The following is a 115343-nucleotide window of genomic DNA, read 5'->3' on the forward strand; positions in this document are numbered from 1 at the left end:
AGGCATAAATCATTGGGACGTCATGCACGCCAATCGCCTTTAAGGTCGCTTCTGTGGTAGCCATCATTTCCTTGTAATGTGGATCCGAATAGTCGATTACTTGAATCAGTAAGTCGGCATTGGCGGCTTCTGACAAGGTTGACCGGAACGCATTAATTAAGTTATGTGGCAAGTTGCTAACAAAACCAACAGTATCACTTAAAAGCAACTGTTTGTTATCTGGAAAAGTTAACTGGCGAATACTGGTATCCAAGGTGGCAAATAGCATGTCTTTTTCAAAGACTTGCTTGTCATCACCTTTACCAAATAACCGGACCAAACCGTTCATGGTCGTTGACTTACCAGCATTGGTATAGCCAACTAAAGCGACGTTCGGCAGATTGGCCTTATCCCGTTGAGACCGGCGAACTTCTTCGTCCTTGTTCAATTCCTTTAGTTCATGCTTAGCATGGCTAATACGGTCTTGAATCGTCCGGCGATTTAATTCCAGTTGGGTTTCACCAGAACCACGGTTGGTATAGCCACCGCCACCACCAGCAGCGGCCCCGGCCTGTTGGTCAAGTCGGTTGGCAATACTGGTTCGTAAGCGCGGCAATTGATATTGGAGTTGGGCGATTTTTACTTGGAGCTGAGCTTCTTTACTACGAGCTCGATTCCCGAAAATCTCTAAAATAAGACCAGTCCGGTCGATGATTTGGAGCCCGGTTTCAGTTTCTAAGTTACGAACCTGACTAGGGGTTAAATCAGCGTTGACGACCATGACGTTTAATTCCTTGGCTTCAGCGATTTCTTTGATTTCAACCACTTTACCTTTACCGAAATAGGTTGCGCGGTTCGGTTTTTCTAAATTCTGATCGATGCGTAAAGCAGTCTGCATATTGTTTGCTTCAACTAAGGCTTCCAACTCAGACATCGCATAGTCATAATTGGTCATGGTTTTACCCATGCCGGCAATAATGACGGGTTGTACGATTGGTTCGGACATTCAATCACACTCCTGACGTGTTATAGTTACATCAAGTATAACATGCCTAATCAAAATATTAGCGATTAGCGAATTAGGGAAGTGATAAGTTTGGGGTATGTGTTAGATTTACGGCAAAAGGTGGGGCATCGGCCATTAGTCGTGGTCGGTGCCGCCATCATGGCGCAAAATGTAGCGGGACAATTGTTACTGGTACATCGTACAGATAATCAGTGTTGGGGATTGCCGGCTGGCTCGACCGAACCGGGGGAAGCAGTCACGACGACTGCTCGCCGTGAATTACAAGAAGAAACTGGGCTCACCGTTGAGACATTAACGTTAATGACGGTTTTTAGCGGGCCAAAAATGCACTACGTCTATCCGAATGGCGATGTGATTGATAGTGTCACGGTCTTATATCGTGGGCTGGTGACGGATGGAAAATTAATAACGCAACCCAATGAAACGGATGCGGCCACTTTTTTTGCTCCGACGGCATTACCGGCACCACTAACCCCGTTAACCGCTTGGATGTTACAGAATCTACCGGATTGACTGTGTTAATTAAATTTGCTATATTAAAAGGACTAATTAAACAGAACTGTCACCGGACAGCGTCGAACTAACTTCCTTAGGTCATTGCGGAGGTTAGGCGGCGCTGTCTTTTTAGTTGAGGAGGAAATTTAGAATGACTTGGATTTATTTAATCATTGCTGGTATTTTTGAAGTTGTGTGGGCGACGATGATGAAGTTAAGTGACGGGTTTAGTCAAATTGGCTATGCCGTTGCGACGATTATTGGGATGATTTTAAGTTTCGGCTTTTTAGCGCTAGCCACGAAACACTTACCGTTGAGTATTGCGTATCCAATCTGGACGGGGATTGGCGCAGTTGGCGCAATTCTGGTTGGCGTCGTCATATTTAAAGATCAGATTGCACCGCTAACATGGGTGTTTATTGCCATGTTGGTGATTGGAATTGTCGGGATTAAGGTTACTAGTTAAGAGTGTCAGCAAAGCCGGTTAGCCACCGAGCATAGCCTAGCTGGTGATTTGATGCGGGTTTAGCATCAGATGACTAGCGTAGCTAAGCGGAGGTTGCTGGCTTTGCTGGCACGTTTCGAATAGACAAGGGGATCCGGTTAGCCACCGAGCATAGCCTAGCTAGTGATTTGATGCAGGTTTAGCATCAGATGACTAGCGTAGCTAAGCGGAGGTTGCTGGCTTTGCTGGCACGTTTCGACGATATTGATACAAAAAACAGCCACTACCAGAAGTGTCAAAACTTCTGGTAGTGGCTGTTTGGCAGCAATCATTGAGCGGGGGACGAAATGTCGTCCCAACTTTTTGGCAACTTGCTTAAATTAAGTCTTCAGCGTAGTTGACCACGTGAATCTGGTCACCCTCCACGTCTAGGCGAGTGACGCTCCCATTTTTAGGACCAGTTGTGATATCCATATCAGGGGCAAAATGAGCCACAATGCTACGAATTGTCGTGCCATGTGAGACTAACAAGATTTTTTCATGATGATCATGATGGGCTTTTAGATAATCAAAGCCTTGGTTGACCCGCGCCCAATAGCGAGCTTCGTCTTCGGCTTCGTGAAAGGGATCGATTGTCCGCATTAAGTCGCGGGTTTTGTCGATTGGCAGGTAAGCCAATAGTTCATGTAAACTAGTGACGCCATAGTCTTTGCCGACGAGTGACCACGTCCGACTAGAATCATCGCCTTCAAAATAGCCATAAAAGACTTCGCGAAAATTGGCGAGGGTGGTGACGGTCGGCTGCTTTGTTGGTGCGGCGGCCATGATTAAGTTAGCAGTATCAATTGCGCGTTTAGAGTCACTGGCGTAATAATGGGCAAAATTAACAGGTGCTAAAGCCTGGCCAACTTGGGTCGCCATCGCTTGGCCGCGTTCGGTTAAAGGCGAATCCGACCAACCTTGCATCCGATTGAATACATTAAAATAAGTCTGGCCGTGGCGCACCAAATAAATCGAAAATTGTGACATTACACTACTCCTTCGTTAGTTGAGCTGGTCCTTTTTTCCAAAGTAATCAACGTGAATCGTATCATCGCTAATGGTGAATTTCGTGACACTACCGTTTTGAGGGCGATCTGGTGAGGTTAGGTGTCCATATTTAGCGGCCATGCTAAAGATGGTATTACCGTGGCTAACTAATAACACCTGATCGCCGTCATGGTGGGTGGCCCGTAGTCGGGCAATGCCACCGTTAACGCGGGTCCAAAACTCGGCGTTATCTTCAGCTTGGTGGAAAGGATCAGCCGCCTTAGCGAAGTCCTTGGCTTTTTCAATGCCATACTTCTCAATAATTGCAGATAGGGTCGGTGCTTGATGGGGCGCACCAATCATGTACCAGGTCTGCGAAGTATCATCACCTTCAAAGTAACCGTAGAAGGCTTCGCGAAAAGCTGGCATCGGGGTAACGGCAAGTGAAGCATTACCGCTACTAGGCAAAATTAAGTTGGCGGTTGTCATGGCACGTGACATGTCACTGGCGTAAGCCGCATCAAAATGAATACCCGCTAATAATTGACCGGCTTTTTTAGCATCAGCCTCACCAACGGCTGTTAGTGGCGAATCACACCAGCCTTGCATACGGCGATATTTATTAAAGTAAGTTTGACCGTGACGAATCATATAAACAGAAAAAGTAGACATGTCTAAACTCCTCAATCCTCATTTTTCGGGCTAAAAGCCCCGTTAGTTCATTCTAGCATATTAGTTGACAGTCGCTAAGGCTTGTCGGATAAGTGGCGCCGCTTGCTTGCTCCCCGTAAAGATTAACCGATCCCCATACTGAATTGTGGTACTACCATTGGGCACGATGACGCGGCGATTGCGGATCACCTGACTAATGGTAATATCTTTAGCAAATTGGAGATTCTTAATCTGAACATTGGTGTATAAGCGGTTGGCGACACGGACTTCGTAAATACTATTCTCAGTATCGCGTAACATCAACAAGGTCGATGGTGATTCGATGAGTGACCGGAGTAATGTAATGTTAGCTTCCGGGGTGTTGTAAACTTCAACGCCCAAGTCGCGTAGTTCGTCTTCATGTTCATTCAATACGTTACGGTCTTCAAAGCGAACGATAATCCGGCGAACACCATACGTATTAGCTGCTTTGGCCAACTCATAGTTCCGTTCGGCATCAATATGACCGAGCACTAAAATGTCGGTATCAAAGACGCCTTGCGCTTCAAGTTCTTCGGCGGTAAAGTTCTCCAGCAGTTGAACGGGGGCTTGGGCATGATAGGTCTTGTAATTTTGCGGATGATTGGTAAACATTTGTACATCGTACCAGCCTTTACGTAATTGTTGGGCGACCGGCACGGTACTGAGATTGGCACCGATAAAATGGACCGATGTCTTGACCAAATCTTCTTTTTCAGCGGAATAAAATTTATTAAAAATTAATGGTGAGACGACACAAGTTAATAGGGCGGCCAACAGGAATGCCCCGGATTGGTCGGTCGTAATCGTCTTCATTGACTTGGCAACCCGTAAAATAGCTAAGACCATTGTCATGGTGGTGGCAGTTAGTGCGGTTCCGGCCAAGGCATTGGCTTGTTTGAAGCGTAGTTTTAGGACCCAGTAACCACCGAGCTTCGCAATCATATAGGCGAAGAAAAACAATGGAATCAGCAGTAGCGTCTTCCCACTCGTTAGTAAAGTACGCAAATTTAGGTCGACACCCGTGGAAATAAAGAAGATCGGAATAAAAAAGCCATAACCAATCGAGTCAAGTCGTTCGCGAGTACTTTCATTTGGTTGCAGTAATTTAAGGACAATCCCGGCGACGAAAGCGCCTAAAATATTTTCAGCGCCCACAGATTCCGCAACGGTGACCATGGTGACGATTAAGAAAAAGGCCAGCCGGATATCCAATTGAGTGGTTGATTTATTGATATTTTGATAAAAATGGAAAAAAGGTTTAAACCGCAAAAGTAAAACTGCGGCGACGGCTAAAATTAATAATAAGAGCCATAAACTTTGAGAATTACTCCCAAAAATAGAGGCGTACAAAGTCAGGCCCATCATCGGGATCAATTCCCCAAAGACAGAAATTAGGAGGATTGTTTGCCCGAAGGCTTTACTGAGCAGTTCCTTTTCTTTGAGCGCTGCAATGACGATGCCTAAAGAAATCGTGGCAAATAAAATTGTCGCTAGCCCAAAATCGCTGAACAAGCCGGTGACTTTGAAAGTGGCTGCTAGTAATAATGATAAAATCAAGACTGTACTATAGGCATAGACCGATAGCCGAACTGGGGAATACTTTGGTAAACTCCCGGCTTGTTTTTGTTCCAATGGTGTTAGTGCGGCGCGCCGTTTTTTAAATAAGCTGAAATCAATTTCGAGCCCACTTAAGAATAATAAGACAATGACGCCAATCGTGGATAATTGAGAAATTGACGTATTCATTGAGACCAGATTGAATAGGCTGGGACCGAGAATAATCCCAACAATAATTTCCATAACGGCGGTTGGCAAGCTATTGATTTTGAATTTTGCCATCACCAATGGGATGAGTAATGCGGCAAATAAAATAATGACTAATGATACTTGATCCATATTAATTCCTCAATTCATTAATAAACTTTAAGTTGATTATCTTCGAAACCCCAGAAAGCTTCATTTAAGTTGGGGTCGGTAAAGACTTTTAATAATTGGGCGATTCCAGGCGCTAACTTGGCGGTTGCCAGAGTAGTCAATGGGTGCCAACTGATGGCGCCCTCATAGGACCCAGCGAGGAGGTTGCCAGTGTAATCGGTGGTCGTGTACAGTGTCCCTAAAGACACATCACCAGCGGCATTTTCAACCCAGGTAACGGTCCCTACGAGTTTTAGGTGTGATACTGTGAGACCCGTCTCTTCACGAACCTCACGCTGCATGGCGGTGACTTGGCTTTCGCCGGGGTCAACATGTCCACCTGGTAAAGTTAACCCGGGCCATTGTGAATCGATTTTATTTTCAACAACGACTTCATGGGTGACGGGATTCATGATTAAGCACATGTTAACGAGTTCCGCCCGCACGGTGCGATCGTGATGTTCATGTGTCGCTTTTGTTAATAACCACTCGCTAGCTTTGCCGTTGATACTAGTGATAAAGAGGGATTTTGCGGCATAGTAGTCCGGTACCGCTGCAGCTTTAGTCCGCACCGCAGTATATTTACGACTATCCGTACGATGGGCGTTCAAATAATCCCGAAAATTAATCAAGCGCTGATATTGCGTGGCGTCAGTGAAAAAAATCAACTGAAAGGCCTGCCCCTGAATGGTTAGCTGATAAGTCTGGGGCTGATTAGGCACTGGTGTCGCAGCTAAAGCCTTAGTAGCGGCCGTCATGTCGGTTACCAGAAGCGCAATATCAATAATTGGTTGTGCCGGAATGGTTGGAATTGCGGTACTACCAACGTGACTGCTGGCTTTGAACCAAGGTGATAGCGATTGTTTTAATTGTTGCTGAAAATTGGTCGCCGCAGTTTGCCAACTAGGTCGGTAAGCGACGAATTGCCTCGTTTGCATGCGTGCAACACCTCCAAAATATTATAATCCTATGAAAGGATACACTTTTTGTAAATATTTTGAAAGGATTTACCTAGGGTATAGCTTGAGTCACACTGTAAAAATTTAATACTGAAGTTGGATGGAGAATAAAAAAAGTTGCTGCAAGAATTGACAACATCTTGCAACAACTGTCTGGCATCAATCATCAAATGGATTGAAATACGTTCTGAAAGTTAAGGTTTATTTTCTAATTAAGTTAGATGGATGCGCGTCGTCGCAGGGTTTTGAATAAGGTAATCCCAATCGCTGGAATTAAAGCACAAGCGAGAATTCCTAAGAAGAATAGTGATAGATGCGCCTGCACAAAGCTGATGGAACCAAAGAAATAACCTAGTGAACAGCCAACGGTTACCCACAGGCCAACACCGACTAGATTCCAAATGGCGAACGCTTTTTTAGGCATTTTAGCCGAACCAGCCATTAGTGGGACGAACGTGCGAATTAAAGGAACGAACCGGCCTAACATAACGGCGCGGGACCCATACTTCGCAAAGAATGTTTGGGCTAGTCGTTGTTTGTCAGCTGGCAAATGGCGTTGTAGCCACGGCCATTGAATGAGATGATGACCGATTTCAAAATTAACTGTATCACCGATTACCGCTGCAAAGAAGAAGACTGGTACTAAAATTTGAATGTTTAAAGTGGTGTGGGTCGCAGCCATCGTACTGGCTAAAAAGATTAACGATTCGCCGGGTAAAAATGGAAAGACCACCATCCCAGTTTCTAGGAAGATGACCGCAAATAGCGTGATATAACTCCAGTTGCCCAACGTGACTAATAGGGGACCGATGAATTGTTCTAAATGGGTTAAAATCTCGATTAGATTGGTCAAAGGCATCACCTCCAATAAAGTTATATCTATTTTAGTCGCTTCAAAGATGAAATGCTAGTGTAAGCGTTAACACTTTGGCTAATTTAACTGAATCATAACTTCGATAATGGAATGTTTATACTTTAACCACATTAATTGTGGAAATTCAGGCAACTGGTGGGTTATTGATTGAGTCATGGCCGGGATAGTGCTAAACTTATTCATCGATATTTAGGAATGGAGGACTCTGATGGCAAAGTCAATTAAAGCTTCAGAACAACAGCATCTGGACCACGTTGTGGCAAAGATTCGAATCGCCGAGGACCAACAAAGTCATACCATTGAACGGTCCGAACACGATCAGGCTGATATTAAGCAAAACTTTTATAATGATGTCAATATTAAGACTGATAGTTATGAAGGCATGATGGAAACCGGGTTGTCAGTTCGGCAGCAACAACAAATGTTGGATGAGCGCCAAAATAGTTGGCAACATGCGACTAAACAGTTGTCCACGCTGAAAAAGTTAGAAAAAAATGCGTATTTTGCGCGATTGGATTTTCATGAAGCGGGTGAACCAGCCACTGAAACCATCTACATTGGCTTGAGCTCTTTTTCCGATACGCCGGATCATTTCTTGATTTATGACTGGCGGGCTCCAATTTCCAGTATTTATTACGATGGTGGTTTAGGACAAGTTACTTACCAAACACCGGATGGGTTACAGCAAGTTGATGTGCAATTAAAACGCCAATTAATGGTGGCTGATGGTCAGATTGTCACTGTCTATGATACGGAAGAAGCCGTGGGAGATTCGATGCTCCTTGAAGTGTTGGATGAAAAATCTGATGTTAAGATGAAGAGCATCGTCACGACGATTCAAAAAGAACAAAATACGATTATTCGTGATACGAGTTCCGATTTACTCTTCGTGCAAGGGGCGGCCGGTTCTGGGAAAACTTCATCCGTGCTGCAACGAGTGGCTTACTTGCTTTATCGGTATCGTGGCAAGCTGAATGCGGGCCAAGTTATTTTGTTTTCACCAAATCAATTATTTAATGATTATATCAATCAGGTGTTGCCAGAATTAGGCGAACAAAACATGGTCCAGATGACATATTATCAGTACGCGTCATATCGATTACCACAGATGCAAGTCGAAACATTACAACAACGATTTGAAACTGAAAATACGGCGACGATGGCTAAAATCACTAAATTAGAAGGTAGCTTAGCCTTCTTTAAAGCGGTGACTACCTATGGCCGTCATTTGGAACGTGCCGATATGCGGTTCCGGAATATCACATTGAATGACGACGTGATTATTCCACGGGCTAAAATCAAAGAAATTTATTATTCATTTAATGAAAACTATCATTTAGGGAATCGGTTATCAGCGACTAAGGAAGCACTCATTAAGATTTTGAATCGAAAAGTTCAATCTGAAATGCGGACCAAATGGGTTGAAGAAACGGTTCAAGATTTGTCGCGTGAAGAACAAAATGAATTATATGGCAATCAACCACGAGAATTTAAAAACGGGGATGAAGAGTTTAACTTTTTAGCCCGTAAGATTGTCATGCAACGGTTGGGACAAGCACGTACGCAAATCGTCCGTAACCGATTTTTAAGTATTAACATGCAATATGCCCACTTTTTGCGGCAAGTTCCTGAAATCTTAGATCTGACCCAATATGACATCACCCCTGCCGAATGGGAGGCTGCGGTGGTTCGTAAGCTGGCTGAAGTTAAAGAACGGCATATCTCGTTGACGACTGTTTCGGCGTATATGTACTTGCATGATTTAATGACTGGAAAAAAAGGGCAACGGGATATTCGGTTTGTCTTTTTAGATGAAATTCAAGATTACAATGCGTTTCAGTTGGCGTTCTTGCAATTTAGTTTTCCACAGGCTCGGTTTACCATGCTCGGTGATTTGAATCAGGCTATCTTTACTAAGGAAAATAGCCATACCTTGATTGGCGAGTTGGAAACGTTGTTCGATCCAGAAAAAACGCGAGTCGTTCAATTAACGAAGTCGTATCGGTCGACGCAACAAATCACTGATTTCACGAAAGAAATCTTAGTGAACGGGGAAGCTGTCACGGCCTTTGATCGCCAAGGTGACTTGCCTAATCTAGCGGTTACTGCAAACTTTGAGCAAGCAGTTGATCAAGTTGTGCAACAACTGGCCGCTAACGAGTCCGATCGGGATACAACGGCTATTATTGGGAAAACGCTGGCGGAATGTGAACAACTCACCACGGCCTTAAAGGCGCGCGGTGAGCATGTGACGTTAATTCGCACCGAAAATCAACGACTGGCGCCGGGCGTCATTGTAGTGCCATCGTTCTTAGCTAAGGGCTTGGAATTTGATGCGGTCATTGTGTGGAATGTGAATGCTGAAAACTATCAACGTGAAGATGAACGACAGTTGCTGTATACGATTTGTTCACGGGCCATGCATGAATTGACGATTGTCGCAATTGGGGCGCTTTCACCACTGTTAGCACGCGTGGATGCGCAACTTTATACGATGGCTGCCATTAAAGTGGAAAAATAACTGTTGTTTTCTGAAAATTAGTATTATCGACTTCAAATAAATTTGTGTGTATTAATAGATCGACACGGTGACCATTGAACGGCCACTGTGCCGATTTTTTAGTTTGAGTGATTTAAGCTAAGGTTAACGTTGGAACCGACCAGTTTTCTGGGAGTTCAGTGGTCGCTTTGCTACTAAGTGGTCGTGTCACGGCACCATTGCCCGGATTGTTGCGACCTTTTATTGCACAACCATTGGCTCGTCGAGAGTTAACGTCAGTTGCGACTGATTTTTAAAAGGAATTTATGCTATAATCAACCCATTAATTTAGTAATGGTGGCCGACAGATGATGGAAGAACAATTGAATTATTACCGCTTCTCACGGGCGCAATGGCAACAATTTTATCGGGATGGTCATGTGCCCCTCACAGCGGAAAATTTACACGAAATTAAAGCGTTTAATGATCAAATTAGTTTACAAGACGTGCAAGAGATTTACTTGCCGGTGGCCCATTTATTGCAGGCCAAGTTCGAGCATTATTTATCCTGGCGTGAGACGGAGTCCGTCTTTTTGCACCGGCAAAATAAACAATCACCGTTCATTATTGGCGTTTCTGGGAGTGTGGCTGTGGGTAAGACGACCACTGCACGGCTGTTAGAAATTCTATTTAAATATTTATATCCGGATCGACGGACGCAATTGATTACGACGGATGGTTTTTTATATCCGAATGCTGAGTTGAAACAAAAACAGTTAATGGAACGCAAAGGGTTTCCGGAGAGCTATGATATGCCACGGCTGATTCAGTTTTTAAATGACGTCAAAAGTGGGCAACCATTGGCGAAATCGCCGGTATATTCGCATCAGACTTATGATATTGTGCCGAATCGCTACCATGTGATAACGCACCCTGATATTTTGATTGTCGAAGGAATCAATGTGTTACAGTTGCCGACTAATCAGCATATTTATATTAGTGATTTCACTGATTTTTCGGTGTATGTGGATGCGGATGCCGATTTAGTGGAGACCTGGTACTTAGATCGGTTTGAGGCCTTAATGAAAACTGCTTTTCAAGATCCTAAAAATTATTTCTATCCGTGGGCGATTGGTAGTCATGCAGACGCAATGGCCATGGCGAAACGTGTTTGGCGAGATGTGGATCTGAAAAACTTGAATGATTATATCCTCCCAACTCGGAATCGTGCGGATTTGATTTTACACAAGGTCGCTCAGCATCGGATTGATACGATCTACTTTAGGAAGTATTAAACTGATTAAGAAATTTCTCATAGTTATTGACCGAACGTTTAGAAATCAGTATGATAGAGCTATTGAACAACAATTAATCCAAAGGAGTGAACAACTTGGCAAAAACGGACACCGCGTCATTCGACTCAATTTTAGTGTTGGATTTTGGGAGTCAATATAATCAATTGATTACCCGGCGCATTCGTGATTTCGGCGTTTATTCGGAACTATTACCGAATACAATTACTGCCGACGAAATCAAAGCCCGCCACCCGAAGGGGATTGTCTTTTCCGGTGGCCCCAATAGTGTTTACGATGATGGCGCCTTTCGGGTTGATCCTGAAATCTTTAAGTTGGGCATTCCAATTTTAGGGATTTGTTATGGGATGCAACTGATGACTTACTCACTGGCTGGTGGGAAAGTCGAATCAGCTAACAACCGTGAATATGGGAAAGCTAATATCACCGTCACTAGTGATAACGCAACTTTATTTAAAGCTACGCCAACTGAACAATCTGTCTGGATGAGCCATGGTGACTTAGTGACGCAAGCACCAGATGGATTTGAGGTAGTTGCCACTTCGAAGAACTGTCCAATTGCGGCGATTCAAAATGTTGACCAGAAGATGTATGGCATTCAATTCCATGCGGAAGTTCGGAATACGGACTATGGGAACGACATTTTGCGTCACTTTACGTTTGACGTTTGTGAAGCAACGGCGAACTGGTCAATGGACGATTTCATCGATATGCAGATTGACAAGATTCGCGCCCAAGTTGGCGATAAGAAAGTTTTACTCGGTTTATCTGGTGGCGTGGACTCCAGTGTCGTGGGTGTCTTATTGCATAAAGCCATCGGGACCCAGTTAACGAGTATTTTCGTGGATCATGGCTTATTGCGTAAGGGTGAAGCTGACCAAGTTATGGCGAGTTTGGAAGGTAAATTTGGCTTAAACATCATCAAAGTGGATGCCAAAGACCGTTTCATGAGCAAGCTAGCAGGTGTTAGTGATCCTGAAAAGAAACGTAAGATTATTGGTAATGAATTTATCCAAGTCTTTGATGAAGAAGCTACGAAGTTAAATGGGATGGAATTCTTAGCGCAAGGGACGTTGTACACGGATGTCATTGAAAGTGGCACGTCAACGGCACAAACGATTAAGTCGCATCATAACGTCGGTGGTTTACCAGACGACATGCAATTTAAGTTGATCGAACCTTTACGGACTTTGTTTAAAGACGAAGCACGTGAATTGGGCGAAAAGCTAGGGATGCCTTCTGCATTAGTTTGGCGCCAACCATTCCCAGGTCCTGGTTTGGGGATTCGGGTGATTGGTGAAATTACTGAAGCTAAGCTTGAAATCGTACGTGATAGTGATTACATTCTCCGTGATGAAATCAAGAAAGCCGGCTTAGATCGAGAAATCTGGCAATACTTTACTGTGTTACCAGGGATTAAGAGCGTCGGTGTCATGGGTGATGGTCGGACCTACGACTATACAGTCGGTATTCGGGCGGTAACCTCGATTGATGGGATGACTGCGGACTTTGCCCGCATTCCTTGGGATATCTTACAGAAGATTTCGGTGCGTATCGTCAATGAAGTCGATCACGTGAACCGCATCGTGTATGATGTGACGAGTAAGCCACCTTCGACAATTGAGTGGGAATAGTAGAAGCTAAGATATAAATACCGTTATACCGGCGTTTCTTGACTCTTTTCTTCTGTATTTCCCGTTGCTGGCACCGAAATGGCACCAGTAATGTGTTTCTTGCCCGTAAACTGATTACGAGTGGGGACAACGACTGAATGATCCGCCGGAGTGAAATCAACTAGACCATTAAGGTGTTGTGCTGTCTCAAAGTTACTATTTGGATATAGATGTCCATAAGTTCCTAAAGTTGTTTGAATGTCTTCATGTCCCAAACGTTCCTTAATAATTAATGGGTTTTCCCCAATACTAATTAACAAGGAAGCATGAGAATGTCGAAGCGCGTGGACACGAATTCGATGAACATTCGCGGCCTTAGAATAGACGTTGATTACTTGAGACAGTGATCCGCGAGTAGTTGGCACACCATTGTATGAAAGCACAAAATCTGTTTTAACTTCAGACGCTTGAATCTCTTTCCACTCGGAGAGATATTCAAGTGTCTTTTTGTCTAACGGAACTGTCCGAGCACTGGCGCGAGTTTTGGGTGAAGTAAATTCATAGTTAAACGCATTTAAATAATAAAGTGTTTTGTTGATCCGGATCGTACCGGCTTTAAAATCAACGTCTTCCCACTGAAGAGCGGTTGCTTCACCGATGCGGGCACCGGTCATAAATAGAAGCCAAATTGTGGTGAAATTGAAACGCTGATAGTAGTCATTAAGATCCATTAAGGAAATAACTTTCTCAAACTCGGCTTTAGTCCAGAAATCGACTTTCTTCTTTTCCTTCTTTAAATTGCCAACAATTTTTGTTGGATTCTCTTCACAGAATCCTAGTACAATTGCACGATCAAAAACCAAAGATAACAAGCATTGAACTAGGCGGGTGTATGAATTACTTACTTGACTCTTCATCATGATTTGCCATTTCTGTATGTCCACCGGCGTAATTTTGTTAATGAAATACTTGTTAAATCCTTTGAATTGCTTTCGAAAGACGCTAACGCGACTGTCAAAAGTAGCCTTTTTGACATGACCTTCATACCAAGGAATAAAGAATTGCTGGCAGAAGTCACCAAAGGTAATCTGATCTGTTGAACCTTCTTTAACCCCATTCGCCATTAAATCACGATAAGCAGTCTTTGCTTCACGCATTGTTTTAAATCCGCTACGGCGTTTTTGGACACGTTTACCAGTTCGTTCATCCACACCAATGTTGGCACGGAAATAATAGGTGCCGTCTTTTGCTTTTTTTATTACTTCGGTTGTCTTTGTCATTATGATTGCTCCTCTGACGCAGATGCACCGATTTTAGCTAACTCTGAAAGAGTTCGCGCATTGAGCGTAAGACCTAATACTTCTTCAACCGCAGTTACTGGAACGCGGCCTAGCTTTGGTGACTCGTAATATGGACAGCCTTTCTGGACCATTAACAGCTTTGCACGTCTGATAATGTCTTTAGAAGCCCAAGGTCCATATCCTAAAGCCACAAGTTCATGTTTAGTCATAGTGACAACGTGAACCATAATTAGCCTCCTTTCGCTGGAAGCTAGACCGTATATCTTAGCTTCCATATTAACAGGATTGGGGAATAAGTGCAGCTCAATTGTGTCGGAAAACTTGCTACCCAGTTCCGTCACTAACGGACATAGGAATTTCACCTCTCCTGCTTACGTGGGAGCCTCGCGGAAGTATCATTATTGACTTAACTTGTACGATCATCAGTTAAAAATCGTAATCAAAGTGTGGGAGGCGCTCGCACTTCTGGTCATGGCGTCCGCAGATCAACAGTTCAAGTAAAGTCAGAAAGTCAGGGTAGCAATATTCAGTTTTCAAAGGACTCACAGGTGTTATTGCCTGCTCACTATATACATACAGATAAAAATAGAAAATGAAACCCAAAAAGCAAACTAATCGAAAAAAGATTAGCTGAAATAATGCTTGACGTTTACATAGATATAGGTCTATATTGTAGATATAGATACGTGTCTATATTTGTGAGGGGAGAACGTCAATGGATTATCAAAATTATGTGCTAATGCTAAAAGCAATGGCTGACCCTAATCGTCTCAAAATCATTGATTTACTTTCCTGCGGTTCGCTTTGTGCCTGTGATATTTTAGAACATTTTGATTTTTCACAACCAACGTTATCGCACCACATGAAAGTTTTACAAAATGCTGGGATCGTCACGGCACGTAAAGAGGGTAAGTGGCAGCATTATACATTGCAGGCTGAATTTACGGCTAAATTTAGGCAAGGGACTGAACTACTTTTAGCCAGCAATGAAGAATGCGTTTGTCATGGTGACGATTGCATAGATCAGCAGACAAGTCATTCCAGAAAGGTTGTTATCACTAATGAAAAAAGTTGAATTATTTGAACCAGCGATGTGCTGTTCTACCGGGGTTTGTGGGCCAGCGGTCAATGAAGATCTATTAATGATCACTTCAGCGTTTGACGCGTTACAAGGTGTTTCCAGCGTTGAAGCCGACCGGTATAATCTTAGCAATAATCCAGATGTCTTTAGTCAGCGGGCCGATATTCTAGCTGCAATCAAGGATGATGCCGATGCAACATTGCCGATCACTGTTGTCGACGGCAAAATTGTTAAAACCGGCGCTTACCCAACAATTGATGAGTTATCGGAATATACTGGTTTAGTTTTCGTGCCGGCTGATCAATCAAGCGGCTGTTGTGGTGGAAGTGGCTGCTGCTAATTTTTTGGTTGAAGCAAGAAATGGCACAGCCGTTTCTTTTAAATTATATATAGATGATTATCTATGTTAGGAGAATATATATGCGCGAATATCAACCACAAAATGCTAATTTAACTCATTATTTATTTTTCACTGGTAAAGGGGGCGTCGGTAAGACCACAACGGCTAGTGCCACCGCCATCAATCTAGCTGATAGCGGTCAGCAAGTGATGCTGGTCTCCACTGATCCAGCTAGTAATTTACAGGATGTATTTGATACTGATTTGACCAATAAACCCAAGGCAATCACCGGTGTGCCCGGTCTATTTGCCGCTAACTTTGATCCGGTGACTGCTGCCGGTGAATATCGGGAAAGCGTCGTTGGTCCTTACCGCGGCGTGTTACCGGATGCAGCAGTCAAAAATATGGAGGAACAGTTGTCTGGTTCATGTACGGTCGAGATCGCATCGTTTAATGAATTCGCTAAATTTTTAACTGATCCCGCTGTCGATCAGCGCTTTGATTATATTATTTTTGATACAGCGCCGACTGGTCATGCGTTGCGTATGCTGCAATTGCCCTCAGCTTGGAATAATTACTTGGCGGAAAATGATCGTGGGGCTTCATGCTTAGGCCAACTAGCCGGGATGGGCGACAAAAAAGCAATTTACGCCAAGGCTGTGGCTACTTTAAGTAATGGCGAATTGACCACCTTAATGTTAGTCACGCGTCCCCAAAAAGCATCATTACTGGAAGCGGCGCGGGCAGCCCAAGAATTAGCTGATATTGGCATGCAAAATCAACAATTAATTATTAATGGAACGTTGAAAACACCGACTGATCGTGCTTCCCATGCTATTTTTGAGCAGCAGCAGACTGATTTGCAACAGATGCCAGCAACATTACAGGCGTTGCCCCAAGCAGAAGTACCGTTACGAGCGTACAATGTTACTGGCCTAGATAAGTTAAGATTAGTTTTACAACCGGAACAACCAAGTTTAGCAACTTATCCGGCAATTACCAATCACTATCCTAATTTAGATACCATTGTTGCTGATTTAATTAAGACTAACAAAAAAATTATTTTCACCATGGGTAAAGGCGGCGTAGGTAAAACTACGGTGGCCGTGCAGATCACTAAAAAGCTGGTGGCCCAGCATAAAACCGTTCATTTAGCCACCACTGATCCGGCTGATCATCTTGATTTCTTTAACACAGATGATCCTGCAATCACCATCAGTCATATTGATGAACAGCAGGTACTTAAGGACTATCAAAATGAAGTGCTGACGACGGCGCGTCAAACCATGAAATCGGCCGATGTTGACTATGTGGCTGAGGATCTACGCTCACCATGTACGCAAGAAATTGCCGTTTTCCGCGCTTTTGCTAACATTGTCGCCCAAAATGATAGTGATGTTGTAGTCATCGATACGGCGCCAACCGGCCATACGCTACTGCTACTGGATTCGACTCAAAGCTATGCCAAAGAAGTCAAACGCACTGCCGGTGATGTGCCTCAAGCAATCGTTGATCTGTTACCGCGGCTACAAGATCCAGCGCAGACTGAAATTGTAATGGTGACTTTACCGGAAACAACGCCAGTTTATGAGTCGATGCGCTTGAATGATGATCTAGATCGGGCCCAAATTGCGCACACCTGGTGGTTGGTCAATCAAAGTATGCTGGCAACGGAAACAACGCATCCTTGTTTGCAGGCCCGGGCGCAAAATGAAGTTGAATGGATCGAAAAGGTTAAGCAGATTTCCAATGGTCATTTTGCAGTTGAACAATGGCAACCAGATTTTGAGCAGGCGTTATTAACGATTTAGCGTTATTAAAATTTGAAATAAAGGTATCAATTAATCAGGGTAGCAATACCCTGATTTTGGTAGTTGGGAGGAACCATGCAAGTCTTTTTCGCCGTTTTTATATTTTTACTGACATTATTATTTGTTATTTGGCAACCTAAGGGACTATCAATTGGCTGGACTGCGATTGGTGGTGCCGTTCTAGCACTATTATTCCGGGTGGTCACGTTTAAAGATGTTGGCACTGTCACCGGAATCGTTTGGAACGCGACTTTATCTTTCGTCGCAATTATTTTGATCTCACTAATTTTGGATGAGATTGGTTTTTTCGAGTGGGCTGCCTTACATATGGCGCGGCTAGCTAAAGGTAATGGCGTGCGCATGTTCATTCTGATCGCCGTTTTAGGTGCAATTGTCGCCGCCTTATTTGCTAACGATGGTGCAGCGTTGATTTTAACGCCGATCGTCTTGGCAATGGTCCGTGCGTTACATTTCGATGAAAAGCGGGTTTTCCCATTTATCATTGCTAGTGGCTTCATCGCTGATGCAACATCACTACCGTTAGTTGTCAGTAATCTAGTCAATATTGTATCAGCTGATTTCTTTGGTATCACATTTTCGGAGTATGCGCTACGGATGTGGCTACCGGGTCTTTTTTCATTAGTTGCTAGCATCGGTATTTTGTACTTATATTTTCGTAAGGCGTTACCTAAACACTATGATGCCAGCCAAGTTGCTGAACCAAAATCGGCGATCAAGGATCAACGATTATTTAAATTTTCTTGGGTCGTGCTGGCAGCGTTATTGATTGGTTACTTTAGCAGTAGCTTCCTAAATATTCCAGTTTCGATTATTGCTTTGACGATTGCCTTGATCTTTTTGCTAGTCGGTCAGCTAAGTCATCACGTCAATACCAAGGCCGTTATTAAAGGTGCACCGTGGAATATTGTTTTCTTCTCAATTGGAATGTACGTGGTGGTTTATGGCCTACAAAACGTTGGCTTAACGGCATTGCTTGCGGGAATCATTGCTAAAATGGCAACTGGTGGGCGTTTTGTCGCCACCATGGGCATGGGCTATATGGCTGCGTTCTTGTCGTCGGCCATGAATAACATGCCAACTGTGATGATCAATGCTTTATCGATCAAAGGGGCGAATGTCTCTGGCTTAATGCACCAAACCTTAGTTTATGCTAATATTATTGGTTCTGATCTAGGACCAAAAATTACGCCAATCGGTTCATTAGCAACTTTAGTTTGGCTACATGTTCTAGCGCAAAAGGACGTTAAGATTGCTTGGGGCACTTATTTTAAAATTGGTATCACGATCACGATTCCAGTTTTATTCATTACACTATGTGGTTTATGGTTATCGTTAAGTATCTTTGGTTAAGGAAGGATAGCTGATTATGATGCAAACTAAATATGAGCAACAGAATTCATTGGGTAATAGTCTAAACATAATCGATACTTTGGTGAAGCAAGTTGTAAGTGCAGAAATAGAAGCAATTTCTGCGGCGTATCTGATTCAAGCCAATCAATAAATTAATCTGCTTGAATTAAAATATAGCCATGAACTAGTAATTCAACAGAACTTGTCTCAGGTGGAAACGGCCTTTTTGCAAATCAATTAGTTAATTCTAGATAATTTAGCGGTTAGTTATTTTCGTGACTATACTCAAGTGGAGAAAGAGTTTGATCATTTTGACCGCCTGATAGGTGAGGTAAAAGATGATCAAAATAGAGATTTTTGAAGCAGCAATGTGTTGCGCAACTGGTGTTTGTGGGCCAAGTGTTAACAAGAAACTTATTCAAACGACTGCAATTCAGCGTCATGTTAATGCAGACAGCAAAAACAGAATCACACGTAAAAATCTAGCACAAAACCCAGATGCCTTTGTTCATAGTCAACAAGTGCATGACTTATTAGAAAAGTATGGCGTCGCAATTTTACCAATTACTATGGTCAATGGTAAAATCGTTAAACAAAAAGATTATCCAACTTTTCAAGAGTTCTCAGACTACCTACAGCAAGATTTAAGTCGGGCACGTGTTCATTAACCGGAGTGAAAGGAATTAATTAAATGGTACGTGATGCAGAAAAATTATTGATCATCGGTGGTAGTGACGCTGGTATTTCAGCGGCCTTAAAGGCCAAAGAACTTAAACCGCAACTAAGAGTTCAAGTATTATTGGCAGATGAGTACCCTAATTTATCAATTTGTGGATTGCCCTATGCAGTTAGTGGGGAGGTACCCAATTGGCATTCATTAGCTCATCGGGATTTACAAGAATTAACGTCGACTGGCGTTGAGTTTCAAATGAATATGATTGCTAAGAAAATTGATCCGCAGCAACATGAAGTTATCGCGCATTCGTTTGCGGGTGAATTACAAATTTATCATTATGATCATTTGGTTGTAGCCACTGGAGCCAAGCCAAAATTATCTGGTATTACAGGGATAGACTTAGCGCGTACACAACAGCAGAATAGTAAAGTTCGTGTTTTGCATACGATGGCAGATTATTTTGCGCTTGAAACGAATTTGACTACAAACAGTGTGCAAAATGTGGCTATCGTAGGCTCCGGCTATATTGGGATTGAAATGGCGGAGGCGTTGCAGAAACGTCATTTAAACGTGACTATTTTTCAACGTGGCGCAGAGATACTATCAACGGTCGATGCTGATTTAGGCCAAATCGTTCATCAAAAATTAGTTGCTAATGATGTTCAGGTTGCAACTAACTTAACTGTTTCAGAAATTAATGAAACTGAAACTAAGGTGAAGGTTGTTGGTGTGAATGCGGATCAAAAGATAAATACTTATGATTTTGATTTGGCTTTAGTTGTGGTTGGTGTTCAGCCGAATACTGATTTATTAGTCGCAGCTGGTTCCGAAACTGGAATTGCTGGTGCCGTCAAGGTTGATCAATATATGCAAACTACGTTACCAGATATATGGGCGGCCGGTGATTTAGTTGAAACAAAACATCATTTGTTAGGGAAGGCTTACTTACCGCTGGGCACAACGGCACACAAACAAGGGCGAACTGCCGGGTTCAATGTTGCTGGTGTTCCACGTACCTTTAAGGGTAGCATTGGGACTCAAGTGCTAAAGGTATTTGATCTAGTAGTTGCGCGGACTGGATTATTAGCAAAGGAGGCCATACAGGCAGATTTTGCGCCATTTACTGTAACAACCGACGTCGATGATCATAAAGCGTATTTTCCGGGTGCACATAAGATTAAGATCAGGATTACCGGTGATCAACATACCGGCCGACTTTTAGGCGTACAGGTAATTGGTTATTACGGTAGTGAAGTTGCCAAACGTTGTGATATTTTTGCAGTGGCAATTTTTAATAATATGACGGTGGCGGAAATTAGTGATTTAGATTTATCCTATTCACCACCAGTTGGCTCACCTTGGGATGCAGTACAGATTGCGACTCAGAATTGGGAGCAACAAAGTTTGAAATATTAATTATTTATTTAAAATATTCCAACATCCAGTTGAAGCTTATATTTTAAGCGTCAACTGGATGTTGGCGTTTTATAACCTAGTTATTTTTGTGATGGAGTTTCAATTACTAATATTAAGTGTAAAATATGGTTCACCATTAAACTATTACATGATATAATGTAATAGTTGGTCGTCACATAATTGTATTACAAGGAGGATACGCATGATAAAAGTAGACTGTTGTCCGGATAAACCAGAATTAGCTAGCCGTGATTTACTGAGTGAAGAGAACGCAAGTGAGATCGTCTTACTTTTTAAAGTTCTATCCAATGATACAAGATTAAGAATTTTACATTGTTTAACGCGCGAGCCTAAAATATCAGTTGGCAAGATTGCGGCTAGGCTTAATATGAAAACTGCAGCTATTTCTAACCAGTTGCAGCGATTAGTTGATCAAAAAATTGTGAAAACTGAACGTGATGGAAATTTCATCAACTATGAAATTATTGATGAATGTACTGCTATTCTATTAGAACGTGCTTGGTGTTTAGCAGAAGACACAGGTAAAATTACGGGTTAATAAATATGTGAAATGGGATGTTGCTATGATTAAAACCATTATAACTGGTATTGTGCTATACGCCTCCACCGCGATTGATTTATTAGTTATTCTGATGTTATTATTTTCAAAATATCGGTCAACAAAACATAAGCAACAAATTTATATTGGTCAATTTTTAGGTTCATACACATTGATAGCAATCAGTCTTTTTTTTGCGTTAGTACTTCACTATGTGCCTGCTAAGTGGATTCTTGGATTTTTAGGTTTAATACCGATTGGCTTTGGGATTAAATATATCCTGAGTGACGAAGATGAAGCCGCTGAGGTTGATGAAAAAATCGAACAGCGAAAAGACAAAAATTTGATCGCAACGGTTGCTTTAATCACCGTTGCATCTTGTGGCTCTGATAACATTGGACTTTTTGTGCCTTACTTTGTATCGTTAACAATCGAACAACTAATAACGACGTTTATTGTTTTTACATTCTGTATCTTCATACTTGTCTATTTGGGTGATAAATTTTCGCGTGTGAAGATTGTTAAGAAATTGTTAGATAAATTTGGTAATTGGATTATGGCAATTATTTATATTGGATTAGGCATGATGATTATTTTAGAGAGTGACACAATTTCACATCTTATTAAAATACTTTTTTGAAAAAATAGGATATCTTTTTTGTTTATATAGAGGTGTTATAGTGGCATCAGAGAATTGGTTACTTGCAAAAAAAATTGTTTCGAATTACGGGTGTGGATTTGAAACATATTATAATATGAAAGTGAACGACGATCTTAGCTTAGCGTGATATTCTACGTAAAACTGAGACTTTTTGTTATTTAGGGGGCGGTAGGAGAAACATTTTGTTTTGTCTGGATTGATGGCGTACACGAGACAATTTTAGTTTTGACCATACAAGAAAGCTGTTATCACGAAAGAAGAGACAATTATGGTCAGAATTAAATAAGGAACGATATTATTGGTGATTAAAAACTTAGTTTGATGACTAATACTGATCCAACTACATTATCAGATATGAATACAAGTAGTTTCATGATAGACACTATGTTTCAACGACTTTTGAAAGAAGGTTCAGAGCTTTCTAACAATTTCATGGATGTCCCAGATTTAAAAGCGGATACGAGTCGTATGTTATTCAGTGTGAAAAAATGAAAACAGCTGTTTGTCCAGATTAGTGGTTCAAAACAGTAATTCTGTTCGTTGCGCATACAAAAAAGATCCGTTGACTCCGCTACACAAGAATAATTAAAAAAGCAAATTAATCGAAAAAAAGATTAATTTACTTTCAGTGATTACTCTAGATAGCGTTCTAAATTGAATTTATGAACAGTGTGGATAAAGTGTTCGTTTAATATTTGGTAACGATCCTCGTCAAAATATGAATGGCCCCAAGTAGTGATGTTGATAATTAATGGCTGAAATTCTTTAATAAGCTTTGCCATGGCAATTGGATCACCTTGTTGAGCTGCACAAATCGTTTCGGTATAATTCATCGCTATTCTCCTCGTAAAGTTAGATTTGGGTCGTCTAATTCTTATGGAGGAGGGGGTGAACGAATCTTGATGACTAAATTAGTCGAAGAAAGTAGCAGCAATTTTGCTTAAGACCTTGCGATGCTGTTTAGAAATCGCTTGACTACTAACGTGCAAGATTTGTCCGATAGCTTTATCCGAAAGCTGCTCAACATATTTATAATAGAGTAATTTCTTTTGTGGATCGGTCAATCTGGCTATTGAAATAACCAGCCTTTCATTGATGAAATACTCTTCAAGGTGTGCTGCTTGTTCCGCTTTAATTAATTTAACGCCCGGTAGCATCTCATCAATCAGGTATTCCAGCGTTTCCTCATTTAGTGGAACTTCAGGAACTTTGTGCTGCTCCTCCACATAAAGTGAGCGAGTCTTGTTTACCAGTGATAGCTTGGCATAATGCGAAAATGCTTGTTTGACATCTTGATCAGACATAACAAATCCTCCTTTTACCAAACAAATACTAAAAATTGTTGCAAAATGAAACCGTTTTATAAACTTGTATAAATAGATTATAAAATAAAGTCAGTCAATAATCTCAATAAATATTTTAGTTTGTCGAGGAAGTAAAAAAAATAAGTTCTAGGTGCATGTTTGTGACAAATTGTAAATAATCATTTTTGTGTTGGATAGTTCTGTTGCTTTATTTCAATTGATTAAATATAGGTGTTCAGGAAAAGACTTCATTAAAAATATTTGTATGAATAGGTTTCAATACAATAAGTTCATTGATTTAAAAAAAGTTGAACTAAAATGCTAAACCAACAAATTAACTCCATAAATACAATCTACAATGAATATAGAAAGTGAGGTTTTTAATTTTGATTATTATAGCATTAATGGTTTTAGCGCTTATATCATTGGCTGTGTTTCATGTATGGCAAGAATCACGACTTTTATGGAAATCCAATTATATGGTAACTGTTGCTATAAGTAATATTTTATTTTTAGTTCTTGCTTTTATTATGTGGATTCCGGCTAGAAATAATATTTTGCTCAGTGCATTGTTGGCCATTTTAATACTTCTTGGACTTATGTCGGGGGTTAGTGGCGTCGCTAAGGATGGATTTATGATATCGGGTCTGTTGCCAACTTTAATTGACTTTAAGGACATTCAACAAATAAGTATGATGAACAAACAAATTGCACCCGATAAAACAGTTTTAGTGATCACGGGTCAGTCAAAACGGAACAAACGGTTTAGTTTTATCTTCAAAAGTAATTCAGTTGAAGTACAGAACTTTGTCAATAAACACATTGCTGATCATGCTTCTGTTCAGAGTCATGAATAATTTTTTTTGCGTTTTCGTTTACAAATGTAATCATAAATGCTATGTTACAGATGTAGTCATCAGTAGAGGTGATGGTTTTGTTAAATCGCGAAGTTTGTTGTGTGACCAATGCTGAATATGAAGTCCTGCGAATTATTTGGCACTATCCGGGAATTTCAACCAAAGATATTTGTAAGGAAATAAAAAAGCGAAAGAATTGGCAACTTAGTACTATAAAGACATTATTATTACGACTTGAAAATAAGACTTTGATTGTTAAGAATACCTACTATCATCAGGCTCATTATTATGCCCAATATAGTGAATCAATAGTCGTCTCTGCCTTTATCAAAAGGTTGCTTTCTAGGCGAGAAACCTTGTCACAAGAAGAATTCTTAGAACTTGTGGAAAATAATCTCCAAAATAACTCCAGTGACATTGGTGGGCTGAAAATAAATGAAAAAACTTAAACTTACCCTTGATAAAATGTGCTGTGAAAATGCTGTAAAAAGAATTTTTTTTGAGTTACATTCAATTAATGGAGTAGAGGAGACCCATTTTGATTTGGCGAGTCGTTCAGTGTTGATTTATCTTCAAGCAGGCACTTTACCGGCAATAGAGAGTAAATATCAGGATGAAAATTTGATTAATAAAGGATGTAAACAAGATGAAAAACAAAAAAAAGAAACAACAAAATCATGGAGATAATGATATGCAATCAATGGATCATACTCATATGAATATGGAATCCAATGGTGGCGACATGATGCAACACGGTGGACAAATGATGCATATGGGGAATATGAAACGTAAATTTTGGGTATCACTGATTTTTTCACTTCCAATCATTGCATTATCACCTATGCTAAAATTCAGCTTTATGCCTAATCTAGTTTTTCCAGGTTCAGAGTGGTTAGTATTGATCTTGGCTACTTTTCTTTATATTTATGGTGGTGCACCATTCATTAAAGGTGCAAAAGCCGAATTAAAGGAAAGAAAACCAGAAATGATGACGCTTGTAGCGTTAGGCATAACTGTCTCCTATTTCTATAGTCTCTATGCTTTCACTATAAATCAATTTTTTGTAGCAGATACCCACGTTATGGATTTCTTTTGGGAGTTAGCTACATTGATCGATATCATGTTGCTAGGTCATTGGATTGAAATGGATGCCGTTATGGCAGCAGGAAATGCACTTGAAAAAATGGCGGCTTTGCTACCTAATACTGCTACTATTGTTGCTGATAACGGTGATCATATTGAAAAACCACTAAATGAAGTTGTGATTGGTGAATCAGTAATTGTTAAGGCAGGTGAGAAAATACCTACTGATGGTATTATTCTTGATGGAAATACAACTGTGAATGAAGCTTTAGTCACCGGTGAATCTAAAGCAGTAACTAAAATGAAAAATGATAAGGTTATTGGTGGATCCACTAACGGCTCTGGTGCCATTATGGTTAAGGTAACTGGAACTGGACAGTCTGGCTATTTAGCACAAGTTATGCAAATGGTAAGTAACGCACAAAAGGAGCAGTCTAAGGCAGAGGGCGTTGCTGATAAAGTTGCAGGACTATTGGTTTACGCAGCAGTTAGTGCTGCTATTCTTACCTTTATTGTGTGGTTATTGGTTTCAGGTGACTTTAATCTGGCATTAGAACGTACCGTTACGGTTCTGGTTATTGCATGCCCACATGCTTTAGGTCTTGCCATTCCGCTAGTAGTTGCGCGTTCAACCTCAATCGGTGCACAAAATGGATTGTTAACTAGAAAACGCCAAGCGTTAGAAGATGCTACTGAGTTAGATGCTATTCTTATGGATAAGACGGGTACTCTGACTGAAGGTAACTTTGCAGTAAATGACTATAAGGCTACAGACACAGCATATTCAAATGAACAAATTCTATCGTTGATGGGTGCACTTGAATCTGGCTCAAGCCATCCATTATCGGTTGGTATCTTGTCAAAATTAAAAGAGCTAAATTTAAAAACTATTAAAGCAAAAAATATTCAAAACCTTCCTGGCGTAGGAATACAAGGCGAAATTAATAAAAAAAATATGACGATTGTTAATGAAAAGTATTTGCGTGAAAATAAAATCAAGTACGACAAAAATACAGCCAGTAAGTTAGCGTCTGCTGGTAACACAGTTAGTTTTCTCCTTGTTGCAAATATTAATGTTGGTTTTGTGGCCCAAGGTGACCAAATTAAACCAGCGTCAATAGCATTGATCAATGGACTTAAAGCACAGCATATTCGTCCAGTTATGTTGACTGGAGATAATCAACAGGTGGCACAGCAAGTGGCTGAACGTCTTGGAATTGATCGACAGGATGTTCATGCCGAATTAAAGCCTGATGATAAGGAGAAGATAGTTAAGCAATATCAAGATAAGGGGTTTAAGGTTGCTATGGTTGGTGACGGTGTTAACGACGCGCCAAGTCTGGTTCGGGCAAATGTTGGGATTGCAATTGGTGCTGGAACCGATGTAGCGGTTGATTCTGCCGATATTGTTTTGGTACGAAGTGATCCGGCTGACATACTGAACTTTCTAAAGTTGGCAAAGCATACGACTAGAAAAATGGTACAAAACTTGTGGTTTGGTGCAGGGTATAACATTTTTGCTATTCCATTAGCTGCCGGAGTATTGGCATTTGCAGGAATTGTATTAAGCCCAGCTTTAGGTGCTGTTCTTATGGGGCTTTCAACTATTATTGTTGCTATCAACGCGCAGACATTACGAATTGGCAAGTAAGTGCGAGGAGGGATTGATGTGCAACGCAAACGGCTTTATTTAATACTCATTGGCTTTATTATTATCGTGATCGGACTCAATGTGTTTTGGTTAATTAAATTTAAGCAATCGCCAGTTAAAGCAGGAATGATGCCAAATACAAGCTCACAAATCACTAATAATAAGGAAAAACAAAGAATATTGAACATTCCTCCTGTATTAAAACCAGATTCAACTGATGCTAACAATGTTTATTACACTTTGCGAGCACAAACAGGTATGACACAGTTAGTATCTGGGGAAAAAACAAAAACGTATGGTTATAATGGCCCATTTCTCGGCCCAACGATTCGAGTTGAAAGAGGGCAGAATATCCATATTCATACTCAAAACCGTTTAAAACAAGCAACTTCTTTTCATTGGCATGGTGCTATTTTAGATGATTCAAGTGATGGTGGTCCACATCAAACAGTTGCAGCAGGACAGAACAAGTTGATAAGTTTTAAAGTTAATCAACCTGCTGCTACGCTCTGGTATCATCCTCATGCTGTTGGTAGTACGGCTAGTCAAGTTTACAATGGACTAGCTGGTTTTTTGTTAGTTGATGACCAAAATAGTCGGCAACTAAAACTACCTAGAAATTATGGCAAAGATGATTTTCCAATTGTAGTACAAGATCGAAGCTTTGATAAAAATAATCAGTTAGATTATAAAAAAATTGTATCTAGTAATGGTACGTTGGGCAATACGTTACTAATAAACGGTACTCAAAATCCATATATCGAAACAACTACTAAATATGTTCGGTTACGCTTATTAAATGGTTCCAATGCTCGTGAATATACCTTTAAATTAGATGATCGTAGTTCCTTTTACCAGATTAGTACTGATGGAGGATTTTTGAAAAAACCGGTCCAAGAAAATAAAATTACGCTTGCACCGGGTGAACGAGCCGAAATCGTTGTTGATTTAGGTCACTATTCACAGGGAAGTCAGGTCAAACTCAAGTCGGCAGACAGCAACATTCTGACGATGAAGGTGAAGAATAATCATGACGGGGAAACAAAATTACCACGACAACTGACTAATCTTCAGACAGTCACTAAGTCAGGACAAAAAGTAACACAAAATATTGCTTTATCGGATATGGGACATATGGTAAGCATCAATAATAGGCAGTTTTCAATGAATCGAATTGATTTGAAAGTAAAGCAAAATACGACGCAGGTTTGGAAGATCCGCAATAAAAATAATATGATGGGTGAAATTCATCCTTTTCATATCCATGGTGTTCAGTTTCGATTATTGAGTATTAATAACAACGCATCACCAAGCAACATGCACGGTTGGAAAGATACGATCATGACAAGACCGGGTAACCAATACAAGATTTTGATTAAATTCACACAAACCGGAGTTTTCATGTATCATTGTCACAATCTTGAACATGAAGAGGCTGGAATGATGGGTCAAATTAGAGTTGTGCCGTAAATATTACTTAATTCGCTTAATGAAATTAAGCCAAGTTTGTCTAATGGTATCAAGCTGTTGCGGTGGAATTAAGCCTAGCATCATGATAAATAGTAACAATGGGCAGAGGATAATCAGAAGAATTGTTGCTAGCATCCACATATTTATTCACTTCTTTTTCTTTTTGATAATTATGCCAGATGTGTATGGAGATTATATGCAAAATATATGGAGGTAGAAAAATTTGACAAAAATTTTAGTTGTTGACGATGAAAAGAAAATTGTAGATATTGTTACCGCCTATCTAATTGCGCAAAAATTTGAAGTTGAAGTAGCCTATTCTGGAACGGAGGCCTTAACAAAGTTTTATAAGGGACAGCCTAATTTAGTAGTGCTTGATCTTATGCTGCCAGATTTGGATGGTAATGAAGTAACTAAAAGAATACGGCAGGATAGTAAAACACCAATAATTATGTTGACTGCCAAATCAAGCGATGAAAGTATTGTTAATGGACTAAAATCTGGAGCAGATGATTATGTGGTTAAACCTTTTAGTCCACGAGTAGTAGTGGAACGGATAAAAACTGTACTGCGACGTGTCACAGAGGAACAAGTAGAAAAAGTACTTTCTTTTAATAAGGGACAGTTAAAAATAAAACTAGAATCTCAGCAAGTTTTTGTTTGCGACGCAGAAATTGCACTCACACATACAGAGTACGATATTCTGTCAACAATGGCGACCTATTATAGACAAATATTCACTCGTGAACAGTTGATTGATTCAACAAGAGGTATTGACTATGACGGATTAGACCGAATGATTGACTCACATATTAAAAATTTAAGGCGGAAAATTGAAGATGATAGTACTAAGCCAGTTTTTATAATAACTGTTCATGGCCGCGGTTATCGTTTTGGTGGGAGTAAAGACGAATGAAGCGGCAGATTCGAACACAGCTAATAATCTCTTTTCTATTTTTGGTGTTGTTGATTGTTGGTTCAATTAGTTTAATGACAGTAAGCCTGGTCAGTGATCATTTTGATAAATATGTGCAACAAAAACATGATACAACGCTCACTGCATATAAAAATGAATTAATGGTTAGTTATCTGACTAGCAATGGTACTTGGAAACAATCTAAAGTTAAAAAGATTGGTGCTAGAGCACTACAGGATGGCCTTATTTTAGTTTTAAAAGACGCTGATAATAAAATCGTATGGGAACCAAGTCAGACCTTGTTACATAAGGCCACTAATGCTAAAAATATCGATAGTATGAATAAAACGACTGAGGCCATCAAGATTAATTCTAAACAAATTGCCCAAGCACAATTCTCACATAATGATGCTTTAGGTTATACACGACATGATGTGGCGTTTATCAATGATTTACGAATTAGTTTGGCCGGTATCTCGGCCTTTGTTTTTTTAGTCGCGATAATTATTGCGGTATGGATAGCCCGTGATCTAAGTAAGCCGTTACGACAAATTGTATCCTTTACTCAAGCGGTTGCATCTGGTGATTATCGAAATCAATTACCACAACAAACCCAAATTGTAGAAATAAACGCGCTAATAAATGTAACTAATGAGCTCTCACGTCAGTTATCCAAGAATCAGGCTCTGAGAGAACGCTTATCTTCCGATATTGCTCATGAATTACGAACGCCTTTAACAACGATCCAAGGTTCGTTAGAGGCGATGATCGATGGTATTTGGCCAATTAGTGAGGCTAGGTTGGTTAGTTTAAATGATGAAGTCATAAGGCTGACCCACTTAATCAATAACATTGAAAATATCGCTTCAATTGAACATAGTGAGGATAAGTTAATTAAGGTTGATACAGATCTTAGTAAATTAATACAACAAGTTTTAAGTAACTTTCAGAGTAACCTTGAAGAGAAAAAAATAACACTTGATTATCATACTGAGAAAGTTATTGCCGTGATAGATCCAGACAAAATAAATCAGGTTATTACAAATTTATTGTCAAACGCCATAAAATTTACACAAACAAGAGGCAAAATAATAATTAAGTTAAAACGAATATCGGATAACATTGTTTTGACTGTAGAAGATAATGGTAGTGGTATTGCGGAAAAAGACGTACCACATATATTTGATCACTTCTATATGGCTGATCCAGCACGAAATCGACAACAAGGTGGGCAAGGAATTGGTTTAGCAATCGTTAAGACAATTGTGGTGGCTCATGGTGGCTCAGTTTCTGTTGATAGTAAATTAGGTATTGGGACGATTTTTACAGTTAAACTACCATTAAATAACTAAGAGGGGATGATTATATGGGGGCATTAAATCCGATTGCGTTTAAACTAGGACCTTTTCTGGTTCATTGGTATGGCATTATTATTGCTAGTGGTGCAGTGCTTGGCGTACTACTTGCAATTAAAGAGACTAAGCAGCAAAAGATTTCTGCGGATGATATTTATGATCTGATACTCTGGGCTTTACCAATTGGCCTGATAGGTGCACGACTTTATTATGTTATTTTTGAATGGTCGTATTATTCGCAACATTTAAATGAGATCATTGCAATTTGGCAAGGCGGAATTGCAATTTATGGCGGTTTGATTGCTGGTGGTATTACATTGATTATCTTCTGCCGGCGACGTGGCCTGTCAATTTGGCAAGTTTTAGATGTTGTTACGCCAGGCATCATGCTAGGACAAGTTATTGGGAGATGGGGGAATTTTATTAATCAGGAAGCTTTTGGTACTGTCGTCTCACGTGGCTTTCTGCAGCAGCTCCATTTACCCAATTTTATCGTACAGCAGATGTATATCGGTGGTGCGTATCATCAACCGACATTTCTATATGAATCGGTATGGAATCTTATTGGATTGATTTTACTTATTAGCTTACGACATAAAAAAGGGCTTTTTAAACGAGGAGAAATTGCGTTAAGCTATGCAATTTGGTATTCGTTTGGTCGATTTTTTGTTGAAGGAATGCGGACTGATAGCCTGTACCTATTTGGACAAGTACGAGTCTCACAATTATTATCATTAGTTATTTTTGTTGTTATGATAATTATCTTCGTTTATCGACGAAAGCAACAAAAGATCTCTAATTATTTAATCAGCTGACCAATATTTGATAGAGGATGATGCTAAATTATGATTAATTTATATTTTCATACCAGTGATCCAGCAAAAAGAAAAATGTTGGATTGGTTTCGTTGTCAAAAAATAGAAACACAAACCAGAAATATTATGCAAAAACGCTTAACAAAATTAGAAATTAGACATTTATTTTTGCTGTCTGATAATGGTAGTGATGATTTAATTGCAACACGTTCAAAGACTGCTCGAGAATATACTTTCGATAATAGTTTAACCTTTGATCAATTAGTTACTATCGTGTATAAGCATCCTAAAATCATGAAAAATCCAATTGCTTTTAATGAGAATAATTTAATTTCTGGATTTAATCTTGAAGATATCGGTGTTTTCATACCACGAATACAGCGTAAACGTGAGCGCTTGTCACTGTTTAGTAAATTATATACCGTGGAGTTTGGTTAAGGAGATTACAACAACAATCAGTTCCGAAAAGAAACTAAAATTTTTTAATTTTTGTGTTTACAAATGTAAACAATAAAGGTATGATACTTTGTGTTTACAAGTGTAAATTAAGCGAGGAGTGGTTAATCTGGATAAAATTAATATAACGTTCATGACACCTTCTGAATGGGAGGTGATGCGCATCATTTGGACTAAGAGAAGTGTAAGCAGCCTTGATGTTATTGAAGTGATGCAGCGAAAACGTGATTGGTCGGAATCTACAATCAAAACTTTACTTGGTCGGTTGACTAAAAAAAATATTTTGGCAACAACTAAAGAAGGTCGTCATTTTAATTATCGACCTACCGTGCCAGAAACAGCCGCAATGGACGAAACTGTGACGGAATTATTTCAACATCTCTGTGATATGAAAAAAGGAGCCGTCATCATTAATCTGTTAGCTAAGTTAAATCTTAGTAAAGGTGATATTGAGCGTATGCAGGCTCAGCTTGATAAAAAACTAAAGGATGCGCCTAGCACAATTAACTGCAACTGTTTGTATAGTGGAAAAAATGATTGTTATATGACTGATTGAAAAATAATTTTTATAAGAGGGAAGTCTGATTATGGATAAAATTTTGGTAACAATAATAGCCGGTCTATTAGTTGGGTTTATTGTCTGGTGGTTCTTCGGCAAACATGTGACTAAGGAGGTTGCAGCTGATGTAACAGGTAATGAACAAGATGTTAGTGTGGTTGTTAATGGCGGTTATACACCTAGTACTGTGGTTTTGAAACGTGGTATTCCCGCCCAAATTACGTTTAACCGTAAAGATCCCTCAAGCTGTTTAGAACAAGTTGTTTTCGAAGACTTCGGCATCAATGATTTTTTGCCACAGAATAAGGATCATGCAATCGACATTGATACAAGTAAACCTGGTGAATACAACTATGCTTGTGGAATGAATATGTTTCATGGAAAAGTGATCGTTAAATAGAAAATTTAGCTTATAAAAATATTGGAGGTAGTTATTATGGCAGAAAAGAAACAAAGTATTGTGGTGGTTGTTGATGGTGGCTATCATCCAGATACAGTGAAACTAACTAAAGGAATTCCCGCGGAAATTATTTTTAAGCGGATCAGTGATAAGGGATGTGTAGATACGATTGTATTTCCAAAATTTGGTATTAAGCGTTTCTTACCAATAAACGAACAACAAATTTTCTCGATCAATACAGATAAGGCCGGTGAATATCAATTTCATTGTGGGATGGACATGGTTTATGGAAAGGTGGTTATTAAATGAGTATTCGAAATCGTTTTATATTCTCTTTAATTGTTTCTACCCCGATACTAATAAACATGGTTGCTAGCCCGTTTGGTTTTAAATTGCCGGGAGATATGTGGACACAGTTTCTACTCACAACCGCAGTTATGGTAATTTCTGGACGAGCATTTATACAAAGTGCTTGGGCATCATTTCGTCATCATCACGCCAATATGGACACTTTAGTAGCTATTGGCACGGGAACGGCCTATTTATATAGTATTTATGCAATGTTTAGTAACCAAGACGTTTTCTTCGAAGATGCAGCCCTTGTCATCACCTTAATTTTATTGGGCCAAGTTTTTGAAGAAAACATGAAACGTAATGCGTCTGGTGCTGTGGCAAAGCTATTGGATTTACAAGCGAAAGAAGCCGAAGTTTTGCGTGGTGGAGAAATTATTAAAGTTCCAATGGCTGAAGTTATCGTAGGCGATATTCTTCGTGTTAAACCAGGACAAAAAATTGCTGTAGATGGCGTAATTACTGAAGGTAGTTCGACAATTGATGAATCAATGGTTACAGGTGAAAGTATGCCGACTGAGAAAAAAGTTGGCGATACGGTAATTGGCTCAACAATGAATAGTACTGGAACATTTATGTTTAAAGCTAGTAAAGTAGGCAATGATACATTACTAGCACAAATTGTTGAAATGGTAAAAAAAGCTCAAACTAGTCATGCACCAATTCAAAAAACTGTTGATAAGATTTCCGATATCTTTGTTCCTGCTGTTCTAATTATTGCAATTCTGGCCTTTTTCGTTTGGTATGTTTTACTTGGGGCCAGCGTAGTAACTGCCATGCTATTTACTGTTTCGGTAATCATCATCGCTTGCCCTTGTGCATTAGGAATTGCTACGCCAACGGCTTTGATGGTTGGTACCGGACGCAGTGCTAAGATGGGTATTCTAATTAAAAACGGTGAAGTGCTGGAGGCTGTCAATACAATCAAAACGGTTGTTTTTGATAAAACAGGTACGATTACAGTTGGAAAGCCAAAAGTAACGGATATTATTGGTGATGAACAAATGGTACTTGACATAGCAGCTAATCTTGAGGCTTCTTCGGAACATCCTTTAGCCGCAGCAGTGTTAGAAAAAGCTAAGGAACAAGACATCACACCTAATTCTGCACAAAATTTCAAAGCAATCGAGGGTAAAGGTGTACAAGCACAGATCAATGGTAAAAAAGCCTTCATTGGCAATGATAAATTACTTGATAATTATAAGCTTACTGATCAATTAACAGCTAAAATGGTACAGTTGCAAAGCGAAGCCAAAACAGTGGTAATTGTTGGCTACGACGATAAAATTGTTGGGTTAATTGCTATTCAAGATGCGCCAAAGCAAAGCTCAGCTACAGCAATTGCGGCCTTGAAGAAACGTGGCTTACGTCCAGTTATGTTAACTGGTGATAATGAACGAGTTGCTCGGGCAATTGCTGATCAGGTTGGCATTGATGAAGTAATTGCCGATGTACTACCTGGTGATAAGGCCGATCATGTAAAACAGCTTCAACAACAGGCACCAGTTGCGTTTGTTGGTGATGGCATTAACGATGCACCGGCATTAACAACAGCTGACGTTGGAATCGCCATGGGATCAGGAACAGATATTGCGATTGAATCAGGCGGTATTATCTTAGTCAAAAATAACTTATTGGATGTTGTTAATGCACTTGAATTAAGTCAAAAGACGTTTAATCGAATTAAGTTGAACTTGTTCTGGGCATTTATATATAATTCACTGGGCATTCCTGTCGCTGCTGGTATTTTTGTCGGACTTGGTTTGATCTTAAGCCCAGAGCTGGCTGGTTTGGGGATGGCATTGAGTTCATTATCCGTTGTTGCGAGCTCGTTGATGCTTAATAAAACCAAGTTAACCACTGTAACTGCGTGAGACTGGAGGTCATAAAGTGGAAAATCAAAATTCAAAGAAATCTACAGTAATAACAGTTGCGGTAGCAGTTATCTATACTATTGTTGCAATTTTTGCTGGAATACTCTTGTTAAATTAACTACGAGTTTGAATTAAAGAAGTAGAAATTTAAATCTTGTTATACTGTTTTTGGTTTAATTTTCTGGGATTTCATTAAACAATAAATGTAGAGTTTTTTTGAGAGGATGAGAGCAATGCAATCTCGAAGATTTAAGCCTTGGTGGGTTGTTTTAGTAGTATCTTTAGGCATTTTTGTTGTTATAGGAGCGATTAGTGTTGGTACCTATAATAATTTAGCTAAACAGAATCAAGAAGTTGAAGCGCAATGGAGTCAAGTAGAGAACGTGATGCAACGACGCTATGATTTAATTCCAAACTTGGTAAGTGCAGTTAAAGGAAGCATGAATCAGGAACAGAAGGTTTTTGGTCAAATTGCTGATGCACGGAAGAGTTATGGCAGTGCGACAACAGTTAAGGAAAAGGCTAATGCTGATAATAAAATCAATAGTTCAGTTGGTACTTTGATCAATGTGATCCAAGAAAATTATCCTAATTTGAAGTCGAATACCAATGTTGCGACGTTAATGACCCAACTAGAGGGATCTGAAAATCGTATTGCGGTTGAACGACGTCGTTATATTCAGCAAGTTAAGACTTATAATCAAAGTGTGGTTACTTTTCCTAAAAATATTTTTGCATCTACAATGGGCTTAGGTAAAAAGACTGAATTTAAAGCAAATTCAAATGCAAGCAAGGCTCCTAAAGTTGATTTTAACAACTAGGAAGTGGACACAGTGAAACGAAAAAAGACGAATATCTGGCTGTGGTTATTATTATTACCATTTTTGTCACTGTTCCAAACTACTCTTGTTCAGGCAGCCAGTTTACCTAATACGCCAGCTGAAAATTATTTTGACCAAGTGAATTTGCTAGATTCACAGACACAAAATTTAGTTAATGCTAAGAACCAACAATATGAAGGAACCAAGGCTAAACCACAAATTATGTTGGCTGTGGTAAAATCTACTGGCGATACCGATATAGACCAGTATGCAGCTGATTTATTTTCAAAATGGAGAATTGGTCAAAAGAATTCGGATAATGGTATTCTAATTCTTTACGCCTTAAATGGTGGGAAACGTAATGTTCGTATCGAGGTTGGTTATGGATTAGAAGATGTGGTTACAGATAGCCAATCTGGACAAATTTTGAACAATAATACGGCAGAATTGAAATCTACTTCCTCTACAATCGTAAACCAGGGATTGCAGAAAACATTCGATAGCGTAGCAACATTAGTTGATAAACATTATGGCTATAAAAATAATAAAAGTGCAATTTCTGGTAATGAAAATCAGAATGTAGTTAAATCTGATCGTAATCTTTTCAATTGGAAAAATATTTTGCAACTAATCGTTTTGCTTATTTTTATCGGTTTTATAATCAGTCCTTGGGGTCGCAGTTGGCAATTCTGGTCAATAATAGCTTGGCTTTTCAATAATAATAATGATCATTTTGGTGGCTTTGGTGGTGGTTCTTCAGGTGGTGGTGGATCCTCTGGCGGTGGTGGTGCAAGCATTTAGATTCTAGAATATTTAAGATTTATTTTCCGTTTATTTTTCCATTTGGAATACCGAGATAATATTTACGCTTAAAATATCGTAGTATTTGCGGACTATGATGTAATAATAGTTATTTATAGTTTCTAAAAAGCAAAAGTGTGAAAAAGAGAGATGAAAATAGTTGATTATTTTTAGTGAATTATTGCAGCAAACGCCAAGTGTATCTGCAATATCGCATTCGAGAATTGGTGTAGAGCGCGAAAGCCAGCGAGTAACTTTAGACGGAAAGTTAGCTGGTACTGATCACCCGATCGTATTTGGTAGTCGTCGGTTTCATCCCTATATTAAAACAGACTTTGCCGAGACACAGTTAGAAATCGTAACCCCGGTAGTGGATACTGTGAATGATTTGTTCCATTGGTTGGCTGCATTACATGATGTGGTCTACCAGTCATTACCAACTAATGAAATGTTGTGGCCTCTTAGCATGCCACCAGCATTGCCAAGTTGTGAAGATCAGATTAGCCTAGCTAAGTTACCCGACTTTAAGGATGTTTTGTATCGACGTTATTTGGCAAAAACTTATGGTCGGCGTAAACAGATGATCAGTGGCTTACATTTTAATTTTGAGCTTCCGGCTGTGTTGGTTGAAGCATTGTATCGCCAACAATGTGAAATTAAGGATCTTGCCTGTTTTAAAACAACTCTCTATTTAAAAATAGCGCGTAATTATCTGCATTACCGTTGGGTGATTACTTATTTGTTCGGTGCATCTCCTGTTGCCGAACGTAACTACTTTAAGCACCATGAAGAGAAGCCCCAGAAGATAGTTCGAAGCATTAGAAACAGTGAGTTCGGTTATCGCAATAAAGAAAATGTTCAAGTATCGTTCGAATCATTGAAAATCTATCTCAGTGATATCGAATCTCAAATACGCAAAGGTAATTTACTTGAAGAGAAAGAATTTTATTCTTCAGTTAGGTTGCGCGAGAGCCAAAATATAGTCAGATGTAAACAAACAAAAATTGATTATCTTGAGTTAAGAAATATCGATATTAATCCATTTGAACGATATGGAATTAGTAAAAATCAGATTGTGTTTATGGAACTATTTATGCTATTCATGCTTTGGACAGATGAGAAGAAAAATGGTGATGATTGGATAGCAACTGGTAATCAAACCAATAATGAGGTGGCGCTTGAGTCACCATTAGCACCAACTTGTTATCGAACAAACGGCCTTAAAATAATTAATTTAATGAAAAAAATGACAAAGCAGTTGAATTTAAATGGTTATGAAGAAGTGCTACAACAGTCCCAGGACATGCTCATAGATGTTACAAAAACGATTGGTGGACGAATGACGAAGGGGTTAATGGCCACTAAACAATCGGATTTGGCAACAGCAATCGGATTAAAGAATCGTAGGGTTACCATGCAGGTACCTTATCAATTAAACGGCTTTGTCAATATGGAGCTATCAACACAAATCTTAATGTTTGATGCAATTCAAAAAGGTATTATGGTGGACATGGTCGATGAAAATGATCAGTTATTAAAACTACAATTGGGTCACCAAATTGAGTATGTTAAGAATGGTAATATGACAAGTCGAGATAGTTATATTGTGCCGCTGATCATGAAAAATAAGACGGCTACTAAAAGGATTTTGGTCACGGCGGGGTTTAATGTTCCAATCGGAGTTGAATTTGTTAACGCGGACACGGCTTTAGCGGCCTATTCAAGATTTGTGGGTGAACCGATTGTGATTAAGCCCCAGTCGGCTAATTACGGTAGGGGAGTTTCCGTATTTCAGTTTTCTCCTTCTCTAGCTGATTATCAACAAGCAATTCGGCGAGCATTTACTGAATGTTCGACTGTACTGGTTGAGAATTTTTTTGCAGGGCCTGAATATCGGTTTTTAGTAATTAATGATAAAATAAAGGCAGTATTATTACGAATTCCAGCTAATGTTATTGGTGATGGGCATCATACAGTAAAACAGTTAGTTGCAATTAAAAATAAGAGTACTTTACGTGGCCTGAATGATCGAACACCGCTTACAAAGATTTCTTTGGGTGTGGTCGAACAAGCCATGTTGAAAAGCCAAAGCCTTACGGTTGATTCAATTCCGGTGGTTGGTAAGCGCACCTATCTTAGAAAAAATTCAAATATCAGTTCCGGTGGTGATTCCATTGATGTAACTGATCAAATTGACTTTACTTACAAGGAAAAAGCTGTAGCTGCTGTGAAGTGTTTAGGTGCAAAAATATGTGGAATTGATTTGATTATTCCAGATAGATTAGTTCCGGTTTCTAGTCACGAGTCCTACTCAATTATCGAGGCCAACTACAATCCGATGATGGATATGCATTGCTATCCCTATAAGGGTAAAAAACGTCGAGTAACAGTAGACGTGTTAGAGTTCCTGTTTCCACAACTAACCAATTTGTAATGCTTCATTCAATAATGATAATAATGATGAGTACGCAAAAATAAATATATAGTAAAAGGCAATCATAATTTCCAATTTGGAGTACATCCTTTTGGAGGATCATGATTGCCTTTTTAAACGCTTGTATGTTTAAGGCTTTACAAGAGAGTTATCTGGTGTGGTAGACTTATTACTACTTTTTATCGTTATAATTAGACGGTGAGAAAGACAAATACTTTGTTGACCTGGTTTACTAATCCAACCAGTATTGACAGCAATCTGGTCTGGTGTATTGTCTTCCTTGTCTCGAATGCGTGTCCCATTAACTTCTATAATATTATATTCACCAGAGTGTGGGTGTAAGGTAAATAATTTATGTGGTGTTTTTTTTGATAATTTAATTTTTTTTGGGTCTTCGGAATATATAGTGGAATTACTTTTTTAATAGTTTAAAAACAACTGGTGTTTAAATCGGATTTTCTAGTGGGATGTTAGGACAATCAATAGTATTATAAAAGTATCAATCACATACGAGTGATACGTTGGGGAAAAAATAAAATAGTCCAATTTACTTGACCGTGTACTATGGTACACGGTTTATAATATTCATGGGGTGAAATAAGATGATTTACCGCATTAGTGAGTTTGCAGAAAAATGTGGCGTTAATAAAGAAACGATTAGATATTACGAGCGAAAAAATTTACTACAAGAACCTCACCGAACGGAAGCTGGTTATCGGATATATTCATATGATGACGTTAAGCGTGTTGGGTTTATTAAACGAATACAGGAACTTGGATTTTCTTTAAACGAGATTTATAAATTACTTGGTGTTGTAGATAAAGATGAAGTTCGTTGTCAAGATATGTTCGAATTTGTTTCTAAAAAACAAATGGAAGTTCAAAAACAAATAGAGGATTTAAAACGAATTGAAACTATGTTAGACGACTTAAAACAACGATGTCCAGATGAAAAGCAATTACATTCGTGTCCAATAATAGAAACATTAACATGAGAGATTAACGAAAGGGGCTTTATTATGAATAAATTTAAGGTAAACATTCAAGGAATGACCTGTGCGGGTTGTGAAAAACACGTTGAATCAGCACTTGAAAAGATAGGTGCTAAAAATATTGAGTCTAGTTTTCGTCGTGGTGAAGCAGTATTTGAACTACCCAATGAAATTGAGGTTGAAAGTGCAATAAAGGCGATTGATGAAGCAAATTACAAAGCCAGAGAAATTGAAGAAGTATCATCACTAGAAAACGTGGCGTTAAGTAATGAAGACAATTATGACCTTCTTATTATTGGTTCTGGTGCTGCTGCCTTTTCATCGGCAATTAAAGCTATAGAATACGGTGCAAAAGTTGGAATGATTGAGCGTGGAACGGTTGGGGGAACCTGTGTGAATATTGGCTGTGTTCCGTCAAAAACTCTTCTTAGGGCAGGGGAAATCAATCATTTATCAAAAGACAACCCGTTTATAGGTTTACAAACATCCGCTGGAGAAGTGGATTTAGCTAGTTTAATCACGCAAAAGGATAAATTGGTGAGCGAACTTCGGAATCAAAAATATGTGGATTTAATTGATGAATATAATTTTGATTTAATTAAAGGTGAAGCAAAATTCGTTGATGCTAGTACGGTTGAGGTCAATGGGGCAAAGTTATCTGCAAAACGCTTTTTAATTGCAACAGGTGCATCTCCTTCATTGCCCCAAATTTCAGGACTTGAAGAAATGGACTATTTAACTAGTACAACACTTCTTGAGTTAAAGAAAATACCAAAACGATTAACTGTAATTGGTTCAGGATACATTGGAATGGAGCTTGGACAACTATTTCATCATTTAGGTTCAGAAATAACGCTTATGCAAAGAAGTGAGCGACTTTTAAAGGAGTATGATCCTGAGATTTCAGAGTCAGTTGAAAAAGCGTTAATTGAACAGGGGATAAGCCTTGTCAAAGGGGCAACTTTTGAGCGTGTTGTACAAAGTGGAGAGATAAAAAAGGTTTACGTAACAGTAAATGGCAGTAAAGAAGTTATTGAATCAGATCAGTTACTTGTTGCCACTGGAAGAAAACCAAATACGGATTCTTTAAATTTAAGTGCGGCAGGTGTTGAAACCGGAAAAAATAATGAAATCCTGATCAATGATTTTGGTCAAACAAGTAATGAAAAGATTTATGCAGCAGGAGATGTGACGTTAGGACCGCAATTTGTATATGTAGCAGCCTATGAAGGTGGAATTATTACTGATAATGCTATCGGTGGGTTAAACAAAAAAATAGATTTATCGGTAGTTCCTGCTGTTACGTTTACGAATCCAACGGTTGCAACGGTTGGTTTAACAGAAGAACAAGCAAAAGAGAAAGGGTATGATGTGAAGACATCTGTATTACCTTTAGATGCTGTTCCAAGAGCAATTGTAAACCGTGAAACAACCGGTGTATTTAAACTAGTAGCAGATGCAGAAACACTAAAAGTATTAGGGGTTCATATTGTATCTGAGAATGCAGGAGATGTCATCTATGCAGCATCATTAGCTGTTAAATTTAACTTAACGATAGAAGATTTAACAGAAACCCTAGCACCATATTTAACAATGGCTGAAGGGCTAAAATTAGCTGCACTTACGTTCGATAAAAATGTTTCGAAATTATCTTGTTGTGCAGTCTAAGGGAACTTTTTTTACAATTCCCTATTCAAGTGAACCAGCTAATACTGTACTAAAGTGTGCAGTAGTTTAGCAAAGTCTACAAAAGGATTTCATACACTATTTTGCGATCACCCATTATATAAATGCTTTAAGGGATTTTCTAAGTGCATTTCTGGTCACAAAAATAATTTAACACTGATGATTTCGACATCAAATCTATATTTGATACCTTAACACCGCAGAGTAATAAAGGATGAACAATATGTCAGACTTATTATCCCTACCAGACATTAAAACAATAGAATCACCACAAGAAAATGAAACCGATATGATGTTTAAAGTTGAAGCAGTCGGACCACCTGAACGTTGTCCTGAATGTGGTTTTGACAAGTTGTACAAACACAGTTCAAGAAATCAACTAATTATGGATTTGCCCATTCGTTTAAAGCGAGTGGGCTTACAATTGAACCGTAGACGATACAAGTGTCGTGAATGCGGATCTACCTTCTGGGAACGCCTAGTATCTGTAGATGAAAAGCGTAGTATGACCAAAAGGCTTTTAAAGTCTATTCAAGAGCAATCCATGTCTAAGACCTTTGTAGAAGTCGCAGAAAGCGTTGGCGTTGACGAGAAAACTATTAGGAACGTTTTTAAGGACTATGTGGCACTCAAAGAACGTGAATACCAGTTTGAAACTCCTAAGTGGCTTGGGATAGACGAGATACATATTATCCAAAGACCTCGGCTTGTATTGACTAATATTGAACGCAGGACTATTTATGACATCAAGCCTAACCGTAACAAGGAAACAGTCATCCAACGTCTTTCAGAAATTAGTGACAGGACTTATATTGAGTACGTCACAATGGATATGTGGAAGCCCTACAAAGACGCAGTGAACACTATCCTTCCACACGCTAAAGTGGTCGTAGATAAGTTTCATGTAGTTAGAATGGCTAATCAAGCCTTAGATAACGTCAGAAAGTCTTTGAAAGCTCATATGAGCCAAAAAGAAAGACGTACCCTTATGCGTGAAAGGTTTATCCTTCTAAAGCGTAAACACGATCTAAATGAACGTGAATCATTCCTCTTAGAGACTTGGTTAGGTAATCTTCCTGCCTTAAAAGAAGCCTATGAACTCAAAGAAGAGTTTTACTGGATATGGGATACTCCTGATTCAGATGAAGGTCGTCTTCGTTATAGTCAATGGAGACACCGTTGTATGTCCAGTAACTCTAAAGATGCATATAAAGACCTCGTGAGAGCCGTAGACAACTGGCATGTCGAAATATTCAACTACTTTGATAAAAGGCTCACTAACGCTTATACGGAGTCAATTAACAGCATTATTAGGCAGGTAGAGCGAATGGGTAGAGGTTACTCGTTTGATGCCTTACGAGCCAAAATCCTTTTCAATGAGAAGCTCCATAAAAAGCGTAAGCCACGATTTAATTCAAGTGCTTTCAATAAAGCTATGTTACACGATAATTTCAATTGGTATGAAGTGAATGATCATAACATTACAGACAACTTTGGTGTCGATTTTTCCACACTTATTAAGAATTTGGAGAAGGGTGATTTATAAGCCCTTTTCCACCATAAAATCCGAATACCCTTTTTTTATTACTTTTTTATCAATAGAAATTTCAGCATAGATAATTGGTTTAGTATTATTATCGGCTGCTGCGGCCAATTGTTGCTTTTGAGAATATCCAAATATGGCTAATGGTATAAAGGAAACTATTAATAATATGAGAAAAATTATATAATCCCAAGGACGCACTTGTTTTTTTAGATTTTTAAACATTTTTATTTATCGACATAATTAAAAGACACGAACTGCGAATGAGGGAGAAAAATAACTATTGATCGTGCGAATTCCAACTGAATCACTAGGTTTTGGTGAATCTATATATTGATTATTACCAATATAAATAGCGTCATGGTAGCTGGCACCAGGTTCTCCCAGAAAAGAATATCACCTGGTTGCAGATTATCTAGACTAACTTTAGTACCAGCACTTTCCTGAGCAACGGTGTAACCGCCAACTTCTTTCCCTGCTTGGCGAAACGCATAGCCAACTAGGCCAGAACAATCGAATCCGCTTGGTGTTTTTCCACCCCACACATAAGGAACACCAATTTGTGCTTCTGCTGCATTAATAATATTTTCTATAGTAGATTGTGAGGCAGCGTTTGTGTTAGTAGTTTTTTGTGCTCCTGTATTAGCAGCAGCCGAACTTTGATTGTTGACCGATTGTTCTTGCGGTAGAGCCGATTTAGTTGTTTGCATAATATTTGAACTAGTTGAACTTTGTGCAGCTGTAGTGGGGGCAATCGTATCATCGCTTGAATCATTGGTACTAACTGTTTCAGAAGTAGCGCTTTGTTGCGGAGCTGATAATTGTTTTGTTTGAGAATTAATATAGTAAGGGGTTCCATTGTTATCAGACGCTAAGTATGTTTCTGGTACCCATCCTTGATCAATTCGGAACCAAGTCACACCATTTATTTCTTGCTGCCCTTGAATAGTTATGGCAGTACCATAAGATAAGTATTCTCCAGTCGGCGTAGTACCAGCTGAATCAGTCCAAATAGTGATTGCGGCATCTTTTAAGTTTGCAACTACCGTTTTGGTTGTGGCTGTTGCCGTGGGTGTAACCGTAGTTTCCTGAGCCATTTTTAAATATGTTTCTGGTACCCATTGATTTTCTGCTAATTGATACCAGTTTACTTTGTTAACACTTTTTTTAACATCAAGGGTAACTTTTGAATTAGGAGCTAAATAACTAATTGGCTTACTAGAATAGCTTGGACTACTCCAAACTGTAGTAGCACCGATTTGATAGGAAACTGTAGCTTGAGTTGTAGCTGCCTCAGCTGGTTTTCCTGTGAAAAGTACAATACCAGTTAATGATAGTGCTGTAACTAAAATAGGTGTATTTTTTTTCATTAATTTCAACTTTATGTCCTCCAATTATGCAATATACTTCATTTAAACAATTTAATGTGTAATAAATATGGAGAAATATACAAAAAAGGAGTGCTTGAGATAAGCACTCAAAATTGAATTATTTGATGTCAACTACGCCGATAAATTCAACATCACTTATTGCGGTTAAATAAAAACTATCGGTTGATTCTAACACAGCAACTTGACCGCTTTGAATAGTATATTCCTGATCTGGTGTGGTTAACTTTACCTTTCCTTTCAAAGGAATAAGAACTATATTTCCAGGTACTGGATGAAATTCGCCATTATTTGTCACGGTATTTTTCTTTAATTTACGATGACCAATCCGTCTTGGACCACTTTCATAAAGATGTTCATGAACTTCATTGTCATGACTGCCAGTTAATATTTGCATATAATACCTCCAAGCTAATTGACTTTTTTACGTGGTTTTTCAGTGTTGCTGGAATCTTGTTGGGTATGATTTCCGCAGCCATTCATACTACCAGAATTCCCATGCATCATACCTTTATGCATAAATAGCATCATGAGTGGATGTGCTAAAAGAATAAGAGCTATTAGAATCCATTGTGACATAACTTCACTTCCTTTCGTTTTTGATTCTAGAATAAGTATAAAATAGAAGTGTGTCATTTCTATGTTGCAGTGGGTTTATTCATAATTATAAACATTCCTTTCGCGTACCGCTCAAGGCACAAAACGCAATGAAAAAGCGTTTGCCTGCAGCGGTATTTCTTTGTATATTTAACTTGTGATCGTACCTTGTACACTACAAATCACGTGGAGATTAGTAGCACTGACGTTAGCGTTAGTGCTGAATAATTATATGTGTAGGTTGTCCTTTCAAGCACAAATAAGTGTGACTTTGAGCACGCAAACTTATCTTTGTTTAAACTACTCGTTTAATGCTGGACAACTAGTCCCTACTTTGTGGGATCACAATCTTGAGGGAGGTACAAGACAATGCTAAAAATTGTCTATCAGAACTGTTGTGGCTTAGATGTTCACAAAACTTTTGTGGTTGCTTGTTTGGCCATCACTGATGGCCACGGTATTACCACCTACAAGCGTCACCGCTTCTCGACCTTCACTAACGGCCTGCGGTCGTTAGCTGATTGGTTAGAGCTATACTCATGTTTTGATCTCTGTATGGAATCCACCGGTAAATACTGGATCCCCGTACACAATATTTTAGAAAAACGTGATATTCGGATCACTTTGGCCCACCCCAAGTATGTCAAAGCGATTCGCGGTAAGAAGACCGATAAGAAAGATGCCCAATGGATCGCAGATTTATTTAAACACGATCTCGTTGCTGGTAGCTTTATGCCACCGGCAGATATTCGCCAATTACGTGATCTGCTACGTTATCGGTTTAAACTGACTAATTTTACTTCAAGTGAAAAGAATCGGTTTCAAAATTCATTAACGGTCTCTAACATTCAATTAGCTAGTGTGGTTTCCGACACTTTCGGAAAAAGTGCGTCCAAAATTATTGAGCGCATCCTAGAAAATCCGTTAGAACCTGATGTGGATTTGCCAAGTTTGATTCACGGTAGCCTGAAGAAAAAATTACCAGAATTAGAATTAGCGATTGATGGCGTCATTACTCCTGAACAAGCAGAGAAAATGAAGCTTATCAAGCAACACTATGAACAGCTGGTTGCCAATAAACAAGCATTAGAAACAATCATCCTAGAATTGGCTAAACCTTATGCCAAAGAAATTGAATTGATCCAAAGCACACCGGGCTTTGGTAGTTCTATGATGTCATCCATTAGTGTCATCTCAGAAATTGGTGTTGATATGACTAAGTTCTATTCAGCTAAACATCTTTGTTCTTGGGCCGGCTTAACGCCAACTAATAACGAAAGTGCGGGTAAAAAGCACTCGGTTCGTATCTCACGTGCTGGCTGCTATCTCAAGCCATTACTCGTTCAAATAGCCAATGCAGTTGTTCGGAGTCCGAAACACCCCGAAATTCGCAATCGCTATTTAGCGCTCAAGAAACGGCGCGGCCATAAACGGGCAATAATCGCCATTGCCCGGCAATTATTAACCGCAATTTATCACATGTTGAGTGAACATGTGGTCTATACGCCGCCGGTGATTAAAGAACAAAACCAACCAACACGCGCAATGACCGTTGAAGCCGCAATCCAATTTGCGAAACAGCACGGCTTTAGGGTAACTGCTTGAGGGAGGTCAAATTCTGAGGTTTACCCACCTTTATTTAAGTTGGCCTTTTTTCAATTAATTAGGTTGACTGCTAATATCTGTTTTTTTCAAACTTAAAATCTAGAGCGCAAACCGATATTACTGAACACCGCAAGAGAATAAAAACGAACACGAATTTTATCACCAATATCAGGCATTACGCAAGTATATTTATTCAACATGAGCAGAAGAAGACGATAAACTCGATGCTAAGTAATCATGACAACTAAAGACTGTAAATATAAAATAAATTAATTGTTATTTAAAGCATATTATGTATTCACGGCATTCATTTGAACGCCGTGGTTTTTACTATAAACCAGACTTAATTGTCCAGTTTGAACCTGCTTTTTCTAAAATAAGAGAGTACTGTGAATATTGGGTCATATCGGTTTCACTATCGAGGAACTTGACGGTCGCGTCAACTCGAATGTTGTCGCCTTGACGATGGAAGGTGGGATTGACCAGTTCCGCAAAACGGTAGTCTTTATTTAGTGGTTTTGTCCCTCCATCGACATAATATTTCAGTTCATTGGTGGTGCCGCTAGGATAAAGGGTGAAGAAAGTCGTTAGAAATTTAGTGATGCTACTGGTGGTTTCGGCATCAATTGAACTATCTGTTTGAAGCTGTTTTTCTGTTGCTTTGGCCTTAGACGGAGCTGCCGCAATCGTTGGATTAGTCACAATCACCATGTCACCATCTTTATTTTTCATAACATTCAATGAGTAGGTGGACTCGATTGCTTTTGCGGCGTCTTCTTTTTGACTGTTTTTGATCTGCTGATTAACGGTGAATAAGACTTCATTGACTTGATTCTTTTTAGCCTCAACTTTCCAAATTCGAATATCAGACACAGTGGAAGTTGTCGGAATATCTGAACGCAAAGCATCGGCATTCAGGGTCACCAATCCATTTAACATAAATTTACTAAGATCTTTTTGTCGGTTTTCTAATTTTTCCTGGTTAGGTTCCCATGTGTAATAGACTTTGGCAAAGTCGGTGATGAATGCTTCAATCGCGTTGGTATCAGTCAACTTAACTTTCACTACTTCACGTTCATGGACTGTGTGTTTATTGATGGCAGTGAAATTCTTGTACACGCCAAAACTCACACTAGCGATCAAGATCAACCAACAGAACCAAGTAGTTTTTCGCCGGATGCCAACGCGAGGTTGTTTTAACTTGCGGGTTTTTTTTTCTTTCATCGGTTTTGGTTGGCGCTTTGGTGGTCGTTGTCGTTTGACTTTTTTACGCGGCCGCTTGGGACGGGCTTTCTTATGTGAAGCGATCTGATGCTTGGCTGGACGTTCGTTGTATTCATACTGTAGATCGTGTTCACTTTCTCGATCATAGGATGACCGTGGTTCACGTTGTTGTTCAAAGTCGTGGGGTGGGTAACGCTCATCGCGATAATCATCTGGTGGTCGGCGATAGTTGCGTTCGTCCCGTTCCTGTATTCGCTGCGGTGGTCGATCCTCATAATCTTCATGATACTGTGGTCGCGGGCGTTCCGCATAGCGATGATCACGGGGATCTTCGTAGTCGTCGTACTCATAGTCGTAGTCTTCATAATCTTGACGGGCCATGGATTGTTCCTCCTTGTGGATCAGATTTACCATTTAAGTTTAGTGGCGAGATTAGCTACACTATTTTGTTGCAAGATGGCAAGGTGATTATTTTTTTGATAGTTGTGGTCCAGTTCATAACACTGATAAAATTTGGGATAGTCATTGCGAAAGCGGTCAAATAACTGGCGTAGACGGACTTGGGTGTAGCCGCGATAGTCTAGTTCACTATAAAGATCGTATTTGTCATCGTTGGTGAAAAATTCTTCGGCAAGGTGTAGTTCTCGATCTAAAATGTATTGGCGGTCTTCCTCACGAAACTTAGTATTGCCTAACCACTCTTTGACGTTTTGTTCATGTTCTAAAGCTAAACGGAACTCACGACGTTTACCAAATTCAAATTGCGGCAGTTCGGCGACAAAGTAATCAATCGCTTTGACTAGATCATTAACATTCGGTTCATGTTGTTCAAAAAACTTGATGCGTTCCCATTCGGCTGAAGCGTGATCGAGTTGTTTGTTACGTAATAAGCGATTATCGCCGTAATTCAAATCAATCCGACTTTCAACCAAAGTATGATCAATAGCGTTAGTTAACAGGTCCATCCAGTGGTCGTAGCTATAGCCGTTCTCACTTAAGGTCATGGATAATCACCTCATTTCTTGATGCGACCAGCACCAACAAGGTGTGCTTGCCAGTAGGCGGTATTTAAGTTAGCGTAGCCAAGGGGATCGCCAGCATTATACATGCGCATATTACCGACATAGATGCCAACGTGGGTAATGTAATCTGAAGTTGCGTAAGTGCCTTTGAAAAATACTAAGTCACCGGCCTTGGAGTTTTTGATACTGATATGTTGGGTCACATTATATTGCGCTTGGGCGGTACGCGGGAGCTTAATACCAGCCTTGGCGTAAGCCCAACTGGTTAACCCAGAACAATCAAAACCTGTGGTTGGCGTTGAGCCGCCAAAAACATAGGGCGTGCCTTGGTATTTAAGTGCTTCGGTCATTATGGCTTTGACCGTTTTATCACTGAAGTTAGCCACAGTCGGGCTAAGATATTGGCTGACTAAACTTACATAGAACATATTGCCATAAGCGTAGCGCCAACCTTCATCAGAAACTGGATTGGTGTAAGTGACTTTTTTGCCGCCGGCCTTTTCTTTAGCGAAATCACTGGCTATTTGTAGCGAATATTTCTTACCATGCGTAGCCACATAATTAATAAAAGCGCCACCGAAGTTGTAACTTTGAATAGCTGTATTTAAATCAGTTTTGGTTGTTTTCATGGATTTGATTAAACTAGCAAAGTATTTCACGCCTTGTTTGATCGAAGCATCCGGCGATAAACTACTGGGAGCTTGGCCCAGTGATTCACTAGACTGCATGACATCGCTACCTTTACCGCCAGATTCAACTTGCATAATCGCGAGAATCACGGTTACTTGATCAGGAATACCAAACTCCTTGCAATATTTTTCAACGGTACTTTTGTACTTGAGTACTTCTGCGGAAAGGTTCATCGAATCAACCACTAACTCAGTAGAATCGCTACTATCATCGTCATCAGCTGTCATTGCCACTGAAAAGAACAACAAGCTAATGAGTATGATCGGCAAAACGGCTAGGCCTAACCATTTCTTATTCATCATGTTTTTGCCTTGGCTTGACCAGCAATTTACGGTGCATGGTTGTTTTATTGACAACGAGATTCAGTGGCTTGTCAGTTGTCGGTTTGAATTGCCGTTTCTCACCAGTTTTGGGTGCAGTCGTGAATGATTGTTTGGGCCGTGATGTTGGCTTTTCTATTGGTGTTTTAGTATGTGGTAGTTTAGTGGTACTGGGATCGCGTGGCTTTGGTTGCGTGACTGGAGAAACTGCCGACTTTTTCTTGATCGGATCAGAATTAGACGGTTGCCGTGGATTCTTTGGCGGATCAACCACTAATTTACGCCGTTGCATTTCTTCCCGACGTTTTTTAGCGGCCAGTTCGCGTTCTGATTGATTGTCTTGACGCTGATTTTTCAACCCATTTTTGAAATCACCAATACCTTTTTTAGCCGTTTCTTTACCTTGATGTAACCCATATTTTGTATTGGTTGGCAGATCCTTTAACTGTTCTTTGGTGTGTTTCGCAGTTGCGGCCATTTTCTTTTTGGTATCTAATGCAGCACCCACTTTTTTACCAGCACGGGTCATCTTGCTAGTGGTGGCATCGCGTTTATTGGGCTGTGGTCGTTTTGAATTACCTTTACCGGTTGCATCAGTACCAGTTTCAGTCTGCGGCTGTGGACGTGGTTTTAAACCGCGTGCGAGCATACCACCCATTGCGGCGTTGCCCATGACCTGCCGGATCAAACGGCTACTACTGCGGCGCAAGCGACTAGCACCAGCTTGGGAGTCAGAACTTTTAAGCTGCATCATGCCCATTAAATCGCCGAGCTTCATCCAGATGCCGGCAAAGATGACGATTTGGAGAAAGGCGACCAGAAAGAATGGGGTGGTGGTCGATAGCCCATAGATCATGGTGGAAAGGCAGAACGTCAATGTTAGGACAATAGTGACGCCAGCACGCATCATGATCGTATTGAATAGCCGCAAAACAGCCGTTTTCATTAAGCCGTTAAATCCTGGGATCATGGCTAAGAGACAACTGATCGGTAAGAAAATGGCGTAAATAATAAAGAGGATTTGACTAAATAACATCATCGCTGTGAGAAAGAAGACAAAAATGGTGATTGCGATATCGAAGATACACACAAAGGTGGTCACACCTAAACGTTGAATCGTTTTGACCGCTGATAGATTGTCGTTTTCTTTATCTTCAATTTCAGCCTTGACGATCTCTGTTCGATCTTTACCTTTGTTCTTGAACGGATCAGTTTTGACCAGTTTGTTGACGCGATCCTCGCCAACCTCCTTGAGATTAGAATCGCCAAACTGTAATAACGTCCACGGCTGTTTGACTTGAATGTTGAATAACGTTTCACGAATCGCATCAACCCCGTTTTTTGAGGTGGACTGTTTATTTTGCATGATCATTTTAGAACCAGTGTTTAAAGCTGAGGTACTCATATCGGCGGAAAATTGGTTGATCTTGCCAATATAGTCGGGTGAGTAGGCAATGAAGCTTGCCGACAGAATAAAAATCACGATAAAATTGGCTACCGCTGAGATGGCTTTGGAGGATTCACGTTTGATCAGGCCAGTATAGGCGACATACACGCCAAGCACTAATATCAGCAACAAAAGCATACCGGGATAAAAGCCGTCAGCGCTAAAGCCGTTTTTAGAAACCCCGGCGAGTAGTTGCATGTTTTTACCAATGGCATCGGTGGTATCTTTGATGAAATCTAGTGAGTAAGCTTGTTGAATCAGGTAACCCGTGGCGTAGGAGAGGTAGACGGAGATCAGCCACAGAAAATTGGTGATAGCATAAATAGCGTACATGACCGACTTGCCAATGCCGTCACCCCAGTTCCATGGCAACCAATCCCATGATGAATCGACGAAATAATCTAGTTGATAGTTATTGACTGGATATTTGGAAAATTCGTGTTTATTATTGACGGTTTCATCGACTAGGCCTGCTGCGTGGACACTTTGGAGAGAAGTAGCACTCACTAGCACCACGACTAGCACAAAGCCGATCAGTAATAAAAGTCGTTTTTTACGTACCGACATTTACTCACCTCCAGTTATCTGCGCTGGTGGGCGAGTGTCGAAGGCCTTGTATAGATGTTCAAAGATATAATCAAAGTGTAGGACACCGACGTGGCCCCAAATATCTTGAAATAAGCATTCACCATTATCCAGTGAACGTAGGCGGTGTTGATTACTTTCATCTTCGGCATCAAGCCCAAAGAAAGTGAGGGTGTTTTTGATTTCATTAATATCGGTCGAACGAAAGGCAAATTTCATACCGATATTATTTTTCATCTTTTCGTCTAGAAGATCATTAGCGTTTTGCGTGACTAGATAAACCCCAGCATTCATTGAACGGCCTTCACGGATCAACTTCATAGAAAGAGCTTTACCTTGCGCTACATTCAAAAATGCCCAAGCTTCATCGAGATCGACAATTTTAAATTGCGAACGATCGGCATGGATAAAGTCGATGGCGAAAGTCGAGATGATCATCAACATGGCGACGGATAACATTTCCGCGGTGATGTATTCATCTTGCGTTTTGTCCGCATCAGGCAGGACCAAATCGGCAATTTGAATGATATTGATTTTGCGGTCCAAGGCGATCGAACGGCGAGTGGAGCCATCTGAAAAGAGTAAGGCGGCAAAATCATAATCGGTGAACGATTCAATATGATCAGCGATATTGTTGGCAATCGGGGTCCCTTCGCGGCGCAGTTCAGTGATCACTTTCAATAATCCGGGTTGCGGATCAAGGGTGACGTTGCGAATCGCTTTACGTAAAGTCGGAAACCGTTCGGCATCACGACTAGAGATTCCCGTTAAAAAGGTGAGTGTATCGACCGCCAGACTTTCAGAATCTTTTGGATTACTGAGAATGATATAAGGATCAAGTAAACCGCGATTCGCTTCTTCGCTGGTCAGGTTAACGATGTTAATATCGTCTTGCATGAAGTCTAAATTTTTCGCCCAATCAGTTCGTTCCGATTTTGGATCAAGTATCAAAGCTTGTGCGCCATAGAGTACGGCGTAGTAAACGAGTAAGTTATTAGAAAATGATTTACCACCGCCAAGTGAACCAAGGAAAGCGGCCGAAAGAGCATTGGTCACTGTTCCCTTTAAGCCTTGCGCGGCTAAGTCAGGTTTGATGAAAACATTGCGGCCGGTATCCACGTTGTAGCCCACATAAATTCCTTCGCGTTCTCCTAAAGCTTGAGTAGCACCAAAGCCTAATGAGGCAATGAAATCACTAGTCACGTATTGAATGTAGTCATTCATGTAGCGCTTTGAAGCGGGCATGAACTCGCTGTGTAGCCCCAGCATATCGCCGAACGGGCGAACCAATTTAATATTCAATGAATCATAGAAATCGAGGACTTGATCAGCGCGCTTTTTCATTTCATCGTAGCTTTTTCCACTGACGCGAATGACATAGGAAATTTTGTACATCGCGTCTTTAGTTTGATCAAGCTCAGCCTCCAAGTCGTCAACGGAATCAAGGGCATCGGCGACACCGCGAGTGGTTTCGTTATTAGATTCATAGGCGTGGTTATCTAAATCTTTCAATTCTTTCTTTTTGTTACGCACCTTAGTTAGTGCCTTTTTGTTAGTCACAATTTCCACATTCAGTGAGGTATCAATGGGAAAATCGAATTGTTGTTGCTGGAAGTAGAAAATCTCACTACCGGGAAAATCTAATTCACCAACAATATCGGATAAGGCCATATAGGTGACATAGGATTCGGTGAAACCGTGGGTGATGATCAAGTAACGCTGCTTTTGTTCAATCAACGAACGCGTTGGCTTGATCAAGTCATATTTTTTGATTACCGTATCTTGTTCATTTTTTTGTCGTGGCAGGTGGTATTGGTAGTCTTCATAATCTTGCCCTGACATACCGTAAAGATGTTCTAACAAGTAACCAAAGTCATCTTTAATCAACGGTCGAATTTTAAACCGGCGACTGACTTTATCGGCAAGGAAGCGGGCGACTTTACGAAAACGATCAACTTCGCTGTTGTTCATGACCATGAAGTCACCGGTGTATTTTTCATTGAATTCATGAAGAAAATCCTGAATGCCAAGCATGATATCATGCCAAACGCCTTTAGCGGATAACTCGCGGTCGTTTAACAGCAGTTTAAAACCAATAAAAAAACGATAATCAACTTGATTATCGCCAATATTGTCGATCAACGCGGCGGCTTGACCGTCAATATGCGTATCGGCAATACTTTTTAAATTTCCTTTGACCGTGGCTTTGGAACGGCGCATCGTGTCTTTGATACTGGATTCGGTGGCAAGTTGTAAGAGATGCAGTTTACCGTCACGGTTTTGTGAGATCAACTGACGGAAATTTTCGTGGACTTCCGCTTTTTGATCAGGTGAGAGAAAAGAGTAATTATAGGGGACGAGTTCGTAATAGGCGAAGCATTCGCCATCACGATTAAACACTAAATTGTCTTCGATATATTTTATGGGAAACTTCACTGGTTGAACCTCCTTACGTGGGTGATGTGGTCAAGGGCATGGGCTTTAACGGGTTTGACTGGCCGTCCGGAAAACGTGATCTTCTGGGCGGTAAAATAAGTGATCACCGAGCGAAGAAAACCTAGTGGCCGTTTGTTATCAAAAGTCTTTTGACTCATGAACCAAGTAATGGCTGCTGGAATACCGAGATATTTTAGGAACGCGCCATCAATAAAACTTAGTGGTGGTACATCGCCCAGCAACATGACCAAAAATAGCGCAACGATGAACCAAGTCATTTGCGTGAACGTGACGGGGAATGGTAGATTAACATCATTGATCGCGTAGAGCACTTTTTCCACTGACCAAATGCTGGTGTAACTACGAATCTTTTTCATAAGTGACCTCCTTTCATTGGGGTAAAGAGGACTGATCCATTTGCTAGACCAGTCCCCGGGAAGAATCTTAGTTTGCGTATTCATAAATAGCGCTGTTGGTAACCAAGTAATTACCTTCAATTTCTATATCGCGACCCAGTGCTTCAAAGTCGAGGTAAGCGATGACTTGATCTGGAAGGTCACCGAAAATTGCACCAGATTCCACAGCATCTTGAGCTAGCTCGGCCATATCTGAAACACCCTTATAGATAACGATATCCTCAGCGTTTTCAGCTAGTTCTTCAATATCACGGAACCATTCGCCAATCAAGGCACTAACGTCAGCACCAAAATCATATTCTTCAAGCCGTTCTAAAGCAGCATACTTACGATTGATCTCGTCTATTGAATCAAAGCGATCAATTTCAAAAGGTGCTTCGTAATCATGGATCGCGTACTCTTCACTGTCATTTTTCAATTCCAGCTGTTCGGCAATGGCATCAGGGTATAACGGTGGGGTGAACCATTTACCTGTGGTCTTGCCTTGATTGTAATAACCTAAGTTGACGATAAAAACGCGTACCGTTTCCATTTAGCTACCTCTTTTCTTGCAGTAATTAGGCACCAACAACACGATTGAATAAGTTCAATAGCACATCTTTAACGCCGGCGGTATTAAATACCAGCCCCACAGCGATCAATGCAATGATCAGAAAGCCGATCAGTTTAGAAAATTCACGTTTAAAGCCTAAGAAAACACCGATCACGGCAATTGCCATCAGCACTAAAGACTGGGCGTTGCTAGTGAACCAGTTGAAGAGATTTTGTCCGAAGTTCATAGAAGTTCATCCTTTCATTTAGAAAATATAGTCAGATTAAGATTGTTATGAATAACTCCATTATGGATTGCACGTTTTTTGACAGGGTAACGCACGACCATTCTTAGATGATTTATTTATGTTGATCACTCAATAGTTGAAACCGCGATACAATAGCTTTGATAATCGGTACCGTCACACTATTACCGGCTTGCTTATAAAGTTGTGCGTCAGATAGGCCAGAGTCCTTGGCTTTATAAAATACTTCATCAGGAAAACCTTGTAGGCGCCAGTATTCAAGTGGCGTTAAACGACGGATACGTAATGCTTGATCAACAACTGCTTCACTGCCATCAGTTAGTAAAGTGTGCGCTTTTTTATGAGCAACGCGGCCACGTCGAGTTTGACTAGTGGGATAGGTTAGACTGATGCCATCACCACTATGCGCATTAGTGTAACCACGATGAGTGGCATCTGATACCTTGAGTGATTTTTGTGTTGGTGTGATGATCTTTGTTCTAATGCCAGAGGTTGCAACCAGAGTTGGTGCGATACCATCAGGGTCATAAACGCGTTCATATTGATGCGTCACAGTTGGATTGACTTGAGCTAGTCCTTTAGTAGTCGTTGTTCCATTGTCTGGGATAGGAAATACTTGTCGCTGACGTTTTGTTCTAAGATGTCCGACAATGAATAAACGCTCGCGGTGTTGGGGAACGAGGGCGGCAGAATCGAGAACTGACCATTCAACGTCATACCCCAATTGGTCCAATTCAATTTGCACTCTAAGGAAGTCAAGTCCGCCGTTAATACTAAGAAGGTTTTTAACGTTCTCAATAAATAGAATTGTGGGTCGGCGATTATCGGGTAGCTGCTTAATAAGGTTTGTAACTGTGAAGAACAGACTTGAACGATGGCCTGTGGTGAATCCTCGCAATTTTCCAGCAAGGCTGATGTCTTGGCATGGAAATCCGAAGCACCAAATATCTGCGGTTGGAAGTTCAGTAATTCTAACTGTTGTGATGTCATGGGCAGTCCATTCTCCTTTGATATCAAAAATTGCTTCGTAGCTTTTACGCGAAAATTTATCTATTTCGCAATAGCCAACACAAGTGTGCCCGGCTTGTTCCATCCCAAGCCTAAAACCACCAATGCCAGAAAATAGGTCTAAAAATTTCATGATGATACCTCAAAATTCAAAAATATTTGCGGGAAGATTTAATGGTTAGTAGCGGCCAACCGGTTTTAGCCGAGACCTGATAGAGCAATTGCAATAACTCTTCGCTTTTAATTGGATTACCGTACACGTCTAAAATCGGCGCCGGCCAATGCACAGAAAAACGCCAATCAATATAGCTGGTTGGCGTTAGATACTTATCTAGTTCATGTAATTGTAGAAAATTGGGATCTTCGATAACACCGACCAATTGTAATCGGTAGTAATAAACATTGAAAATATAGTCTTTGATTCCAGCGGGAAAGGTGGCAAGTGGCTTATTCAGTTCCTTGGTCGTTTTCAAAATAATCACCTCCAACTTCACTAATACCAAGGGTTTGTTGTTCAAGTATCGTTTGATGCTTTTGCTTTAATTCGGTGTTCTTGATTATAGCCATCGTGCTGTTATTACCGTTATAGCCGTCAATGTTCAGCAGAACTTTAAGGGTTGGAGCAACTTGCTTTTTTATCCAAGCGCGAGTGCGGCGAAGATCAAAGGGCTCGGGATCAAGGGTCAGTCGTAGTGGCTGCCTACCTTTGCCACAAAAAACTGTCCAGGTTGGATTAAGCGGCCATTTAGCCCGATCTTTATTTTTGCCTCGATTAACAAAACGAATATAGCGAGTAATAATGCCAAAAGCAGTTCGCTCAACATCACGATAGGCAAGTAAATCTTCAATAGCTATCTTGGCGCGATCATTTTTCAAACGTATTTCAAAGCGGTTTTTGATTCCGACCGTTTGATAGTCAGTACCAAACTTATGTTGTTGTTCCGCTTCTTTTTCATAGATACAGAAGTAAATATCACTTTTCATCGAACCAACGTATAAACTCGCACCATGATCTTCGGCTTGTTCATCAGTCATGGCACCAGATTTTAGGCCTTCAAATCGACGCATTACCGAAATACATTCATTTTTCTCACATTTGGTAATGAGTTCAGGAATACTGAGGAGACCAGCGTGATCATTAATAGCTAAATCAATTCGTTTAAAAACGGCTTTAAGTTCTAAACACCTTCGAAAAAAGTCAAACCAAGTTTCATCATTAGCCAATAGGACTCCTTCAAACTCACGGCACCCTTGGCCTTTAAGTTCTAATAGTGTACCAATTTTTTCGGTTGGGGTAGAGGCCATCACTTGGATATTGCTAAAAACATAGCTAGTGGAATAACCATATAATCCCCAGTCATTGAATAGCATGAAATCCATTTTTAGATTGAGCACCTTTTCAATCAAGGTCTCCACATCATGAGTGGGGAAGCGAATACGCACATAATCAAAATTGAGTGTTAATTCTGGATCTTCACCCCAGTGAGCTAATACATAGTCAATTTGCATTTGTAAAGAACTACTTGGACTCCGCGTGCCGTTTTCTAAACGTTGGACGTGTCTCACTGTAATCCCGATGCGTCGAGCTAAAGTTGTTTGCGTGATATTCAGTTGCTTACGCTTAGTCCGTATTTGTTCACGCCAAATCGGCATTGAATCAACTCCTTTCTTTTCAAAATACAAAAAGGCGACCTTACACAAGCTGGTCGTCTTTAGGTAAAGCTATTAAGTTGTAGTTACGGCAACGTTTCTACGCTATTTTCGGCCGTGACGTATCAGTTTTCTACCCCCGTGTTACATACCGGGGGTTGATGCGGCCGGCTTGCGCCGACCGCCGCCTCCGCTCGCGCTTTTCGCGCTGCACAGCACGGCGGGGCGAATCAGTCTAAGGTTATTGTTATATCAAAAAAAGTGTTACAATTTTTACTATATATTATAAAATTAGGTGAGGCGAATGTTATGGCCGAGAAAAAAACATTATTCATTATAGGAAATGGTTTTGATTTAGCACTTGGTATGCAATCAACCTTCAAAGAATTTGGTATTTATCGCCGTAAACAGTTAGAAAATGTTAAACTTTCAGATTGGACAATAATTGATCTTGCTCTGGAGACCCATACCTATGGTGGATGGGGAAAACAAGAACAAAATGACAATTGGGATTGGTGGAACTTTGAAAAATTTTTAAAAGATTCCGTCCTTGATGTAATATATAATCAAGATTTTTTGGGATTAATTTCTGGTAGAGGTATTGAATCCAAAAAGGAAGACGAAGAGAAAATCATTTCGGCAATGGATGAAGTGGGCATTGTATTATCACGTGATGAATTTCTATTAAGAAATACGGATGGTCTGGATGCTGAGCTAGTTGTTAACCTTAATAAATTGTTGGCTATTACTCCTGACAACTTAGATCATGTGAGTAATGGTTATTTTTGGCAATTACTATTGTTGTATCGAGTGAATAAATTTTATACAGAAAAGTCATCTCGATTGGACCTTTTTAATCCGTATTTTTTGCATACTGGTGATGTTAAGACCTCACAGACTATAAAAATGGATAATATCAGTGATCCTGAAAAAGATCTGCAAATTCCCGGGATATTTCCTAGTTTTTATTCTCTTCAACCCGTATTAATACGAGACATTAATATTTGGGAATCCGAGTTTTCAAAGTTCATTGCTGAACGCCAAGGAAAACTTCTAAACAGTGGACTTAACTATCAAGATGCATCAAACGCTTTGATGTATTCTGTTCTCAATGAAACCCAGCAAAATCAACAAGTTCAAATACTTAATTTTAACTATTCTCGACCTGCACTGAAGGAATCTAAGAGCCTTTACTGTGGGAATCAACTAAACATACATGGATCAATAGAAAATGAATCGTTGGTCCCAGAAGAAAATTCTGGAATCATTATTGGATTTGATTATCAAGTAATTCTCGACTATCCAGAATTTACAGACTTTATGGCACCATTCACTAAGACCTTTCGTCTATCAGAGTTGAATACTGTTTTATCAAAATGTGTTCCTGATAAGAAAAGAGTTAGGCTTGATTATAACGTTGATAAAATCGTAATCCTAGGTCACAGTTTATCAAAAGCTGACGACTCATATTTTCGAACAATTTTCGATACAGCTGATATATACAATAGTGATGTTATTATAGAGTACTGGTACACGGATTACCCTGGTCGAGATCAGTCACTTTCTATTGAAACTGAAAGCCTCAATAGAATTAATGGTTTATTAACTCGGTATATTAAGACTTCAAGGCAAGAAAATAAAAATAATCTCCTGCATAAGTTATTATTAGAAAATAGGCTCATTCTAAAGGAATATAGCATTGCAGATATTCTAGCAAAGTATGGCAAGCGAAAGAGTCAATGAAAGCCAAAATAATTTATCCGTTTTTTACTCACTATATGTTATAATTTGAGTAGAAAGCGGATTTTTTTGAATTGAGGTGGAATAATGAGCCAACAAGATGAGATCATTGAGTACTTGAACAAAAACGGTGGTCAAATTACATCTAAAACTGCTAATTCAATGGGCATCTCACCTAGAGTGCTGCGCAACATGTATGCTCATGGACAGCTTGAAAGATTAGCACCGGGTGTTTATATTGATCCACTTGAATTTGGTGACGATATTGCTGCGATACAATATAGCCTTTCAAAAGGTGTTTTCTTTAAAGATACGGCATTATTCCTTTATGGAATGATTGATCGAACGCCAAGTACCTATGAGATGAACTTTCCGTTGCCATACGCGTACAGTACAAAAACCGATGCACCAATCAAGATTTATCGACAAAAAAAGGATCTTTATGAAATTGGCATAACAACAACTAAAACTCCCGGTGGACACCTAGTTAAGGTTTACGATGTTGAGCGCACCTTGTGTGATATCCTGCGAACGCGAGATAGGTCTGATGCCGAGACGATTAAACAAGCAATGAATAGTTACGCCCATCGGAAAGAAAAGAATCTCCGCCAATTAATGGCGTACGCAAGAACATTTAAGGTAGAAGAAGAAATTAGAACGTATATGGAGGTCCTACTGTGAAACTTGAATTTACTAACCAGAAGCAATTTTTGGCTAGAATCAGAAAGTTAGCAAAAGAAAGAAAAATCACACCACAAATTATGTTGCAGGAGATTGTTTTGGATGATCTAATTGATAGAATCTCTAATTCGCCTTACCAAAAAAATCTTGTACTAAAAGGTGGCTTCTTGATTGCATCACTAATTGGTAACGACACTCGCTCAACACGGGATATTGATACCTCAATTGTTGGTTTACCAGTGACGGAAGATAAAATGAAAAGTGTGTTTCAAGAAATCAGTGACATTGAATTACCAGAAGATATAATCAAACTATCAATTGTAAGGATTGGCGAAATTAGGGAAGATGATGAGTATTCTGGTTACCGGATTCATATCCGTGCACAAATCTATACCACACGAGTTGATGTTAAGATTGATATATCAACTGGAGATGTGATTACTGAGCGCGCCATCCAGTATGGACACAAAATGATACTTGAGGATCGGACTGTCCAAGTTATGGCGTACACAGTTGAAACCATCATTGCCGAAAAGTTGGAGACGATTGTTAGCCGGGCTGATGCTAATACACGATTGAAGGATTTTTACGATTTATTTTTGCTCGATCATCAGGATAAGACTGAAATAAAGTTTGACGTATTAAAAAAGGCAATACAAGCAACTTCTGCAAAAAGAGAAACAACTAATCAATTAGGTACCTATATTTCAACATTAACAGCTCTTAAAACAAGTCCAAGTCTTCAAAGATTATGGATTGCTTATCAAAAGCCCAATGAATATGCGCACGGGATTGAGTTTGGAGCTACGTGTAATGCAGCGATTGATTTAGTCCGTAAATCAGGTATGGAGTAACATAAATAACTACCTGAATAAGCGATTACAGTGTTTTGTTATTGCTCTGGTAGGCAGCATCGATCTCACCCAGAAAATCATAGCCCTTCGGTACCAGTGGTGTGTAAAACTCACTAATAACGCTAATACCAGTATCAACGTAACCACGACCTTTGATGGGTTTTAAGAAGAAATCTTTATCGGTTTCACCAAACATCATGGTATAACCAAGGTCCGACATTCGACCAAGTGCTGCTCGGAACATAAACTGATCACGAATACCATCACCTAAATATTTTGCGTCAGGGCGCTGGCAGGCCAAGATAAGAAAGAATCCTGATTGACGGCCAAGCATGACAATTTGTTTAAGCTTACTCATGACTTGTACAGCTTCACGTCCGATCATATCCATGAAAGCCACATACTCATCAAAGACTAGAAAATGGGCGGGAAGTCCAAGCGCGGCATAGTTATTGCCTGTTTGGTAACCGGCCATTTTTTTCATCTCTTTATTACGTTCCATCATTTCTTGGTAAAACTGAGCTACGGCGGCAATCATATCGTCTTGTTCATAGTGAACATCTGGAATAACATCGGTCAAATCGGCTAGGTCGGAATTTTTTGGATCAAGAATGGTCAACTGATTACCATCGCGAATCAATGCTTGGATCAATGTGAGAATAAAATAGGTTTTTCCACCACCAGTGCCGCCAGCGATTAGCATATGGGGCAAAACATCGTATTCCCAAGCAACATTATTCATAAGGTTGACGGCGCCTTTTTGACATTTCACATGTTCAATCGAAATTCGATTACCAATCGTATCATAGAGTAGCGTGTACTCTACAAATGAATCATGGAGGATTTTATCAACGATTTCACAGTATAAGCCGGATTCAAGTTTCTTTTCCAAATGGATCAGTTGATCTTGGTAAGGACTCATTACAATTTCCACCTGCACATGGATCAGACCATTTTTCAAACGATAGTAAACTCGTGGAAACCGTGAGATTCGTTCTTTTGAACCCCCTAAATCTAAGTCTTTAAAAAAGCCATCATTTTTCCTTGTCTCACTCTCATACCAGTTATTCGTCATGAACATTCGCGCAATTTTTTGTCGATGTATCAATTTGCGGTATTGGTCGGGAAATCTGATTAATATCAGTAAGATGATTATTAATGAAACCAGAAATGTAATGATGGAACTGATAATCAATCCGCTAAACGACCAAGGGAGGCTATGAATTGTTGGCCATGAAACGGTTTTGAGGTTGATTTTAGACAGTAACGGCAGATAAAAGAAAATAGTCAATGGTAGCAAGATGAATAGAATCATACTTAGCAATGTTTGAAAAACTAGGTTCTGATCACGTGGATGGATTTGAGTGCCGCGATAGTGAAAAATTGCTTTCAAATTATCACCTCATTTCAATTATTTTAGAATCAACTAGGCGGCATCAGCTACGCCAATATAAATCATTGTTAGACCCTCTTCGGTCTGCATACTCTTGAAGGTAAATTCTTTAGCAACACCATCTTTAGTCACTTCCGATAGAGCTGTTAAACTAAAACCAGAATCAGGCGATTCAATCGCAATTTCATGAGCTTCCTGAAGTTTTCTCTCAGCTTCGTTAACAGAGCTTTCTTTGATATTGGCTACAAAATCGTCCATAAAGCCGATTTCATTAATACAGACAAGTACATTCATAAAAAATCTCCTAACTTCTTTTTTGTGATGACCAGGGAACACTTAAACCGCCATAGAGACGGTGGGGAGCGCTGGGATGAGAACTTCCGATGGTTATTTTTTGTCATTTGTATTTTTCTCCGTGGTTACTGAACCAGTTTTAGATTGGTTATTTTTGACTGATACAATATCAGATGCTTTGAGATACCAAGAAACAGTTACACCTCGGAAATCCGCATTGGCGACAGTGTCGATCTCAGGATTAACTAGTTCTATTTCTTGATCATATTCAAAATTCTTAGTCCCAGCTTCGGCCGGAATGGAGACTTGAACCATCTGACCTTGTACTGTACTTTTTAGATCAAAGGTACGTGAGCGAACATTAGTTGTTTGGTTGCCTTCATCGTCTTCGATAAATCTTTCACGGCGTTGGGCGGAGAATAATAATTTACCGAACGTTTTTGGTGTGTCTAGCTTAATGCCTTCTGGTAATCGCATATAGGGTTCCTTCTTTCTTTAATTTTGATAAGTGGCTAAATCTTGACGAAATCATCAGCCATGCAGGTGTAATTTACAAATGCTGCTTCGGCAATCCGATAACCAACTGCGGCGATTCGTGGATTAATTAATCGAACCCGATCAAATGGTTCGAGCGTGTCATTTTTTTCACCGGCTGCCACTGGGATCGTCACTTGAATGTTGTCGGCACGTTGAACATTGGAGTAAAGGTCATAAGTGCGCGAAACAACTTTACGATTGGCACCGGAGCCTTCGCGAGTTTCGCTAAAATTACCGGCAAAGGTGAGTTGACCGAAAGTTTCACGTACTTCGGGAATTACATATTTAAGATCCATAATTGGGTCCTCGCTTTCTTTTCTTGAATTTTAGGCAAACTAAAAGTCAGATAATTTAACTATCTGACTTGGAATGTGCATAATATTCGATGACTTGGTTGAGTAAATATTGATATAGATCAGTATTGAGGGGATAGATAAGCCGCTGATTGCGAACTTGGGGGAAGTTTAAGAACAGACGATGGTGTCCTTGAATGAGTTGTACTTGGTTGATGATCAGACTATGGTTCAGAATGAGTTCACCTTCAAGCAAAACATTCGGTTTACCACTGGATGACATTTTAATGGAAGATACGTAAATCATTTGACCTCCTAAATATGAAAATTGGGTATTTATTGAAACCTAATCCAGAAGTACACCACGATAACTCAGAAAAGGGTTGTTACCATTAATAAAACCTGAGTTGAACAAAAAGGTAATATAGGCGCCTAATTTACATTCATCTTTTGAAATTTCAAACCTAATTGACGTTTCTAGATTAGCTTGCGCCTCTTGCAGTACATCTTTTAAAATTTCATCTTCTGTTGGTGAGGTAGGGAACATTGGATTGATCAATTCTCTAAAGTCATGATGAAATTCGGATAAATTAAAAACAGAATCAATTTTTTCTTTTGGCATACGATCACTCTTTCCGATGGGAGAGACTATTCATTGTTCCAGTTATCATCTTCATCTTCATCGTCATAAAAATCCGCATTAGTTTTTCTTGAATGATGAATCCACCAGACAATTAAGCTAGTGATTAATAGTAGAATCACGCCAATAACGCTTAACAATTGATTACGTTCTTCACCAGTTTGTGGTAGGTGAATTAGTGGCCTATCGACCGCTTCATCTTTCATTTGCGCCTTGACGATTTCACCATCTTTAGTGATTTCAAAATCGACAGGTGTTTCATTGATCTTGTAACCTTTTGGTGCGTCATACTCCACAAATTGGTATTTGCCAGCAGGCAGGTTGGCAAAACTGAAAATACCCTTGTCATTAGTCCGACCTGATACAACTGTTTTGCCATCTTGATCGAGAACTTTAATACCAGTGTTTGGCAAGACTTTACCATTGCTGACATCAGTCTTGGTTAATTCACCAGTACCCTTGATCAAATTATTTTTCAGTGTGAAACTAATTTCTGGTTTTTTGGTGGTTTCTTTAGTTTCAGTTGTTGCTTTTTCGTCTGCCTGTTTTTTATCCTGACTAATTAATTGACCTTTAGCATCATAGACAGTGATACCAGTTTTGGTTGAAACAATTTTAGTTAAGTCCTTAGTCAAAACAAGATTGGTCGCGGAAGGAGTCTTTTCCCGTAAATAGAAGGTGCCAACCGGTACATTCTTGAAGGCACCAATCGACTTGTCATCAATTGTAGTGGTTTGAATGACTTTCTTATCCTTATCTAGTAATTCAAACACCGCACCCTTGGCGTTGCCATCAAAAGTGAATTGATAACCTTTATCTTCAACTAACTTAGCGGTCTCGTTGATTTTCTTAAAGGTAAATTCGTTGAAGTGTAGTTTATTTAGAATTGGGGCGTCCTTATCATCATTGATCGTGAAATTTTTAGTCGCGGTGTTGTCAGTTGCCTTAAATTCAAAATCATAAGTTTGGTCATCAAGCTGATAAGCTTCACCGGCATCTAGTTCTTGCGCATAATAGCTATCTTCAGGCAATTGAATGTCGGCAAAGGTTGCTTTACCATCTTTGACGATCGCAGTTGCGACTAATGCCTTTGCCGGAACCTTGATGTCGCTATTGGTGTAGCCAGCTTTACTGAACAGTCCGAAGACTTGACCATTAGCAGCTTTATTTTCAAGCGTGGGTTTGTTTTTATCCCAACTCTTGATTTGTTCAGCTTGCTTGTTAACCACCACGTTTAATTTCTGAAAATCGTTAGTCGCTTTGAGAGAAGTTGAAGTCACTTCAACATTTTGACCAGCGTATTTTAATTCAAAATCAATTGGCTTGTCATTGAGAATAAAGCCATTTGGTGCGGCAACTTCTTTAACTGAGTATTTACCGAGATAAAGTTGTGGGGTTTTGATTTGTCCGTTAGCATCAGTCGTAGCCGTGGCGACAATCTCACCCTTTTTGGCGTGGACAGTACCATCAGCGGTGGTGATATTTTTACTGGCAGTAAATTCAAACTTGGCACCGGCCAGTGGGGTGTAGTCATAGTTAAAACCGTATTGTTCGCCGTACTTGGTTGACTGTTTAGTTACCTCAACAGGCGTGGCACCAGTTTTATGCAAAGTGACAATACCTTTTTGCGACTTATCCGTAAATTTGACGGTCACAATACCATCACTATCTTTGCCAGTGATCGAAAATTTAGCTGGGTCTTTGGCAAGAACATAGCCTAATGGTGCTTGTGTTTCGACTAATTCATATTGACCATAGGGGAGTGCCTCAGTTGTGGTCAAGTAGCCCTCTTCATTAGTCATAAAAGTGTCTGTTGTCCCGTCATGATTGAGATTAGGCATGGAAACATATTTACCAGTTTGTAGTGATTTAATTTTAAAGCCAGCGTTGGCACGCGGAATTGTTTTGCCGGATTCGGCGTCAGCTTTGACTACTTTCAAACGTTCTTCCAATACATTATTGACGACTGAATAATGATGGGTCTCGTTTTGTTGATGAATCGTGACTTTGAATGGATCGGCGGTTTTATAGCCTTCTGGTGTTTTTGTTTCCGTCACGGTATAAGTGTCATAGGGTAGATCAGTAAATTTGAGATAACCTTCTTTATCGGTTGTACCCGTTGTGACGACCTTATTTGTTGTGTTGCTAGTGACTGTAAACTCAACATTAGCCAGTGGATTAGACTTGTTTTCTTTACCAGTTAAATGGCTAGAAAGTGCGGTGTGCCAATCATAGTTACCAATCTTGATTAAGTCGAAGCCACCAGTAATGACTTGTTCTTTAACGGTTGTTGATACGGTGGCTGTTTTCGCATTTTGCCCAGCGTAGGTCAGTTTGAATGCATGTTTTTCTGTATCTTTAATGTAGCCAGTTGGCGCTGCTTTTTCGAGCCAGTAGTAGTCGTCTAACTTTAGATTGGCGACACTTGCTTGATTGTTTTTAATCGTAACGGTATCAACTAGTTCATCATTTGAAGCTCGATGTAGTTCATAGACAGCACCATCAAGTGATGCAGCGCCTTGTGGCGTTTTACCAGTTTTAGTATCTTCCTTGATCAAAGTGGCAGTACCGAATTGTTCATCATCGGTCGCTTTAACCGAAGTAGCAGTGACCGCGACATTTTGACCAGCATATTTCAACTCAAAAGGTACCTTCTCGTTGTTAAGAATATAACCGGCCGGAGCTTTTTCTTCAACGGCGTAGTAGTTACCGAGTTTTAGATTTTGTAGCGCACCTTTACCAGTACTATCGGTAGTGATCGTTCCAACTTTTTTACCATCGGTTGAATAGATGCCATACATGGCGCCATTTAATGAATAGTATTTGTTAAACATATTGGTGCCAAATTGGCGGCCAATCTTCGTTAGATTTACATTACCAAGTTGTTCTTTGTTGCCAAGAACGACTTCGATTGTTTGATTAGGTGCGATCGTGGCCGTCTTGATTTCACCTTTATTAACGTAGCCATTAGGTGCGGTTACTTCTGAAACTTTGACTTGGGTACCGGCCTTGATGTCGTTTAAAGCGGCGTAACCATCAGTGCCAGTGGTAACTTCTTTGGTTTGACCATTGTACTCAAATTTGAGTTTCGCACCTGGCAGAGCCTTGTTGGTATCAGCGTCAACTTTTTTAGCTTTCAAATTACCATTCAGATTTACCTTAATGTTTAGATCAAAGTTATTTCCGTTTGGCAGTTTGAAATAGGCAATTTTTTGTTGATTACCTTTACCATAAAGGAGGGAAGTACCAATATTAGCAGCCTTAGCTTTAGCAAAGGAAATCTTACCAGATTCCTTGGAATTAGCTGTGGCAGTCAAAGTCAATTTATTGCCAGCTTTTGTGATGTTCAAATTAGCGGTATTAGCAGTTTGTTCAATATATGAAGCCAAAGTGCCATTAGTGTCGGTTAAAGTGATTGAATCACCAACGTTTAAGGTAATATTTTGATCATTGAACGATGGCTTGGTGTTGAACGCTGCAACTTTTGCCAGCACAGCCGCTTTTTTATTTTGATAATCTGGATAGTCGGTGGTCAATAGTTCATTACCTAAGGCTTCCCAGATCATAATTTGTGCTAGACCATAATTGGCGTCAGTTGGATTTTGTTGATAAGCAAAATACGCAATTTCGGCTAGCTTGTCTTTCTCAGCCGCCGAATAATCAGTTGGTGTCCAACCTGAACCAGAATTTTCAATATCGATCCCGTGTTCAACACAGAAAGTGATTTGGCCATCAACAACTTTTTTGTAAATACCGGTGTCAGTCCAATGAAGACCATTCAATAGACTGAGATGCCAAGTTGATACCCAGTCGCCAGCTTTAATGTTGGTCATGTCAGCGGCAAAAGCACTTGTGATTGGGGTCATAAAAATTGAAGTGAACAAGGTCAGCAGGGCTAACCAGACAGAAACTTTACGGGTTGCTGTTTGCAAGTAGATTACCTCCATTTTGATCAAATAGATTTAGCCAGCAGTGAAAAATATTGAACTAAAAAATGGGTACAAAAAAGGTAGACCAATATATAAATCGGACTACCCGTAACTGTGGTTTTGAAGTTTAGATTTCTCAATACTACTGGCACTAAAATGGCACATCGCATTTGATTTTTTAGTTTTTTATTGCTATTAGTTGTTTCGATAAACGCCTTAAACACGCTGATTCATCCTGATACTGTTAAGGTGAAGTATAGAATGGGAATAGGAAGCTAAATAAATTAAAAAAGGGAAACCTCGTTTAACGGTGTTTAGCGGAACGAAGCCTAATAAGAGACAAGTAATGTGGACGAAGCTGTCTATCAAAAGTTTACCGGTTAGCCTCATCGGAATGTGTAATTCTGGTGAGGCTTTTCTGGCGCTTGGTCCAATTTTTGGGGGTTCACATCACAGTACCAAATAGCATAGAACCAAAAAAATGGATTCTTAAAATTGGCCTAACCGGCTGATTTTGGGAGTCCATTTTGTAGATACAATCACTTTTCAGGCTTTAGGCTGAAGCATTGAGATGATCAGCTTGGGACAACATCAGATAGGTTGCCTTAAACACGGGGCAAACATCGCTTGGAATGGCGTAATTATGGGTTGTTCGGCGCAATTCAGTGAAGTTAGCGTCTAAGCGGTGATTGGCTGTGGCATCCGCACGTAATTTCAGATATTGTTCACGCACAGCAAAAACTTCAGGGTGATTTTGACCATGGGCATTTGTGATTGCGTGGGTATAAAAGTCTAATTTGTCATAGTGACAATCTAAATAGATTTTAACGGTTGTCATGTGATCCACCTCTTTATATTTGATGGTTTAAGTATAACGTCTGGGCTCACCAAATAACTTGATGGTGGTCAAGCTTAAGCTATTTTGGGTAGTCAATTAAAGCTTGAAGTTTCTAAGCTTGCCCAAATTAGAGCATAACTGAGGGTTTAGCATGTTTTTCAGTTCGTTTTTGTCGCGGTGGATAAGTGGACAGCGAAGACACGGTGATTTGAAACAGTTTGCAACCCCGCAAGCAAACCGATAGAATTATCTTTATATACAAATAGTCGTATGATTCAATGAAAGCTTTACGATTATGTCAGTGAAAAAAAGTTCCTTTGGAGGATTGATTGCGTATGTCGTACTATCAAGAGGCAAAAAAGAGTAGTGATGGTCAGCCGGTTTGGGATAGTTATTTACCAATAATCTTGATAGTCATTCAGGAGAAGCCAGTGTGGCGGAGTCGCGATTTGAAAATTGCGGCAGTTGAGCGGATGGATGTGCCAGCAACACTACGGATGAAAAGGTATCAAAAAAGTAAATATGATGATAATATTGCTGAAAATCGGGCCGGCTTTTCGTTAAGTTTGCTGAAAAATGCTGGATTAGTTGATTTCCTAGGCGCTGCTAAATATGCCCAAAATAGTGCTGGTAATAAATTTATTAATCAATACGCCGGTGATATTACTGAAAAACGCGTGCTGAATTTACCAGCTTATCAAGCACACCAGCAGTTAATTGAGGAACGGCGGCAAAAAAAGCAACAACAGGCAGTTCAAGTTGCGGACAACTTGGCAACAGTTGCTGATAACGATTTGCCGATTGATGGTAAAATGCATCGGTTGCAAGAGCAATATAATGATGCCATTGCGAATGAGTTGCTAGAACGAATTTGGCAGATGAATCCCTATCGCTTCGAGAATCTGCTGGTTGAACTGTTAGTGGCGATGGGTTACAAAGGTGATCAAGGGAGTGCTTTTGTCACCAAAAAATCCAATGATAATGGGATTGATGGTGTGATTAATCAAGACCCACTAGGGACCCAGACCGTGTATGTCCAGGCCAAACGCTATAGTAAGACTAATTTGGTTCAACGACCAGAAATGGCATCGTTTTACGGTGCAATAGCGGAGAATCATAGTAATAAGGGGGTTTTTATCACATCGTCGGCCTTTACCAAAGGCGCGCTCGCAACAGCTAAACAACTTGGTATCCTAACGATTGATGGTATTCAGTTAACTGATTTGATGGTGCAATATCAAGTTGGTGTCCGAATACGTTACCGATATGATCTCTATGATGTAGATGAAGATTTTTTTGAAGTTGATTAGTCGCACGTGGTTAAAAGTGGTGAATTAGATCATTAGGAACGTAAAGCTTGGGGCGTATCGGTTGTGATACTAAAAATGAAATGGGGAGGACGTAGACATATGAAGAAGTGTACGTGCAAATAAGCATGAAAAAATTATGGTATGTGAGTTTGGCTAGTACAGTGTTATTGACGGGATGTGCCACGAAAAATAGCCAACAGGCGGCTAAAAGTGCCAGTTCGTCGGTGACTACTGTTAAAAAGACAACAACTAAGACTAGCCAATCAGTTGGCAAGTCCGCTACTGGGGCTAAAAAGGTTGCGTCAACGTTATGGAATACGACAAAGGCAAGCGCGTTATCAACGTTTATGCATCATTGGCAAGCCACAATGGGCCAGACTTATCAAGGAACCTACGATGGGGCCAATCCTGATCACCTTGGTTATATCTTCCCAAAAGCGATTACTAGTGGTGAACTAGCAGGTCGCGTCAGTTGGGGCAATCAACCAATTGAGTTAACTTGGTCACAGGACGGGGAGAATGGGAAATCGTTCCAAATTGTGGCCGTTGCTACTGGTGGCAAGCCCAAGACGATGTTTCCAACGTCTTACCTTTTCTGTTTGCATAATCAACGGCCAGTGGTTTTCATGTCACGAACGACTAATGGAGATACATTCTACCTACAAGATACACAAAATAGCGCATTGCAAGCGGGATTCGCTGAAATTGTGACTGGTAGTCGGCCGACGGTGCAAGATAGTGCGACACTAAATGCGGACGTTAGCGCTGCAGTTCAAGCGAAGCCCCAACGTTGGCCTAGCAATTATCAAGGAATTTGGTATTATTATGAAGCTTACACCAAGCGCGTTGAAACGGTCGAAAATAATAGAATCAGTGAAGTTAAATTGAACTATTTTGATACTGGCACACCGAAATTTCTAAATGTATTAGGTGCGACCCAGACGGCGGGGGATGGCGAGTTTGACTATGTTCGTTATCAATACTACGATGGTCGCCAAATTCCAGTGATGATGATGGCGAGTGGTGCAGAGATGTGGTTTGATAATAATGCCTATCGTGATAAAGCGATTGCAGCCCAATTACGTGGCTTACAATTTGGAGATGAAACCGCAAGTCGCTAAAAAATTAGCAACTAAGAACCACTTTCAGCGCACCGGGCAGTTAATTGTCGTATAATTGAATTATTCTAACAAATCAAGGAGAATTTCATGAAAGAATTAACGCATTTTTATCAAATGTTTCAACCAGAACATTATGATATTTATTTAGATATTAATCGTGAAACGAAACAAATCACTGGTCAGACGGTCATTACTGGTGAAGCCAAGACGAAAGCAATCGCCATTCATCAAAAAGATTTAACCGTTAATACGGTTCAAGCGGATGGTCAAGCAGTACCATTTGCAATTGACGCTAAAGCTGATGCAATTCGGGTTGATTTGGAAAAAGCTGGTCAAACCACGCTAACCATCGACTATACAGCACCTTTAACGGATACCATGATGGGCATCTATCCATCGTATTACGAACTTAATGGTCAAAAACAACAGATTATTGGGACGCAATTTGAGACAAATTCAGCGCGGCAAGCGTTCCCTTGTATTGACGAACCTGAAGCCAAAGCGACGTTTGATTTGGCTATTAAATACGACGAACAACCAGGTGAAACGACCATTAGTAACATGCCAGAAATTAAAGTGGTCGATGGCGTGCACTATTTTGACACCACGTTGCGGATGTCTACTTACTTAGTGGCGTTTGCCTTTGGTGACTTACAACGTAAGTTGACCACTACTAAGAGTGGGGTTAAAGTGGGCGTTTTCGGGACTAAAGCGCATAAGGCAAATGAACTCGACTTTGCTTTAGACATTGCGAAACGATCAATTGAATTTTATGAAGATTTTTATCAAAAACCATATCCACTCCCACACTCATGGCAATTAGCCTTGCCAGACTTTTCAGCTGGTGCCATGGAAAACTGGGGTCTAGTGACTTATCGGGAGGCTTATCTCTTACTTGATCCTGATAACACGGCGCTGGATATGAAGCAACGTGTTGCCACCGTGATTGCGCATGAATTGGCGCATCAATGGTTCGGTGATTTGGTTACCATGAAGTGGTGGGATGACCTCTGGTTAAATGAAAGTTTTGCCAACATGATGGAATATGTCGCCATTGATGCAATTGAACCGGATTGGCATATTTGGGAAACTTTCCAAGCCTCCGATGCACCAGCCGCGTTACAACGAGATGCGACGGACGGGGTGCAATCGGTACACGTGCAAGTTGAAAACCCAGCAGAAATCGATTCCTTATTTGATGCAGCAATTGTGTATGCCAAAGGCGCGCGGATGTTAGTAATGGCCCGGGCCCTAGTAGGTGATGACGCCTTACGTGCCGGCTTGAAACAGTACTTTGAAGCACATCAGTATGGTAATGCCACTGGTGCTGATTTATGGGCGGCACTTGGTCAGGCGTCTGGCATTGATGTCGGGGCGATTATGACTTCGTGGCTCGAACAGCCTGGTTATCCAGTTGTGACAGCAGCGGTGGTTGAGGGGCAATTAACCTTATCACAAACCCAATTCTTTATTGGTGATGGTCAGGATGCTAATCGGCAATGGCAGATTCCATTGAACAGTAATTATGCCGCAGCGCCACAAATTATGGATGCCAGTCACTTAGTATTGGGTGACTATGCTAAATTACGTGCTGAAAATGGACAACCATTCCGCTTAAATGTTGGGAATAACTCACACTTCATCGTGAAATATGATCAAACATTATTAACGGATATTTTAAAACAGGCTAATAGTTGGGATGCAATTTCACAATTACAAGTATTACAGGACCTACGTTTGTTAGCTGAGGGACGCCAAATTTCGTATGCATCAATGGTACCGTTATTGGCACAGTTTGCGAACAGCACCTCAACTTTGGTTAACGTGGCTTTGTACCGGGTTGCTAATGATTTGAAGAAATTCGTTAAACCAGCCTCAACTGAAGCACAACAATTGCAACACTTGTTTGATCAATTGAGTGTAAAACAAGTTGATCGTTTAGGTTGGCAAGCAGCAGCTCAAGAATCTGATGATGATCAATTGACACGACCCGTTGTTTTAAATGCTTCGTTATATGCTGAAAATGCGGGTACCATTTTAGCTGCGCATGAATTATTTGAAGCGAACCAAGGCAAACTCGAAACTTTGCCAGCAGCGGTGCGAGTCTTGGTCTTACGCAATGAAGTCAAAAAATTTGGCAGTTTAGCGTTGTTCAATCAATTATTGGCAACTTATCGGCAAACCTCAGATGCTAGCTTTAAAGCAGATATCTGTGCTGCATTAACTGCCACGACGGATGCGAGCTTGATTGCAAAGCTAATCACAGCCTTTGAAGATGCTGATACGATTAAACCACAAGATTTACGTGCTTGGTTCCGCGGTGTCTTAGCCAATGATGCTGGTGAACAAGCAGCTTGGGACTGGATTCGTCAGGATTGGTCATGGCTAGAAGCGACGGTTGGTGGTGATATGGAATTTACCACTTACATCACGGTCATTGCCGGAATCTTTAAGACTGCGCCACGATTGGCTGAATTTAAAGCGTTCTTCGAACCGAAGTTACCAACGCCAGGCTTAACCCGGGAAATAAATATGGATATTAAAGTAATTACTACCCGGGTTGCGCTAATTGAGGCGGAACAAGTAGCTGTGAATGCGGCTGTTGCTAAGGTGATTAAATAGTAAATGAGTCGTTAGTCGTCACTGCATTAAGTTGTGGTGACGATTTTTTATGAGAGGAGCAAAGTGAATGACTAAATATAAATTCAATTATGACCAAGCGACGACATTAACTTACGGTAATCGACAGGCACCGCAGCAGTTAACGGTAATCCTAAATTTGGGCTGTGTCGATACGCAGAACTGGTGGTTACCGAATCAAGCAGCGTTGTTTGAAGCTGTTGATCAGGGCCGATTAGTCTTGCATTTAAAGTTCTGGAATAAAGTTAATCCGGCATTGATGAATGGCAATATTGCGAATGGGTATGTTGACTATCAACACCCAACGGCGGCATTGGCCTTTATCCAGGCGGTCTTTCAACAGCAAGCAGCGTTACGAGCGTTGACGACTACGGCGGTACCTGCCTATTTACAGACAACTTTTCAGGTACAACCGTATCCTGAAGCAACGGCAGTGCAGCAACAAATTGACCGAGAAATTTTGGATAATGGTATTACGAGTGTGCCAACATTGATTATGTCAGGGCAAGCTTATTTTGATGAACAATTACGGCCGATTGAACAACTGCTTTAATCAGTATCAGCAGTGTGGTTAACGATGTAAAGGATAAAATCGTGATTGTTAATGGTGCATTGCTGTTGTATGCTTTAAAATATAAGCAGTTTAAAACCAAGTTAATGTAATTCGGTGTTTTTTGAAATTTGGAATGCTGTTATATCAAGGATTCTTTAGTGTATTCCCCACGCATGTGGGGGTGATCCTGATCTATCCGCTTGGTCAATCAAAAAAATGCAGTATTCCCCACGCATGTGGGGGTGATCCCAGCCGATTGGTCACCGCTAACTGTGTTTCCCGTATTCCCCACGCATGTGGGGGTGATCCTGCCGGTCAGACCACGGGTTAAACGTGATTACTGTATTCCCCACGCATGTGGGGGTGATCCTTGGAATGACGTATTTTTCAATCTCATCTAACAGTATTCCCCACGCATGTGGGGGTGATCCTGATAAATCAGGAAATACAGCAACTTCGTGGGAGTATTCCCCACGCATGTGGGGGTGATCCCAATGAGAACAGATTTAATCAAGGAGACGAAATGTATTCCCCACGCATGTGGGGGTGATCCCGTTAACAGCGTCGTTATTACTATCACTAACGCGTATTCCCCACGCATGTGGGGGTGATCCCTGGTTAGCATCGCTCACAGACGATTCTGTGGTGTATTCCCCACGCATGTGGGGGTGATCCCGTATAAAGGCGTCTGGTCGGATATTATGAAATGTATTCCCCACGCATGTGGGGGTGATCCTATCCGTCAGGATCAGATAACAACGCATAAATTGTATTCCCCACGCATGTGGGGGTGATCCTCCCCAGTAGGTATCCCCACGCTTTGTCCGTCTGTATTCCCCACGCATGTGGGGGTGATCCCTGCGATTTACAAAGCATTATCTGGTGGTAAGAGTATTCCCCACGCATGTGGGGGTGATCCTAATGGGTCGACTGTGGCTGGACAGACGGCGGAGTATTCCCCACGCATGTGGGGGTGATCCTTAAATTTAGGAGGTAAAGAACGGCATCAAAGCGTATTCCCCACGCATGTGGGGGTGATCCTCACAGTGACCGGTTCAATCCTAGTCGCGTCCCGTATTCCCCACGCATGTGGGGGTGATCCTTTCGTTCGAGCTAACGGCAGGCTCGTCTAAAAGTATTCCCCACGCATGTGGGGGTGATCCTCTTATTCAAAGTATTCTGTGATGATTAATTCAGTATTCCCCACGCATGTGGGGGTGATCCTTAGTGGTAGTAATGCGACAGCAATCCGGTCATGTATTCCCCACGCATGTGGGGGTGATCCTGTTAGCGTGATTAATAAGCGGTAATTCGCCACGTATTCCCCACGCATGTGGGGGTGATCCTCGGTTCCAGCCGGATTATTCGTTGCCCCGGCTGTATTCCCCACGCATGTGGGGGTGATCCCGCTATCGGCATTTGATTTAACAGCATTGAAATGTATTCCCCACGCATGTGGGGGTGATCCCGGGAACAGCAGTATCACTGGAAGAAACCGCAGGTATTCCCCACGCATGTGGGGGTGATCCTTTCTGGTCGAACTTAGTAAAAATCGCCAAATAGTATTCCCCACGCATGTGGGGGTGATCCTGGCAAGTGGCTGGTATACCGATCAGTTTACCGGTGTTCCCCACGCATGTGGGGGTGATCCCACCCATAATTTTACCCGCTAGTCCAACTGTTCGTATTCCCCACGCATGTGGGGGTGATCCTATGACCGAATCGCAATTGCGCTAATTCCTGTAGTATTCCCCACGCATGTGGGGGTGATCCTTTGGATAGTTGGAAGCAACGCGGCGTTAAGCAGTATTCCCCACGCATGTGGGGGTGATTCCTGGTGAAGGAGTCGATGCTGGTTCAGCTACCGGTGTTGTCGCAAGTGTTGATTCTGAATTATCATCTGCCATTTTTTTGCTTCCTTCAAAATTTAGGTATAAAAAATGAGCCTTTTAATGCCATGCTTAGGGCAATAAAAAACACGCTATCCAGCGTGCCACACAATTCGTTTAATTTGCGATGCTTTGATGCTAATCGTATCCCAATCCTCTGGTCCGCTACCGATATCCGCTTCAAATCCAGTTGTTGGGTCTTTAGGAACAAACACAATGGTGGCTTCACGACCATCAGTTAGCTCTACTATGTCGAACTCACAAATATCCCGTGAATCAACGCTCGCTTTTTCCATCATTGTGTTTATCCTCCTTTACATAAATTGAAGTTAATTACATTTCTTTAGAATCCTCGTCATCAATCCAGGCAGTTCGTATACGTTTAGTCTTACCATTGGGACTTTCAATCATGTATCCACTTGATAAAAGTCATGCCGTGGCCGTGATTACCCTTCTTAACTACTCGTGAATGTGGCAATACGCTTTGAACCTAATTTATTAAATCCTTATAGTTGTTTTGAGTATAACCCCAGGATGAGTTAAAAACTATTGCTTTATTCTTTCCAACTGGATGTTCAGGATTTAATGCATAATCTCGTAACATAGGCACAGGGATGATCGCAGCTTGATAACGTGGCAATAGTTCCATATTGTTTTTGGCATGGCTGTATGGTAGCTTAATTTTTTCACGATTGTATTGTCGCATAAGTCCGTGGTGTTTAATAAAGTCGTTCAGTATTGACTGCCGTCTGCCAATCAATTGTTGAGCGTTAGTAACTTCGCTTTAATCACCTAATTCATTAGCAGCTACTAATTTTCTGCGTGCCCGGCGAACCTCACGTTCAGGCCGTCGTTGCGACTGTTCTAATTGACGCATTCTCCTCATCACTCTGTTGCGTCACAGGCATAGCCCCAATACCATCAACATAAGGTATTGTATAGTGACGGCAATTAATACCACCAACGCCGGTAATCGTACCGTATCCTGTTGTTGATTCGAAATCTGGATACTTGTCCGTATTACCGTCCAAGGAATAGACCTGGTCTTGATACTGCAAGTGGCTTGGTCGACATCCAATGTGAGAACTAACCTTCACTAACGAGCGATACTGGCGATATCTATATTCTCCATGCATGTGAGGGTGATTTCAGTGGCTTTTAAGCGTAAGAGGTACGTTTTATTCAGTATTTGCCATGGACGCCAAGCATCATACAAAATAAGCGACGGTTACGAAACCAGTAATCAGTTTCGTAACCGTCGCTTATCTAAAATCCTAAAAGGTTATTTCAATTGTCGTTTAAACTTAAAGTAAGTGAATCCCGTTAGCTTCGCATTGGTCAATCATGGTTTGTGGCCATAAAGCCGCTTGCACTTCACCAACATGCGCTTTGCCTAATAACAACATGCAAAGGCGTGATTGTCCAATACCGCCACCGATGGTGAAGGGAAGTTCATCATGTAAAATCATTTGGTGATAGGGGAACTTGAGACGATCTTCAGCATCCGCTAACTTAAGTTGACGGGCCATTGATTCGGCATCTACCCGAATACCCATGCTAGAAACTTCGAGAGCGATTTGTAATGGTTCGTACCAGAATAAAATGTCGCCGTTTAATTGCCAGTCATCGTAGTCTGGGGCGCGGCCATCATGGCGCTTACCGCTGTGAAGTTCACCACCAATTTGCATTAAGAAGACGGCCCCGAGTTTTTTACAGATGGCATTTTCCCGTTCTTTCGGGGTCATATCTGGATAGCGGTCTTCCAATTCTTGGGTGGTCATGAAGTGAATTTCGTCTGGTAAATGGTGCACCGCTTGTGGGAACTTGTACCAAACTTCGTGTTCCATATGCTTAATGACTTTGAAAATGGTTTTGACAGTTTGCTTCAGGGTATCTAAGTTACGTTCATCTTTGGCGATAACTTTTTCCCAATCCCATTGGTCGACATAAGCCGAATGAAGGTTGTCTAAATCTTCGTCTTTACGAATGGCGTTCATGTTGGTATAGAGGCCAGTGTGTAATTCAAAGCCATAACGATGTAAGGCCATCCGTTTCCATTTGGCTAATGAATGCACGATTTCAATCGTTTGATCGGGTAAGTCTTGCATTGTAAAGGAAACAGGGGTTTCAACGCCGTTTAAATTATCGTTTAGCCCGGTTGATTTTTCAACAAACATTGGCGCTGACAAACGTGATAAGTTGAGTTCTTTACCGAATTCATCTTGGAAAGTTTCACGAATGTAACGAATGGCAGTCTGAGTTTCTTTAACTGATAACTTAGGATCATATGATTTTGGAATAATTAAATGCATAATGTGGCACTCCTTTGGGGTTTTAAATTAACAAGACGAAAAAAGTCTCCCGTCTCTTGACTAAATCAAGGGACGAAAGACTTTTTTCGCGGTACCACCCAAGTTGTTTATCTTACAATAAACCAGCTTTAAATAGCGTACTAACATACGCCACCGATGATAACGTACCGGCCAACGACTAATCCTACTTTAACTAAGTTATTTCAGTTAGCAACTAAGAAAGTGTTTTTCGGCTAATTCAAGGTCTGATCAGGTTTCCACTAAGCCCCGATTCACTGGCAGGTTGAATTAACGTACTCCTCTTTCCTCCGTTTTTTATCTTGTGTCATTAATATTAGCACTCATTTTTAAAAAGTAAACCCTAAAATTAAAATTCAGCGAGTGATTATGGCCGACTTTCTCATTTAATCATTGAGATTATAGCGTAATTTCATTTGTTCGGAACCTGCAATGACCATATCACCTAATAATTTGGTTTGGCGGCGCATCGATTCATCAGCTAGTTGTTGGTTAGCAGCGGCTAAATAGGTTTGAATCTTAGTCTGTCGGCTTAAACCAGCATCGGTGGTGTGTTGAATCTGACGATAAGCGCTCATGGCGTTTAAGTCAAAGCTATTCCGCATATCAACGTAAAAATCGTAGTTGGTATCGCCTAATAAGGCAGTGGTACAGCTTAACCAGTACATATTATTCAAGTTAAAGGTACCATCCGCATCTTTATAGCTAGCAGGGGTATCGGTGACATTTGAATAAAAAGGAACGACGGTATTAAACGTATTGGCACCAAATGCGAGCCAATGAATCCCAGCAATTTCAGCGGGGACATGATTCCGAATCTGCAAAATATGCACATCATGATTACGATTAATCCCAATTGGTCGGAACAAGGTCTTATCTGCTTCGGTACCACTACCGTAAACATCGTATTTCGTATTTTCGTAGTGCGAGCTCAAAACGAACTTAACGTCTTCAATCGAAATTTTCCGATTAGCATGACAAATAAAAGGTAAATCTTGGGCCATCGGGTCTTGTTCAACTGCTGGCGTGAAGTATTTTTGACCAAACCAAGCACGCGGATTATTGTAAACAGTGTCTTTAATCGTTGCGCTACCAAAGATGTGGCGTAAGTTGTAGTGATCAAAGTCTGGATTAAGATCATTATCATTGATGAACTGTTCTAAATCAGCAGAAGCCATAGTGTCTGCAGTGCTGAAATCAAAGGCATCGATGTTCATCCGGTTAGGTGCAACTACGTAAGCGTCATCAGGAATTCGTTTGGCAGCCCAATGGTGCCCACCAATGGTTTCTAACCACCAAATTTCGTTGTTATCAGAGAACGCAATCCCATTAGGTTCATAAGTCCCATAGGTTTTTAAGAGGTTGCCTAGGCGTTCGACCCCTTCCTTTGCACTATGAATATAAGGCAAGACTAGAGTGACCAAGTCCTCTTCACCAATACCATCGGTAACGAATGGATCAAGGCCTAAAACGCGTGAGTTAGTCGTAATGGTTTCAGTTGCAGACATTGCGATATTTTCACTATTAATCCCGGCTGCTGGCCAAGTCCCATTAGTGAGAATTGAGTTAGGAATCGACGTGTACCGCAACGGATTGGCTGGTAAATCCATGTTGAATTTGCTTAAGACTGCTTGATAGTGGCGGGGTTGATCAGCAGGATTAACGACTACTAATCGTTCGGGATCTAAAGCTTCGTGACCATCATCATTACGAGAAATAATGGTTGATCCATCGATTGAGGCCTTTTTACCAACGAGAATGGTGGTACAAGAACCTTTAATACGTTTTGTCATATGAACGACACTTCCTTTAAGTTATTAAAGCCATTATACGCTTTCTAAGCAGTCAAAAAAACTAGCTGGAAATCGGTTGGCCGACCATAAATTTCGTGATGACGAATTGGTGGCGCTGATTATAGTGACCTAATAAAGCTAATTGGACATTGGGCCGTAACTGATAGAAGCGGGTCAAGGCATGTTGGACGATTAAGCAGTTAATGGGTGGTGCTGCGGTCAGTGGTGTGACGCGGAGGTACAAAAAGGATCGAATTTTAAAATTTTAGTTTGATTGTCAAATTTAACCAGTTGGTTTTGATTAGCCATAGACTCACCTCAATAGTCATTATACGAACAAACGTTCTCTTTTGCCAGTAAGAGAACGTTAATAATGCGTAAAAAGCTAAATTTAAAGCTATAAAAATTTGGCATCTCTTGGTATGATAAAACATGGTTAATAAAAGGGGGCTTGGTGATGGCACGTGGACGGCGAGCGACATATACTGAAAGAATTGAGATTGTTCAATATACGTTAGCGCATGATAATAATTATCAGCAGGCCGCTGATAAGTTTAAAGTATCCTATTCGCAAGTGTATACTTGGGTCCGGAAATATCAGCAAGCGGGTGCCGACGGTTTGGTTGATCATCGTGGTCGGCCGAAACAGTCAAAATAACGGGATTACATAAAAAGCATTGTGTTCATTAAAGGGTCGGTAGTTGATGATTAGAATCAACTGCCGACCCTTTAATGATAGTTGAGTGGCAAACCATTTTTTTTACGACCGCTCAAGTTGTAACTTGGTAAAATTCTCGGTAGAATAGAACCACTGAATTAAGACGGAGGAGCTTAGGTGATGGACTTAGCGGCGGCACAACAAGTATTAAAAACAACGTTTGGTTATGATGAATTTCGGCCGGGACAAAAAGCGGTCATCGAACAAGTGTTGGCGGGAGAAAACACGTTAGCAATCATGCCAACTGGGGGCGGTAAATCGCTCTGTTATCAGATTCCAGCGTTACTCTTTGACGGATTGACGGTTGTTGTTTCACCGTTGATTTCATTGATGAAAGACCAAGTTGATGCGCTCAATGATAATGGAATTGCAGCCACGTTTATCAATAGTTCGCTGGACTATCAGGCGATTAATCAGCGGTTACAAGCCCTACGAGCAGGCGACTACACCTTACTCTATATTGCACCTGAACGGCTGGATTCACCCCAGTTTATTCGTGATTTAGGCCAGTTACCAATTAAATTATTGGCCATTGATGAGGCCCACTGTATTTCACAATGGGGGCATGATTTTCGACCGAGTTATTTAGCGTTGAGCACTGCCGTTGAGCAATTGCCGAGCCAGCCGCAAGTCTTGGCGTTAACAGCGACAGCAACGGAACAAGTTGCTAAGGATATTCGACACTTATTAAAGATTGAACCAGATCATGAGGTGAACACGGGATTTGCCCGTGATAATTTGGATTTAGCGGTTGTGAAGGGCCAAGATACGGATCGTTATATTTTAGACTATCTGGCTGCTAACGCTAACGAAGCTGGAATTATTTATGCCAGTACTCGGAAAGAAGTCACGCGGTTAGCGGGGTTGTTGAATAAGCATCAGATTAAAGCGACCCAGTATCATGCGGGCTTGGATGACCAAGTGCGACGGCAAAATCAAGAAGATTTCTTGTATGATCGGGTACAAGTGATGGTGGCAACAAATGCGTTTGGCATGGGGATTGATAAAAGCAATGTACGGTTTGTTATTCATGCCCAAGTTCCGGGAACCCTAGAAGCTTACTATCAAGAAGCTGGCCGGGCTGGTCGAGATGGCTTGCCGAGTACGGCGGTCTTAATGTACCGGGCCCAAGATGCACATATTCAGCATTTCTTTATTGATGAGTCCGAAATGGATACGGAACATAAGCATCGCGCCTATCAAAAACTCCAAGTCATGTCACAATATGCCAATACCCAAGGCTGTTTACAACAGTTTATTTTAAACTACTTTGGTGAGTCCTCTGAGCCGTGTGGGCGTTGTAGTAATTGTCAAGATGAACGGGAAGAACAAGACATTACCACGGCCACACAAAAAGTCCTTTCTTGTGTGGTGCGATTACATGCACGGTTTGGCAAAATTGTGGTGGCACAAGTATTAACGGGTGCTAATAATCAACGTGTTCGCGAGTCCCATCTGGATGACTTACCCACCTATGGGATAATGGCCGGTCAACGACAAAAAAGTGTTGCTAGTTTGATTGATTTTTTAACAGCTACTGGGTATTTGCAAAGTATGGGTGGTCAGTATCCGACCTTAGGCGTGACTAAAACAGGCGTCGCCGTGCTTAAAGGCGAAACCAAGGTCTATCGCAAAACAGCGCAAACCGTGGAACGGTCGACGCCTGAAAATGATGCGTTATTTGAACAATTACGGACCTTACGTCGGAGCTTGGCCGAAGCCCAACACGTGCCACCTTTTGTCATTTTTTCAGATAAGACATTGCATTCAATGGGTGAAATTATGCCGGAAACGGATGCGGCCTTTTTGGACGTTAAAGGGGTTGGCGCCAGTAAGCTTGAAAAGTATGGTGAGACTTTCATGGCAACTATTCGGGCTTTTGCACATCAACAACCGGCAACGGCTGATTAAGGGGTGGCGCTGTTCAGAAAACCATAAATATCACTCAGAACTTGACCAAAAGATGCGATGTTATTTTGGATGTTTGACATTAAGACAATGTATGTCTGTCCGCTATGGCTAAAATTATTTGTGACATTCCAGCCACTGATAATGCCATGACTGCTATACCATGCTTGTACATACGAAGTGGTTAAGTTTTAGTTTAATACAGAGAGGATACCTAAAATGCAAGTTGACTGGCGCCATACTGGCGAGCCCGTTTCTATGAAACATTTTTTGACACAACACGGGATTAGTATGCGACTGATTAAAGCCATAAAACATGGTGAGGGCCAATTCATCGTGAATCAGCGTGTTCAAACCGGTGTAATCACGGTTAATGCAGGCGAGGTTGCCGGGATTCGACTCCCCGATGAGGCTGCTGATCCGACCGTTGCTGTGAGCACCGGTCCCATAGCGGTTATTTATGCGGATGAAAATTGGTTGGTGGTCAATAAACCGGCGGGCTTAACGAGCGTGCCTGGTCCTAGTAATCGCACCGACACTCTAGTTAATCGGGTTAAGGGTTACCTGTTAGCGACGCATGCTGCCAACCAAAAGCCCCATTTAATTACCCGCTTGGATCGAGATACCAGTGGGTTAGTGTTGATTGCGAAACATCGCATTGCGCAGAGCATGTTAACGTTTGCGCCCATTCAGGCGACGTTAACTAAAACTTATTTGGCTTGGGTTAGTGGGCAACTAACGCCAGCGACGGGGACCATTGCGTTACCAATTGGTCGTGAAGGGGCTAGTCCTAAACGAATGGTGATGACTAGTGGTCAACCAGCGGTAACCAAGTATTGGGTTTTACAAACAACTGCTAAGATGACGCAGGTGAAATTACAATTGGTCACTGGGCGGACGCATCAAATTCGAGTGCATCTAACCGCCCTTGGTCATCCGTTATTGGGTGATGTGCTGTATGGTGGCGACCAGACCTTAATCGATCGCCAAGCACTACATGCGGCCACTTTAGCCTTTCAAGATCCCTTTAGTGACCAACGTTTGACGTTTACCGCGCCGTTACCACCTGAGTTACAAAAGTTAAGGTTTTAAAAGCGATACGAAAGCAAATTTTAGGATTCAAAAAAGGCCTTTGGATAAATTCCAAAGGTCTCTTTAAGTTCCTAATGTTGATCGGTCACAGGTCTGAAATCTGATGCCAGCGTGGTAAAGGTGGCTTGTAGTTGTGCTAATGGTTGCGCTAAAGTGAGGTAATAAATATGTTCTACGCCATTACTTCGCATGGCGATCACGCCTGCTTCACGCATGAGGCGTAAGTGGTGAGAAACTGCTGGTCGTGAGATGTTGACTAAAGCAGTAATGTCAGTCACATTTAAGCCGTCACCACTGTTCCCCAGAGCAATGATAATTTGACGGCGGACTTTTTCAGCGAAAATGCCAATTAATTGGGCACTTGCTGCTAATGATGCCTCTGATTTTTGATAGTTAGCCATAACTGACCTTTTCCTTTCGATTCTATTTAATGGCCTTAAGACCAAGTCCCCATCATTACAAGTTAGCAATGAAGTGGTCGTTAAGGTAATTAAGCAGGTAACTACGCCATCCACGGCGTTTACGAACCCGGTTGCTAGTCCGTAATTTATTTTGAGTCATTAAAAAGTGACTGTCCAATCATTAAAGTCCGCAAGTTGCCGAACGGACTGTTGACTTAAAAACACGCCGAGACTTACATTTTAATTAAAACAACTCCTTAATTGATTGTCAATCGTTTTTATTGGAATGCTTTATAATTAGCCGGTTTAATCGTTAAGGTTTGTTCCGTATCCTATTTGATGACTGGCACAACTATCAGTGATTATAAGATTTGGGTTGCTTCTAATATTAAACAATCAAACCACCCACTCCAGTTGTAAACTGATTTTAGTAGTTAATAATTTTAAACCAATCAACAGCTTGAAATTGTGCTAATATAGAGAGGTAGGCGCCCTTAGTGTAAAGGATAGCACGCGAGATTTCGGTCCTTGCGATCCGAGTTCGATTCTCGGGGGGCGCAATTGGTAAAAGTAATAGCCGGTACTAGCAGGTCACAAACCTTGCTGTACCGGCTTTTTTATTTGGTTCATAGTTTAGTACTGGTTGAAGATTACTTATGATTTAACTGATGTTGCTTGTAAGCAATATAAAATAAGTAGATAGCTAAAGTAAAACTGCCAAGCATAATTAATAACCAACCGTAGCGTATGAACCAGGCGACTAGGGTGACGACAATTGCAAAGCCGATCAACCACCAAAGCCATTTCGTGAAAAAGTGATAAGTGGCCCAAATACTAAAAATTGTGAGTAATAATAGCAGTGACATCATCGATACCTCGTTTTTAATCAGTTCAGGGGATAAGTTCTGTGCGTTAAACTTACGGTATACCAGCAGGATCTAAAAGTAAACCAGATTGCGATGATACCAGCAATTGGCGCTAATATTATAACGGATAACTGGTATAATTAAAATAATCTTTAAGTAGGGGTGTTTGAATGCAATTCGGGTGGCATTATTGGCAACAGGCGAATCGTTATTTTTGGCGGCGCTGGTTAATGTATGGTGCGTTAATTTTATTAGTTAATGAAACCGTTTCATCAGTGGTGATTCCAATCTACAATTGGCTAGCAGCGGAATTATTAGTGGTGTTTGGGGTACCGTACTTAACTTATAGTAACCTCGGCACGGTTTTGTTGAAGCAGCCGTGGGTCTTAATCGGTCTGGTGGTGATCGTCTTATTAATTATCGGGACGATTTATTATCAATTTTGGTTATTACTCACTGGCATTAAACGGTTACGGGAAGGGAGCCGCTTAGCCATCGGCCATTTGTTGTGGCAAGCGCTCGGGCAAACTGTCCGTCAGGTGCCCCAAGCATTTGGATTCTTACTGTTATATTTTATTTTAATTTTGCCATTTGGCGGCATCGGTTTTTCTACTAGTTTACTGGCAAAAGTGCGCATCCCGGTCTTTATTATTGAATGGCTGGAAAGCGGGCATTGGGTCTTATATGCATTGTTAATGGTCGCGTATGCCGGCACTTTTTATGTAGGTGTCCGATTAATCGCCGTATTACCACTAATGATTTTAAAAAATTATCCGGTTAAGTCGGCACTAACTGCGAGTTGGCAACGGACCAGTGGCAAAACCGGCAAGATTATTTGGACACTACTCCTCATTGGAGGTGTGACTTGGTTAACCACTTGGGGGATTAATTTAGCTGTTTATGGGATTCAGTTGTTCGTTGATGATTATGTCCGCTATCGCGCCGTCATTGCGGTGATTAACTTAGTCTTGGTTGAAGTTGTCCAAGTCCTATTGAGTGTGTACCTAACGGCCTTGTCACTAATGTTTTTTAGTGATTTGGCTGGTATTACAATTACCCAAAGTTGGTTGAGTTGGCCATTGGGTAAGCCAGCAGCTCGGCGGCCTGTGTTAATTGCCCTGGGGGGAGCGATTGTTGGTCTAAGTTTGGTGGTTGTTAGTATTGCTTATCTAGGCGGTTGGGGGTTCTCACAGCCCCAAACGGCCTCTCATCGTGGGGTGACTAATCATAATGGTGTGCAAAATTCCATTGCTGCCTTACGTCGAACGGCCAAGTTGCAACCAGATTATATTGAAATGGATGTTTATGAAACGAAAGATCGTCAATTTGTTGTGATGCACGATAAAAATTTACGTGCCTTAACCGGGGTCAAGCGGCAAGTCAATCAATTGACGTTGGCGCAACTAACGCAATTAACGATGCGTGAAAATGGTCGTCAGGCCAAAGTTGTCAGTTTTAGTCATTATTTGAAGGTCGCTGAAAAGTTGCATCAAAAGTTATTAATTGAGATTAAAACGACGAGTAGCGATCCCGCCACATTGGTGCAAGATTTTGCCAAGCAGTATCAAACGACAATCACGACGCATCATGACTTATTACAGTCATTGAGTTATCGGATTATTGAACAGGCGCGTACGCAGATGCCTAAAGTTTCAGCAGGCTACATTTTACCGTACAATCTGATTGGTGTGCCCCATAGTCAGGCCACCTTTTTCACGATGGAATACTCTACTTTGAATTCGTCATTTGTCCGGGAAGTGCATGCGCAACATAAGCAAGTTTATGCCTGGACGGTTAATCAAGAAAAAGATATGAACCAAATGATGTTTATGGGTGTCGATGGCCTGATTACGGATAACTTGACGCAATTGACGCAAACAGTCGCAACGAATCAACGCCCAGCGACGTATGCGACTCGGTTATTGACGTTTATGCTACAAGAACAGCAACCCGTTTTTTTACGGCAAGCATCATTACGACTAAATTAACGAAATAGGGAGGCAGTTAAATGCAACTTGTCGGACAATTCATCTCAACAGTTGGTTGGTTAGGACTAGCGTTGATTGGCAGTGAACTAGGCGCAACTTTGATTTATGATTTGGGTCAGTGGCTGGGGTATCGTTTAATCGGTGCTCGAGTGGTTCAAATTGCGGGCTTTCGCTACCAGCTTAGTCGGGTCCAAGGACATTGGCGTTGGCAACATCCGCTGACGAGTTATCCGCATTTAGTTGCGGAACCGGCCGCCGACACGACGCGATTTAACTATGCGGTTGCGTGTTTTGGGGGTGGCTTATTCAGTTTACTCGTGGTGGTTTTGAGTCTCGTCACATTAGGACAATTTACCTTGTCATTTAATTTGTGGTTACTTGCCTTTATTATTTGGATCTGGGTGAATACGTTAAAGGTTGGTCAGCTTTTACCTATGATTTTGCATGGGCGACCGACTGCGGCCTTGAATTTTCGCACGGCTCATGAATCAGCTGCGGCAATGACCGCCGCTTATGTGACAGAACGGGCCCAAGCCTTACAAATTAAAACTGGGCGGGTCGCTGATTTGCCAGCAGCCATGATTGTGTTACCACAAGGCGGTGGCAATCAGAATTATTTGGTGGTGCGGCAAGCTTGGCTCGTCTTAGTGTGGGGCCTACAACATGGACTCGCAATGCCCGACTTGTTAACGGGCTTGAGCCGGCTTGAGCCCAGTTTCGATAAGTTACCACCAGTGGATTTAGCTCAGTATTTGGATGCGACGCTTTATTGGAATTTGATGGCGAATCATTTGAGCCCCCAGATTTTGGGGTGGTACCGAGATACTGGCGTCCAACAACTGTTACAACGCTATGCGCCCTTAACCAACTATAAATTACGCGCGGTATATGCTTGGCGGGTGGATCAACAACCAGCGTTAGCGCAAACGTTAATTAAACAAGGACTTAAGGCCGCCCAGCGGACTCAAAATGTGACTGAAGTGGATTGGCTACAGGCTTTACAAACCCAGATTGAAGCTTCTTAGTTTCTGGTAAAGATTGATGGGTAAACTCGTGCAAAGGCTAAATAGCATGCTAAGCTAAAAGCAGTACGAGCGAAAAGGGTGAAGAATGTGAAGCAGATGAGACTAAAGTGTGGGGGTCGCTGGCTAACGTTAGTGGTGATTTTATTAGGATTGATCGGGGTTGGACTGACCCGAGTGGATGCTAAATTATATCAGCAAACGGTTGGTCAAGTGACGAAAGTTCATGCAATTAATCGGACGACCAGCACGGATGAATTTGAGAATAAAGATGTGACCTATACGCAGTGGGTGACGGTGAAAGTATTGAATAACGGGCATCGTGGTCAAAGTTATCGGTTAAAAAATACGTATACGACGTCTAAGGCGATGGATCAAGCTTATCACGTTGGCAATCAAGTATTTTTACGAATTCCTAGTGATCAACATAGTTCTGTGACGTTGCAAGGATTAAAACGGGATACGGCGTTGGCTGCCGTTGTTTGGTTAGCAGTGGCGTTATTGCTGTTAATTATGCGTTTTAGTGGCTTTATGGCGCTATTAAGTGTCAGCTTAAATGCTGTCCTGTTTTATGGTGCCATCCAAATTGATTTAATGACCAATGGCAATCATTTATACTGGTTGTTTGGCATTTTAGCGCTGATTTTTGCGGTGTTAACGTTGTTTTTGGTGCTTGGATTTAGTCGCCAGATGTTAGTGACGCTTGGCGCAACAGTTGTGGGGACTGGGTTAGCTGTGATCATCAGTCTGATTGTCTTTAACGTGACGCATGAACGTGGGATTACTTATGAATCAATGCAATATGTCACGCAAGTTCCCCGACCGCTCTTTTTAGTGGAGACCGTTTTAGGGTCTTTGGGAGCGGTTATGGATGAATCAACCGATATTGTCGCATCGTTATTTCAATTGCGAACTGAACGACCGACGATTGAAGCACGGCAGGTCTTTAAATCGGGCATTCAAATTGGCCGGTCAATTATGGGACCCTTAATCAATGTGCTATTTTTAATTTTTATGGCCGATACATTTGCCATGACCTTATTATATTTGCGCAATGGTAATAATTGGGGCTACACGTTTTCGATGAATATGTCGTTAGGAATGGTCCAAAGCCTGATTTCCGGAATTGGCATCGTGCTCGCAATTCCCGTGGCGAGTTGGCTAGCGAGTCAGTTAATGCCGAGGGAGGTGACTGCACAATGAGTACCATTACGGTTTTAGGCCTGGTCTTATTTGCGTTGATGACCTTGGTGGGCGGCAAGACTGGTGCCACTGCTTTTTTAAGTCTCATTTTTAACTTTGGGTTATTATTCTTAGCGGTCGTCTTTATTTCCTGGGGCTTGCCAGCAATGGGGGTTTCATTAGTCATTGGCACGATTATTTTAGCGTTCACGATTTTCTTTGGCGAGGCCAATGAGGTCGCGGCCAAAACGGCCTACATTGCCGCCTTAATTGTGATGGTGGCGTTGATTTTAATTATCTTTCCCGTTGAACATTGGATTATGGCCCAAGGGTTTAGTCTTGAAGATAGTGAAGACCTAGAAGGGATGTCATTAACGATTGGCGTGTCTTTTGTGGGCGTCGCCATTACCGAAGCCATATTAAGTACGCTAGGTGCGATTGCGGAAGCGGGGATTGCAATTGCGGCCGGGTTGAGTGAGATTATTGAACAACATCCAAACGTCACGACGGCGCGACTTTACATTGATGGTATTAGTATTGGCAAACAAATTATTGGCACGACATTTAATACGCTATTTTTCGGTTTCTTTGGGGGCTTTTTAGCCTTATTTATTTGGTTTTCTGGCTTGCATTATTCTTTTGGTAGTGTGATTAATAATAAAATTTTTGTGGCGGAAGTCATCATGGTTTTATTTGCGCTAATCGGTGTCATTCTCACGGTACCAGTCACGACCTGGGTGATGACGATTGAACATCGGCACGCAACTAAGCTAAAGGGTTGACGGTGTTTGGTAGAATTTGGTAAAGTGACTTTAAAATTGATGGAGGTTATTGCATGAAAATTCGGCAGGCTCAGCCACAAGATAGTGCCCAAATTGCACCCTTAATCGCGATTATCTATCGTGATATGGCAATGCCCGTATTAAAAGATGTTTCAACTACCGCATTACTAGCGATGTTAACGACGCTGTACGCCTTACCTGAGAACCTAAATGGTTTGGCACAGACGTTGGTCATGGTTGACGATCATGATCAAGTTAGTGGGGTAGCATTTGGTCATCCGGCGGCTAATGAAGTGGCTGTTAATGCGTGTTTGAAAAGTGTTTCCGCGGCGGCAACGGGCTTTACGGCGCCATTAGAACTGGGCGGCGAAACGCGGCCCGGTGAATGGTATCTGAGTATGTTAGCGGTCGATCCAAAGCGACAAGGTCAAGGCATTGGTAGCCAATTATTAGCGGCGTTACCGGCCGTTGCGCAGGCACAAGGCTTAACGAAGCTGAGCTTAAATGTTGATGAGGGTAACCCTAAGGCAGCTAAGTTATACCATCGGCAAGGCTTTGTGGCTGACGGGCAGTTAATGATTGGCGTTCATTCATATCAACATATGATTAAGCCCATCGCCCCAGCAAAGGACTAAAAATTTGGCTCATGTTGGTTTTTACTAATTAAGCGAACACGGGTAAAATAGGTTTTAATGATGCAGTGAGGAAGGTTGTTAAGTCAATGCAGATCTATTTTGTGCGGCACGGTCGTACCCAGTATAATATTGAGCGTCGGTTTCAAGGCGGTTCCGTTAATTCGCCGTTGGTGGCAAGTGGGATTGAAGGTGCCCAAGCGGCAGGACGCTATTTGAGTGACGTTCAGTTTGCCCAAGTCTATAGTAGCCCGCAATTGCGGGCGCTTAAAACGGCGGAATATATTACGGCCGCTAACCAGTGGCAACCGGCGATTAAGTTGGATCCACGGTTGCGAGAGCTAGATTTTGGCACATGGGATGGGCAACTTGAAAAAGATGTTGAACCTAAAGAACAGTTGGACTTTGTGATTCATCAGCCGGAGCGCTATCAACCAGAATTAGCGGGTGGCGGCGAAAGTTACGCTGAATTCGTGCAACGCACAACGGCGGCCGTTCGTGCAGCGGTGGCGACTGCGGGGGTGACAAATCCGCAGCCCATTTTGATTGTGTCACATGGGTTAGTGACAATAATGACCATTAAAACGTTGATGGGCATTCCAATCGCTGACTTGCGTGCACCGTTAGTTATTAACGGACAGGCGTTAACGACAGTGGGGCATGGCATCGTGGACAATGATAGTCTGACGATTGTTGAGACGCAGGATAATCAAAAATTCACCATAAAAACTTGGAATCAAACCGATTACTTAGATGACTAGGCTTGATTAATGACTATTTAAAAGGCGCACACGAAAAAATCGTGTGCGCCTTTTAAATTGAGCAATTAAGTTAGTCCACAGTTGGCTTTAAAGCTAAAGCTTGCGCTGCTTCTTCACTGTCATCAAAATGATGTTTAGTGCGACCAATAATTTGGTAATCTTCATGACCTTTACCAGCGATTAAAACGACATCGCCAGGTTGGGCTTGCGCGATGGCTTTGGCAATTGCCACGTGCCGATCAACATAAACGGGGACTGTCTGGTCAGGGACACCAGCGACCATATCTTGTAAGATCATTTCGGGATCTTCGGTTCGCGGATTGTCAGAAGTGAAGATTGGCTTCGTACTCCGTTCAACGGCAATTTTAGCCATTTTCGGCCGTTTGCCTTTATCACGATCACCACCGCAACCAACGACGCAATAAATATCTTGTTTGGCAAAGTCTTGAATCGTTTCTAAAGCGTTCAACAAGCCATCTGGGGTGTGGGAGTAATCAACAATGACACTCACACCGGTATGTGATGGAATCGCTTGGAAACGACCTTTAACACCGGCAACTTTTTCCAGTGAAGCAATAATTTGGTCCTCTGGCAGTCCACTGGCATAAGCCGCAGCGAAAGCAGCTAGCATATTGTAGACATTAAATTGTCCAATGAGTTTCATGGTGACATGCGTGACATGACCGAAGACGGACAGGTCAAATTCTGTCCCGTGACTCTTGATTTGAACGTTTTGCGCATTGATCATGGCATCTGGCTTTAAGCCGAAACTGAGCACATGGGCGGCGGTATATTGTTCGAATTCACGGCCAATTGGATCGTCCGTATTTAACACGGCAACTTTAGCGGTCCCATTAGCATCGTATTTATTGCCCAATTGTGCAAAGAGCATGCTTTTTGCTTGGGCATAGTTAGCCATGGTTTTATGAAAGTCTAAGTGGTCTTGCGTTAAGTTAGTGAAGACTGCAATATCATAATCAATCCCCCAAACACGACCTAAAACTAGTGCAATTGAAGAGACTTCCATGGCAACTGTTTCGACGCCGGCATCGCGCATTGCTGCTAACGTTCGTTGCGTGGTGATTGCGTCTGGTGTGGTGTTGGCAGTTGGCAATTTTTCATCTTTAATTTTACGATACATCGTGCCAATCAAGCCGGTTGCTTGTTTTTGATCACGATAGATTTGTTCGATTAAGTGGGTGACCGTTGTTTTACCGTTAGTCCCGGTTACCCCAATCATCCGCATCTTTTGGCTAGGCGCGCCATAAAAGACATCCGCTAAAATCGCCATTGCCCGTTCAGTATTTTGAACATAAACGACTGGCACACTGACCTGAATGGGCTTTTGAGCCACAATTAATTGTGCGCCTTGTGCAACGGCTTGTGCGACTAAGTCATGGCCGTCAACGTGGTAGCCAGCGACAGCCACAAAGACAGCACCAGGTTTGATTTCACGGGTATCTTGCGTTAATAAAGTCACCTCAAAATCGGTGGTTAACGCGGGTTGGACTTGTTTAAATTTTAAGCTGTTAATTAATTGACTTGCTTTCATTAATTTTTACGTCCTTTTCAAATAAAATACGCTAATTTACGCTTTCTAGGATACCATGCAATTGCGTGAAAAGTCACCCGTTGACCTTAATTTCTAGTGGGTGGTTGGGTCGTAGCTGCACTGTCAAGTTTTGAAGTGAGACCAAAGCTACTGGTTATCGTGATATTTGGTTGCCGTTTTTCGAACAACGGCTGACCGAAATTTTAGTTGCCAATTAAAAAAATCCCGCCGTTACCAAGTTCGTAAACTTGATAATGACGGGATCCTTTTTTGATTATTTTTCAACGCCTAAGAATTCATCATGAAGGGCATTCATTGCGGCTTTTAAATCAGCTTGCTTAACTAAAACCCAAATAGTGGTATAGCTATCAGTTGATTGTAAAATCTCGATATGTTGGGTGCTTAACGCTGTGACGATGCGGGCAGTGACGCCCGGTGTCCCAGTGATACCAGCACCAACCACGGAAACTTTCGCACAGTCGCCGATGGCTTGACAATGAACATGAGCTTTTGTTAATAACGCAGCTGCCACGTGGGCATCACCGTTCACCAAATTAAAGACGACCTGATGTTGGGTAATATTAATGAAATCCACGCTTAAATGATGTTGCGCCATTAACTGAAAGATCTCACTCGAACTTAACGTATCCGTTGGCACTGTAAACTGCGTTAGATTGGTCTGATGAGCAATCCCAGTTACCGTCCGATAGTGTTCAATCTGAGTGGTCGTGCGGTCAGTGACCAAAGTTCCCAGTTCATCGGGAGCCTGGTAGGTGGACCGAATTCGCATCGGCACGTGAGCTTGTTCAGCAATTTCAACGGCGCGTGGATCAATCACCTTAGCGCCTTCATGAGCCATGTTAGCCAGTTCTTCATAGCTAATGGCTTCAATAAAGCGGGCATGGGTGACTAGGCGCGGGTCAGCGGTCATCATACCGTTGACATCAGTGAAAATATCAACCCGCTTGGCTTTAAAAGCCGCGCCTAAGATTGCCGCTGATGTATCGGAACCGCCCCGACCAATTGTGGTGATATGACCGGTTTCGGTGGCACCCTGAAAACCAGTGACCACGACCACGTCGGCGTCTTTAAAAGCGGCTTCAATTGGCTGGGTATTCACCCGTAAAATCTTAGCATTTTGAAAGTCGTCATTCGTCACGATACCGGCATCTTGTCCGGTCATTGCCAAGACATTGAGGCCTTGTTCACGAGCGAGTTCAGTAAAGACAGTTGTTGAGATTGTTTCGCCAACAGAGACCAGCATGTCGAGTTCACGGTCGGTTAAGCGGGATTGGTCACCATGGACCAATCCGAGTAAGGAGTCCGTCGCGTAGGGCGCCCCTTTACGACCAATCGCCGAAACGACGACAATGACTTTATCACCTTGGTCAATCGCATATTGCACGTGTTTTAAAGCTTGTTTACGTGACGGTTCATCCTTAACCGAAGTCCCGCCAAATTTTTGAACAATAATTTCCATCAGCTTTATGACTCCTCAAGTTGACTAGCATGGGCATTTGCCGTGGGACTATCCATTAAGGTATCCGCTTCAACGTAGATTTTATGCCACATCATAAAGGTCAGCACCGTCCATAATTTACGTGAGTTATCACGGACGCCAGCACGATGGTCAGACAAGAGCTTCAAGAAGTAAGCCTTATTGAAGTATTGATCAGTTTGAGAATCGTTAATAATCTTTTCTGCCCAAGCGTACATCTCATCTTTTAGCCAGAACCGGATGGGTACTGGGAAACCGAGCTTCTTGCGATGCAAGACATGTTCAGGCACGACATCTTCAACGGCTTTACGTAAGATATACTTCGTAGTGCCATGACTGATCCGAAGATTTGCTGGAATTTCAGCGGCCAAGTTGTAAACTTCACGGTCAACAAATGGTGTCCGGAGTTCCAAGCTATGGGCCATCGTTGTCCGGTCGGCGTTATGCAATAAGTCACCGTTTAACCAAGTGTGCATATCGATGAACTGCATTTGACTGATCGGGTCATAGTTTTCAGATTCATCGTAGAATGGTTGGGTGATTGATTGGAACGGATGTTTCTGATTGTAGTCTTTAATGAAGGCTTGCTTTTCTTGTTCGCCAAAAATAAAGGCATTCCCAACGTACCGGTTTTGTAAAGGCGTGGTACCACGTAGTAAGAATGACCGGCCACGCATACCTTCAGGCATCATGGTCGCAATTCGTTTGAGGGCACCGTTGATGGGCTTGGTATACCGGAAAGGCTTCAAAGATTCGGGTTCGTGATAGATGGTGTAACCACCAAATAATTCATCCGCACCTTCACCGGTTAAGGCTACTTTGACGTGCTTGACAGCTTCTTTGGCTAAGAAGTACTGCGGCACAGCGGCCGGATCAGCCAAGGGATCATCCATACTCCAAACGAAGTGTGGGAAAGCATTCATAAAGGCTTCTGGTGTAATCAACATACTGTGATTTTGAACACCTAGCTTTTGAGCAGTTTCTTGGGCCACATCTAATTCACTATAGCCTTCACGTTCAAAACCGACGGAAATGGTTTCCAACTTAGGATTATAGTTTTTAGCAATAGCCACAATAATTGACGAATCAATCCCACCGGATAGGAACGACCCGACTGGCACGTCCGAGCGCATATGAATCTTAACGGAATCGAAGAGGGCGTCTTTGATTTTTTGCGCATATTCAGCTTCGCTCCGTTGTACCGGGTGAAATTCACGATGGTAGTAACGATTAAGCCGTGGTGCGGCGCCAATCTTCTTGGTTAAGGAACACCCAGGAGCCAACATTTTAATTTCTTTAGTTAACGTTTCGGGTTCGGGCACGAATTGGAACGTCATATAATCTTGCATGGCGTTTTTATCAAAGGTCTTGTCTTTGAGAATCTTATAGATGGCTTTACTTTCAGACGCATAGTAGAAGTCATCGTCTTGAATCGCATAATAAAATGGTTTGATGCCAAATTGATCCCGAGCCGCAAACAAGGTCTTTTCTTGCTTATCCCAAATAACAAAGGCAAACATCCCACGTAAGTATTTAGTGGCGTTTTCTTTATATTTGGCATACATGCCAAGAATAACTTCAGAGTCAGAATTAGTTTTAAAGTCATAACCGTCGGCTTTAAGTTGTTCTCGTAATTCAACGTAATTGTAAATTTCACCATTAAAGGTCATCCAGTAACGTTCATGGTCATACGAGAGTGGTTGGTGACCACCAGCTAAATCAATAATACTTAGCCGTCGAAAGCCCATTGTAATGTTATCATCAGCGAAGTAACCATCGTCATCGGGGCCCCGATGGACAATCATCTTCGTCATTTCGTGGATGGTCTGATCGTAAGCTGCGTTATCCGCTTTCGTCCGATCAGTTAAGCAACCAGCAAAACCGCACATGTCTGTTCATCTCTCAATCTTAAGGTTTAAATTTTAAAGTACTCAATCAGCACTTAGGTTTTGTTGTTAATTTACCTGATTCCTAATATGAAGTAAAGTAATCTAGCGAATTATAACCGTTTCTTACCGAACTGCCATCATTTTTTTGAATAATCTGAGTTGGTTTGACTATTAATAGACTAATAATTCAATGATTTGCAAAACTTATGAGTACACTTTCATTATTATACTTGCTTTCTGGAATAAGATAAAGCCGTTCAAGGTATTCACCATGTTTGCTACGTAAAATAATTTTTATAAGCTGAAATGTTAGTTATTTTCACACCCCACTCATTCCAGCCTTAATATTACGAAGTATTACATAAAGCCGGTTTTATTACAAGCAATCACCTAAATAGTAATCAAACTGCTATTGCCTTGTTACATTGAGTCCGTATACTTAGCTTCTGTTGTTAAGGCCAGCAATCCGTTGGGTGCTGGTCAAAGGAAACTATCAAAAATTACAGGAGTGACGTTATTCATATGAAGATCAAAAATTTATTATTATCCACAGTGGCTGCGACTGGACTACTAGTTGTGACAACGACCGCAGTTAATGCTGATACGATTACTGTCAAAGCTGGCGATACGGTGAGTGCCATTGCACATGCCCATCAAACGACGATTTCAAGTATTGAAACGGCTAATTCATTAGCCAATGTTAACTTGATTTATGTGGGCCAACAATTGATCGTCAATGGGACCACTGCAGTTGCTGAACCGACTCAAGCGACCGCAACGCCTAGTCAAGCTCAAAGCCCAGCAGTCGCACAACCAGCAACTCCTAGTGCACCAGTAGTTGCAGAAGCGCCAACTAGTGCGCCCGCAACCACAGCACCGGTCGCAGAAACGACGAGTAATTCAGATAGTGCAGCCAAAGCTTGGATTGCCAACAAAGAATCCGGCGGGTCATATAGTGCTCGTAATGGACAATATATCGGTAAATATCAATTGAGTGCCGCTTATCTAAATGGGGACTACTCAGCAGCCAATCAGGAACAAGTTGCCAATAACTATGTGGCTTCACGTTACGGTTCATGGACTGCTGCGCAAAGCTTCTGGCAAGCAAACGGCTGGTATTAAGCTTAGCTCATTAGTTGATACAGCTCAAAGAGGTGCGAGACGATTTTGTCTCGCGCCTCTTTATTAGGTCACGGTTTAGGTGCGGTTAACTGAAACCGATAAAGCGAAGGGCCGCCATGGCTAATACGCCAGTCACAACGACGGCCAGTAAATTTTTAGTCAGGATACCAGCTAAAATGGCGGGGAGGGCCGCCAAACTATTCGCCAAATTAAGACTCGGCCAGTGGCCAGCGTGATAAATAAGTAAGTTTTCAATGAAAATAGCGGTCATAATGGCAACCGGCACGAAAGATAAAAAGCGGATGACGCCGGCTGGGACGGTTAGATTCTTAATAATGGCAAATGGTACCACCCGAGTTAACCAGGTCACCAGCCCACACAGTAGAATTGTGACGAAAATATAAGTTGTCATTTGGGCGTCACCACCATGCCGAAAGCGCAGCCTAATAGTGTTGCGATTAATAAGGCGATGTTTCCTGGGACCCAACGCATGAGTAAGATCATCATGAGAGCCACGAATAGGACGACGAGTAGTTGGGTTTTAAGTGGCTTACTGCGATCCGTAATGAGTTGCAAGTACAAGAGGCCGATAAACATGCCAACAACGGCAAAGTCGAGGCCAAATTGATCCGGATCCGTAATGAGATTGCCAAGTAAACAGCCAGCGACGGTCGCAGCTGCCCAGACAAAATAAGCGACTAAATTGGCGGCATGTAACCAGTTAGGCCGTAACTTTTGATGGGTAAGATTGACTTTGTTCATACTCAGCGCAAAAGTTTCATCAGTTAGTAAGGTGCCCAAAGCCAGATTTTGCCAGAGGGAGTCGTGTTTGAAAAATTGAGCAATGGATAAACTCATCAACATCATGCGAGAATTGATGAGCCAAGTGGATAAGACAATTGCCGAAATTGGACTGCCTGCTAAGAGCATGCTGACCATAATAAATTGGGCTGAGCCAGCATAGACAATGAGGGACATTGCTAAGACGGCTAGGACTGATAGGTGACTTGTATTAGCGACAATGCCCATGGCGAGTCCAACCCCGATGTAGCCAAAGACGGTTGGTATCACGTCTTTTAGCCCACTCCGAAAAGATAAATTAGCAGTCACAAGGTTAGCTTCCTTTCCTAATTAAAAGTTGTAAGTTACAGTGTACACGTTTTGGTGAAAATAATGAACAAAATTATCATTCAATTTTAATGATGACGTCAGGAAAATATTACTTGCATTTATTTTGACGCGGGCGTAACATAAGCACATTGATTTTTTGAAAGGACAAATGGTGAGGGAAAATGACTCTGGAACAATTAGCAGCCCGTAGTGGGGTTACTGCTGATAAAATCGTCGCTTATACGAAGGCCGGCTTATTGCCTTGTAAAGATGAACACGCGTTGTTTAGCGTTGACGATCAATATTGGCTAGATATGGTCAATTGCTTCTTAGAAAATGGCTCATCCGTTGAGGACTTAAAAGATTTGATGCCACTTTGCGAGCAATGTGCAACAAATTAGTTCAAAATTAGGATTGCAATCATGTTAAACGCAGATTACTGAGAATTAATCAGTAACCTGCGTTTTTTGGTCTTTAAAGCCGTTGTCAGTGCAACTAAAAGGGGTGTCCGGTAAAGTTACCGGACACCCCTAATCATTACTAGTGGCTTTGTTTAACGGTTTTAATCATGCTTTGTAAAGCACTAGCTTGATACTTTGCTGCAGCTTGCTTTTCAAGTTGGGCTAATTGTGTTTGTGACAGTGATGGATTTTTGACCATCGCTGCTTTAACTTCATTAGCGACGTAAACTTTTGCGCGGGCTTTTAATGTCTTTTGTTGTTGTTTAACTAACTTCGTCAATTGTTTAGCTTGCGACGTACTTAAAACGACCCATTGCTTCCCAACGTAGAAGTGATTTGTCCGTTTAATTAATTGGTTATCATTGTCAGCAATGCCAAACCAGAATTTTGCGGCCTTATTTTGATAAACCCAGCGCGTGGTTTTAGTAACGAGCTTAGGGGTACCAGCGGTCGTTTTTACCTGATTCGTCGTTTTAATATTGGCTGGTGTATGACTAACCTTTTTTTGATTAGTGGTGGTTTTGTAGATGTAAACGCGATTTTTATCAGCTGTGCCGACGGATTGATACAGTAAGAGATCCATCTGGCTACTGCCGGCTGACTTCAAAGTCGTTGTCTTAGTTGTTGTGACTTTACTCATGCCAAGATGGGCACTGTCGTTACGAATCACTAAGACTAAGGAAGCGACCACAAGGACGACCAAAACGGTGACTAAACCTAACTGGAGTTTCGAGCGGCGCATGTAAACGAAACTGAGGAATAGGGCAATCGTACTAAGAACTAATAAGACTAGAATCATTGTGCATCACCCGCCTTAGCTGGAAGTTTAGCTGAGTGGGTGTTATCTTTCAAGAAGAAAGCGACCACTAAGCCAATGACACAGAAGGCTACGGCAACAATAAAGGCTGCATGGTAACCACTTAATGTGGCATTTAAATACTTATCTTGATAAGCCAATGGTTGGCTCTTAAGCAAACTGTGAACTGGTTTTTGGGCAGTCGTGACATTAGATAAGACGGACGTTAAGATGGCCGTTCCAATTGAACTGGCAATCTGACGGGTCGTATTATTAACGGCTGTCCCGTGTCCCATCATATCAACTGGCAAAGCGTTCATCCCAGAAGTTGTGGCTGGCATCATAACCATTGAAATACCGAACATCCGTAAAGCATATAAAATCACGATATAGACGGTCGCAGTGTTACGGGTTAAGAACATAAATGGAATCGTTCCAGCGGTTAAGAGGAACATCCCTAAGATGGCTAAGCGGCGTGCCCCGAACCGGTCAAAAGCTTGACCAGTAATGGGACTCATAATCCCCATCATCAAGGCACCAGCTAATAAAGTTAGGCCAGATTCAAAGGCAGAGAAGCCGTGAATAATTTGTAGATACAGCGGAATGACCATTTCGGCACCGACCATCGCCATATTGGTGACGGAACTTAAGACAGCGGCAACCGTGAAGGCGGCATGTTTGAAGACCCGGAATTCCAAGAATGGTTTTTCCATCGTCAATTGACGCCAAACAAAGAGCACGATAAAGATAATTCCGAGAATGATGCTCGTTAAGACTTTCGCAGAAGTCCAACCGCTATCACCAACGGATGAGAACCCATAGAGTAAGGTCCCAAAACCAATGGTAGACATCACCAGTGAGGCAAAATCAAGTTTTGGTTTTGAGGTTTCTAAGACGTTAGCCATGAAGAAGAAGCCGGCAATAATGACCACGGCCACGATTGGAATAATTAGGCCGAATAAATCACGCCAGCTTAAATTATCAATGACCCAACCAGAAAGTGTGGGTCCAATCGCAGGAGCTAAGCCGATAACAATTCCGGCCATCCCCATGGCGGCACCACGTTTGTTAGCTGGAAAAATGGTTAACATAATTGTTTGCAATAATGGCATGGTGACCCCAACCCCAACCGCTTGAATTAAGCGACCAGTTAATAGTAACTGGAAATTAGGGGCGGTAAAACAAATAATCGTACCGATTTCAAAGATTGTCATCGCTGATAAGTAGAGCCACTTGGTACTAAAGCGGGTACTTAACCAAGCGCTAACCGGGATCATAATCCCGTTCACCAGTAGAAATCCGGTTGTAAGCCATTGGACGGTTGAAGTAGTGATATCGAATGCCTTCATCAAAGTTGGAAAGGCAGTGGTTAAAATAGTTTGGTTGAGAACCGTACAAAAGGTTCCCACCAATAATATGGCAATCAGCAAGCCGCGGTTATAGGGCTTGCCATTTGCATCAACACTCGTTGACATTGAATCCCTTCTCTCTAAAAAATGTACGTTGTCTAATATAGTCGGATTTGATGTCTTTGTCAACAAACTTGACATTAATATCAAAAAATATATACTGAATATTGAAAATGTTAGAAATGGGGGCAAGACTGTGGATGATCAAGACGAAGCATTAGTAAGGCGATTAAAAGCTCAATTTAATGCGCACCAATTTGAACTTGGCATTAGTGATTTATCAAAAGGAACGGGGGTTTCTCAGACCCAATTACGGTATTGGGAACAAAAAGGGTATATCTATAGTAAAAAGATGGCCGAAAAAAATGCTGCCCATCATTATTCATATGGGACGTTTATGCGGGTCCACTTGATAAAAGCCTTTTTGGATGAGGGGTTTACGTTAGCAGCGGCGGCTAAAATGGCGGCTGATCGACGCAATCGTTTGGATATGATGCGGTTGTTTACAGTAAAGGCGCTTCAAGGAATCGAAGAACGCGATGGCCATCATATGCTGAATTTGGGTTACTTTGATGAAGCTAAAACGCAAGTGTTATATGGTTATCTGGTGAATGATGAAGTTCATTATCGGGTTTACCCAAGAAATAAGTAGGTTTTAGCTGGCTTCTAGCTTGTGAAACCGATTAATTAATGGTAAATTAAGATTGGTAAGTGTCGGTAAGTCATTTGGACAATCAAGTTTCCCGCTCGTCAATCGATCTTATGGCTGGATTGACCGTTGTGTCATGTTGGTCGTGTTTTGAAGTTTAACTTTGTAAAAGGATTTACAACAGAGCGCGAAAGAGCGCAGAGATGCCTGGTTTTAATCAGGTAGTGATCGTGCATAAAAACAACGTGTTATTGAATCTAGAAGTAGTGTTCAATTGTCCGGTGATGATACTTACCAGTGGGGCCCAAGTGATGCGGGAAAGCTTGGGTCTTTTATAGTACCGTTGGTGAGACTAAAAAAGCCATTAAGTGTGACAACACACTCAATCGCTTTTTCAACTTAAAGCTTACTGATTATTAAGATGTCGCGACCTGACTGAAATGACTAGCGTACCATTCATTCCAAGTGACGGCTGGATTGCCACTGGCAAAGTAAGCCTGATCGAGTTTGTCGATTAGGTGGAGATAGTCAGCGAATGAAAAAGTAACACTATCAGCTAGTCGTTGTGCCCTGGTCATGAAGCGGGTTAATGCGAGATGTTCGTTAATGTCAGTCATATAACTGGCAACGTCGTAATCAGACATTAATTCTAGATTGTTGGCATCATATAGCCGTTGATAGAACTTAGCAAAAGCTTCAACAGCTTGGTGTTGTAGTCGACCATTAAGTTGGGTAATTGATAATTGAGCATCATTAGTCACGATGCGGTTCCTCCTTAGTATTGAAACACGGTCCCCGATAAAAAGATTTAAAACGGGTGCAAACTCCAAGGCCTGAGTTTGCGCTACAATTTAATTATGGCACGATTAGGCCCACTTTTCAAAAGTTTACTAGCTTGTACGTGAATTGCGTGGTTAGTGGCGAAAGTTTGTTAAGTGTAGTACGATAGTTGGACTAATGTGTTGAAATGGACAGATAAATTTAGTTGAGGTGACGAATATTCATGACCCCCATGAAGGAAGATTACTTAAAAATTATTTTCGAACTTGGTGGTACAAAGAAAAAGGTGTCCAATAAGCAGATTGCTTTGAGTTTGGACATTGCAGCTGGTTCCGTAACGGAAATGGTTGGTAAATTAGTACAAGAAGGTTTGGCTAAGCATACGCCTTATGCTGGTATTTCATTAACTAAAAAAGGCATTCGGTATGCTGAAACCTTGGTTCGTAAGCATCGTATTTGGGAAGATTTTTTAGTGGATAAGCTAAATTATGAGTTACCCGATGTGCATACGGAAGCAGAAGTTTTGGAACATGTGACCAGTGAACGGCTGGTAGATTCCTTAGAAGCTTATTTAGGTCATCCGACTTATTGTCCCCATGGTGGGGCGATTCCAGATAAAGATGGGCACTATAAGGAAGACAGCCATACCACGTTAGCAGATACTGAAGATGGTACCGTGGTCAATGTCGAACGGTTCATTGATAACCATGATTTACTCGTTTATTTGCATGGGTTAGCGTTAAAGATTGGGCAAACTGTGCAAGTTATGAAGCATGATCCATTTGAAGGCCCGGTGACGATCGAAGTACAAGCGACGGGACAACAAATTCCGGTCAGTTATAAGGCGGCTCACAACATTTTTGTGAAATAAATTAAATTAATCGTATTATAAGTCAGTTTTACTAAAGGGTTGTAACGCGGTGGGACAGGCTTTCGCCAATAAAGCTAAAGAAATTTAGGAAATATGCGTGATTAGCTATCCTTTTCGAAAACAATATGCTACAATTGTTCTTGTAGCTTGGTTAGGTAATTTTGGTCAGATCGTTTCAATAAACTATCCCCATTTGCACCGAATCATGATTTACATTAATTTATATGTGCAAAAAAGCACTAGGAGGATTTTTTATTATGGAACATGGAACAGTTAAATGGTTTAACGCCGACAAGGGTTTTGGTTTTATCACTCGCGAAAACGGTAGCGATGTATTCGTACATTTCTCAGCTATCCAAGAAGACGGCTTCAAGACTCTTGAAGAAGGCCAAGCTGTAGCATTCGACGTTGAAGAAAGCGATCGTGGCCCACAAGCAGTTAACGTTACTAAAGACTAATTAACAGCTTAAACGGCTAATCTCTAATTTATTAGAGGTTCTTCAAAAACCCGGTTATGGAAGGAAACTTCCGTGGCCGGTTTTTTCGTCGTCTCATCAAAATAATGGTTGGTTTTAGGGTTGAGTTAGCTTATGATATTTGCAAGTGCAAAAGGGGGTGCCGGTCATGACGGCGGATGAATTAATAATTGCAACATGTTTGAAAGCTGGCAAAATTATGGTTGAAAATGGCTCCGAAATTTCGCGGGTGGATGATACCATGATTCGCATCGCCCAAAATGCTGGGGTGATTCAGGCCAATACATACGTGACGATTACGGGGGTCATGATGTCGATTCAAGGACGCAATGCCACCCAGATAGCGGCCATCACCCAACGGACGATTGATTTGGAAAAAGTTGCGCAAGTGAACCAATTATCGCGAGCTTTTGCGGCACAAACGTTAGATTTGCCCGGCCTATATGCGGCCTTAAACGATTTGGATCAAGCGTCACGTTCATTTCCATTATGGTTACAACTGGTTGGGGCCGCCTTAGTCAGTGGGCCGCTAATGATTATGTTTCGACAAGAAACGGTGAATACCTGGCCTACTGTATTGATTGGAACGCTGGGGTACCTCGTCTTTTATTTATTGAATCGCTATTTAAAGATCAAGTTTTTGAGTGAACTAGTAGCGGCTTTGTTTATTGGGATAACAGCCGAATGGGTCTGCCAACTTGGTTGGGGAACGACGATTAACGATATTATCATTGGCGCGTTGATGCCATTAGTGCCTGGTGTCCCATTAACTAATGCAGTCCGTGATATTTTAGCCGGTAATTTTGTTAGTGGACCAGCTCGTGCGGTGGAAGCCTTAATTAGTGCGGCAGCATTGGGATTTGGGATTGCAGTTATTATTACGATTTTTTAAGGAGGTCCGCCCATGCATATTGTTGGTCAACTGGTGTTAGCCTACTTAGCCGTTTTAGGATTTGGTTTAATTATCAATATTCCTCGCCGCGCATTGAATCTGGCGGGCTGGATTGGTACCTTAACTTGGGGTTGTTATTTGATTGTGCAAGCCGCTGATGGTGGCGTTGTTTTAGGAAGTTTTATTGGGTCAGTCGGCATTGGGGTCCTCAGCAATTTAGCGGCTCATTATAAAAAAATGCCATCTATTATTTTTAATATTCCGAGTTTGGTGTCGTTTGTGCCCGGGAGTCAAGCGTATCAAATGGTTCGCAACTTTGCCCTCAGTAAGTACAGTGTCGCCGTTGGGTTCATGTTACAAGTCGTCGTCATTACAGGTGCGATTGCCTTGGGGTTTCTGATTGCAGAACTATTGAATCGGTCGATTGCTTTTTGGCTGTTGCAAATGCGACGATTACGACGATGAGGGATTGCCATTTTAGGACAGTAAAAAGGCTTGGGTTTTTGCCCAAGCCTTTTTTAGTGATCAGTTGTTTTATTTACCGTACAAACTCCCGGTAGTGGCGGCTTTAAGATCTAATGACTTACGTAAAACGTTAGTAACCCGTTGCTTTTCAGTCTGGGAAACAACTTCGAAGGATTGACCATCGATGTTTTTGCCAGTGCCTTGTGCATGGTCGGAAACGATGTTCTTAGTTGCTTTGCGGTAGTTAGAAACGATGCTAGTTAAGTTACCAAAGGTCAAATCAGTTCGTGTTTGTTTGGCAATTGACTTCAAGAAGTCTTGCTTCATTAAGTTAGTTGCACTAGAACTTTCACTGATAATAGCGGTAATTAACTGCCGTTGGCGTTGTTGCCGACCATAGTCACCTAAAGGATCATCGTAACGCATCCGTGAGTAGGCCAAAGCTTTAGCCCCGTTCATGTGGGTCTTGACGCCTTTGGTGAACGTATAGCCTTCATAGGTAAAGGTTCGGATGGGGGTAATGTCGATTCCACCAATTTCGTTAATAACTTTTTTCATCCCACCCATGTTAATTAAGGCGTAGTAATCTATTGGCACGTTTAGCCAGTTTTGGACTGTTTTAATAGTGGTACCCGCACTACCATAAGCGTAGGCGGCATTTAATTTAGCTGGAAAGTCTTGTTCAAAGCCAGAAATTGCAACTTCTGAGTCACGCGGTAAACTCATTAAAGTCGTGGTCTTAGTCTGTGGATTGATGGTAGCGACGATCAAGGTATCGGTCCGTCCTTTGTAATCCCGTCCTAAGGCCCCAGTATCCGTACCCAATAATAAGATTGAGACGGGCTTCTTACCATTTAATACGGCGCCAGTATCACGCGTCTTCTTGATGCCACTGCTTTGATAAACAATCTTGGCGGCGCTTTTAGCGTTGAAATAAGTTCGAGCAGCAAAGGCACCAATGCCGACTAGCAATACGGCAATGATAACTAAGATGGTATTACGAACAGGGTGCCGTCTTTTTTTCTGTGGACCTTGGCCCCCAGACTTTTCTTGGTGTAACTGTGAACGACTTGGCATTTCTTCCATGAACTTTCTCCTCCAAAATGATTGCATAAAAAACTATCCATAGTTTAGCATTTTTTCACGCTATCGGAAACTAAATCCAAACCATGATAACGATAAAAATGTCACTTTAGTTAATCATAACGGTTTTAGCGCGTGAAAATGATTAATTCATGATTTCTTTGGGCTTTTTTAATGTTCACGAACAAATTGTTGGACTTATTTCAGACAATGATGGGGTTATGGTATAATTTTGTTAATTATTAATTATTAATTGATGGGGGTTCTAGTTTTGATGATCGATAAGTCGCGAAGTCGGCCGATCAAGTTTGTCGTGGGGGTCATTTTATTTGCTTACCTAAGCTATTTTATTAGTGAAGGGGCCATTGGGATTGATTTATTGGACGCTGGGGTGACATCACTGGTGACAATTAAAGTTAATGGCTTTTTTACCGGTAGTTTTAAGCTGATTTCTTGGCTTGCATCACCAGGCCGTGATATTTTGTGGCTAGTGTTGCTGTCATTCTTACTGTACGGCTTCAAATATAAAATTCAGGCCTTTTGGTCGTTAGGGTTAATGGCCGGCGGGGTTATTTTAGATTTTATTTTCAAACACCTCGTTGCGCGGGCTCGACCGATTGACCATTTGGCAGCTGATAGTGGCTATAGTTATCCGAGTGGTCATGTCATGGGAACCTTTTTGTTAGTAACAGTTATTATTATATTTGTCGTACCGGAGTTAGCCAGTTATCGCTGGGCACTAGTCCTTAAATGGGCTAGTATTGTTTGGCTCTTGTTAGTCATGATTGCGCGTATTTATATGCAAGCTCATTATCCAACTGATACCCTTGGGGCAGTTTTATTAGGTTGGATTTGGGTGGAAGTCATGGAATGGCTATATGTGTTATATGCTCGGAATTTATTACGTTGGCAATTGTTCTATCGTTCCTACCTATAGAATCACTTAAAGCGACTTACCTTGACAAAGTTTTCAAGGTAGTCGCTTTTTTTTAGTCATTTGGCTTGCATGGTCAGCCACTCCAAGGCAAGGGTGAACCAATGGGCGACATGTGGTTGATTAGCCGCCGGTCGCCAGGCTGTCTGGGCGTTAGCTAAAGCCAACCCGTGCGGACCGTGTTGAAAAACATGTAGTTCGTAAGGGATTTTAGCGTGCGCCAAAGCTTGCGCATAGGCTAATGAATTAGTCGCTGGGACTAATGGGTCATCCGCAGTGACCCAAATGAAAGTCGGTCGATTAGTCGTCTGAACGTGCTGGTCGGCGGCGAGTTCAGTGGGATTGGCCGTCCATGTGGCTAAGGTCGCTGAATCAGCAGGGTAGCCGTATTGCGGGTTAATCACCGGGTAACTTAAAATGACGGCTGCCGGTTTGAGTTGATCAGCGGTTGTGTTTAAAGCGGCTGGTAACCAATCGTGCCAATAGTCATTATATAAGGCCACAACATGACCACCGGCACTGAAGCCGACTGGCGTAATTTGCTGAACATCTAACTGCCAAGCGGTGGCCTGTTGATGCAAAAATTGAATGGCACGACCAAGTTCTAATACAGGAGTTAGCCCGAGTGGCTGCACGTCCGTTAGTAAGGAATATTGTAAATAAAAAGCTTGATAGCCATGGTCGGCAAAGGCCAGGGCTAAGGTTTCAGCTTGTGCAACTGGGATATGAGTATAGCCACCCCCAGGGACAATAATAATACTCGGATAGTTGGTTGTGCGTTCAGTTGGCGCAGCGGGATGTAAAAAGCCAGTTAGTTGGGCATCACTACCAGTTAATTTGTGTTGAATCACTTGCATGCAATCACCTCTATTGATATGGTTAACATAACTAGTATAACGCAAACGGGGTGGGAACTAATGCCAATGACAACGGCTGATTTACATAATGAACAATTAAATTTACGCCCATTTACAATGGCTGATGGGGCGGATTATTATGCGTTAGTCCGAGAAAAATCGGTGGCGACTAACGCTGGTTTTACACCGGTCGCTGGCTTGATGGAGGCCCAATATTTATTAAAACGGCAGCTAACATCACCACAACTTTTTGCAATTGTCTTACGAGCAACTGGTAAAGTGATTGGCAGTATTGGGTTGTACGAGCGAATGAACGCCCAAGGTGAACCGGCACCCAGTCAAATGGATCTGGGTTACATGTTGAACGTGGCCTACTGGCATCATGGCTATATGACGGCTGCCGTGCACCTGCTGCAAAAATATGCCTTTGAAGCCTTGGCCCTAAAACGACTAACAGCGAGCTGTTTGCAAGCTAACGTTGCGTCAGCCTTAATCTTGCAACACGCTGGTTTTCGGCAATACGACCAAGTGACACATCCAGCGTACGCTCAGTTTGGCGCGGGGCAAACGGAATTGTTTTTTGAGAATGTTCCGACTAAGTCAACGACAGGAGATGAGCACGATGCAACTCGCTAAATCATTTGAACAAGCGGCTTGTATTTTAGTCTTATTAGCCACCCAACGGCCAGATATTCCGTTGACTGCGGATGTTATTCATGAACGGATTGGGGGTTCTGCAACTTATATCCGAAAAATCATTCGTAAACTGGTCGTGGCTGATTTAGTCGCATCAACGAGTGGCAATAACGGTGGGGTTCAATTAGCACGCTCGCCAGAAACGATTACGATTAAAGATGCTGTGTTGGCAATTGAAGGGCCTTTGCATACCTTTCCCGACCATGGTTATTTTGATCAAGTCTTTAAGGACGTTGAACCGGTAGCAGACGAGGGCACTAAAGTGGTTAATGCGATTTTTGCGCAAGCGGATGAACGATGGCTGAGCTTCTTAGCACAACAAAAAATTGCGACGCTGATCAAAGAGTTATTAGTGGTCAATCAGATTCCAGTCTTAAATTGGACCAATCAATCGGAGAATAAAATGGCACAATTAAATGAAATTTTGGCACATTTACGGCCGACTAAGTGAGATAAGCTACATACTTGGCTGAAATTGTATCCGGTTTCAGCCGGATGCGTCGATTAAGCCGGGGTGGACCGCGTTTTTGGTGACATAATGATTCAGAAACTTTTTTTCACAAGTGCCAAAACGCTGTTATTACGGCGTTATCTGTGATATTCTAACAATAACTTTCACAAAACAGGAGCGAAATAAAAATGGCAGATAAGAAGTATTATGGGGCCGACGCAATTGTCGACAGTCTTGCGAATCATGACGTCAAGTATGTTTTTGGGATTCCCGGTGCTAAGATTGATCGGGTTTTTGAACGACTTGAACATCCAGTTAACCCGAAGAGTCCCAAGCTAGTCGTCACGCGGCATGAGCAAAATGCAGCCTTTATTGCAGCTGGCATTGGTCGGATCACTGGGAAACCCGGCGTGGTTTTAACGACATCTGGACCAGGGGCCAGTAACTTGGCAACTGGCTTAGTGACGGCGACGGCCGAGGGAGACCCCGTGTTGGCCATTTCTGGGCAAGTCCAACGAGCTGATTTGTTACGGTTGACCCATCAAAGCATGGATAATGCGGCTTTATTTGAACCGATTACAAAGTATAGTGCCGAAGTCCAAGAACCCGGCAACTTGTCGGAAGTCCTTGCGAATGCCTATCAAGAAGCAACTGCGGCCAAGCAAGGCGCCAGCTTCGTCAGTGTACCGCAAGATGTTACGGATTCGATTGTGCGGACGCCGGTGATTGAGGCGTTACAAGCGCCTAAATTAGGTCCTGCAAGTCCGGTTGAAGCAACGTTGTTAGCGCAAAAGATTAAAGCTGCGAAATTACCAGTATTGTTAGTTGGAATGCGGGCATCCTCGCCAGAAGTCACCCAAGCAATTCGTAATTTGGTGACGGCGGCCAATCTGCCAGTGGTCGAAACGTTCCAAGCAGCGGGCGTCATTTCTCGTGATTTAGAATCACAACATTTCTTTGGTCGCGTGGGCTTGTTCCGCAATCAACCTGGGGATATGTTGTTGAAGAAGTCTGATTTGGTCATTGCAGTTGGGTATGATCCAATCGAATATGAACCACGTAACTGGAATGCCGAAGGTAAGTCGCGCATTGTGGTTGTCGATGACATGCGCGCTGAAATTGATCATAACTTCCAGCCGGAGACTGAATTGGTGGGGGATATTGCCCAAACCTTAGACTTCTTATTACCTTATATGAAGGGCTACGATATCAGTGATGCGGCTAAAGACTATTTAAAAGAATTACAAGAGAAATTAAAAACGCGCGATTTTGTGCCGAATATTGATGAAAGTTCGGCCTTGAATCATCCGTTATCGGTCATTGCCGCCTTGCAACAACGTGTGACGGATGAGATGACGGTGACCGTGGATGTCGGTAGCTTCTACATCTGGATGGCCCGTCATTTTCGGAGCTACGAACCACGGCACCTCTTATTTAGTAATGGGATGCAGACGCTAGGGGTCGCTTTACCTTGGGCGATTGCAGCAGCTTTAGTTCGACCGAAGACGCAGATTGTATCGGTGTCAGGTGATGGCGGCTTTCTTTTTTCGGGTCAAGAACTTGAAACGGCAGTGCGCTTGAAGTTGAATATCGTTCATTTGATTTGGAATGATGGCAACTATGATATGGTCAAATTCCAAGAAGAAATGAAGTATGGTGAAGATGCAGCGGTTAGTTTTGGGCCGGTTGATTTTGTAAAATATGCTGAGAGCTTCGGTGCTACTGGGTTACGGGTCAATAAACCTAGTGAGTTAGAACAAGTTTTAGATGCTGCTTTTAAAACGACTGGTCCGGTCATTGTGGATATTCCAATTGATTATTCCGATAATCAAGCTTTAGGACAAACAATGTTACCAGATCAATTTTATTAAGCTACAACGGCTTAACGGAGTTGTCAAACCTAATTGGGTTTTGTATAATGGTTGAGTATATCGAAAGAAGAGGACGCGATTAACAAGAGTAACTGATTGGAGGCGGGTAACCGCTGGGGATAATCAGTGAAAGGGGCAATCGCCGAAATGGTTCCGGTTGTTACTGGCTGGACTGTTGGGCTTTGGTTGAATAAATCAAGGACTGTCGCAACTTAGGTTTAAGTTGCGGGGCGCTATCGACGATGAAATCAGCATTAACAGGCCATCTGATTTAAAGTCTTTTTGCGCACATTGCGAAAGGACTTTTTTATTTTGGTTTTGAAAAACTGAATCGGTGTGAACACTTTTAGATATAAATTAGATTTTTGGAGGGTGCCGCATGGCAGAAGAACAACATCACGAGGTCCATCGTGATTTAAAGACGCGTCATTTATCAATGATTGCGTTAGGAGGCAGTATTGGGACGGGGTTATTTGTGGCTTCCGGATCCGCAATTTCAAGTGCTGGGCCGGGCGGAGCGTTACTCGCATATGTTGGTATTGGAATTATGGTTTACTTCCTAATGACCAGCTTGGGCGAAATGGCGACTTATTTGCCAGTATCAGGGTCATTTTCCACATATTCAACCAAGTTTGTCGATCCCGCACTAGGCTTTGCCATGGGTTGGAATTATTGGTTTAATTGGGCCATCACGTTAGCAGTGGATATTAGTACTGCCGCCATCGTCATGCGATTCTGGCTCCCCAACGTGCCCGGTTGGATTTTTAGCCTCATCGCATTAGTCTTGATTTTCATCATCAATGCGTTGTCGGTCCGTTCATTTGGCGAGACTGAGTATTGGTTGTCTTTGATTAAAGTGATTACCGTGCTGGTTTTCTTGGTTGTTGGTGTCTTAACGATCTTTGGCATTATGGGCGGTCATGCAACTGGGTTGAGTAACTTTACTTTCAAAAAGGCCCCATTTGTCGGGGGAATTCCGACGATTTTGAGTGTGTTTGTTGTTGCTGGTTTTTCGTTCCAAGGGACGGAATTAATCGGGATTACCGCGGGCGAATCCGCGACCCCCGAAAAAAGTATCCCAGCGGCGATTAAACAAGTTTTCTGGCGCATCTTACTGTTTTATATTTTAGCAATTTTCGTGATTGCAGCGATTATCCCATATACGTCGAAAGATTTATTGGGGTCATCAGCCAGTGATATTGCGATTAGTCCCTTTACCTTAGTCTTTAAACGGGCCGGCTTGGCGGCAGCTGCAAGTCTGATGAATGCAGTAATCTTAACTTCGGTTTTGTCGGCTGCCAATTCTGGGATGTATGCCTCAACACGAATGCTATATTCATTGTCGTTACAAGGCTATGCCCCAAAACTTTTGGGCGGACCAATCGCCATGGTATTCCGATGATGGCATTACTCGGGACAGCGTTTGTCGGACTCTTAACCTTCCTGTCTAGTTTGTCGGGGGGCCGGATTTATATCTTCCTCGTTTCGGCCAGTGGGTTAACCGGGTTCATTGCTTGGCTTGGAATTGCTATCTCACATTTGCGGTTTCGTCGCGCCTTTATTAAGCAAGGCCATCAGCTGAGCGAGTTGCGGTATCACGCAAAGCTCTTTCCGTTTGGGCCATTATTTGCTTTTTTCCTCTGTTTAGTGGTTATTGTGGGTCAAGACTTACATTCCTTTGCAACTTGGGATTGGCAAGCCATCGGGATTACTTACATGAGTATTCCGTTGTTTATCGTGTTATTTGTGTATTATAAGATCCGGCACCATACGAAGATGGTGCCCTTGGATCAGGTTGATTTATCAAAACATCATTTAGATGAGTAACGAATTAGGATTGGAACCGCGGTTTCAATCCTTTTTTGTCCAGCACAGGTCACCAGAAAAGCTTAAAATTATCGCAAAAAAGTCATGTTGTGCGATTGTACCCGGTTAAGTGTGCTAGTCTAAATTAGAAAGGCAGCGAGTGAATATGTTGAGAGAAAGTGTTTTGAAAAGTTTAGCAGTAGTTTCCATCGTGGGAATCCTAGGTGGTTGTTCGGCTACCGGGACGAAACAGAAAAATTCGGCAACTAGTCAAAGTACCACCAAGACCTTAACTAAGCGGCAAAAGTTGATTCAGGCATTACCTAAGGGCGTCAAGTCGACGGATAGTGACTTATTTTTGGTCAATAAGTGGCATAAATATGATGAGTTGACCTTTACCAAAGGGTCGATTAATGGGATCCCCGTCCGTAAATCGGTCGTAAAACCAATGACGGCCTTTTTAAACGGCGCCAAAAAAGCAGGTTACCCGGCAACGATTGTTTCTGGGTATCGTTCAGTGGCTTATCAAAAGCAGGTTTGGAGTGACTCAATTAAGACGTATGAGTCACAAGGTAAGACCGCTAAGCAAGCGTTGAAGTTGACCCAAGAATACGTTGCAGTGCCACGCGGAAGCGAACATCAAACGGGGTTAGCTGCGGATATTATAAATACCAAATGGTTTAATGCCAATGGTAGCCAACTGTTATCATCTTCAGATAAAGCTGCGGGACAAAAGTGGTTGATTAACCATGCGGTCGATTATGGGCTGATTCTTCGTTTTCCTAAGACGGGCGAAAAGTCGACGGGAATTGACTATGAGTCTTGGCATTTCCGTTACGTTGGTAAAGCGAGTGCCGCCTTTATGGTCAAGCATCAGCTAACCTTGGAACAATACGTCG

At 41.5% G+C, this 115343-nt stretch carries 110 protein-coding genes, 1 tRNA gene, 2 pseudogenes, 1 CRISPR repeat array, 1 riboswitch and 1 other annotated feature (2 of these 116 running past the window's edge); of the genes and pseudogenes, 63 read left to right on the forward strand and 50 right to left on the reverse strand.

Annotation, left to right across the window (positions count from 1 at the left end; all coding sequences use genetic code 11):
- Positions 1–985 carry the 5' portion of a GTPase HflX gene (gene hflX, locus C5Z26_RS11165; protein ID WP_105450022.1) on the reverse strand. Its footprint begins 302 nt before the window's first position, so the window shows 985 of its 1287 coding nt (coding positions 1–985); its start codon is at positions 983–985; the stop codon falls past the left edge of the window.
- Positions 986–1075: 90 nt separating this feature from the next.
- Between hflX and C5Z26_RS11170 the strand changes: the two genes are divergently transcribed.
- Positions 1076–1519 carry an NUDIX hydrolase gene (locus C5Z26_RS11170; protein ID WP_105450023.1) on the forward strand — a complete coding sequence of 148 codons (444 nt, stop codon included), beginning with the start codon at positions 1076–1078 and terminating at the stop codon, positions 1517–1519.
- Between the two features lie 133 nt (positions 1520–1652).
- Complete coding sequence (locus C5Z26_RS11175) at positions 1653–1967, forward strand: DMT family transporter (RefSeq protein WP_105450024.1); 315 nt, start codon at positions 1653–1655, stop codon at positions 1965–1967.
- Positions 1968–2321: 354 nt separating this feature from the next.
- On the opposite strand, the gene C5Z26_RS11180 is transcribed toward C5Z26_RS11175, so the two are convergent.
- The 5 genes from C5Z26_RS11180 to C5Z26_RS11200 form a co-directional block, all read right to left on the reverse strand.
- Positions 2322–2975 (reverse strand): histidine phosphatase family protein, encoded by a 654-nt coding sequence (locus C5Z26_RS11180; protein ID WP_105450025.1) that lies wholly within the window; start codon positions 2973–2975, stop codon positions 2322–2324.
- Positions 2976–2990: 15 nt separating this feature from the next.
- Complete coding sequence (locus C5Z26_RS11185; protein ID WP_105450026.1) at positions 2991–3647, reverse strand: histidine phosphatase family protein; 657 nt, start codon at positions 3645–3647, stop codon at positions 2991–2993.
- 60 nt (positions 3648–3707) lie between these two features.
- Positions 3708–5564 carry a cation:proton antiporter family protein gene (locus C5Z26_RS11190; RefSeq protein WP_105450027.1) on the reverse strand — a complete coding sequence of 619 codons (1857 nt, stop codon included), beginning with the start codon at positions 5562–5564 and terminating at the stop codon, positions 3708–3710.
- A 17-nt stretch (positions 5565–5581) separates the two neighbouring features.
- A complete protein-coding gene (locus C5Z26_RS11195) occupies positions 5582–6520 on the reverse strand; it encodes a GrpB family protein (protein WP_105450028.1) in 939 nt (312 codons plus the stop codon).
- Between the two features lie 238 nt (positions 6521–6758).
- Positions 6759–7400, reverse strand: coding sequence for a DedA family protein (locus tag C5Z26_RS11200; protein WP_234005684.1), 642 nt, complete (start codon positions 7398–7400; stop codon positions 6759–6761).
- 223 nt (positions 7401–7623) lie between these two features.
- Between C5Z26_RS11200 and helD the strand changes: the two genes are divergently transcribed.
- The 3 genes from helD to guaA all read left to right on the forward strand — a co-directional run bounded on the left by helD (position 7624) and on the right by guaA (position 12841).
- Complete coding sequence (helD, locus tag C5Z26_RS11205; RefSeq protein ID WP_105450030.1) at positions 7624–9936, forward strand: RNA polymerase recycling motor HelD; 2313 nt, start codon at positions 7624–7626, stop codon at positions 9934–9936.
- Between the two features lie 329 nt (positions 9937–10265).
- Positions 10266–11189, forward strand: coding sequence for a type I pantothenate kinase (gene coaA, locus C5Z26_RS11210; RefSeq protein ID WP_105450184.1), 924 nt, complete (start codon positions 10266–10268; stop codon positions 11187–11189).
- Positions 11190–11284: 95 nt separating this feature from the next.
- Complete coding sequence (gene guaA / locus C5Z26_RS11215; RefSeq protein ID WP_105450031.1) at positions 11285–12841, forward strand: glutamine-hydrolyzing GMP synthase; 1557 nt, start codon at positions 11285–11287, stop codon at positions 12839–12841.
- A 23-nt stretch (positions 12842–12864) separates the two neighbouring features.
- Here guaA and C5Z26_RS11220 read toward each other — a convergent pair whose 3' ends face one another.
- On the reverse strand, positions 12865–14100 hold the full coding sequence (locus tag C5Z26_RS11220) for a site-specific integrase (protein WP_010579438.1): 1236 nt from the start codon (positions 14098–14100) through the stop codon (positions 12865–12867).
- The gene (locus C5Z26_RS11225; protein ID WP_010579437.1) at positions 14100–14348 is read right to left on the reverse strand and encodes a DUF3173 domain-containing protein; all 249 of its coding nucleotides are present in this window, start codon (positions 14346–14348) and stop codon (positions 14100–14102) included. The genes C5Z26_RS11220 and C5Z26_RS11225 overlap by 1 nt, the downstream gene beginning before the upstream one ends.
- 488 nt (positions 14349–14836) lie before the next feature.
- Between C5Z26_RS11225 and C5Z26_RS11230 the strand changes: the two genes are divergently transcribed.
- The 8 genes from C5Z26_RS11230 (at position 14837) to C5Z26_RS11270 (ending at position 22015) form a co-directional block, all read left to right on the forward strand.
- On the forward strand, positions 14837–15196 hold the full coding sequence (locus C5Z26_RS11230; RefSeq protein ID WP_010579436.1) for an ArsR/SmtB family transcription factor: 360 nt from the start codon (positions 14837–14839) through the stop codon (positions 15194–15196).
- Positions 15183–15542: an arsenite efflux transporter metallochaperone ArsD gene (gene arsD, locus C5Z26_RS11235; RefSeq protein ID WP_010579435.1), complete on the forward strand. Its 360-nt coding sequence runs from the start codon at positions 15183–15185 to the stop codon at positions 15540–15542. The genes C5Z26_RS11230 and arsD (C5Z26_RS11235) overlap by 14 nt, the downstream gene beginning before the upstream one ends.
- 80 nt (positions 15543–15622) lie before the next feature.
- Positions 15623–17353 (forward strand): arsenical pump-driving ATPase, encoded by a 1731-nt coding sequence (gene arsA / locus C5Z26_RS11240; RefSeq protein WP_010579434.1) that lies wholly within the window; start codon positions 15623–15625, stop codon positions 17351–17353.
- Positions 17354–17428: 75 nt separating this feature from the next.
- On the forward strand, positions 17429–18724 hold the full coding sequence (locus C5Z26_RS11245; protein ID WP_105450032.1) for an arsenic transporter: 1296 nt from the start codon (positions 17429–17431) through the stop codon (positions 18722–18724).
- Positions 18725–19062: 338 nt separating this feature from the next.
- Positions 19063–19392, forward strand: coding sequence for an arsenite efflux transporter metallochaperone ArsD (gene arsD / locus C5Z26_RS11255; protein WP_010579431.1), 330 nt, complete (start codon positions 19063–19065; stop codon positions 19390–19392).
- A 23-nt stretch (positions 19393–19415) separates the two neighbouring features.
- Positions 19416–20816: an FAD-dependent oxidoreductase gene (locus C5Z26_RS11260; RefSeq protein ID WP_010579430.1), complete on the forward strand. Its 1401-nt coding sequence runs from the start codon at positions 19416–19418 to the stop codon at positions 20814–20816.
- A gap of 202 nt (positions 20817–21018) precedes the next feature.
- On the forward strand, positions 21019–21375 hold the full coding sequence (locus C5Z26_RS11265; protein ID WP_010579429.1) for an ArsR/SmtB family transcription factor: 357 nt from the start codon (positions 21019–21021) through the stop codon (positions 21373–21375).
- Positions 21376–21400: 25 nt separating this feature from the next.
- Entirely contained in the window at positions 21401–22015 is a 615-nt protein-coding gene (locus C5Z26_RS11270; RefSeq protein ID WP_010579428.1) for a CadD family cadmium resistance transporter, read from the forward strand.
- Between the two features lie 653 nt (positions 22016–22668).
- Here the strand turns inward: C5Z26_RS11270 and C5Z26_RS11275 are convergent.
- Both C5Z26_RS11275 and C5Z26_RS11280 read right to left on the reverse strand, forming a co-directional pair.
- Complete coding sequence (locus tag C5Z26_RS11275; protein ID WP_010579427.1) at positions 22669–22869, reverse strand: helix-turn-helix domain-containing protein; 201 nt, start codon at positions 22867–22869, stop codon at positions 22669–22671.
- Between the two features lie 78 nt (positions 22870–22947).
- On the reverse strand, positions 22948–23340 hold the full coding sequence (locus tag C5Z26_RS11280; protein ID WP_010579426.1) for a sigma factor-like helix-turn-helix DNA-binding protein: 393 nt from the start codon (positions 23338–23340) through the stop codon (positions 22948–22950).
- Positions 23341–23726: 386 nt separating this feature from the next.
- Here C5Z26_RS11280 and C5Z26_RS11285 point away from each other — a divergent pair, with 386 nt between their 5' ends.
- From C5Z26_RS11285 to gshAB, 16 genes are all read left to right on the forward strand, one after another.
- Positions 23727–24197 carry a hypothetical protein gene (locus C5Z26_RS11285; RefSeq protein WP_041094431.1) on the forward strand — a complete coding sequence of 157 codons (471 nt, stop codon included), beginning with the start codon at positions 23727–23729 and terminating at the stop codon, positions 24195–24197.
- Between the two features lie 77 nt (positions 24198–24274).
- Positions 24275–24646: a BlaI/MecI/CopY family transcriptional regulator gene (locus C5Z26_RS11290; RefSeq protein WP_041094429.1), complete on the forward strand. Its 372-nt coding sequence runs from the start codon at positions 24275–24277 to the stop codon at positions 24644–24646.
- Positions 24633–24884: a heavy-metal-associated domain-containing protein gene (locus C5Z26_RS11295; RefSeq protein WP_041094427.1), complete on the forward strand. Its 252-nt coding sequence runs from the start codon at positions 24633–24635 to the stop codon at positions 24882–24884. Before C5Z26_RS11290 ends, C5Z26_RS11295 begins: the two co-directional genes overlap by 14 nt.
- A complete protein-coding gene (locus C5Z26_RS11300; RefSeq protein WP_041094425.1) occupies positions 24844–26931 on the forward strand; it encodes a heavy metal translocating P-type ATPase in 2088 nt (695 codons plus the stop codon). The genes C5Z26_RS11295 and C5Z26_RS11300 overlap by 41 nt, the downstream gene beginning before the upstream one ends.
- Positions 26932–26949: 18 nt before the next feature.
- Positions 26950–28401, forward strand: a complete 1452-nt coding sequence (locus C5Z26_RS11305) for a multicopper oxidase family protein (RefSeq protein WP_057736512.1) — start codon at positions 26950–26952, stop codon at positions 28399–28401.
- A 223-nt stretch (positions 28402–28624) separates the two neighbouring features.
- Positions 28625–29317 (forward strand): response regulator transcription factor, encoded by a 693-nt coding sequence (locus C5Z26_RS11310; protein WP_041094421.1) that lies wholly within the window; start codon positions 28625–28627, stop codon positions 29315–29317.
- Positions 29314–30669, forward strand: a complete 1356-nt coding sequence (locus tag C5Z26_RS11315; protein ID WP_225423649.1) for a sensor histidine kinase — start codon at positions 29314–29316, stop codon at positions 30667–30669. The genes C5Z26_RS11310 and C5Z26_RS11315 overlap by 4 nt, the downstream gene beginning before the upstream one ends.
- 14 nt (positions 30670–30683) lie before the next feature.
- Complete coding sequence (gene lgt, locus C5Z26_RS11320) at positions 30684–31487, forward strand: prolipoprotein diacylglyceryl transferase (RefSeq protein WP_041094419.1); 804 nt, start codon at positions 30684–30686, stop codon at positions 31485–31487.
- 30 nt (positions 31488–31517) lie between these two features.
- Positions 31518–31925, forward strand: a complete 408-nt coding sequence (locus tag C5Z26_RS11325; protein ID WP_057736513.1) for an ArsC/Spx/MgsR family protein — start codon at positions 31518–31520, stop codon at positions 31923–31925.
- Positions 31926–32076: 151 nt separating this feature from the next.
- On the forward strand, positions 32077–32499 hold the full coding sequence (locus C5Z26_RS11330; RefSeq protein ID WP_191983296.1) for a CopY/TcrY family copper transport repressor: 423 nt from the start codon (positions 32077–32079) through the stop codon (positions 32497–32499).
- Between the two features lie 31 nt (positions 32500–32530).
- Positions 32531–32902, forward strand: a complete 372-nt coding sequence (locus C5Z26_RS11335; protein ID WP_105450033.1) for a cupredoxin domain-containing protein — start codon at positions 32531–32533, stop codon at positions 32900–32902.
- A 36-nt stretch (positions 32903–32938) separates the two neighbouring features.
- Positions 32939–33211 (forward strand): cupredoxin domain-containing protein, encoded by a 273-nt coding sequence (locus C5Z26_RS11340; protein WP_105450034.1) that lies wholly within the window; start codon positions 32939–32941, stop codon positions 33209–33211.
- A complete protein-coding gene (locus tag C5Z26_RS11345; RefSeq protein WP_105450035.1) occupies positions 33208–35127 on the forward strand; it encodes a copper-translocating P-type ATPase in 1920 nt (639 codons plus the stop codon). The genes C5Z26_RS11340 and C5Z26_RS11345 overlap by 4 nt, the downstream gene beginning before the upstream one ends.
- Before the next feature lie 233 nt (positions 35128–35360).
- A complete protein-coding gene (locus C5Z26_RS11350; protein WP_105450036.1) occupies positions 35361–35948 on the forward strand; it encodes a LemA family protein in 588 nt (195 codons plus the stop codon).
- A gap of 12 nt (positions 35949–35960) precedes the next feature.
- Complete coding sequence (locus C5Z26_RS11355; protein ID WP_234005688.1) at positions 35961–36749, forward strand: TPM domain-containing protein; 789 nt, start codon at positions 35961–35963, stop codon at positions 36747–36749.
- 160 nt (positions 36750–36909) lie between these two features.
- Entirely contained in the window at positions 36910–39183 is a 2274-nt protein-coding gene (gene gshAB / locus C5Z26_RS11360; protein ID WP_082232378.1) for a bifunctional glutamate--cysteine ligase GshA/glutathione synthetase GshB, read from the forward strand.
- 129 nt (positions 39184–39312) lie between these two features.
- On the opposite strand, the pseudogene C5Z26_RS11365 reads toward gshAB, so the two are convergent.
- A pseudogene (locus C5Z26_RS11365) lies at positions 39313–39570 on the reverse strand (NusG domain II-containing protein); the annotation flags it as partial.
- A 215-nt stretch (positions 39571–39785) separates the two neighbouring features.
- Here C5Z26_RS11365 and merR point away from each other — a divergent pair.
- The 3 genes from merR (at position 39786) to C5Z26_RS11380 (ending at position 43407) form a co-directional block, all read left to right on the forward strand.
- A complete protein-coding gene (gene merR / locus C5Z26_RS11370) occupies positions 39786–40178 on the forward strand; it encodes a mercury resistance transcriptional regulator MerR (protein ID WP_020220203.1) in 393 nt (130 codons plus the stop codon).
- Between the two features lie 24 nt (positions 40179–40202).
- Positions 40203–41843, forward strand: coding sequence for a mercury(II) reductase (merA, locus tag C5Z26_RS11375; protein WP_041094406.1), 1641 nt, complete (start codon positions 40203–40205; stop codon positions 41841–41843).
- Between the two features lie 241 nt (positions 41844–42084).
- Positions 42085–43407: an ISL3 family transposase gene (locus C5Z26_RS11380; RefSeq protein WP_041094404.1), complete on the forward strand. Its 1323-nt coding sequence runs from the start codon at positions 42085–42087 to the stop codon at positions 43405–43407.
- Here C5Z26_RS11380 and C5Z26_RS11385 read toward each other — a convergent pair.
- From C5Z26_RS11385 to C5Z26_RS12550, 4 genes are all read right to left on the reverse strand, one after another.
- Entirely contained in the window at positions 43402–43629 is a 228-nt protein-coding gene (locus tag C5Z26_RS11385; protein WP_191978425.1) for a hypothetical protein, read from the reverse strand. The two genes, C5Z26_RS11380 and C5Z26_RS11385, sit on opposite strands and share 6 nt — an antisense overlap.
- A 101-nt stretch (positions 43630–43730) precedes the next feature.
- Positions 43731–44774 carry a C40 family peptidase gene (locus tag C5Z26_RS12510; protein WP_234005752.1) on the reverse strand — a complete coding sequence of 348 codons (1044 nt, stop codon included), beginning with the start codon at positions 44772–44774 and terminating at the stop codon, positions 43731–43733.
- A gap of 118 nt (positions 44775–44892) precedes the next feature.
- Complete coding sequence (locus tag C5Z26_RS11395; RefSeq protein ID WP_041094402.1) at positions 44893–45189, reverse strand: hypothetical protein; 297 nt, start codon at positions 45187–45189, stop codon at positions 44893–44895.
- A gap of 14 nt (positions 45190–45203) precedes the next feature.
- Positions 45204–45371 carry a DUF2933 domain-containing protein gene (locus C5Z26_RS12550; RefSeq protein WP_162182092.1) on the reverse strand — a complete coding sequence of 56 codons (168 nt, stop codon included), beginning with the start codon at positions 45369–45371 and terminating at the stop codon, positions 45204–45206.
- A gap of 387 nt (positions 45372–45758) precedes the next feature.
- On the opposite strand from C5Z26_RS12550, the gene C5Z26_RS11400 reads away from it, so the two are divergent.
- The gene (locus tag C5Z26_RS11400; protein ID WP_105450037.1) at positions 45759–46994 is read left to right on the forward strand and encodes an IS110 family RNA-guided transposase; all 1236 of its coding nucleotides are present in this window, start codon (positions 45759–45761) and stop codon (positions 46992–46994) included.
- A 330-nt stretch (positions 46995–47324) separates the two neighbouring features.
- On the opposite strand, the gene C5Z26_RS11405 is transcribed toward C5Z26_RS11400, so the two are convergent.
- From C5Z26_RS11405 to C5Z26_RS11455, 11 genes are all read right to left on the reverse strand, one after another.
- A complete protein-coding gene (locus C5Z26_RS11405) occupies positions 47325–48599 on the reverse strand; it encodes a conjugal transfer protein (protein ID WP_010581394.1) in 1275 nt (424 codons plus the stop codon).
- 26 nt (positions 48600–48625) lie between these two features.
- Complete coding sequence (locus C5Z26_RS11410) at positions 48626–49222, reverse strand: hypothetical protein (RefSeq protein WP_010581393.1); 597 nt, start codon at positions 49220–49222, stop codon at positions 48626–48628.
- Positions 49223–49233: 11 nt separating this feature from the next.
- Positions 49234–50229: a bifunctional lytic transglycosylase/C40 family peptidase gene (locus C5Z26_RS11415; RefSeq protein WP_010581392.1), complete on the reverse strand. Its 996-nt coding sequence runs from the start codon at positions 50227–50229 to the stop codon at positions 49234–49236.
- Positions 50222–52264, reverse strand: a complete 2043-nt coding sequence (locus tag C5Z26_RS11420) for a CD3337/EF1877 family mobilome membrane protein (RefSeq protein ID WP_010581391.1) — start codon at positions 52262–52264, stop codon at positions 50222–50224. The genes C5Z26_RS11415 and C5Z26_RS11420 overlap by 8 nt, the downstream gene beginning before the upstream one ends.
- The gene (gene tcpF, locus C5Z26_RS11425; RefSeq protein ID WP_010581390.1) at positions 52265–54718 is read right to left on the reverse strand and encodes a conjugal transfer ATPase TcpF; all 2454 of its coding nucleotides are present in this window, start codon (positions 54716–54718) and stop codon (positions 52265–52267) included. It lies immediately after the preceding gene.
- Complete coding sequence (locus tag C5Z26_RS11430) at positions 54715–55095, reverse strand: conjugal transfer protein (RefSeq protein WP_100070866.1); 381 nt, start codon at positions 55093–55095, stop codon at positions 54715–54717. Before C5Z26_RS11430 ends, tcpF begins: the two co-directional genes overlap by 4 nt.
- 67 nt (positions 55096–55162) lie before the next feature.
- Positions 55163–55666, reverse strand: a complete 504-nt coding sequence (locus C5Z26_RS11435; protein WP_010581070.1) for an antirestriction protein ArdA — start codon at positions 55664–55666, stop codon at positions 55163–55165.
- Positions 55667–55691: 25 nt separating this feature from the next.
- Positions 55692–55913: a hypothetical protein gene (locus C5Z26_RS11440; RefSeq protein ID WP_003678268.1), complete on the reverse strand. Its 222-nt coding sequence runs from the start codon at positions 55911–55913 to the stop codon at positions 55692–55694.
- Between the two features lie 112 nt (positions 55914–56025).
- Positions 56026–57072, reverse strand: coding sequence for a DNA cytosine methyltransferase (locus C5Z26_RS11445; RefSeq protein WP_057736519.1), 1047 nt, complete (start codon positions 57070–57072; stop codon positions 56026–56028).
- Positions 57073–57088: 16 nt separating this feature from the next.
- Entirely contained in the window at positions 57089–57412 is a 324-nt protein-coding gene (locus tag C5Z26_RS11450; protein ID WP_010581072.1) for a hypothetical protein, read from the reverse strand.
- Positions 57387–58592, reverse strand: coding sequence for a replication initiation factor domain-containing protein (locus C5Z26_RS11455; protein ID WP_057736520.1), 1206 nt, complete (start codon positions 58590–58592; stop codon positions 57387–57389). Before C5Z26_RS11455 ends, C5Z26_RS11450 begins: the two co-directional genes overlap by 26 nt.
- Positions 58593–58898: 306 nt before the next feature.
- Here C5Z26_RS11455 and C5Z26_RS11460 point away from each other — a divergent pair, with 306 nt between their 5' ends.
- The 3 genes from C5Z26_RS11460 to C5Z26_RS11470 all read left to right on the forward strand — a co-directional run bounded on the left by C5Z26_RS11460 (position 58899) and on the right by C5Z26_RS11470 (position 61864).
- On the forward strand, positions 58899–60332 hold the full coding sequence (locus C5Z26_RS11460; RefSeq protein ID WP_057903509.1) for an AbiH family protein: 1434 nt from the start codon (positions 58899–58901) through the stop codon (positions 60330–60332).
- Positions 60333–60416: 84 nt separating this feature from the next.
- Positions 60417–61010 carry a type IV toxin-antitoxin system AbiEi family antitoxin domain-containing protein gene (locus tag C5Z26_RS11465; protein WP_010581075.1) on the forward strand — a complete coding sequence of 198 codons (594 nt, stop codon included), beginning with the start codon at positions 60417–60419 and terminating at the stop codon, positions 61008–61010.
- Positions 61007–61864 (forward strand): nucleotidyl transferase AbiEii/AbiGii toxin family protein, encoded by an 858-nt coding sequence (locus tag C5Z26_RS11470; protein ID WP_105450038.1) that lies wholly within the window; start codon positions 61007–61009, stop codon positions 61862–61864. Before C5Z26_RS11465 ends, C5Z26_RS11470 begins: the two co-directional genes overlap by 4 nt.
- Positions 61865–61889: 25 nt before the next feature.
- Here the strand turns inward: C5Z26_RS11470 and C5Z26_RS11475 are convergent, their stop codons facing one another.
- From C5Z26_RS11475 to C5Z26_RS11510, 7 genes are all read right to left on the reverse strand, one after another.
- Positions 61890–63257, reverse strand: coding sequence for an FtsK/SpoIIIE domain-containing protein (locus C5Z26_RS11475; protein WP_010581077.1), 1368 nt, complete (start codon positions 63255–63257; stop codon positions 61890–61892).
- A 33-nt stretch (positions 63258–63290) separates the two neighbouring features.
- Positions 63291–63551 (reverse strand): hypothetical protein, encoded by a 261-nt coding sequence (locus tag C5Z26_RS11480; protein ID WP_010581078.1) that lies wholly within the window; start codon positions 63549–63551, stop codon positions 63291–63293.
- Between the two features lie 93 nt (positions 63552–63644).
- On the reverse strand, positions 63645–64028 hold the full coding sequence (locus C5Z26_RS11485; protein ID WP_010581079.1) for a YdcP family protein: 384 nt from the start codon (positions 64026–64028) through the stop codon (positions 63645–63647).
- Positions 64029–64063: 35 nt separating this feature from the next.
- Positions 64064–64384 carry a DUF961 family protein gene (locus C5Z26_RS11490; RefSeq protein WP_010581080.1) on the reverse strand — a complete coding sequence of 107 codons (321 nt, stop codon included), beginning with the start codon at positions 64382–64384 and terminating at the stop codon, positions 64064–64066.
- Positions 64385–64727: 343 nt separating this feature from the next.
- Positions 64728–65003 (reverse strand): hypothetical protein, encoded by a 276-nt coding sequence (locus C5Z26_RS11500; protein WP_010581082.1) that lies wholly within the window; start codon positions 65001–65003, stop codon positions 64728–64730.
- 26 nt (positions 65004–65029) lie between these two features.
- Entirely contained in the window at positions 65030–68953 is a 3924-nt protein-coding gene (locus C5Z26_RS11505; RefSeq protein WP_105450039.1) for an LPXTG cell wall anchor domain-containing protein, read from the reverse strand.
- Between the two features lie 550 nt (positions 68954–69503).
- Positions 69504–69788 (reverse strand): iron-sulfur cluster repair di-iron protein, ric, encoded by a 285-nt coding sequence (locus C5Z26_RS11510; RefSeq protein ID WP_105450040.1) that lies wholly within the window; start codon positions 69786–69788, stop codon positions 69504–69506.
- A gap of 335 nt (positions 69789–70123) precedes the next feature.
- On the opposite strand from C5Z26_RS11510, the gene C5Z26_RS11515 reads away from it, so the two are divergent.
- From C5Z26_RS11515 to C5Z26_RS11530, 4 genes are all read left to right on the forward strand, one after another.
- Complete coding sequence (locus C5Z26_RS11515) at positions 70124–71098, forward strand: restriction endonuclease (protein ID WP_105450041.1); 975 nt, start codon at positions 70124–70126, stop codon at positions 71096–71098.
- 125 nt (positions 71099–71223) lie between these two features.
- Positions 71224–72219, forward strand: coding sequence for a DUF4767 domain-containing protein (locus tag C5Z26_RS11520; RefSeq protein WP_105450042.1), 996 nt, complete (start codon positions 71224–71226; stop codon positions 72217–72219).
- Positions 72220–72306: 87 nt separating this feature from the next.
- Complete coding sequence (locus tag C5Z26_RS11525) at positions 72307–74841, forward strand: M1 family metallopeptidase (protein WP_105450043.1); 2535 nt, start codon at positions 72307–72309, stop codon at positions 74839–74841.
- Between the two features lie 67 nt (positions 74842–74908).
- Positions 74909–75412 (forward strand): thioredoxin domain-containing protein, encoded by a 504-nt coding sequence (locus tag C5Z26_RS11530; protein ID WP_105450044.1) that lies wholly within the window; start codon positions 74909–74911, stop codon positions 75410–75412.
- A 160-nt stretch (positions 75413–75572) separates the two neighbouring features.
- Positions 75573–77247: a CRISPR direct-repeat array (repeat unit 29 nt; unit sequence GTATTCCCCACGCATGTGGGGGTGATCCT).
- A gap of 146 nt (positions 77248–77393) precedes the next feature.
- Here C5Z26_RS11530 and C5Z26_RS11535 read toward each other — a convergent pair.
- From C5Z26_RS11535 to C5Z26_RS11550, 5 genes are all read right to left on the reverse strand, one after another.
- Positions 77394–77600 carry a hypothetical protein gene (locus C5Z26_RS11535; protein WP_234005689.1) on the reverse strand — a complete coding sequence of 69 codons (207 nt, stop codon included), beginning with the start codon at positions 77598–77600 and terminating at the stop codon, positions 77394–77396.
- 191 nt (positions 77601–77791) lie between these two features.
- Positions 77792–78007 carry a DUF6883 domain-containing protein gene (locus tag C5Z26_RS12800; RefSeq protein WP_370447974.1) on the reverse strand — a complete coding sequence of 72 codons (216 nt, stop codon included), beginning with the start codon at positions 78005–78007 and terminating at the stop codon, positions 77792–77794.
- A gap of 136 nt (positions 78008–78143) precedes the next feature.
- Positions 78144–78437 carry a phage minor capsid protein gene (locus C5Z26_RS11540; protein WP_105450045.1) on the reverse strand — a complete coding sequence of 98 codons (294 nt, stop codon included), beginning with the start codon at positions 78435–78437 and terminating at the stop codon, positions 78144–78146.
- Positions 78438–78605: 168 nt separating this feature from the next.
- Positions 78606–79613, reverse strand: coding sequence for an aspartate--ammonia ligase (gene asnA / locus C5Z26_RS11545; protein WP_105450046.1), 1008 nt, complete (start codon positions 79611–79613; stop codon positions 78606–78608).
- A gap of 65 nt (positions 79614–79678) precedes the next feature.
- Positions 79679–79931, reverse strand: a binding site (T-box leader).
- 86 nt (positions 79932–80017) lie between these two features.
- Positions 80018–81424, reverse strand: coding sequence for a C69 family dipeptidase (locus C5Z26_RS11550; protein ID WP_105450047.1), 1407 nt, complete (start codon positions 81422–81424; stop codon positions 80018–80020).
- Between the two features lie 457 nt (positions 81425–81881).
- On the opposite strand from C5Z26_RS11550, the gene C5Z26_RS11560 reads away from it, so the two are divergent.
- From C5Z26_RS11560 to C5Z26_RS11570, 3 genes are all read left to right on the forward strand, one after another.
- A complete protein-coding gene (locus C5Z26_RS11560) occupies positions 81882–82082 on the forward strand; it encodes a helix-turn-helix domain-containing protein (RefSeq protein ID WP_105450048.1) in 201 nt (66 codons plus the stop codon).
- Positions 82083–82259: 177 nt separating this feature from the next.
- Positions 82260–84053 carry a DNA helicase RecQ gene (gene recQ, locus C5Z26_RS11565; protein ID WP_105450049.1) on the forward strand — a complete coding sequence of 598 codons (1794 nt, stop codon included), beginning with the start codon at positions 82260–82262 and terminating at the stop codon, positions 84051–84053.
- Positions 84054–84269: 216 nt separating this feature from the next.
- Positions 84270–85142, forward strand: coding sequence for an RluA family pseudouridine synthase (locus C5Z26_RS11570; protein ID WP_105450050.1), 873 nt, complete (start codon positions 84270–84272; stop codon positions 85140–85142).
- A gap of 71 nt (positions 85143–85213) precedes the next feature.
- Here the strand turns inward: C5Z26_RS11570 and C5Z26_RS11575 are convergent, their stop codons facing one another.
- Entirely contained in the window at positions 85214–85543 is a 330-nt protein-coding gene (locus C5Z26_RS11575) for an ArsR/SmtB family transcription factor (RefSeq protein ID WP_105450051.1), read from the reverse strand.
- Positions 85544–86031: 488 nt separating this feature from the next.
- On the opposite strand from C5Z26_RS11575, the gene C5Z26_RS11580 reads away from it, so the two are divergent.
- A tRNA-Arg gene (locus C5Z26_RS11580) sits at positions 86032–86103 on the forward strand.
- 90 nt (positions 86104–86193) lie between these two features.
- On the opposite strand, the gene C5Z26_RS11585 is transcribed toward C5Z26_RS11580, so the two are convergent.
- Positions 86194–86409, reverse strand: coding sequence for a hypothetical protein (locus tag C5Z26_RS11585; protein WP_105450052.1), 216 nt, complete (start codon positions 86407–86409; stop codon positions 86194–86196).
- A gap of 170 nt (positions 86410–86579) precedes the next feature.
- On the opposite strand from C5Z26_RS11585, the gene C5Z26_RS11590 reads away from it, so the two are divergent.
- The 6 genes from C5Z26_RS11590 to C5Z26_RS11615 all read left to right on the forward strand — a co-directional run bounded on the left by C5Z26_RS11590 (position 86580) and on the right by C5Z26_RS11615 (position 92776).
- Positions 86580–88397 carry a glycerophosphoryl diester phosphodiesterase membrane domain-containing protein gene (locus C5Z26_RS11590; protein WP_105450053.1) on the forward strand — a complete coding sequence of 606 codons (1818 nt, stop codon included), beginning with the start codon at positions 86580–86582 and terminating at the stop codon, positions 88395–88397.
- A 20-nt stretch (positions 88398–88417) separates the two neighbouring features.
- Positions 88418–89422, forward strand: coding sequence for a hypothetical protein (locus tag C5Z26_RS11595; RefSeq protein WP_105450054.1), 1005 nt, complete (start codon positions 88418–88420; stop codon positions 89420–89422).
- A gap of 96 nt (positions 89423–89518) precedes the next feature.
- Positions 89519–90622, forward strand: a complete 1104-nt coding sequence (locus tag C5Z26_RS11600; protein ID WP_105450189.1) for a YibE/F family protein — start codon at positions 89519–89521, stop codon at positions 90620–90622.
- Positions 90619–91383 (forward strand): YibE/F family protein, encoded by a 765-nt coding sequence (locus C5Z26_RS11605; protein WP_105450055.1) that lies wholly within the window; start codon positions 90619–90621, stop codon positions 91381–91383. Before C5Z26_RS11600 ends, C5Z26_RS11605 begins: the two co-directional genes overlap by 4 nt.
- Positions 91384–91436: 53 nt before the next feature.
- Complete coding sequence (locus C5Z26_RS11610) at positions 91437–92018, forward strand: GNAT family N-acetyltransferase (RefSeq protein WP_105450056.1); 582 nt, start codon at positions 91437–91439, stop codon at positions 92016–92018.
- A gap of 86 nt (positions 92019–92104) precedes the next feature.
- Positions 92105–92776, forward strand: a complete 672-nt coding sequence (locus C5Z26_RS11615; RefSeq protein ID WP_105450057.1) for a histidine phosphatase family protein — start codon at positions 92105–92107, stop codon at positions 92774–92776.
- A 70-nt stretch (positions 92777–92846) separates the two neighbouring features.
- Here the strand turns inward: C5Z26_RS11615 and C5Z26_RS11620 are convergent, their stop codons facing one another.
- The 3 genes from C5Z26_RS11620 to asnB form a co-directional block, all read right to left on the reverse strand.
- Complete coding sequence (locus C5Z26_RS11620; RefSeq protein ID WP_105450058.1) at positions 92847–94328, reverse strand: UDP-N-acetylmuramoyl-L-alanyl-D-glutamate--2,6-diaminopimelate ligase; 1482 nt, start codon at positions 94326–94328, stop codon at positions 92847–92849.
- A 274-nt stretch (positions 94329–94602) separates the two neighbouring features.
- Positions 94603–95808: an aspartate kinase gene (gene dapG / locus C5Z26_RS11625; protein WP_105450059.1), complete on the reverse strand. Its 1206-nt coding sequence runs from the start codon at positions 95806–95808 to the stop codon at positions 94603–94605.
- Between the two features lie 5 nt (positions 95809–95813).
- Positions 95814–97715: an asparagine synthase (glutamine-hydrolyzing) gene (asnB, locus tag C5Z26_RS11630; RefSeq protein ID WP_105450060.1), complete on the reverse strand. Its 1902-nt coding sequence runs from the start codon at positions 97713–97715 to the stop codon at positions 95814–95816.
- A 522-nt stretch (positions 97716–98237) separates the two neighbouring features.
- Between asnB and apf the strand changes: the two genes are divergently transcribed.
- Positions 98238–98837, forward strand: coding sequence for an aggregation-promoting factor (apf, locus tag C5Z26_RS11635; RefSeq protein ID WP_105450061.1), 600 nt, complete (start codon positions 98238–98240; stop codon positions 98835–98837).
- An 85-nt stretch (positions 98838–98922) separates the two neighbouring features.
- Here the strand turns inward: apf and C5Z26_RS11640 are convergent, their stop codons facing one another.
- Positions 98923–99249, reverse strand: coding sequence for an AzlD domain-containing protein (locus tag C5Z26_RS11640; RefSeq protein ID WP_105450062.1), 327 nt, complete (start codon positions 99247–99249; stop codon positions 98923–98925).
- Positions 99246–99947 carry an AzlC family ABC transporter permease gene (locus tag C5Z26_RS11645; RefSeq protein ID WP_105450063.1) on the reverse strand — a complete coding sequence of 234 codons (702 nt, stop codon included), beginning with the start codon at positions 99945–99947 and terminating at the stop codon, positions 99246–99248. The genes C5Z26_RS11640 and C5Z26_RS11645 overlap by 4 nt, the downstream gene beginning before the upstream one ends.
- Before the next feature lie 182 nt (positions 99948–100129).
- Between C5Z26_RS11645 and C5Z26_RS11650 the strand changes: the two genes are divergently transcribed.
- Positions 100130–100348 (forward strand): helix-turn-helix domain-containing protein, encoded by a 219-nt coding sequence (locus tag C5Z26_RS11650; RefSeq protein ID WP_105450064.1) that lies wholly within the window; start codon positions 100130–100132, stop codon positions 100346–100348.
- 139 nt (positions 100349–100487) lie between these two features.
- Here the strand turns inward: C5Z26_RS11650 and C5Z26_RS11655 are convergent, their stop codons facing one another.
- Both C5Z26_RS11655 and C5Z26_RS11660 read right to left on the reverse strand, forming a co-directional pair.
- Positions 100488–101207 carry a DUF4811 domain-containing protein gene (locus C5Z26_RS11655; protein ID WP_105450065.1) on the reverse strand — a complete coding sequence of 240 codons (720 nt, stop codon included), beginning with the start codon at positions 101205–101207 and terminating at the stop codon, positions 100488–100490.
- Positions 101204–102679: an MDR family MFS transporter gene (locus C5Z26_RS11660; protein ID WP_105450066.1), complete on the reverse strand. Its 1476-nt coding sequence runs from the start codon at positions 102677–102679 to the stop codon at positions 101204–101206. Before C5Z26_RS11660 ends, C5Z26_RS11655 begins: the two co-directional genes overlap by 4 nt.
- 130 nt (positions 102680–102809) lie before the next feature.
- Here C5Z26_RS11660 and C5Z26_RS11665 point away from each other — a divergent pair, with 130 nt between their 5' ends.
- Positions 102810–103265 (forward strand): MerR family transcriptional regulator, encoded by a 456-nt coding sequence (locus tag C5Z26_RS11665; protein ID WP_105450067.1) that lies wholly within the window; start codon positions 102810–102812, stop codon positions 103263–103265.
- Between the two features lie 413 nt (positions 103266–103678).
- On the opposite strand, the gene C5Z26_RS11670 is transcribed toward C5Z26_RS11665, so the two are convergent.
- Entirely contained in the window at positions 103679–104023 is a 345-nt protein-coding gene (locus C5Z26_RS11670) for a hypothetical protein (protein ID WP_105450068.1), read from the reverse strand.
- 242 nt (positions 104024–104265) lie between these two features.
- Between C5Z26_RS11670 and C5Z26_RS11675 the strand changes: the two genes are divergently transcribed.
- From C5Z26_RS11675 to C5Z26_RS11690, 4 genes are all read left to right on the forward strand, one after another.
- Entirely contained in the window at positions 104266–104913 is a 648-nt protein-coding gene (locus tag C5Z26_RS11675) for a metal-dependent transcriptional regulator (protein ID WP_105450069.1), read from the forward strand.
- Between the two features lie 257 nt (positions 104914–105170).
- The gene (locus C5Z26_RS11680) at positions 105171–105371 is read left to right on the forward strand and encodes a cold-shock protein (RefSeq protein ID WP_024624485.1); all 201 of its coding nucleotides are present in this window, start codon (positions 105171–105173) and stop codon (positions 105369–105371) included.
- A 166-nt stretch (positions 105372–105537) separates the two neighbouring features.
- Positions 105538–106281 carry a threonine/serine exporter family protein gene (locus tag C5Z26_RS11685; protein ID WP_105450070.1) on the forward strand — a complete coding sequence of 248 codons (744 nt, stop codon included), beginning with the start codon at positions 105538–105540 and terminating at the stop codon, positions 106279–106281.
- A 12-nt stretch (positions 106282–106293) separates the two neighbouring features.
- Positions 106294–106746, forward strand: a complete 453-nt coding sequence (locus tag C5Z26_RS11690; RefSeq protein WP_105450071.1) for a threonine/serine exporter family protein — start codon at positions 106294–106296, stop codon at positions 106744–106746.
- A gap of 69 nt (positions 106747–106815) precedes the next feature.
- Here the strand turns inward: C5Z26_RS11690 and C5Z26_RS11695 are convergent, their stop codons facing one another.
- Complete coding sequence (locus C5Z26_RS11695) at positions 106816–107832, reverse strand: LCP family glycopolymer transferase (protein ID WP_105450072.1); 1017 nt, start codon at positions 107830–107832, stop codon at positions 106816–106818.
- 271 nt (positions 107833–108103) lie between these two features.
- Here C5Z26_RS11695 and C5Z26_RS11700 point away from each other — a divergent pair, with 271 nt between their 5' ends.
- Entirely contained in the window at positions 108104–108766 is a 663-nt protein-coding gene (locus C5Z26_RS11700) for a phosphatase PAP2 family protein (protein WP_105450073.1), read from the forward strand.
- A 56-nt stretch (positions 108767–108822) separates the two neighbouring features.
- Here the strand turns inward: C5Z26_RS11700 and C5Z26_RS11705 are convergent, their stop codons facing one another.
- Positions 108823–109620, reverse strand: a complete 798-nt coding sequence (locus C5Z26_RS11705; protein WP_105450074.1) for a lp_1002 family arylesterase — start codon at positions 109618–109620, stop codon at positions 108823–108825.
- 60 nt (positions 109621–109680) lie between these two features.
- On the opposite strand from C5Z26_RS11705, the gene C5Z26_RS11710 reads away from it, so the two are divergent.
- The 5 genes and pseudogenes from C5Z26_RS11710 to C5Z26_RS11730 all read left to right on the forward strand — a co-directional run.
- The gene (locus C5Z26_RS11710) at positions 109681–110256 is read left to right on the forward strand and encodes a GNAT family N-acetyltransferase (RefSeq protein WP_105450075.1); all 576 of its coding nucleotides are present in this window, start codon (positions 109681–109683) and stop codon (positions 110254–110256) included.
- A complete protein-coding gene (locus tag C5Z26_RS11715) occupies positions 110243–110767 on the forward strand; it encodes an Rrf2 family transcriptional regulator (protein ID WP_105450076.1) in 525 nt (174 codons plus the stop codon). The genes C5Z26_RS11710 and C5Z26_RS11715 overlap by 14 nt, the downstream gene beginning before the upstream one ends.
- Before the next feature lie 188 nt (positions 110768–110955).
- A complete protein-coding gene (alsS, locus tag C5Z26_RS11720; protein WP_105450077.1) occupies positions 110956–112638 on the forward strand; it encodes an acetolactate synthase AlsS in 1683 nt (560 codons plus the stop codon).
- A 59-nt stretch (positions 112639–112697) separates the two neighbouring features.
- Positions 112698–112882, forward strand: a riboswitch (Lysine riboswitch).
- A gap of 135 nt (positions 112883–113017) precedes the next feature.
- Positions 113018–114465: pseudogene (locus C5Z26_RS11725) on the forward strand (amino acid permease).
- A 163-nt stretch (positions 114466–114628) separates the two neighbouring features.
- On the forward strand, positions 114629–115343 hold the 5' portion of the coding sequence (locus C5Z26_RS11730; protein ID WP_234005691.1) for a M15 family metallopeptidase. 35 nt of this gene lie beyond the right edge of the window; 715 of the gene's 750 nt are visible here — the first part of the coding sequence; its start codon is at positions 114629–114631; the stop codon falls past the right edge of the window.

Origin of the sequence: Lactobacillus sp. CBA3606, assembly GCF_002970935.1 — a bacterium.
Taxonomy (GTDB): domain Bacteria; phylum Bacillota; class Bacilli; order Lactobacillales; family Lactobacillaceae; genus Lactiplantibacillus.

Excerpts from the sequence above, each read along its gene's own strand:
- C5Z26_RS11525 (WP_105450043.1), top strand. The coding sequence starts at position 72,307 with ATGAAAGAATTAACGCATTTTTATCAAATGTTTCAACCAGAACATTAT.
- C5Z26_RS11200 (WP_234005684.1), bottom strand. The coding sequence starts at position 7,400 with ATGCCTTTGACCAATCTAATCGAGATTTTAACCCATTTAGAACAATTC.
- C5Z26_RS11180 (WP_105450025.1), bottom strand. The coding sequence starts at position 2,975 with ATGTCACAATTTTCGATTTATTTGGTGCGCCACGGCCAGACTTATTTT.
- C5Z26_RS11380 (WP_041094404.1), top strand. The coding sequence starts at position 42,085 with ATGTCAGACTTATTATCCCTACCAGACATTAAAACAATAGAATCACCA.
- C5Z26_RS11660 (WP_105450066.1), bottom strand. The coding sequence starts at position 102,679 with ATGTCAACGAGTGTTGATGCAAATGGCAAGCCCTATAACCGCGGCTTG.
- C5Z26_RS11620 (WP_105450058.1), bottom strand. The coding sequence starts at position 94,328 with ATGAAAGCAAGTCAATTAATTAACAGCTTAAAATTTAAACAAGTCCAA.
- C5Z26_RS11410 (WP_010581393.1), bottom strand. The coding sequence starts at position 49,222 with ATGACCTTAAGTGAGAACGGCTATAGCTACGACCACTGGATGGACCTG.
- C5Z26_RS11395 (WP_041094402.1), bottom strand. The coding sequence starts at position 45,189 with ATGCAAATATTAACTGGCAGTCATGACAATGAAGTTCATGAACATCTT.
- C5Z26_RS11315 (WP_225423649.1), top strand. The coding sequence starts at position 29,314 with ATGAAGCGGCAGATTCGAACACAGCTAATAATCTCTTTTCTATTTTTG.
- coaA (WP_105450184.1), top strand. The coding sequence starts at position 10,266 with ATGGAAGAACAATTGAATTATTACCGCTTCTCACGGGCGCAATGGCAA.
- C5Z26_RS11185 (WP_105450026.1), bottom strand. The coding sequence starts at position 3,647 with ATGTCTACTTTTTCTGTTTATATGATTCGTCACGGTCAAACTTACTTT.
- C5Z26_RS11175 (WP_105450024.1), top strand. The coding sequence starts at position 1,653 with ATGACTTGGATTTATTTAATCATTGCTGGTATTTTTGAAGTTGTGTGG.
- apf (WP_105450061.1), top strand. The coding sequence starts at position 98,238 with ATGAAGATCAAAAATTTATTATTATCCACAGTGGCTGCGACTGGACTA.
- C5Z26_RS12510 (WP_234005752.1), bottom strand. The coding sequence starts at position 44,774 with ATGAAAAAAAATACACCTATTTTAGTTACAGCACTATCATTAACTGGT.
- C5Z26_RS11460 (WP_057903509.1), top strand. The coding sequence starts at position 58,899 with ATGGCCGAGAAAAAAACATTATTCATTATAGGAAATGGTTTTGATTTA.
- C5Z26_RS11405 (WP_010581394.1), bottom strand. The coding sequence starts at position 48,599 with ATGGCCCGTCAAGATTATGAAGACTACGACTATGAGTACGACGACTAC.
- C5Z26_RS11350 (WP_105450036.1), top strand. The coding sequence starts at position 35,361 with ATGCAATCTCGAAGATTTAAGCCTTGGTGGGTTGTTTTAGTAGTATCT.
- C5Z26_RS11685 (WP_105450070.1), top strand. The coding sequence starts at position 105,538 with ATGACGGCGGATGAATTAATAATTGCAACATGTTTGAAAGCTGGCAAA.
- C5Z26_RS11260 (WP_010579430.1), top strand. The coding sequence starts at position 19,416 with ATGGTACGTGATGCAGAAAAATTATTGATCATCGGTGGTAGTGACGCT.
- C5Z26_RS11190 (WP_105450027.1), bottom strand. The coding sequence starts at position 5,564 with ATGGATCAAGTATCATTAGTCATTATTTTATTTGCCGCATTACTCATC.
- C5Z26_RS11710 (WP_105450075.1), top strand. The coding sequence starts at position 109,681 with ATGCCAATGACAACGGCTGATTTACATAATGAACAATTAAATTTACGC.
- C5Z26_RS11600 (WP_105450189.1), top strand. The coding sequence starts at position 89,519 with ATGAGACTAAAGTGTGGGGGTCGCTGGCTAACGTTAGTGGTGATTTTA.
- C5Z26_RS11230 (WP_010579436.1), top strand. The coding sequence starts at position 14,837 with ATGGATTATCAAAATTATGTGCTAATGCTAAAAGCAATGGCTGACCCT.
- C5Z26_RS11540 (WP_105450045.1), bottom strand. The coding sequence starts at position 78,437 with ATGCATGGAGAATATAGATATCGCCAGTATCGCTCGTTAGTGAAGGTT.
- C5Z26_RS11385 (WP_191978425.1), bottom strand. The coding sequence starts at position 43,629 with ATGTTTAAAAATCTAAAAAAACAAGTGCGTCCTTGGGATTATATAATT.
- C5Z26_RS11440 (WP_003678268.1), bottom strand. The coding sequence starts at position 55,913 with ATGAACTTCGGACAAAATCTCTTCAACTGGTTCACTAGCAACGCCCAG.
- C5Z26_RS12800 (WP_370447974.1), bottom strand. The coding sequence starts at position 78,007 with ATGCGACAATACAATCGTGAAAAAATTAAGCTACCATACAGCCATGCC.
- C5Z26_RS11675 (WP_105450069.1), top strand. The coding sequence starts at position 104,266 with ATGACCCCCATGAAGGAAGATTACTTAAAAATTATTTTCGAACTTGGT.
- C5Z26_RS11435 (WP_010581070.1), bottom strand. The coding sequence starts at position 55,666 with ATGGAAACGGTACGCGTTTTTATCGTCAACTTAGGTTATTACAATCAA.
- C5Z26_RS11680 (WP_024624485.1), top strand. The coding sequence starts at position 105,171 with ATGGAACATGGAACAGTTAAATGGTTTAACGCCGACAAGGGTTTTGGT.
- C5Z26_RS11295 (WP_041094427.1), top strand. The coding sequence starts at position 24,633 with ATGAAAAAACTTAAACTTACCCTTGATAAAATGTGCTGTGAAAATGCT.
- asnA (WP_105450046.1), bottom strand. The coding sequence starts at position 79,613 with ATGCATTTAATTATTCCAAAATCATATGATCCTAAGTTATCAGTTAAA.
- C5Z26_RS11490 (WP_010581080.1), bottom strand. The coding sequence starts at position 64,384 with ATGGATCTTAAATATGTAATTCCCGAAGTACGTGAAACTTTCGGTCAA.
- C5Z26_RS11640 (WP_105450062.1), bottom strand. The coding sequence starts at position 99,249 with ATGACAACTTATATTTTCGTCACAATTCTACTGTGTGGGCTGGTGACC.
- C5Z26_RS11275 (WP_010579427.1), bottom strand. The coding sequence starts at position 22,869 with ATGAATTATACCGAAACGATTTGTGCAGCTCAACAAGGTGATCCAATT.
- alsS (WP_105450077.1), top strand. The coding sequence starts at position 110,956 with ATGGCAGATAAGAAGTATTATGGGGCCGACGCAATTGTCGACAGTCTT.
- C5Z26_RS11335 (WP_105450033.1), top strand. The coding sequence starts at position 32,531 with ATGGATAAAATTTTGGTAACAATAATAGCCGGTCTATTAGTTGGGTTT.
- C5Z26_RS11510 (WP_105450040.1), bottom strand. The coding sequence starts at position 69,788 with ATGACAACCGTTAAAATCTATTTAGATTGTCACTATGACAAATTAGAC.
- C5Z26_RS11465 (WP_010581075.1), top strand. The coding sequence starts at position 60,417 with ATGAGCCAACAAGATGAGATCATTGAGTACTTGAACAAAAACGGTGGT.
- C5Z26_RS11325 (WP_057736513.1), top strand. The coding sequence starts at position 31,518 with ATGATTAATTTATATTTTCATACCAGTGATCCAGCAAAAAGAAAAATG.
- C5Z26_RS11480 (WP_010581078.1), bottom strand. The coding sequence starts at position 63,551 with ATGAATGTACTTGTCTGTATTAATGAAATCGGCTTTATGGACGATTTT.
- C5Z26_RS11340 (WP_105450034.1), top strand. The coding sequence starts at position 32,939 with ATGGCAGAAAAGAAACAAAGTATTGTGGTGGTTGTTGATGGTGGCTAT.
- C5Z26_RS11535 (WP_234005689.1), bottom strand. The coding sequence starts at position 77,600 with ATGATGGAAAAAGCGAGCGTTGATTCACGGGATATTTGTGAGTTCGAC.
- C5Z26_RS11445 (WP_057736519.1), bottom strand. The coding sequence starts at position 57,072 with ATGAAATTTTTAGACCTATTTTCTGGCATTGGTGGTTTTAGGCTTGGG.
- C5Z26_RS11420 (WP_010581391.1), bottom strand. The coding sequence starts at position 52,264 with ATGTCGGTACGTAAAAAACGACTTTTATTACTGATCGGCTTTGTGCTA.
- C5Z26_RS11715 (WP_105450076.1), top strand. The coding sequence starts at position 110,243 with ATGCAACTCGCTAAATCATTTGAACAAGCGGCTTGTATTTTAGTCTTA.
- C5Z26_RS11590 (WP_105450053.1), top strand. The coding sequence starts at position 86,580 with ATGCAATTCGGGTGGCATTATTGGCAACAGGCGAATCGTTATTTTTGG.
- C5Z26_RS11615 (WP_105450057.1), top strand. The coding sequence starts at position 92,105 with ATGCAGATCTATTTTGTGCGGCACGGTCGTACCCAGTATAATATTGAG.
- C5Z26_RS11415 (WP_010581392.1), bottom strand. The coding sequence starts at position 50,229 with ATGAATAAGAAATGGTTAGGCCTAGCCGTTTTGCCGATCATACTCATT.
- C5Z26_RS11700 (WP_105450073.1), top strand. The coding sequence starts at position 108,104 with ATGATCGATAAGTCGCGAAGTCGGCCGATCAAGTTTGTCGTGGGGGTC.
- C5Z26_RS11695 (WP_105450072.1), bottom strand. The coding sequence starts at position 107,832 with ATGGAAGAAATGCCAAGTCGTTCACAGTTACACCAAGAAAAGTCTGGG.
- C5Z26_RS11610 (WP_105450056.1), top strand. The coding sequence starts at position 91,437 with ATGAAAATTCGGCAGGCTCAGCCACAAGATAGTGCCCAAATTGCACCC.
- merA (WP_041094406.1), top strand. The coding sequence starts at position 40,203 with ATGAATAAATTTAAGGTAAACATTCAAGGAATGACCTGTGCGGGTTGT.
- C5Z26_RS11550 (WP_105450047.1), bottom strand. The coding sequence starts at position 81,424 with ATGACAAAACGTATTAAAGGTTCTTGTACCACCATTCTCGTTGGTAAA.
- C5Z26_RS11400 (WP_105450037.1), top strand. The coding sequence starts at position 45,759 with ATGCTAAAAATTGTCTATCAGAACTGTTGTGGCTTAGATGTTCACAAA.
- C5Z26_RS11220 (WP_010579438.1), bottom strand. The coding sequence starts at position 14,100 with ATGACAAAGACAACCGAAGTAATAAAAAAAGCAAAAGACGGCACCTAT.
- C5Z26_RS11595 (WP_105450054.1), top strand. The coding sequence starts at position 88,418 with ATGCAACTTGTCGGACAATTCATCTCAACAGTTGGTTGGTTAGGACTA.
- lgt (WP_041094419.1), top strand. The coding sequence starts at position 30,684 with ATGGGGGCATTAAATCCGATTGCGTTTAAACTAGGACCTTTTCTGGTT.
- C5Z26_RS11520 (WP_105450042.1), top strand. The coding sequence starts at position 71,224 with ATGAAAAAATTATGGTATGTGAGTTTGGCTAGTACAGTGTTATTGACG.
- arsD (WP_010579431.1), top strand. The coding sequence starts at position 19,063 with ATGATCAAAATAGAGATTTTTGAAGCAGCAATGTGTTGCGCAACTGGT.
- C5Z26_RS11245 (WP_105450032.1), top strand. The coding sequence starts at position 17,429 with ATGCAAGTCTTTTTCGCCGTTTTTATATTTTTACTGACATTATTATTT.
- C5Z26_RS11225 (WP_010579437.1), bottom strand. The coding sequence starts at position 14,348 with ATGGTTCACGTTGTCACTATGACTAAACATGAACTTGTGGCTTTAGGA.
- C5Z26_RS11655 (WP_105450065.1), bottom strand. The coding sequence starts at position 101,207 with ATGATTCTAGTCTTATTAGTTCTTAGTACGATTGCCCTATTCCTCAGT.
- arsA (WP_010579434.1), top strand. The coding sequence starts at position 15,623 with ATGCGCGAATATCAACCACAAAATGCTAATTTAACTCATTATTTATTT.
- C5Z26_RS11530 (WP_105450044.1), top strand. The coding sequence starts at position 74,909 with ATGACTAAATATAAATTCAATTATGACCAAGCGACGACATTAACTTAC.
- C5Z26_RS11485 (WP_010581079.1), bottom strand. The coding sequence starts at position 64,028 with ATGCGATTACCAGAAGGCATTAAGCTAGACACACCAAAAACGTTCGGT.
- C5Z26_RS11300 (WP_041094425.1), top strand. The coding sequence starts at position 24,844 with ATGAAAAACAAAAAAAAGAAACAACAAAATCATGGAGATAATGATATG.
- C5Z26_RS11690 (WP_105450071.1), top strand. The coding sequence starts at position 106,294 with ATGCATATTGTTGGTCAACTGGTGTTAGCCTACTTAGCCGTTTTAGGA.
- C5Z26_RS11650 (WP_105450064.1), top strand. The coding sequence starts at position 100,130 with ATGACTCTGGAACAATTAGCAGCCCGTAGTGGGGTTACTGCTGATAAA.
- C5Z26_RS11570 (WP_105450050.1), top strand. The coding sequence starts at position 84,270 with ATGCAAGTTGACTGGCGCCATACTGGCGAGCCCGTTTCTATGAAACAT.
- C5Z26_RS11270 (WP_010579428.1), top strand. The coding sequence starts at position 21,401 with ATGATTAAAACCATTATAACTGGTATTGTGCTATACGCCTCCACCGCG.
- dapG (WP_105450059.1), bottom strand. The coding sequence starts at position 95,808 with ATGGAAATTATTGTTCAAAAATTTGGCGGGACTTCGGTTAAGGATGAA.
- C5Z26_RS11195 (WP_105450028.1), bottom strand. The coding sequence starts at position 6,520 with ATGCAAACGAGGCAATTCGTCGCTTACCGACCTAGTTGGCAAACTGCG.
- C5Z26_RS11280 (WP_010579426.1), bottom strand. The coding sequence starts at position 23,340 with ATGTCTGATCAAGATGTCAAACAAGCATTTTCGCATTATGCCAAGCTA.
- C5Z26_RS11265 (WP_010579429.1), top strand. The coding sequence starts at position 21,019 with ATGATAAAAGTAGACTGTTGTCCGGATAAACCAGAATTAGCTAGCCGT.
- C5Z26_RS11330 (WP_191983296.1), top strand. The coding sequence starts at position 32,077 with ATGACACCTTCTGAATGGGAGGTGATGCGCATCATTTGGACTAAGAGA.
- C5Z26_RS11515 (WP_105450041.1), top strand. The coding sequence starts at position 70,124 with ATGTCGTACTATCAAGAGGCAAAAAAGAGTAGTGATGGTCAGCCGGTT.
- C5Z26_RS11575 (WP_105450051.1), bottom strand. The coding sequence starts at position 85,543 with ATGGCTAACTATCAAAAATCAGAGGCATCATTAGCAGCAAGTGCCCAA.
- C5Z26_RS11345 (WP_105450035.1), top strand. The coding sequence starts at position 33,208 with ATGAGTATTCGAAATCGTTTTATATTCTCTTTAATTGTTTCTACCCCG.
- merR (WP_020220203.1), top strand. The coding sequence starts at position 39,786 with ATGATTTACCGCATTAGTGAGTTTGCAGAAAAATGTGGCGTTAATAAA.
- asnB (WP_105450060.1), bottom strand. The coding sequence starts at position 97,715 with ATGTGCGGTTTTGCTGGTTGCTTAACTGATCGGACGAAAGCGGATAAC.
- C5Z26_RS11560 (WP_105450048.1), top strand. The coding sequence starts at position 81,882 with ATGGCACGTGGACGGCGAGCGACATATACTGAAAGAATTGAGATTGTT.
- C5Z26_RS12550 (WP_162182092.1), bottom strand. The coding sequence starts at position 45,371 with ATGTCACAATGGATTCTAATAGCTCTTATTCTTTTAGCACATCCACTC.
- C5Z26_RS11430 (WP_100070866.1), bottom strand. The coding sequence starts at position 55,095 with ATGAAAAAGATTCGTAGTTACACCAGCATTTGGTCAGTGGAAAAAGTG.
- C5Z26_RS11585 (WP_105450052.1), bottom strand. The coding sequence starts at position 86,409 with ATGTCACTGCTATTATTACTCACAATTTTTAGTATTTGGGCCACTTAT.
- C5Z26_RS11705 (WP_105450074.1), bottom strand. The coding sequence starts at position 109,620 with ATGCAAGTGATTCAACACAAATTAACTGGTAGTGATGCCCAACTAACT.
- arsD (WP_010579435.1), top strand. The coding sequence starts at position 15,183 with ATGAAAAAAGTTGAATTATTTGAACCAGCGATGTGCTGTTCTACCGGG.
- C5Z26_RS11500 (WP_010581082.1), bottom strand. The coding sequence starts at position 65,003 with ATGCCAAAAGAAAAAATTGATTCTGTTTTTAATTTATCCGAATTTCAT.
- C5Z26_RS11455 (WP_057736520.1), bottom strand. The coding sequence starts at position 58,592 with ATGCCGATTTGGCGTGAACAAATACGGACTAAGCGTAAGCAACTGAAT.
- C5Z26_RS11605 (WP_105450055.1), top strand. The coding sequence starts at position 90,619 with ATGAGTACCATTACGGTTTTAGGCCTGGTCTTATTTGCGTTGATGACC.
- helD (WP_105450030.1), top strand. The coding sequence starts at position 7,624 with ATGGCAAAGTCAATTAAAGCTTCAGAACAACAGCATCTGGACCACGTT.